Below are 115,343 nucleotides of genomic sequence, written 5' to 3'. Positions count from 1 at the left end.
CCATCTGGTCCAATGCGTCCGCTATTTTTAAGTGCGGTGCTTGTTGTTGGGTTAGGTGCTGGTATGGGGGCATCTTTCTTACTGAGTCAAATCTCACCCGTCGTTACTTCAGCTGAGCAAATCTATCGCGAAACGAATATTCCAGTGTTTGGTGCTGTGTCCATCACTCAAAACTCGGGTCTGCGCAAAAAAATGAAGCGAAAAACCATGCTATTTGTGCTGATTCTATTGTTAATATTTTGTACGTTTATCGGGTTTGTGCTTCTTAATATCGTGCCCGAATGGCATGCAACGGTACTCTCAGGGATATCACAGTTATGAGTATTATTGAAAAGGCAATGGGTAAACGTGCCAAGTCAAAACCAGCGGTGCAGGCAAGCGAACCCAAAGTCAGCGCACCACAAGTTGAGTTGGTGGATAAGCCAGCGCAATATGTATCGGTACCTATTGACCTGAACGATCCCAAATTGCTGCGTATCGATGAACAAAGGCTCAAAGACTTGGGTATGGTGAATCACAGTAACGAAAGAGCCAACCTCGAAATCACAAATGAGTATCGTTCGATTAAGCAAAAGCTACTCTACAACGCATTTGGGTTAGGGGCCCAAGCTCAGCCTAATGGGAATCTTGTGATGGTATCAAGCACCGTTCCAAGTGAAGGGAAAACCTTTACTTCAGTGAATTTGGCATTGAGCTTGGCCAGTGAAAAAGACAAAACAGTGTTGCTCGTTGACGCAGATATCTTGAAACCTGATGTCAGCAATTTACTCGAAATTGAACCAAGACCGGGACTTATCGATTACCTAACTGGAGAGGTTGACGATATTGGTGAGGTTATCTATCCCACGAACATCCCTAATTTGCGTATCTTACCCGCTGGCGCATGGCACCATGAGAGTAATGAGTTGTTGGCCAGTGAGAAAATGGAACAGCTGATTGCTGAGTTGTCTAGTCGGTACGCTAACCGAATGGTTGTGTTTGACTGTCCTCCTGTATTAGGGGTAGTGGAAACCGTAACTATTTCCAAGCACTTAGGTCAGGCAATGTTGGTGATCGAGCCTGGTAGGACCAAAATGAGCAATGTTGAAGCCGCTGCTTCGCAACTAAGTTCTGATATGACAGTTGGTTTTATCATGAATAAAGTGGTTAGAAGTTCGCACGTATCGTATGGCTATGGTTATGGCTACGGATACGGTTATGGGCATGAACGTTAAATAAGCGGGCGCTAAAGTATATGGATATCAAATGGTTAGAACTGCGGTGGATGACGATTGGAGCAACTGTGGCGTTAAGCGCAACGGTGGCTCATTCTGCAGAGATCGTTCAGCCCTACGTTGTAGGCGGGCTCACCTTCAGTGACAACATAAATCAGAGCCAACAGGCACAAAGTGCATTTGTGCTCGATGTCGGTGCGGGTTTTGATTTTGATTATCAAACGGCCAAGAACAGCTTAACAGGCAAGTACGAAATCCGGCAGTTCATCTACAGCGATGACTCTGACAAAAATTCAGCCTATCAAGATATGGACCTAAATTGGCTTTATGCGACCAAGCTTGAAGGTGTCGGTCTCTATGCGAATGCTCAGATCGATAATGTCGCCCGTTTTAATGACCAAAATGCGATTACCGATATTTTTGCTGGTAACACAGTGCAGGAGTCGCAATTAGAGGCTGGTGCCACCTACTCGAATCCTATTCAAGGTACTGCCTACGTCGACTCACGAGCCTACTACCGTATCAATGATAACAGCGACAACCTGGGCAATAACTCGGGCTATGGCGTAACGCTTTTTTCAACCGATGGCTATGACGCCGATGTACTGTTTTGGCAAAGCGACTGGTCGTATGACGTCAGAACAGGTAGAGAGAGTGGTCTGGATTCAGAGTACGTTGTTTTGAGACAATCTCTTGGGATACAAACACCTTGGGACGTCGCTCCGCTTGTTCGAGTTAACTACGAAAATATCACAGGAGAGAGTGGTGAAAATGTCGAGTCTCTCTATTACGGCGCTGGTCTTCGATATTCGTACAATCGTTTAAACTATCTCGAGCTCTCTTACAATATTGCCGACGATCCTGAAAATGAGGACTACTGGGGCGGGGTAATCAATATTCAGTCCACCAGTAATACTCGTTTTGCAGCCAGCTACGACCGACGCTTCTTTGGTGACGCCTATGATGTTGAGCTGTCTCATCGCTCGAGAAAGGTTACCAACACCTTAAGTTACAACGAAAATCCGACCAACTATGACAGGGATTCTTTTGTATCCGGTGGTGGAGCAGATGGAGAAATATTCCTCTCCAGAGAAGCGCGTTGGAACGTTGAGGTTAACGCTGGCAGAACCTTGTGGAATTTTTACGTTAGCTATAAAGACACTGAAGATATAGAGGCTGTACTGCTTGAGCTTGATGAAAGCGACCTTTCTTTAGGGTATGGAGGCAAGGTTACTCATCAGTTATCTCGCCGTACGTCTTCGGCATTGAGCATTGATTTTGATGATTACGACTTTTTTCAAACTCAGACTGAGAACAATGCACAAGACGACTTTTATCAGCGCTATAAAGCGACACTGGATCACCAGCTATCAAGAAGTATTTCCAGTGATTTCGAGCTGAGCTATCTTCGCCGAGACTCTAGTGTTGGAAGTTTCAACTACGACGAAATTAGAGCGTCAGCAAACATAAGATTGGACTTTTAGTATGTATGAACAGCATTTCGGCTTCGACGATCGCCCCTTTAAACTTAGCCCTGAGCCAAAGTTTTTTTTCTCAAGCCCGCATCATAAGAAGGCACTTAGCTACTTAGAATATGGGATGTCTTTGGGAGAAGGGTTTATTGTTATTACAGGGCCTATAGGCAGCGGTAAAACAACCATCGCAAAAAACCTTGTAGCCCAAGTAGATAACTCGATACACGTTGTTCAACTAGTAACGACCAACCTCAATCCGGACGAGCTACTTAGCCTAGTTTGCAGCAAATTCTCGATAGAATCGGAGACGCTTTCAAAAGGCGAGAAGATTAAGAAAATTGAGAAAGCGTTACTTCAGCTTAATGCCGCTGGAAAAAGAGCGCTATTGATCGTAGACGAAGCGCAAAACCTGCCAGCAGAGACAGTTGAAGAGCTGAGAATGCTGTCAAATTTAAATGTGAACGATCAGCCTCTTATTCAAAGCTTCTTACTCGGCCAAGAGGAATTAAAATCGATCATTGAGCTGCCTCAAATGGAGCAGTTTCGTCAGCGCATTATTGCCTCATGCCACCTTAAGGCGCTCGATAAAGGGCAGACAGAGCAGTATATTTTGCATCGATTGAACCAAGTGGGTTGGAAGAATCATCCCCAAATTGACGCAGACATTTTTGCGCCAATTAATAAGGTCAGCAGCGGAATACCCAGGAAGATTAATATATTGATGGATCGTTTACTGTTGGCGGCGTATTTAGAAGAAGTCGATACAGTAGACGAAGCTCTCGTTGCAACAGTGGTAGAAGAAATGAACGAGGAAGTCTCGGGGTCAATCAGTCCTCGTGCTTCAGAGCCACTTATGAAGTCGGTCGTTTCTACCGCGTTGGAAAGTCGGGACTATCAGGATCTACAACGGGCGTTTAGTGAGCTAATTGCCACCAAATTAGAAACCGTAAGGCAGTTGGAAAAATTAATTGAAAATCATCAAAACACATTGGCCCAAAATGGACACCATGGAGCTTCCGTGAGCAGTCAGGAAGCAGATGTACCCCCAACTAAGACACAAAGCCCATTGACCCAAAAGCACTGGATCGCATCATTAATCAATACCAGTAAGTAAACACTGTACTCTATGTAGGATGTAAAGAGATGTCAGTACAACAAGGAATGCTTAGCGGCGCTAAATGGGCATTAGTCGCTAAGTGGTACAACCGATTAATTGGTATATGCAGCACGTTAATTCTGTTACGTCTACTCGACGTATCAGATTTTGGTGTCGTTGCTTTGGCCACCTTTTTTGTTTCCCTTTTTGCCGCTCTCTCTCAAGCGGGCGCTGTAAGGTATATCTTAGTTAAAGATAACTTAACGCCGGATCAAATTAGCAGTGTCTGGTCTTTAAACATTGCAATTCGAGCGCTGTTTACCGCGATATTGATCGTAAGTGCACCTTTGCTTGCTGCCTATACTAACGCACCAGAAATGCGTATGGTGCTCACGGTTATTTCATTTAACCTACTGATTAGCTCGTTTCGAAATGTCGGGCTCGACCTTCAAGAAAAGAAGTTTAATTTTCGGCAACTCACCTTAACCCTGATCGTGTCCAAAACAGTGTCTGTTATTGTTTCTATTAGTTTGGCACTGGCGTGGCAAAACTATTGGGCTCTGATCGTGGGCACAGTAGTTCTGCAATCTGTGGAAGTCATCACCGGGTATTGGCTGTGTGCTTACAGACCTTATTGGTGTAGCAAACATTGGAAAGAACAGTGGAGTTTTTCCAAGTGGACCGTTGCGACATCGATATTTGGGTACCTGCGCTCGCGGATTGATATTCTTTTGTTAGGTAACTTGGTTTCCACGAAGTCGGTCGGTCTATATTCCACGGCACAGGAGTTTAGTTGGCTTCCTATGACCGAAATTACTTTCCCACTTCAACGTGGATTACTCGCTGGCTATTCGTCAGTAAAAAGTAGCATTGCGAAAATGCGCGATATTGCATGCAATCAGCTCGCATTAAACTTTGCACTTCTTGTACCCAGCGCGTTTGGCACTTTTGCGGTTGCAGAGTTATTTGTCAAAGTGGTGCTAGGCCCCAACTGGCTAGAAGCGATCCCCGTTGTTAAGCACGTGACCTGGTTGATGATGTCTGCCATGTTGTACCTGCCTTTGATGCCAAGTCTTATTGCTCGCGAGAAGTTTAAACTGGTGTTAGTGCTCGATAGCGTGATCATTGCACTAGTTTGTGCGGGCTTCTATCTGTTCCGAGATCAAGGTATTGAAGGATTATCCTACATTCGCGCGATCGTTGCGCTCATCTTCAGTGTATTTTTATTGTTTGTGTACAAATACACCCTTGGTGTAGGGCTACGCTTTTTCTCAAAGCTTAGTTTTGTTGTGCTTACGCCAACTTTGTTGATGTACTGGGTAGTGAGTTTGTGCACTCAATTGCCATATAGTGATGGTATTACTCTCGCAATCTGTGTTGGGACCGGGGTATCTGTGTATGTGCCTAGTCTATTGCTGTTGTCCTTTTTATATCGTCATCAACTACCCCAAGTATGGAAATTGTGTATTGGCATTGTACACGTAGTCAATAACCAAATTGCGAAGCTAGATTGGAGACCACAATGATTGAGGCTATTCGCTTAGGTTATTTTATTGCGTCGCTGGTTTATCTAGTCTTGATTGTAGTGATATTAATCAATCGCAAGCGCGTTGGAATGCCGCACCCGTTACACGTGCTGCTGATCTTGTTAGGAGGCGCGTTCAGTTATTATGCGTATCTGCTATTTTCGGAAAAGGGGCTTCTCACTCACTTGCTGAGCTTGCACCTGCTGTATACCTCAGCACTTATTGCACTGCTCATTCGCAAAAGTGATCCTGATGTCGAATTTAAGGGTTTGCTGCTAAGACCTCTTAATGGTTTGTTGTTCCTCTGTAGCGTTGTGGTAGTACTTGTTGAACTAAATTGGGTACGTTGGTCAATTATTAGTAGTTCTCAGCTGTATTTGGTCCACTTATCCCAGATGGTCATTGGATTGTTGGCTGTTGAGCGTTATTGGCGCCGCAACCAGCTAAATCGCTGGGTAGCCAAACCGTTGACATTGTACGGGGTGGTCTTTTTTGCCAGTGGCGGCTTGGTTTTTAGCGCCGCTATCCTTAGTGGCAGTTTTTACTCTTTCTTTATTGAGATATTTGGTTGGATATTGGTCGTCATTGCGCCGCTGATCGCACTGGATATTCGTCGTCAACATGGAGCGAATGAGCGCTCACTGTATTTGTCTCGTGATGTTGTTTATAGCGGTTCTGTGTTGGTATTCCTTGGTGGTTTCTTATTGGTCGTATCGCTTGTCTATGCGTATGTAGAAAGCCATGTAGAAACACAATACTACTACTTTGAGTTTGGGTTGTTAGCCGCACTGGGCCTCGCAATTGCGATGTTTATCTTTATGGGAAGGCTACGCAAAGAAATGAAAGTGTTTATCGGTAAGCACTTTTACACCAATAAATATGATTATCGCTCTGAGTGGCTGCGTTTTACGCAAAACCTAACTCAGGGACGAGAACAGATTTTTGAAAGCTCTTTAACCTCCATCATGGCGCCTTTTGATGCAAAAGTCGGTGCGTTGTACCTAATTGAAGGTCAGAACATGTTGCTAAAGGCGAGCGTTGGAGAGCGTGTAAGCCGCAGTAACGAGACTTTACCTACTCAAGTTATGCAGTCGCTTATTCAGCAAAAATGGATTTTGGATTTTGAGCATTTGTCCGATGAGGAACTTAAAAGGTTCAATGTGACGATTGACGATGTAGAAGCCTTACAACCATTTACCCTGTTTGTCCCGTTCACTTGTAACGAAACCCACGGCGTATTTATGTTATCAAACTTGCAATCGGGCTTTGACTTAGACTACGAAGACCGTGATTTTTTGAACGTGCTGGCGTCACATATTGCCGTAAACCTTCATCTGGATAATACACACGCTATGCTCAATCAGTCACAGCAGTTTGAGAGTTTTCACCGGACTTCAGCGTTTGTATTGCATGATCTTAAAAATGTGTCTGCGCAACTCAATCTAATTACCCAAAATGCCAGTGCCCATAGAGACAACCCTGAATTTATTAGTGACACGTTCGATACGGTTGCCGCTGCGAGTCAGCGATTAGATAAAACCGTAAAACAGCTGACCCAAAAGCAACAGTATTCGGAAGACAATAAAGAGTGGTTTTCTATTATTCCTCAGATAGAGGAAGCGCTAAACTGCAGTAATTCAGAGTTTAGTGAGTTGGAATTAGTGTTTTCAAATAGTGCAGATGGTCATTTGTTTGCAGATAGGGAAACCTTTACCAATATTTTGACTCACCTGATCACAAACGCCTTACAAGCCAAACGAAATGAAGAGTATCAACATCGAGTAGAAGTTCAGTTTATTAATGCTGAGACGGCCTATGTAATCAAAATAGCCGATAATGGAACTGGAATGGAACAAACATTCATAGACAATAAATTATTCAAACCATTCTATACAACAAAGGGCAATTCAGGCATGGGTATTGGTGCATTTGAAGCGAAGTCATTTGTTGAATCTATGTCGGGAACGTTGTTGGTGAAATCGCAGGTAGGAGTGGGTTCAGAGTTTCAAATTACCCTACCGAAAACAGAAAAAGGGTGCTAGGCATGTCCAAGGTATTAGTCGTAGAAGATGACTTAGGAATTCAAAAACAGCTTAAATGGGGTTTGTCTGACTATAAGCTAGTATTCGCATCTACTCGAAGTGAAGCCATCGCGGCAGCGCGTCGTTTTGAACCTGCGGTCATCACGTTAGACTTAGGACTTCCACCCGATCCCGATAACGCAACGGAAGGGCTGAAGACTCTGCAAGAGCTTCTCTCACTTCTACCACACTCGAAGGTCATTGTGATCACTGGCAATGATGACAAAGCCATTGCACTTCAGTGTATAGAACATGGCGCGCACGATTTCTATGAAAAGCCGATAGATATCGACATCTTAAAAGTGATGATTTCAAGAGCGATGAAAGTGGCTCAACTAGAAGTCGAAAATGAGCGCTTAAAAGAAAACAGCTTGGATGAACACGGCTTTATTGGTGTAAGCCCTAAAGTGGCCGAAATTCGCCGCATGGTCGAAAAAATTGCTAACACTGAGATCCGAACACTTATTTTGGGTGAGAGTGGCACCGGTAAAGAGGTTATAGCAAGGGCAATCCATCAACGTGGCGAACGCGTTGATAAGCCATTTGTCGCGATAAACTGTGCATCAATACCAGAAAATCTGTTGGAAAGTGAATTGTTTGGCTTTGAAAAAGGCGCATTTACCGGAGCGCATAAAACCACCATTGGTAAAATTGAACAAGCTAATGGTGGTACGCTATTCCTCGATGAAATTGGTGACATGCCGTTTGGCTTACAAGCTAAGCTACTGAGATTTCTTCAAGAAAGTGTCATTGAGCGAATAGGTGGCAGACGAGAAATCACCGTTGATGTAAAAGTAATATGTGCAACGCACCAAGATCTCACTCAAATGATGCAAGAGAAGCGATTCAGAGACGACTTATATTATCGTGTCAGTGAAATCGTGATCCACTCTCCAGCACTTAGAGAGCGGGAAGAAGACGTTATATTATTGGCGAAGTTCTTTTTAGACCAATATATTGGCGACAAAAAAACCAAAATCCAAGGTTTTACCGAAGACGCGTTGCAAAGTTTACTTGCTTATCCGTGGCCAGGAAATATTCGAGAGCTACAGAATAAAATTAAGTCCGCATTAATTATGTGTGACGGTAAGCAATTGACTGAAAGCGATCTTATGATGCCGAGCGCAGAGCAAGAAGTATCAATTAATCTTAGAAAGATTCGCGAAGAAGCTGAAAAATCTGCGATAAGTAAGGCCTTAGTCCTAAGCGAAGGTAATGTGACCCATACGGCTCAGTTGCTCGGTGTTGCAAGGCCTACACTTTATTCGCTGATGGAAAAGTATGAGCTATCAGCCCAGCTCGAAAGTTAATTAATTGATGGTTCGAAACTGAATTGGACCGCGAGTAGATGGTTCCGGTTCGGTGGTACGCTCAATATAAGCTTCGGTGCCATACTTGGCAAAGTAGACCCCTCTGGGTGCAGGTGTAATGCGCCGTATCAATGATTTATCTCTATTTACAACTTGATACTCGTGCTGCGCATCACCTCGATAAAAAGTGATTGTACTACCGGTATAGTCAAATTGGGTCGAGACGACACGGCTGTTTTGTGTCACCCCAATGGCTGAGAGTTCGAATATTTCCGTATTGTAGGGCGGGGCTTTCATTTCTACCCACTCACCAAATACAGCATCACCTCGCGAAACCTCAGTTTGATATAGCATCGATAACGAGGCGACTGCCCCGGCCAGTGATAGCCAGACCGTTAACCAACCTGAGTAATAAATGAGATTATGGCGTTTTTGAGAGCGTGGCAATGTGGTGTCTCTTGAATGACTTTTACAACAGTGAAAGTCTACACCTTAGTGTCTCTGCTTGTGATGTCAATTCAATTTGATTTGCGTGCGGTAAATGCGTGATCGCCTTGTCATTCCGGTTGCCGTGCTGTAAATAACGGCTCGACGATCAAATGGTTTACGCGCGCAGTACTGCAGTCCTTGAAGGGAGCGTTTGAGGGAGAGCCAAATAAAACCCTTGGAAGTAATTAAATCCTAACTCTTGCATTGCTAGCATGTCTGAAGCCGATTCAATACCTTCAATAACGGTTTTTGCTTGAATCGATTTTGCTACCTTTAGGCCATCAAGCAGTTTGCTTTTGTCTCCTTGCATGAACGCTCTCAGTAAGCTTCGATCAAACTTTATGATTTGTGGCTCAATCGAGTCAACGCGTCGTTTGTTTGAGTGTTGGATACCATAGTCATCAACCGCAATTTTACTGCCGTTTGAAGCGATTTTTTTTGCCGCATGATTAAACTCGCCCTCGTCGCTAGCTGCAAACTCTACGAATTCAAACACGATGTTCTCAATATTACCCTCGTTAAATTCGCGAGGGGAACGCTCTAATTGTTCTGATAACTTATGCGTAGCATCGGGGAGAACATTAAGGAATAGATGATGTGACGAAAAATCTGAATGGCGAAAATTAAGCAGATGAAGCTGGCGACTGATTTGTTCTACTTGGTGTTTATCATGGGAAGAAATTTTCTGTGAAGAAAAAAACAGGTCAGGTCGAATATGCTCGCCCCGCTGATTAATAATCCGCAACAGAGCTTCATAGCCAAATACGTTGCCTTGACGATCAAAAATTGGCTGGAACACAGACGTCAACATAGCACTACGATACTCAGCGTAAAACTGACCTCGATCGTTTTCTAAGATAATGTCCAATTGATTACGTTCCAACACGGTTGAATCACTGCTTCCATACAAGATTGATACACCAATATGTTGACACCTGTCATTATATTGTCAATCCTTCGGTTATGTGCAGCGTAATCAGGCTATCAGTTTGTGTAGTGCGTCACTCTACGAGCGTGAAATTGGTCATTTCACCAACAATTCAAATGCGAGAAAGACACAAATTCACAACATGTTTTCGGGTTAAATTTGTGATTAAGGTCACTTTTTAGTGAGAATTAGCTGTAAGCTTGCTCTAATAGCATGCAGGCCGAATGCATAATAAATCATTCAAAAGATGTAGGTGCCTGGGGTCAAGGTAAGTAGGGTCAGAGTCAGCCTAACTATTGCCACTCGAATATCGCGTAAAGTTGAACGTATTTGAATACTTTTGTTCGCGCCTGATTACTTAACAGCGGGTGTCCATGAGTAATAAAACACGGAGCAATGCCAAATTGGCTATCGAGTGCTTGGACAAAGCTAGTTTCGCTCGATAGTAAATTAATACCCGCCTGAGAGTAGAGTTTTGAATCAATAGGTAAGTCACCATGCCACCAACTGAGCAACTCTCGACTTGACACACTTTTAGTGAACCAGTGGTCGCACAGCACCACGAGAAAGTCATTAGGCTGGATCGCGAAACTGTATTCTTGATGCCAATTAGTGATCTCGGCAAATAAGCGGCGGCGATGATTTTGATTCGCGCTCAAAAGGTGCTGTGATAGAAGCCAAATGGTTCCTTCAGCTGTTGAAATTCGAAACTGAGCTGGATGCTCGAAAGCCTCCGATGTTTCTAAGGGGTGAACTCTATTTTCAATTTTAAAGTGGGTGAAATTAGTTTCAATGCGACGAATAAAGGTGCGTGCTAAATGGTGCTCACTCATCCCTTTATTATGAACTGTTGGATAGTGATTCTTACACAGCTCTAAGCAGTCTTTTTGAAATTCGTTAATCGTCTTGATAACTATATCTTTCAGCACGCTAAATTTGACCTGCATAAACAGTTAATTGAGTGGCAAATAATAAAGGAAAGACAGGTTGTAAGTCTATTTGTGACTAGGAAATGTGAACTTTGGCTGCTCAATCCAGTGATATGCCTAAAGATACGGCGTTCCTCACTTGTTCAAAAATATTGAACAGGACTTTCAAGCCTACAGGGTATCGTCTCGTCAATGAGCGTATAGACTTACCTCAATCTTAAAAACTTTGCATAGAAGGATGTCCAGTGATGGACTCATCAGCACCAGATTCATACAACCTGTTAGCTCGAATTTTCCATTGGCTATCCGCCGTGACGGTATTTGGTCTTTTTGGATTGGGTTTATGGATGGTTGATCTAAATTACTACAGCAGTTGGTATCAGACAGCGCCAACATGGCATAAATCCGTTGGCATCTTGTTAGCGCTGGTTACGGTTTCTCGCGTGTTGTGGAAAACGTTTAGTAAAGCGCCGGAGATGGTTGGCAAGCCGTGGGAGAAGCGAGTCGCGACGATGGCTCATTTGGTCATGTACGCATTGCTGTTTGTTCTGTTTACCTCGGGATACTTAATCTCTACAGAAGATGGACGAGCCATTTCAGTGTTCGGATGGTTTGACGTGCCTTCCATGGGAAAACTTTTTGATAATCAAGCAGACTTAGCGGGCCAAGTACATTATTGGGTTGCGGTCAGTCTAATCGCTTTAGTTGCCGTACATGCTGCAGCTGCTTTAAAGCATCATTTCATCGATAAAGACAATACATTACGAAAAATGTTAGGAGATAAAAAATGAGAAAAGGAATTTTAGCGTTTGCTACTGCGGCACTATTAAGCACACCTTTTGTTGGTCATGCGGCAGACTACATGATTGACTCTCAGGGCGCGCATGCGTCAGTAAACTTCAAAGTTAGCCATCTAGGGTACAGTTTCATTAAAGGGCGTTTCAATACATTCGATGGCAGCTTTAGCTATGACGGCGATAATGTCGAAGCGTCAAAAGTGATGGTCAATGTCGATACAACCAGTCTAGACTCGAACCACGCGGAACGTGATAAGCACCTTCGTAGCGGAGACTTCATCGATGCTGGTAAATTTCCTGAAGCTAAGTTTGTTAGCACATCGGTAAAATCAACCGGCGAAGGCACTATGGCCATTATGGGCGATCTCACCCTACACGGAGTGACTAAGCCAATTACGATAGATGCATCGTTTATCGGTGAAGGTAACGACCCTTGGGGCAACTATCGCGCTGGGTTCATGGGGACAACCCGAATTGAACTTGCAGACTTTAACATTGCGGTGATGGGTACGTCGAGCTACGCGGACATGGAATTGCACATTGAAGGCGTAAAAAAATAATCGTTGGTTCACTCGACAAATGAACAAAAAGCCAGGTTAAACCTGGCTTTTTTACGTCTTAAAGGACAAGTCCAACAGCGACTTTTCATTGATAGGGTGTTTTCGTTTATGTTCTTTCTTCAAAGTGCGTACATCAAGGTGCATACATCAAGGAGCGTACGTCAAGGAGCGTACGTCAAGGTGATTGCTTCAAGGTGCTTACATCACTGAGATTAGGTATTACCATTAGCCATGGAGATCACACGCTTTAATGTCCATCGCAGCAATATAGGGATGGCATCAGGCCCTTGCTCCTCACAATGTCTTACGATTGCTAAAGCTAAATCGGGCTTAGCAAACTTTTTAAGTACCCGCAGGATGACTTTTTTAGCGGGAATAGGGTGATCATAAGGCACTTTTATTAAGTCCCTAAAAAAGTGCTCAAAGCCATTACTGTACATGTAGTGCTCGATGTCTTTATCGGGAAGCTCTGTAAGGCGATGTCGTGATTGTTCGCCACCAAGTTGGTGGACTACCGTCGCCGCGTATTTTTTACCGGCTGCGTCGCCGTCTGTCACCACATGCCAATCAATTTCGAACGACTTAGCGACTTTTATTAGCGATTTCAGCCCTGATTGAGCAAATTCTATGATCTGCACCCCTTCCGCAGCTAAATCGTAGCCACACAGTTTGGCCAACTCGTTAAACAACCAGACCTCAGTCTCTCCCTCAACCAGTAACCAACAACGTGCAAACAGCGCGCTTGAACGATGGAACCGAATGTGAAAGCCTACTCGACGAAGTTCATCATCACTGAGGCGCTTTTTGGGTAACGTGGTCGCAACAGTTCGGTCTGACTTTCGAACTAAACGATTTATTGAAGAAAGAGGAACCGCTGCGAGTAAAACTGCACTGTTAGTGGTCAGCAATTTTTGCATTGGCAACAACTGCAACAGGCCCCAAGCTCTAGAGAGGTGAGTTGGATGCAGTCGACTTTCTGGGTCTTCAATGATCAGTATCGGCCTGGCGCACCGTCTAAGCTCATTGGGACCTTTAGCTTGTAAAAAGGTATTCAAAACTGCCATCAGTTGCAGGCGCGTTTGCTTATTGTTGTTATTGGCCACTTGTTTAAGACTGCTAGGGCCAATCGGATTTTCAGAATAGTACATACCATCACGTTTAAGCGGCCCGCTTTTACGATGGGTTTGTGTAAACGCAAAATAGTGATCAATCAAATCGCGCATGGAATTGAATGAACTTTTGAGCTCACCTTTGCTGACATGCCCAGGTTGGCTTGCTAATCGTCTGCAAGTGTTTTCGATGCGTTTTTCGATTCTAGAAGCATGACCATTGGTACTGAGTTCTCGCTTAAAGCGGCGTGCGTCTCTTAACCGGATAACTGGATGAAGCCCCATCAGTTCCATGGCTAACTTTTCACTGTGATGTAACTGCAGTACTGCGCCTTCGACATCGAGGAATTCAAAGTGCGAGGTGATTTTATTGCCGTCTCTATCGGCACACACTCGATATAAAATGCAGCGCTTGTCATTGTCTGATGGTTGCCAAAGTGGCTTAATTTTTCGGTAGCGTCCTGTGCGATGTTCTCCAGGGAAGCTTTCTTCAAGGCGTAAGATTATGTCGAGATGCTGAGTTTGTGGCCTAGAGGTGGCACGATCTAAGTGAAAGTCCTCAATCGTAAAGGTATGTAGAGACTGCTCGATGGGCAATGCGATGGAGAGTGCATCGAGAAGCGAGGATTTCCCCCAGGTATTTTCACCGATGAAGGTTGTTAACAGACCAGTCGATAATGATAATCGACCGATACCACGGAAACCGGAAATGTCTATACGACTTAGTAACATACTCTCTCCACAACCGCTTTTTTTATAGTATAGCGGTTTGCGACAGAGCTGTTTATACAGCGCTTCACGAATTCACACGATTGGTCAATTATAAGTTGCTGATTTATTGATACGGGTTCGCATCACTGGTCATAGGAATGTCATACGTTGTGCGTTAGTATCGTACAAATGATAAAAGAGACCATTTCGACATCAGGTGATGTCACGCGCATTCGTATTGCGCACCTCAACGACACGCACTCTCACTTCGAGCCTAGCCCATTGCCGCTGCAGATTCATACCGAAGCTGGCAACAAAGAGGCGTTTGCCAGTGTTGGCGGATTTGCTCGTATTCACACTAGAGTTCAATACTGGCGAGAGCAATCAGACCAAGACCAACGAAACTATCTGTTCTTGCATGCCGGCGATTGTTTTCAGGGGTCGTTGTATTTTTCGCTGTATAAAGGCCAAGCCAATGTAGAGTTATTAAATGCCTTAGCACCTGACGCCATGGCTTTAGGTAATCATGAGTTAGATATGGGCAATGAGGCATTTGCACCGTTTTGCCAGCAGATGAGATTTCCGCTGCTAGCGGGAAACTGGAACCTTACCCAAGAATGCAATGACAAGTCATTTTTATTCTCCAAGCAGCCACATGTACACAGTTACTCACCTAGTGAAGATAGGGCATCTTGGATAGTAAAACCGACCCATGCAGCTCCTGTAGCCCTATTTGGCCTCAGTATAGATAAGATGGCAGACATCTCGGCTCCCGATGACGACACGCCCTTCGAGGACGCTGTGAGAGTAGCTCGCAATACGGTGGCGGCTATACATAAAGCTGGGATCCGAAACATCATCGTTTTGAGCCACCTTGGGTATGATGGCGATAAACGCTTGGCTACCGAAGTGGCGGGCATTGGCTTGATTGTTGGTGGACACTCTCATGTGCTGCAGGGGGATTTTGAAGATATTGGCCGAGCTTATGTCGATCCCTACGGCATTAAAGTTAACGGGACACATATTGTGCAATCTGGGTGTCATGCGATGGCGTTGGGGCATTGCGAATTAGATTTTAATGCGCAGGGTGAAGTGGTGCACTTTGCTGGCTATAACGAGCTGCTTATCGGTCGTACGCTGTATAGAGATGCCAAGCAGACCGTAGAGTTGGATGAAGTGCGCAGTACGCCCTTTGTCAACTTGATCAACTCTAAGCCAGAGTTTGTACAATGCGCGCAGCACTCTGCAATAATCCAACTGCTTGACGACAAGTTTAAACCTGCGGTGGATGCATTAGCCGAGCAATCCCTTGTTACTTTGTCAAAGCCTCTTCGGCATCAGCGGATCCCTCACGAACTTGATGATCCTACAACAGGCTCACAAGTCGCTCCTTTAGTTGCCAAAGCATTTTATATAGCAATGCGGGATCAACAGATTCGTCTAAATGGTTGTCGCCCGACCTTCGCGATCCACAATGCTGGTGGGGTGCGTGCCTCTCTTTACGACGGTATCGTGACCAAGGCTGATATAGCAGGGAAAATATTGCCGTTTACCGTCTCTGTTGGCTGCTACACGCTAAAAGGTAAAGATGTGAGAGCGGTGCTTCAAGGCGCAGTAGATAACGCACTTTCTGAAACAGGGACCGGAAGTGGAAGCTTTCCTTATTGCTATGGTTTGCGATTTAACTTAGTTGATTGTGAGAATGACGCTGAGCGGCAACGTGTGGTGGATTTGTCGATTCTTATCGATGGGCAATGGGAACAGGTTAAAGACCATGAGGTTTACTGTGGCTGCTCGTCAGCGTACACAATGACAGGACGAGAGGGGTACGATGCCATTTTACGTACTCAGTCAGAAAATTATGTCAGTGATAAGAGCATGGCGGATTGCTTTATTTACTACTTGCAAAATCTCGAGAGTAAAAAGTCTATTTCAGCACAACTTAGTCAAATCTCAGGTTAATTGAATTAACGATTCCGGTCAGTTTAGTGTTTGTATCTCGTTAGTAACAGTTAGGGTCAGAATAATTTACCCTTATTTTTATTGTTAAAGGATTGTTAAATCTCATTATTAGTCAAAATTCGTCCATTTGGTTTCGTTATATATCATTTATATTCAATCTCTTAGGTTAATAGCTGGCGCATGGTGTGCATAATTATTCACCACTTATTTGGCATTAGATAAACTAATCCGAATTGGAAAATTTAGTCACTATTCAACTCTCTAATCTCGCACTATATTTAGCCGTAACAGAACACCAAATTCGAAATTAAGAGAGGATACTATGGCACAGACATTTAACTTTGATGCGCTCGTGGTTTCATCAGCTAAAGAGAAAAAAGCTTATTCACTTAGTTTCAAAGGATTGATGATGCACTTGATGGATATCTTGTTTGTTGATAACAGCAACAAGAACAGTGCCTTTGCTGACGATCTTTCGTCTCACATGCAAAAAGATGTTGGCTTAATGCGTTAAGCCATTACCTAAATTTATAGGTAAATCACGTATAAAAACGGCCAGGAGCAATCCTGGCCGTTTTTTTTGGCTCAGATGGGGCCAAGCCCCAAACCTTAATTATGCCGGCGTACAGTCTCGTGGGGCCTTCTTACGTAGCGTGAGGCCAAACAAAATGACTCCCCACCCTAGTGCTTGCCAAATTAATAGCTCAATCTCTGGATAAATCCCTGACAAGGGAGCGCCTTGCTGGTTAAGTTTCATAAACGCTTGGATACCCGGACTACTAGGCATAAGGTTACTTAGCCAAACCACAGGCGCAGGGAGTGACTCAACAGGCCAGATAAAACCTGCACTAAAGATCAATGGCATCGAAATGATCAACACTGAAGCCGTGACAAGTTCTCGGTGAGGGATCATTTCGCCAATCACCATGCCTAATAAGCTGGTACTGCTGATAAACAGCGCTGCGACCATCAGCATTTGCCACCATTCTGCTTGCCGGTGTATGCCAAGCTGCTCGAAGCTAAACCCGAAATAGTACATAAACAAGAATAGATAAATGCCCATGAAGTTGAGGTAGCGGACCAGTAATTTGGGAAAACTGGTGACTCTACTGCCGCCGGCACCCAATATTCCAATACCAATCAACAGAGTCTGGTGCAAAATGAACAAAAATATCGATGGTACGACATAATTGAGATAGCCCATCTCGCCGTTAAACGTTGGTTTAACATTAAGCGACAGACTACTGTAGTGCGAGGCAGCACTGACTCTGGATTCTCCTTCGATGATCAATCGGGCAATTTTCACTTTTGCGGCCATTGTGCCGGCGGCTAGAGAGACGCCTTCCGCTATTGTGCCATATACCAAGAAGTAAGCACCGTCACCCGCTAAGGATAACGTGGGTGATTTACCTAAAAGTAGATCACGATAGAAGTGTTCAGGTATTACAAGAATACCCGATACTTGCTTATCTAAAAATTGCTGCTTCGACTCTTCAATAGAGCCCGCTCTCTCAGTGATTTTGACTTGCGGCGTTGCATCTATCCATCGCTCTAGTTCATAACTGGCAGCGGACTTATCCATATTAACGACGGTGATCGTTTGCTCTAGTGGCACTTCATTGTGATAGGGCAGTGGATACAAAAATGAGTAAAACAGCGTCCCACCAAATATAGTCAATAGTGCGACGGAATGGTGGCGAAGGCTTTGCCATTCACGAATCCAAAGATTGGCCCAACTCATGACAACTCCTCTTGAGCTTTAGAGGGAAGAAACGCAACAAAGACCAGCAGCAGCGCAGGGTAAATGGCCATGGGGGCTATCAGTGACAAACTGTGCAACAAACTTGCGCCATAGGCAGACTGGCTGATTTGCGCTTCTACATAATGACTGGCTGGAATGATCCACCGCCAAAACTGAGCCAGTGCTGGCATGTCGGTGACTGGGAAGGTCACGCCCATAAAGGCAAAGCTTGGGGCAGTAAACGCTGCCGCCATACTCATTGAGCGGACTTCACTCATGGTCAACAAAAACAGCAATATGCCGACGCACATGGCGCTTACCACAAACACCAGTTGGGTTAATGCTAAGGTCCACAAACTGCCTGCAAATGGCCAGTCCAAACCGTGATAGAACCAAAGGCTAAAGCCAATCCCTTGAATCCAGTACAACGGGATATACAGGCTCAATCTGGCCAATAGTTCCCCAATTGTTGAAAACGACAGCCATGGCGCAATGGATTGTTGTCGGCGAAACATTGCTAAGGTAAGGATTGTCCCAACGACAATGACTATTTGCCACACCGCAGGTACGACAGCAGAGAGCAAAAACTGTGAATAGTTGTTATTGCTGTTAAATAGCGAGCGCAATTGCGTTTGTACGGACACCGTTTGACCCAATGCGCTCAGGGTACTGGTGTCCCCTTTAGCTAAGGTTCGGCCCACTCCCACAGTTGCATCAAATGTCCCTACTGCTTTTCTGACAGCGGTATTTATACTTTTACCCACCAACATGGTTTGCGAATTGTAAAAAACACTAACTTGGGGTGAGTGATTGAGCCGGATCTGCTTTTCAAACCCATTTGGAATATAGAGGTAGGCGTAGATGTCTCCTCGTTGCAACGCAGCTTTAGCTTGGGACACATCAACATACTGATTCTGAACCGATAGCGTATCGGTCGCATCGACATTGTTGATCATCTGAATCGATAACGAACTTTGATCGTTGTCGACAATTCCAAAGGGTAAGTCACGCGCTATACCTTGAGAAAGAGCCGCCCACACTAAAAAAATGACGAGTACGGGAACCCAAGTGAGCAGAGACAGAAGCCACTTATCACTGGTTAACCAACGCCATTGTTCCCGTATGAGAGTCGTCATTAGTGAATGTCATCCAGTTCAAAGCCAACGCTCATTCCCATACGCAGCTCGATGGTAGGGTCGGTTGGTCGGGCTTCTACTTCAAAGGTGCGCAAATCAAAGCCTTGTGAGCTGTCAGTTGCGCGCCAAGTGGCAAAGTCACCCATAACAGCGATGTGGCTAACGCGAAACTCAACGTCTTTGTTGAGTGCAGGCACGAAGGCTGTAAATTGACGGTCTTTCTCAAAGTGATGTAAAAGATCTTCGCGAACGTTAAACACTGCCCAAGAGTCTTGTGTATCGACTACGGTAACCACAGGAAAGCCTTGGGGAGCGAGTTCACCGCTGTGCAGCAGTACTTGTGAAACTTCGCCATCAAACCAGCTCTCGATGCTGGTGTCTTGAGCGTATGCTTGTACTTCTGCAACTGCGCCGGCCGCAGCTTTCGCTTTCTCGTTGGCCGCACGTTTGGTTTCTGTACGTGCGCCTTCCAGTGCTAGGGCATACATCTGATAGGCAGCGCTTTCACTGTATTTTGCTGCTTGCCATTGAGTGAATGCTTCATCTCGCTTTTGCTCGGCAACCACACCATCTTTAAATAGGTTATCGACTCGCTTAAAGGTTTTTTCAGCCAGTTCCGCCGCGGCTTGCGCCTTTTTCCATTGGTCTTTAGACGCCGAGATTTGCTGACTGCGCGCGCCTTTTTCTGCTTCTTCGGCTAGTGCTCCAGCGGCTTCTTGACCAGCGATTGCTTGAACGAGCTTGGCTTCAATTTCGGGGCTGTAAATGGTGAAAATCAGATCACCTTTACTCACTCGATCCCCTTTACTGACTTCAATAGACTCAATACGACCTGCAACCTTAGAAGAAATGCTGTACTGCTGGGTCATAATTTGGCCTTGCAGTCTCGTAGCCGGCTGGCTGTTCGCATCAATATATTTAAGAGTGATCGCACAAATTGCGATAAATAAAGCGAGTGTAATTATTGCGCTGCGTTTCATGAGATATCCTAAGAGTGTGTCGCGAGAGTCAATGGGCGTTGTTCGTAGAAACGAAACTCCTGCATTGAGTTGCTCAGTGCAAGAAGTCGGTTTAATGCGATAAGGTAGCTGTACTGAGCAACATGTTGCTGAGTTTGAATTTGAGCAAGGTACAGCTCAGCGTCAACCACATCTAATGAGCTTGAAAGTCCTTGGGTAAAGGCTTTTTTACGAAGGTTCAAGTTCTCTGTAGCAAGAGAAATACTGGCTTCGAGACCTTTGACCTCTTCGATCGCTTGTTCTGCTTCTAGGTGCGTTTTTTGCACCAACACCCCTAAATCTTGCATGGCTTGAGCGCGCATGTAGTCAATTTGCTTAACGGTGCTGTGAGCGGCTTGAACTTGGTTAGAACGTCCACTGGTTTCCAGTAGAGGTAACGACATCCCGACACCGACAAACCAGTCGGGGGTAAGTTGTGAGGTGAGGGTGTCGTCATGATACAGGCTGTAATTGCCGTACACGAAAACATCAGGGTAGTACTTACTTTTTTCAACCTTGATCAGACCTTGAGCCTGCTTTTGTTTGGCTTCTAAAATGCTCAGCCCAGGGTAGTCTTGCAATGTTTTGCTAACGTACTCGTTCAGTTCACCTGGATCAGAATTGATAAACAGCTCACTGACAGGGTTCACCGCAACAGGTTGATTCAAGATTTGCGTTAATGCGGCAACCGCGATGTCCAAATCTCGCTCTGCTTTTTTGCGATCGACCGTCGCTTTAGCCAACGATGCTTCTGCTTGAAGACGTTCGACCTTGGCAACTTGTCCTTGATTTTCCATCTTTACGGCAAAATCACGATGCTGCTGTAAACCTTGTTCTACTTGCTGGTAGGTATTAAGTACTTGCTTCGACAGAACAACGCCAAAGTAGTATTTGGCTAAGTCCTCGTAACGCGCTTGTGTTTCCATGGCAAGTTGCGCTCTTGCCTCTTCGGTTTGGCCTGCGGCAATTGCTTGTGCCGAGTTTATTTTTCCTCCGGTAAATACGGGCCATATAGCGCGTATTGAAGAGGTAAATACGTCTTTTTCTGCTAAGGTCGAATATGACGAGCCGAGGGCGCCAATGACTGTAGGTGGGAGTAGTCCACCAATATCACCAACGGGACTGGTGATGCTTTCCGCTAACTGCTCTCCACTTAAAGTGACATCGTCGTCGAGACGTGTGTAGTTCGCTTCCAGAGAAATTGAAGGAAGATTGAGACTTTTCTTAGCACTTTGCAGTTGCTGATAGCGCTCTACGTTGGCACGACTGGCCGCAAGAGAATTGTTCTGTTGCTGCAGTAACTCCCATGCCTTAGTAAAGGTGACATCCTGCGCGTTTGAGGATGTCGATAACGCTATACCGCAAATGGCGAGAGCCACTGTTGCGATGCGCGACATATGCATAAAAACTCCTTCTTAAGCTGCAAATTCGCTGTGACGGGCTCAAATTAGCAGTGTTGAATACTTGACGTATAGCATTAGAGTAAAAACTCTATGTAATTGCAACTCTCTTTTGGTTAAAAATTGTAAATTCGACCAAAACGGCTAACTCGGTATGGAGCCACACTATTTTTCTGTTATTAAATCTGGTCGTTTAGGCGCTTGTTGTTACTAGTGTAGCGTTAAAGTAATGGTCGCAAGCAATTAAAGCTTGCTCACTCTTTATAGGCAAAGATACACTCAGCAGATCACTAGGAGATCCGCATGTCGCATTCGAAATGGAAAACACCGCAAAACTTTTTAATTATTGTCTCTATTATTGTGCCTGTAGCATTTTCAAGTTGGATGGCGCTACTGAATAACTTCGTAATCGAAAAAGCGGCGTTTGACGGCTCCGATATCGGTCTTTTACAGAGTGTTCGTGAGATCCCAGGCTTTCTCGCGTTTACCGCGATCTTCATCATCGCTTTTATCCGAGAACAGCGCTTTATGATCATCTCGCTGGCTTTGTTGACGTTAGGCGTGATGGCGACCGGATTTTTCCCAAGCCTCATTGGATTGCTGCTTACAACGTTTGTCATGTCAGTGGGATTCCATTATTTCGAAACCTTAAAACAGTCTTTGTCTCTGCAGTGGCTGAGTAAAGAAGAAGCGCCGGAAATGCTTGGCAAGCTGATTTCTGTAGGCGCAGCAGCATCTTTGATTACTTACGGCGCCTTGTGGGTAATGTTAGAAATTATTCAACTCGAATATCGTTACGTGTATTTAATTACTGGCGGTACAGGGTTTGTGTTGCTGATGTGGGCGGCATTTACTTTTCCAGCGTTTGAGTCTCATACTCAGCAAACCACAAAAATAGTGCTGAGAAAGCGTTACTGGCTTTACTACGCACTGACCTTTATGAGCGGTGCTCGTCGACAAATCTTTACTGTATTCGCAGGCTTTTTGATGGTAGAAAAGTTTGGCTATTCAGCGGCAGATATCACACTGCTGTTTTTGGTGAACTATCTGTTTAACTTTCTATTTGCCAAGAAGATCGGCCGGTTTATTGGTGTCGTTGGTGAACGAAAAGCCTTAGTGTTTGAGTACGTTGGTTTAATCGGTGTGTTCGTTGGCTATGCGTTAGTGACCAACGCACAATGGGCGGCAGCGCTTTATGTGATTGACCACCTGTTTTTTGCATTGGCATTAGCGATAAAAACGTACTTCCAAAAAATCGCCGACCCTGCCGATATGGCATCAACCGCTGGTGTTGCTTTCACCATAAACCACATAGCGGCGGTTGTGATACCGGTAGTGTTTGGCTTTATTTGGTTGGTTTCACCAGCCAGTGTTTTTTACATTGGGGCGGGCATGGCCGCGGTCTCGCTGCTGCTGTCGCTTAATATTCCTAAACAGCCACAAGATGGCAATGAAGTGCGCATGCTGAGTTGGCGATAAGCCTTTTTCAAATTTGAAACAAAAAAAGCCAGCACAAGTGCTGGCTTTGTTGATTCTGGCGATTATTTCTTACGACAAAACTCGCATCGTAGCCACATTTGTTGGCCTTCCACTTTACCGGAAAACAACTCTGGATCATCTTGAGCGAGTCCGATGTTACGGACCATAGTGCCTTGCTTAACAACCATAGACGAACCTTTTACAGGAAGGTCTTTGATTATGGTGACAGTGTCACCTTTGGCAAGTGGCGCACCGTGGCAATCCGCGTGCTTGCGGTTGTCGGCGTCCATACCCAGCTCAGCCCATTTCGCTGTTTCTTCTTCGATATACATCATGTCTAAGGCATCTTGGGCCCAAGATTCTGATGATAAGTGAGTCAACTGACGCCAAGCTAATACTTGCACGGCAGGAACTTGACTCCACATGCTGTCGTTAAGACAGCGCCAGTGGTTTACATCCATGTTGCTGGTGTCTTCAACCTGCTCTTTACAGGTTTCGCAGAGTACGACAGCGTGATCGACCGTGATCTGAGTGTGAGGCGATACCACAAACGGGGCAATATTTTCGGTGGAAGAGCACAGCTCACATTGAGAGCCAGCGCGTTCTAAAAGGGTCGCTTCAGTAGACATAGACGTACCTAATCAATTCAAAGTGGCGGCATTATCTAACGAAATGCCGCACTTTTAAAGGGGGAATACGTTTACAGCAAACGTTCGCAATCTGGCGCTTGGTTGGTCGACGGTGGGAGCTGCTTAATTTTCGCCTGCAGATCGCTAATGCGCGTGCTGTGAGAAGGGTGGGTAGACAGCAATTCTGGGGGTTGGTTACCACCTGATGCTTTTGCCATATTTTGCCATAGGGTGACACTGGCATTCGGGTCAAACCCAGCCTTCGCCAAGATTTCCAAACCTACAATATCGGCTTCCGATTCTTGTGTTCGTCCGTAGGGCAGAAGCACTCCAACTTGTACGCCCAATCCTAAAGCGCCCATGGCGAGGTCACGGTAGTCGTTATCGTGCAAAGCCACACTAGTCACTTGCATGCCAATATTGGCTAATTGCGCTTGTGACATGCGCTCATTACCGTGTTGAGCCGTGACGTGAACAATTTCGTGGCCAATGACTGCAGCGAGTTGATCGGCTGTTTCAGCCACTTCCATTATCCCTGTGTAGACGCCAATTTTCCCGCCTGGAAGGGCAAAGGCATTGACTTGCTCGCTATCGAACACCACCACTTCCCACTCGCTAAAGCCACCTTGGATGGGGACATGAGGCAAAAGAGCATCGGTGATGCACTGAACATAGTTTATTTTGTTTTGATTTTTGGTCTTGGGGATCTCCGCTTTCATTTCTTCGAATGACTGCGCCCCTAATTGACTCATTTGTACATCAGAAAACAAAATGATTTGAGAGCGTCCCGTGGGGGATGACGCACAAGCTGTTAAGGCTGCAACGCTAAGTGTAATGGAAATTTTTTTCAAACTAGGCATAAACAACTCCCTTGTTTATAGTTTGAGGTATAATAGCAAATCATTGTAAAAACGGAAAAAAATAGAATGAGCATCTGGCAACGCGACACCAATTTACAATTACTTAATGCAACCTCAGAAGGCACTTTGGTGTCTCATTTAGGCATTGTTTATACGGAAATTGGTGAAAATAGCCTTGTCGGAACGATGCCTGTAGGGCCTCAAGTCCATCAACCTATTGGGATGTTACATGGAGGAGCATCAGTGGTGCTGGCGGAGACGCTAGGCTCAGTGGCGGCGAACCTATGTGTTGATAGAGCACATTACTGCGTGGGGCTAGACATAAACGCCAATCATGTAAGAGCGGTGCGTAAAGGGGTTGTGACTGGCACAGCGACACCAGTTCATTTAGGCAGGCTCACCCAAGTGTGGCAGATTGATATTGTTGACGATAAAAACAAACTGGTCTGCGCCTCTAGGCTAACGGTTGCGGTTATGCAAAACAAAAAAGTGATGCAGGGGGCGTAATGAGTAGCCCAAGATTAAGACAGCAATTTGATCTTCTATACCGCCATTTCTCGGGCCAAGACAGCGACGTTCAAATTGAAGAAATCACAGAGATTCTGAGCTGCACCCGTCGCAATGCCCGTATTGTATTGAGTAAGCTGCACGAGCTGGGTTGGATTCAGTGGTCGCCGTCATCGGGGCGCGGCAAACTGTCGTCATTGATTTTTAACCAGAGCCAAGACGATGTGAACATCGAAATGGCAAAACGATTGTTAGAAGAAGGCAAAATCGGTCGCGCGTTGGCGGTTCTTGATCAAGATGTGCATAAGCTGACGCAAGTGGTTCAAGATTACATTGGACTGCAAAATCGCAAAGGTGAGTCGATTGTAAGGTTGCCTTATTATCGTCCTTTGCAGCTTGTATCTCCACTTTATCGGTTACGACGGTCTGAAAAAAACATCATCCAACAAGTGGCAAGTGGACTCACAACTTTAGATGAGAACGAACGTATAACCGCAGACATTGCGCATCATTGGCAAATGCTCACACCTGTTCATTGGCGTTTTTTTATCCGTCCTAATATTCGTTGCCACAATGGAAATTTATTAACCCTTGAACAAATAATCCATCATTTGGAGGATCTCGCGGACGCACCGCTATTTTCTCATATTACACAAGTGACCCAATACGCTGACCTTTGCATTGATGTTCATCTAACTCGCCCAGATGTACGATTTGACCTACTACTGAGTGATGTTAGTGCCAAAGTGATCACTCAGTGGGTGACGCAAGAAGATGGCCAGCATTACCCGCAAGCTACTGGTCCATTTAGGGTGGTGCACAATGACGACAGTAAACTGAAGTTGGTTGCGTTTGATGACTACTTTGGCTTTAGGCCGCTTATCGATCAGGTCGAAGTGGTGGTGATAGACGATATATACTCTAATTTGGTTTACCCTTCGCTGTCACAGTCTGTACTGCCAAGTAGCTCTGAGCCTAAGCAAGAGCAGGTCGATTTAGACCCCGGATGCACCTTTTTACTGTTGGATAAACAGCATGGATTGGCGCACTGCGCTGACTGGGCGGATTATTTTTCTAGCCGCCTTAATAGCCTCGCGCTTTTTTCTCATCTGCCACAGCAGAAGATCGTTGATCTAGGCCTAATTCATGCATTCGGCCTGAAACCTGGTTGGCAACATACCAGTGGCTATTCAACGAAATTGGTGTCCGCGCCAACACAGAAAAAGATCGTTGTGGCATATCAACACGAGCATACCGTTTTTGCAGACATTGCCCATGCGATCAAGCAATTACTGGAACAAGATTTGCTTGAAGTAGAATTGGTGACGTTCGATTCTGTTAAAGATTTTGCCAAAAAGCCCGATATATGGGTAATGGCAATGGGAATCGCCACCCATCGTGAGGATGCATTAGCGGCATGGTACCTTTGTGAGCCACGTTTCAATGACACCATAGAAGCGAATGTTAACCAAAAAGTCGTATCGTTGATTGAGCAGTGGCAAAGCGGCAGTGACTTGCCTTTCCCAGGGCTTCAAATTAGTCAGCAATTGGTTGGTAGCAAACAAATATTGCCAATGTTTCATTGCTGGCTCGGGGTGAATCAAGACCACAGTGGTACGTTACAGAACGCTAAAACAAACGCCTTAGGATGGTTTGACTTTAGCCGCGTTTGGTTAAAACCTAGTCTATAGTTGGAGTTAACCCCCTAAAGTTACAGTTGTATATCAGTTATTTGAAACTTTTATATCACACTTAACCCTATGAAATGGAAGGCTATATAGGTACTCAGTTAACGGATGTAAGCTGAAAAAAATTTGCGTCAAGATGTGATATAGCTCAAAATTAGCGCGTTTTTAGTCGTTGTCAGACCAGATAACAGAGAGAGTTCTTATGAAAGTAGTCGATATTTTAAAGCACAAACGCGAGTCGTTGACCCGCCACAACTTTGAGATTTTGGACAAGATGTCTCCTGCACTCAAAGAGTACTGGCACGATTTTATATCTAAAGCGCAAGCTCATCAGCTGTTTCCTTGGATCAAAGAATTTGATTCAAAACCTGCGGTTAACGAAGAGTTACCTGTTGAAGAAGTCGCTCAAATAGAGATGTCTGCGCAAGCGCAAAGTGTCTATGACGAACTGCAATCGAATCTTGGTGAAGTTTATCATGTCGGCGAATGGCTGGATGTTGACCAAGTGATGATTGACCAGTTTGGTGTGGTAACGCACGACAACCAATGGATCCACACTAACCCTGAAAGAGCCGAGCAAGAGTCTCCATTTAAAACGACTATCGCTCACGGCTTTCTAACATTAGCGCTTTTGCCTAAATTGACAGACAGTGTTAATCCTGACAACCCTCAATTCCCAACCGCTAAAGTCGTTGTCAATATGGGGTTAAATAAGGTTCGTTTCCCTTACCCAGTTAAATCGGGCAGTCGCGTTCGCGCTGAAAGCTCAGTTGTTTCGGTTGAACCGGTGAAGAAAGGGTTAGAAATTGTCCGCCAAATCACCGTAAAAATAGACGGCGTTCGTCGCCCTGCTTGTATTGCAGAATCGGTAATTAGAGTTCAATTCTAGTCCATAAATTATTCTAAAAAAAACGCTCCTTTAGGAGCGTTTTTTTTGATCTGATTAAGGGTTAATTGGCACAACTAATATATCGACCGGTGACTTATGAATAAGGTGTTTCGAATAGGAAATGATTCGACTCCAAAAGTCGTGGTGGTGACCACAAATAAGCAAATCGATGCCATTATCGCCGATAGTGGCTTCTAGTTTATCCGCCAGATCGCCCGTACCTACAAAGAAGTGCTTAAGTGGAAGTTCAAACGACTTCTCAAACTCATGAAGCTGATCCATGGTTTCTTTGTGCAGCGGGGTTTGCTCTGGATCTTGGTGAATATCGACTAAATCCGGATAAATTTCGCCATGCGAGCCGTCAATATGAACAAATGAGACATGCGCGTCATGTTGCTTGGCCATGTAGCTTGCTCGTTCTAGCAGTACTTGGCTTTCTTCTGATAACTCTAACGCGACAAGGATATGTTGGTATTTCATGGTGTCGTCCTTCTAGAAATCATTCATTAATAAGCATAGTTTTTATATGGATAAATTGCTGTCGAATAGATCGCGAAATCGAGCGATAGTGTGTGACGGGGTATTTAGTCAAAACTGAACTATGTGTCTAATTTCCATGAAAAACGGTCAAATTGTGAAAGCGCTTTCATTCTTTGGACAGTTTGGCTGTGTGTTCAGTGTGATTACCCCCACAACTATGAAACTGTATGGAACGAGGTGTTCACTCGGTTATAAGTTAACCTTCTGATATATATAGGATAAATCGGAACCCTGTAGGTGGTTAAATTTTTATAATTTTCAGTATGGCATGCTGTGAACGCAGTCGACGTTTTCATTTGTTTCATATTTACACTATGTGGAGGAAAAGCTTGCGCATTGGCAAGCCATGATGGAGAAAGTAAATGGGAACAAAAAGCATTGTCACTCGGGTATACCTAGGGTTTTTATTTTTAACCATAGTGATGGTCGGAACGGCATGGTTTAGTATCGTGGGCAATCAGCAATTGACCCAGAAAATTCAAGTGATCACCCAACAAGCGACCCCACTAATGACCAAGTCGGCGGAGCTTAATGGTGCCATTTTGAGTATTAACCGCAGCTTAACTCCCTACTTTTCTGCCATGTATGTGGATGAACTTGATCCATACGCAGAAGTAATTGAAGCCAACACAGCCGACTATTTAAGCCGATTTGATTGGTTTATCGAGCGCGCCCAAAGTGACGAGTCTGTCGCAACGTTTGTCCAGCAGATGCAGCAAGGCAGTGAGGTGATCATTAAGGCCATGGATGAAAGTATGGCCCATTATGTTGATTATTTGGACAGTAAAGATTTGGCCCTCTACGAGCAATCGAAATTTCAGTCTGTCACCAGTCAGCTTAATAGTAATCTAGTGAAGTCTTTAAATCAGGTTGACGACAGCGGTGCCAACGCAATCAATACTCTAATGTCTATCGTTGGTGTACTAAATACTGATGCAAATGATGCGTTTGCAACGCAAGATATGTCGGAGTTACGTGGTGCGTTGCGTCAGGCTAATGGTAAAAAAGAGCGTTTTGATGACGCCGTGGCCGATTTTAAGAAGTTTGCCCCTACTCAATACCGAAGCACAGAAACGGCGTTGCAACTGTTATCGATGCATCTGTTTTCTCCAAACGGAGCGGTCAACCTTCACACACAAGCGGTACAAAGTTATCAAGATCTCAACCAATTAAGAGTCGATATAGAATTGATGCTGGATGAAGTGCTACTTAGCATGGGGGCGTTATCGGATTATGCGGAGCAGTCAGCGCACAGTATTGCCGTTGAGTCGGAGCAGTTTGCCAATACCACTCAAATGACATTGACCTTTGTTGCACTGGCATCGTTGCTCTTTGTGGTATTTACCGGCCACCGCATAGCCAATATGGTTAAGAAACCGAGTCGATTACTTACAGCGTCACTGGATAAAGTCGCCGATAAAGATTTGACGCAAAAAGTTGTCTATAACGAAGCTAATGAATTTGGTGAACTGGCCACCAAAGTTAATTTAGTGATCGATCATTTGTCTCATCTACTTGAGCAGATGAACTCTTCCGCAACCGAGCTTAATCAGGCGTCGCTAAATAACCAGAGTACCAGCCAATCACTCAAGCAAGCCATGAGTGAGCAAACAGAGCAAACCATTATGGTTGCAACTGCCATGCAACAGATTGAAAGTTCAGTCTCTGAAATTTCGCGCTCTGCCAGTAATACTTTGCATGTAGTCACGTCAGCGGTAGGCAGTTCAACGGCGGGCCAGCAGATGATGGAGCAAAATATTACGTTGCTTACCGAATTGTCTGACCGACTCAATCAGTCAACCGAAACCATTCACAGTGTCGAGCGAGAAAGTGCTAGCATCGAGTCCATTTTGGATGTGATTTCTGGAATATCGGAGCAGACTAACCTGCTGGCACTTAACGCAGCTATTGAAGCGGCAAGGGCAGGGGAACACGGGCGCGGCTTCTCTGTGGTTGCGGATGAAGTTCGAGTGCTTGCAGCTAGAACGACGGCGTCAACGCAAGAGATTCAGCAAAAAATAGAAGAGTTACAGAGTAGTTCGAAGTTGGCCGTTTCTCAAATAACCGAGTGTGCGAATGGCATGACCAATTGTGTAGAACAAACCAATATGGTGAATGGTTCGCTAGAGAGCGTGCATAGTTTACTTAGTGAAGTAGAACAAAGCAGTCATCAGATTGCAGCAGCGACCACAGAGCACCAATCTGTAGCCCAAGAAGTCACCCGTAATATCGATCATATTCATCAGTTGACTACGCAAAATCAGACCCGTTCAGAGGCTCTGGCTAGCTTAAGTGATCAGTTAGAAGCTATGGCAGAAGTACAACAAGAACTGACGAAAAGCTTTTTACTCGACAGCTCATGTGATTCCGAAGAGTTAGAGGAAGTGCGCTTGCACCAAGCATAATTAACCGGGATCTTAGGGCAAGAAAAAAGGGGCTGACAGTGTCAGCCCCTTTTTGATTAATTTAGGGGTAGCGCGCCTTCGAACAGCACTATTGGTAGCTCTGCTCAACAACAACTTTGACTTTAGGCATCTTGGTGGTGTCGCTGTGTTCTTCAATACCATTAATGATTTTGAAAAGTGCGAGATCAATATGGCTTGAATACTGTTTGTTTAGCGCTTCAAGAGAGTCTGATGGTTCTACATCGACAACCTTTAGAGATTTGAGGGTCAGTTTGTCGTAGTCTTGCTGCGAAATTGCCCGAAAGCTATTCATAGAGTCTAAGACGGACTCTTGCAGAGATTCGGTGGCAAGGCTTGCGACCCGATAAGTCCCTTCGTTGTGATCCAGCCACATCTGATTGAAATAGTTGGTTGTATCTTCATCGTCTGATTTTAGTGTGGTTAAGTAGCCTACCTTACCGTCCGATAGCGTTGTTGGGGTCACCTTCACTTCCATGTTGTAACGGTCTTCAATCGCAAATTTAAACCTGTCGGCATTTTGCTTAGCATCGTACTTGTTGCCTACACCAGATAAAACCACCAACCCTTGCTGCTTGTCTTCAAATGCGCCCACAGAAAGGGGTTGATTGACCGTTGTCCACTCATCTGGAAAATCGATCACAAATTTGAGTGTTGGATGGATAAACTGCTGTTCTATGAAAACCCCTTTGTCTGGGTTTTCACCGACTGTCATGCCATCCAGTGGTTGTGGGAATGCGGCATCGATAGGCAAAGAAGGTGTAATGGTTAACTTGCCTTTCATTTGATTAAGATTTTCTACGCGTTCTGGCGTGTAAGGGTGACTGTCAAAGTAGCTTTTTTCTATACTTTCCTCAGTGATGTATTCGATAGAGGTGTTCATGCGCGTGAGTACGTCACCCATTGCCGCAGGTTTATACCCTGCTTTCGCTGCAAGAGTCGCGCCTAAGGTGTCGGCTTCGGTTTCATGGCTACGACTGTACCCAGCAAGAAACAACTGATTGCTGGTGCTTATTGGGGCGTTGATTAAGTCGCCTAAATCACTGCTGACGACGCCAACGATGTTACCCGGTACTTCAAGTAGGCCCGGTACAACGCTACTTTGCATCTGTTTTACACTGTGTCGTTGCGTAACGTGAGAGATTTCATGCCCTAATACGCCCGCAAGTTCGTCTTCGGTGTTCATTAGCATCAGCAACCCGCGCGTAATATAGATGTAGCCACCAGGTAGGGCAAATGCGTTGGGCATTGGGTCATCAACAACGTGGAACTCAAACTCGAATGGTTGTTCACCCAAGTGGCTAACGAGTCGCTGACCGACGGCACTTACGTAAGTTTGCAGAGTGTCTAAGTCATACAAGCCCATTTGAATTTCTACGACCTTAGAGTTTTTGGCACCAATTTCTTTATCGTATTCTGGGCTAACAGAACAGCCTGCTAAAGCGACGATCACCGCCGATAAGGCCAGTGAACGTGAGTAAAGTGAAGAAGATCTATTCATAGAGGAGCGGTCTCTTAATTGTGGGCGTTAACTGCAGTGGTAGCGCTGATGCATTGTTTGAATGGCCGTGTCACAAAGATTTTTAAGCACTTCGATATCAATATCTGCCAACTTATTGATATATAAACAAGACCGAGCCGTTTTAGCTTTACCGAGTTTTGAAAGTTGGTCCGACAAATCATCAAAGCCAGGCATAATGTACACCGTCATGCTCTGCTTGCGAGGAGAAAAGCCGATTACAGGCCAGTGATAAGTGCCTTTAGAATTGCTGTACTCGTATTGGCCAAAACCGACAATACTGTCACCCCAAATAACAGGTTTTTTGTGGGTGAGTTGCTCCAATAATAGGCATAGAGTTTTCGCATCTTGTTGCCGTGTCGGGTGCTCAATGTGTGAAATAAATTTTTCGACACTTTTGCGTGTTGGTCGCGTTTTAAGATCAGCCATGGCCATCCTTTAGCTATTCGAGCTTAAGAAATCATTGTAATCAAAATCACCAAAAACACTAGTTTTTGTCTTTTCACACAAAGACTAAGCAAGGCTAGGCGACTAATTTGTTTCTGAAAGTGTCAAAATGTTGAGCGAATGTAAATTACTGTGAACTGCATCCACCTGAGTTGCACAAAGAGTGGACAGCGTGGTGGCTATATCATAATACTTTTGTTTAGGAGATCCCCCTACACACAATAACAAAGGAATGAACAATGAAACTCTACCAAAAAGCCCCAACCCCAAGCAGTCGCCGTGTCACAATCTTTAGCAAGCTCATTGGTGTCGAATTAGACACTGTGGAAGTGGAAATCCGCGAGGGTGAAAATCTACGTCCTCCATTTAGTGACATGAGTGTAAACGGTACGGTGCCATTATTGGTGTTAGATTCTGGAGAGTGTATTGCTGAAAGTATCGCCATTTGCCGCTATCTAGACTTGGCGTTTCCTAATCAACAGAATCTGTTTGGCACCAGTGCTGTCGAGCAGGCAACCATTGAAATGTGGCAACGTGTAGTAGAGCTTAAAGGGCTATACGTGGCGTTTCAGGCGTTTAGAAATATAAGCAAAGTCTATGAAGATAGAGAAAATTGTATTGAAGAGTGGGGGCATGAGTCCAAACAGCGAGTAACAGACTTTTTACCTGAGTTAGATGCGCGCTTGGCACAGTCACCTTACCTTGCAGGGGACGCACTTTCAGTGGCCGATATTACCGCGTTCTTGATGCTCAACGTGGTTCAAGGTGGACTTAAGATTGAGTTGGGCAGTGATTTACCGAACCTGAAAGCTTATTTCGATAAACTGGCGACAATTCCCGAGTTTTCGTAACAGTTACCTGTAAGACGAGTTTAGCTGACTTACTTAAACGGCAAACGCAACGGATACTCATAATTGAATAGTCGTATCCTGTGTTGAGGTGTAAACTGTCGCCTCTAAAATGATAGAGTGATATGTAATGAGTGATTTTGACGATCAAGAAATCGAAGTTGAAGCAGAAGAAGTCTTGATTACACAAGAGCCCGTTGAGTTATACAAAATTTTGAAGTTGGCTAACCTTGTCGATGGTGGTGGACAGGCAAAACACCTTATCGGTGAAGGTTATGTCGCCGTCAATGGCGAGCTAGAGTTTCGTAAACGCCGCAAAACTTACGATGGTGATGTGGTACAAGTGGGCGATCAGTTCTTCGTGGTGATGTTAGCCGACGAGGAGGTGATTGCAGCAGCGAGTTATGATGCTTCTCTACAGGCAGTCCAAGAGAGCGAAATCACTGATGATGTGTTCGAGAGCGAACCGATAGAAGACGTCGTGCCGACTCCTGCAGCAAATGAAGCGGTTGAACAGCAGACTAAAGATGCTGAGGACGCGGTTAAACCGGGTAAAAAGGGTCGAAAATCCATCGATTTCTTTTAATTAAACTGGACCGACTAGCATTAAAAAAACAGCCTGCATTGTGCAGGCTGTTTTAGTTTAAGCATGTAAAGCTTTAACGTGCTCGACAGAAAATTAGGCTACGGCTTTTTCTAGAATCGCGCGTGTCACGTCAAGGTCGATGGATTGGTTTTCACCAAGCTTGGTGAAGCCGTGTCCTTGCAATTGACCGACAACAGCATCAATGGCGTTCTCTTTAGTGGTTCCATAGTCCTGCAATTGTGTTGCCACGCCTAAGCTTTGGTAAAACGCTTCTATCGCATCAATTGTGCGTGTCGCTACGTCGTCACCATCTATGCCAAAGACATTACGCCCCATTTGCTCAAGCTTTGCCTTTTTATAGTCAATTTGGTTTCGTAGTAATGAAGGCTGTACAATAGCCAACGAACGAGCGTGATCGACGCCATACAAAGCGGTGATCTCGTGACCAATCATATGAGTAGCCCAGTCTTGTGGAACACCCGTACCAATCAGCCCATTAAGCGCTTGGTTGGCACTCCACATTAAGTTAGCACGCCACGCGTCGTCGTCATTATTGTCGTAGTCCGCGCCAAGTATAAGTAGGTTTTTAAGCAGGGCTTCAGCATAACCATCTTGAACCATCGCACCGGTTGGCAAAGTAAGGTACTGCTCGCAAATATGAACCCAAGCGTCGACCAAACCATTTTTAAGTTGGCGTTCTGGCAAAGTTTTCATGCTGTCTGGGTCTAAAACCGCAAACTGAGGGTAAACATGCGGAGAAAGGAAAGCGAGTTTATCTTGAGTCGCTAGTCGAGTGACAACCGCGCCTGAGTTCGACTCCGATCCCGTTGCAGGTAAAGTTAAGATGGCGCCTAGTTTTACAGCGCTCTGGACCTGATGCGAGCCCGTCATGATATCCCAGCCGTCACCGTCGTAGTGGGCAGCTGCCGCAATGTATTTGGTTCCATCAATAACCGAACCACCACCGACTGCAAGTAAGAAGTCGATACCGCGCTCTTTCACGATCGCTACCGCTTTGTCGAGAGTTTCTTTAGTTGGGTTGGGCTCTACACCCGAAAACTCTTCCCATTGGTGATTGGCTAGTGAAGTAACGACTTGATCATAAACGCCATTTTTCTTAATAGAACCACCGCCATAGACGACCAACACTTTAGCGTCGGTTGGAATAGCGGTTGCGATGGCAGATATTTGGCCTTGGCCAAAATGGATAGCGGTAGGGTTGGCAAAGCTGAATTTCATATCGGATCCCTTTAGATTGCATCAAAACAGTACACGTTTTGATTATTATAATTATGCTCCTAACATAATTGGGGTCGAGATAGTCAAATTAAAAGGGGCGAGGTCTGCATTTGTGAAATTGCGCCACAGCTTAAACCTTCTACGTTCTCGCTGCGGCGCTACTATTTAGAATTGATATCCTTCAGATATGACCACAATACCTTGATCGGAAACGGTAAAGCGCTTGGCATCAGCGACTTTATCTACACCAATTTGAGTGTTGGCTGGAATAACCACATGTTTATCAATGATGCAGTCTTTTAAAATACAGTGCTCACCCACTTGCACGTTATCAAATAAAATACTGTCTTGAACGGTGGCCCCGTTATCGACTCTGACCCCAGGGGACAAAATAGAGTGTTGTACCGAACCACCAGAGATGATCACCCCATTGGAGATGATCGAATTAATAAAGATGCCTTCGTTGCCTGTGACTGAAGGCACTGTCCTTGCGGGAGGCAACTGCTTCTCATAGGTTCTGATTGGCCAATCTTCTTGATACAGATTCATTGGCGGAACGGGCTGCAACAGATCCATATTGGCTTGATAGAAAGAATCGATGGTACCGACGTCTCGCCAATACGCATCAGCCGTGACTCGGCCCGAGTTATCGCCAAATGAGTAAGCGTACACGCCTCGCTTGTCGATTAACTTAGGAATAATGTCGTGGCCAAAGTCATGCTGAGATTCGCTGTTCTCAGCGTCCGTATCTAATGCATTTCGTAATGCCTCCATGGAGAAAATGTAGATACCCATTGAGGCTAGGGCGCTGCTCGGATCATCTAGGCTTGGAGTCGGGGTTTCGGGCTTTTCTGCAAATTCGACGATGCGCTTTTCATCATCAGTGGACATAATGCCAAAGGAAGACGCTTCGTCTAATGGGACATTCATGCAAGCGACTGTCAGATCGGCATTGGTTCGCTTGTGTTGCTTTAACATCGCATCGTAATCCATTCGATAGATATGGTCTCCCGAAAGAACCACGACATGTTTAGCATCACTGCGCGCAAGCAGCCACATATTCTGGTAGATAGCATCAGCAGTACCTGCGTACCAACTGTCTCCTTTACGCATTTGCGGAGGAACGGCGGTAATGTATTCACCTAACTCAGGATTAAACACCGACCAACCGTCGCGCAAATGCTTTTGCAATGAGTGCGATTTGTACTGAGTAAGCACCAATATTCTGCGTAGACCAGAGTGCAAGCAATTGGTTAATGTAAAATCAATGATCCGGTATTTTCCGCCAAAGGGTACTGCAGGCTTGGCACGATGATCAGTCAGGGGGGAGAGGCGAGAACCAACGCCTCCAGCGAGTATGACAGTTAGAGCGTCTTGCATGGTGGGGGACTCCTTGTATTGTAATGATAATTACCATACAAAGGTTAGGCCAATTATTTATATCTAGTAAATCATAGGGTTACAAAATTGCATAAAAAATGCGCACCACATTGGTGCGCATTGAAAAATTACATAGCACCAGATCGGTGCATTTAGCAAAACCTAAAGCAGGACAACGCTTTCAGACTAACTGACGGTCCACGCAATCGATTCACCGGCTTTGATTGGTACGACCATTTCACCACCAAAGGGCATTGCTGCGGGAACAGTCCATGGTTTTTTGGCAAGGGTGATGGTGTCAGAGTTAGTATCTAGTCCATAAAAAGCGGGACCGTTTAAGCTGACAAACGCTTCCAAATTGTCGAGCTTTCCTTCTTTTTCGAAGGCTTCGGCATAAAGCTCTACCGCTGCATGAGCGGTGTATGAGCCAGCACAACCACAAGCGTTCTCTTTCTTGTCTTTAGCGTGTGGGGCGGAGTCGGTTCCAATGAAAAACTTAGCGCTGCCGCTGGTTGCCGCCTCTACAAGAGCTTGCTGATGTGTGTTGCGCTTTAAGATCGGCAAGCAGTAAAAGTGTGGACGAATACCACCAACCAGCATGTGGTTGCGATTGTAAAGCAAGTGATGCGCAGTGATCGTTGCCGCGACATTGTCGTTGGCGTTCTTAACAAAGTCTGCAGCGTCTTTGGTCGTAATGTGCTCCAAAACGATTTTAAGTTCTGGAAAATCGTTCACAATTGGTGCAAGAACCGTGTCTAAAAACTCTTTTTCGCGATCAAAGATGTCGATGTGGTTATGCGTTACCTCTCCGTGCACCAATAAGAGCATTCCAACCTCTTGCATTGCCTCAAAAACAGGATAAATGTTTTTAGCGTTGGTCACACCTGAGTCGGAGTTAGTGGTTGCGCCCGCTGGATAGAGTTTAGCAGCAACAACTGCACCGCTGGCTTTCGCGCGACGAATTTCGTCAGGCGTGGTGTTATCGGTAAGATACAGTGCCATTAATGGTTCGAATTGACTGCTCTTGTTGTGCGCTTGAATGCGTTCCCAGTAAGCCAGTGCCATATCAGTATCGGTGATAGGCGGAACGGTGTTAGGCATAATGAGTGCGCGACCATTGTAACGAGAGATATCACGAACCGTATCAGCCAATACCTCCCCATCGCGTAAGTGCACGTGCCAATCGTCAGGGCGGGTAATTGTGAGTTGAGTCATGAGGCTTCCTTTATCGTGGTTAGCAATCGATTACATTTGGCGCGCATGATACCCAATGATGAGACGAAATTCATCAATATTTGGTTGAATTTTCTTAGCATTACTGCACGATGAGTGACAATGCTTGTGGGCTCTGCTCTAATACTGTTCACAACCTGATTGAACGAACCACATTACAAGGAGTGCCCATGCTGGCCGAAATTCATGTTTACCCTATTAAATCAACAAAGGGTGTGCCACTGGCGCACGCCAAAGTAGAAACTCAGGGGATTCAGGATGACCGTCGGTACCTTATTGCGGATTTACAAGGAAGAATGGTAACAGGACGTAAATTTCCACATTTAGTGAATGTAACCGCACAGGTGAGTCACCAAGGTCTGAGCGTGACCTCCCCAGGTAAAGAGGCACTGCATCTTAATAAACAAGACTTTGTCCGCTCGCCTGTTGAAGCCAAAGTGTGGAGTGACCGATTTACCGCGTACAGCACCACGGATGCTGCCAATGCATGGTTCTCAGAGATTATTGGTAAACCCGTTCAGCTTTTATATTGCGGTGAGCAATCAGAGCGATTCAGAGAGTCATTGGCAACCAACGTGAGCTTTGCCGATGGATATCCACTGTTACTGATCAGCCGCGCGTCGCTAAAGGAGCTCAACCGACGTTGTAGCGAAAAAATCGATATGCAGCAGTTTCGAACTAACTTGGTGGTAGAGTGCAACGAACCTTTTGAAGAAGACAGCTGGAAAAAGATTCGTATTGGCGACGTGGTTTTTGAAGTGAGTAAGCCTTGCGAGCGCTGCGTATTTACCACGGTATCGCCAACAGAGGGCGTTTTTGCACCTTCTAAAGAGCCAATCAAAACGTTAAAAACGTTTCGAGCTGATGATAGAGGGCGAGTGTTTTTTGGCCAGAATGTGGTGGCCCTCAATGAGGGTATGATCACTATGGGCGACGAAGTTGAGGTGTTGGAATACCACCCGCCAGCGCATTACCCAGACAAAGACAAATAAAATAGGCCAGCTTAGCTGGCCTATTTTTTACAATCTTATTGCGCCACTTAAGGCGGCGATCGTTTTCTTAAAGCTGATTAATCGTAAATCGTTGGAATGGCTTCACGTTTGTGTTCAGTACGCTTATAGATCGCAATCAACTTGCTGGTGACTTCTGGATTGGTATTTTTGCCTTCTAAGAAGTCATCGATCTGATCGTAGCTAAGATCCAATGCGTCTTCATCGGCCTTTTGGGGATCGAGCTCTTCCAAATCAGCCGTTGGCGTCTTAGTGACCAGCAACTCCGGTGCCCCTAACGCCTTAGCAAGGGTACGGACTTGTCTTTTGCTCAAACCAAACAGCGGCGCTAAATCACAGGCACCATCACCAAACTTCGTGTAAAACCCAGTAATGTTTTCCGCTGAGTGATCGGTCCCAAGAACAAGGCCACCTACGTAACCAGCCACTTGGTATTGAGCCACCATACGTGCGCGCGCTTTTACGTTACCTTTTACAAAATCCTGTTTTGCAGCATCTTTTGGTAGCAGGTCTAGAGATTGCAAAGCACCTTTACCAGCCGCATCCAAGCCATCGACACCATCCTTAATGTTGATCGCGATAGAGTGGGTTGGCTTGATGAAAGACAAGGCCAGTTGCGCTTCGTCTTCATCTTTTTGAATGCCATAAGGCAGACGTACAGCGATGAATTGATAATCACTGCTGTCTGTTTCGGTATTGAGTCCTTCAACCGCGAGTTGTGCTAGGCGTCCGCAGGTGCTTGAATCTACACCTCCGCTGATGCCCAATACCAACGATTTACAGCCAGACGCTGTAAGGCGACGCTGTATAAACGCCACGCGACGTTCGATCTCAAATTGAGGGTCAATCTCGGGCAGTACCCGCATTTCTTGGCGAATTTGTTGTTCCATCAGGTAATTTTCCTGTAAGCATGCGTAAAATCTAAGTAATATCATACTGAAATCACAGTTTGATAAAAGTAGTCTGTAAAGGAAACCTCGTTTTATGACGGTCAAATCTCCTAAAATAGCCGTTTTTGGCAGTGCGTTTAACCCACCGAGTCTGGGGCATTTAAGCGTCATATCCCGTTTGCAGCATTTTGATAAAGTGCTGTTGGTGCCAAGTATTGCCCATGCTTGGGGCAAACAAATGCTCGAATTTGAGCATCGCTGTGAGCTTGTTAGACGCTTTGTAGACGACATTTCCCTGAAAAATGTACAAATTTCGACCATTGAAGCGCAAATCTATGACGGAAGTCACCCTGTCACAACCTATCAACTGCTAAGTTCTATTCAAGAAAGCAATCTTGATGCCGATATAACCTTTGTAGTGGGACCGGATAACTTTTTCAATTTTTCTAAGTTTTCTAGAGCTGACGAAGTGGTCTCAAAGTGGTCCGTTTTAGCGTGTCCTGAAACGGTGGGCATCAGAAGTACACAAATCAGACAAAATTTGGTTGATGGTCAACCGATTGATCACTTAACCACGGTTTCTGTAAGAAATTATTTGATCGAAAAGAAATTTTATTACAGAATAGAGTCTGGTTAAAAGGAATTAGTAAACATGTTTTTAAGAACGACTTGTATTGCAGTGGCTATGCTTAGTGCCTCAAACGCTCATGCGTGTTGGGAAGGGCGTGCGCAATCGGTGATGCTGGTCGAAAGTGCGTTTACTCTGTGCGAAGACATCTCTACCTCTATCGATCACCTTGTTCATCAGCTACTTGAAAGCAAGTCTACCGATAGCGGAGTTGCTAACCCACTAATCTCTGACTATTGGGACGAGTGGGCCATTAACAGCACACCAGAATCCCCTCTGCTTACTCAAAGCATCCAAGGCAACGCTATTGGTCTTGGCCTGTGGCTTCCTCAAGAAATTGCCGATAAAGACGACTTAGATTATCTAGAGATGATCGAAAATCAAGGCGTTATGTTAAGTATTGGATTAGGCGATAAAAAGTCTAATGAGCCTCGCATGCGCATCGATTATCAATGGCATGACAAGTTCGAAGATTCTGTCCACGTACAAGTAGAGTTCCCAATTCGATAGCCGAGCGCTAACGATCCCGCGCTAGCCCCTCTAACGTTTTAAACCTCTTATACATTAAACTTCAATCGGTTGGCCCACAATGGATTCCCAGGTTTTTACTGGATCGTCACCAAGGTTCAATCGAATTGCGTCCCACTCTTTTTGAACTGATTTTCCAGAGAGAATGTTCTTTTGAGCATCCCGTATTGCGGTAAATTGTTGTAATTTTTCTACTTTTGTAGAGTCGACAGATTTCAGCGTTGCGATTGACTGCGCTGCCTCACCGAACCCATTCACTGTTGGGGATAGCTGCAACGCCTCCAATTGCATCACATTTAAATAAGCGTCATTAAGTTCAGTGGATTTTACTCGCTTGTCGATAATGCCTTGGGCAATAACACTGTTGTTGACTAGGCCTGCATTTTTTGGAAAATCGGCACTTATTCGTTGCGAAAAAGACCATTGAACCAGTTTAGTGTTAGGTAGATAGGTTAAAGCGACCAAACAGTTTGCAGGGATCCATAACGACGTATTGGCACCAAAATAATAATCTGTTTTACCTAGCCTGAGCAGAACTCCGCCTTTAACTACAGAAATCCAATGGTGCTGCAGACTCTTCTTACGACGGCTTGAACATAGGTATTGGAAGTTTTGCAGCTCTGAGCTGGTGGCTAAGAATTGATGTTGAGGTGAGGTTTGGTGCAACATATTGAAGGCTCAATGGTCGATAAGGTGCATAGGGTACCCAGAAAAGTAGAGCAATCCAACATTTGTACCAAAATTTACCAAAAAAGACTGTTTGTGGTCTGACCTTGTAGCCTAAACTTAAGTACTTGCTGATTAACACTCGTATTATGAGTAGAATTGGCGCGCATTGACTTAATAGATAGCCGTAGAATGAGCGAACAACAAGACATTTACCAAGAGATCAGACCCTACCACGATTCAGAAATCAGTGGAGCGATTCAGCGATTGATCAACGACGCCGAATTTACCAGTGCGATTGTTCGCTTCAAATTTCCCAAATTACCCAAACTGGTCCAAGCAGGCTTAACCCCCGTGGTTAAGATCGCGTTAAAATCCAAGCTTTCAAAGCTAAAGACCGTCCATGACGTTCAATTGGAAGTCGAAAAGTATCTGACTAAAGCTTTGGATCAGAGCAGTGAGGGCGTCTCTTATGAGGGACTGGACAAGTTAGATCCAAACACACCTTACTTGTTTATTTCGAACCATCGCGATATTGCTATGGATCCGGCGCTGGTCAATTATGGGCTTCATCACAGTAAACATCAGACAGTACGCATAGCAATTGGCGATAACCTTCTTAAAAAGCCTAGCGCCACCGAGCTAATGAAGATTAACAAAAGCTTCATTGTAAAACGCTCTGCGAAAGCGCCAAGAGAAATGCTCAAGGCTTTGGGACTGCTTTCTTCTTACATTAAGCATTCGCTTGAAACCAATAACTCGATTTGGATTGCGCAAAAAGAAGGGCGTGCCAAAGACGGCAATGACTTTACCGATCCAGCGATCATCAAAATGATCCAGCTAGAAGGGAGAAAACGAAAGCTCTCTTTTGCCGATTACATCCACTCATTAAGAATTGTCCCTGTGGCCATTTCTTACGAAAACGACCCATGTGATATTGCGAAAGCGAAAGAGTTGCACGAAAAGGCAACAGAAGGTGCGTATCAAAAGAGTGAATTTGAAGACATCGATAGCATTGTGAAAGGCATCATTGGGTACAAAGGCCGCATCAGCGTTCGATTTGGTCAGGTCATTGATCAAGACCATGACATAGAGTCGCCAGAACAATTAGCGGCTGAGCTTGATGCACAGATTCATGATTTGTACCAGCTTTACCCTATCAACTACTTAGCGGCAGGAGTAGAGCACGAGTCAATTACTGAGAAAACTAAGCAGCAATTGCAATCAAAGTTGGATCAGTTACCAAAAGAAGCTCAATCGCTTCTAATCGCCTCTTACGCGAACCCTTATAACAACCGCCAGCAAGACCTCAAATAAGCTCGGATATTGCACTGGAGGCAACTTGCGGGGTTACTGAACCACGTAGCCTCCAAGGTTGAGCTCTTCTGGCCACTCTCCTATCTGGTTTCCCCCTAAAAAAATGTTTCCGGTAACAGACAGTGTTTGTGGGAACGCATTTACGCTCGAGCCACCGAGGTAAAGATTTCCATCCACGCGAAGGTTATTAGGCAGCTCAGTAATTGGCGCTCTAATGATGGATAAATCCCCCTTAACGTGCAGTTGCGGGGGGAGGCTTTTGAGTTGGGTATCGGTGAAATTAAGATAGCCACCCACCATGATGCCCGCTGGCCAATAGGTTAGAGGAGAGCCAAGAAAGTCCGCGAAACCTTTAATGCTCACACCAGGGGCGACAGAAACAATAGCACTGTTATGCGCCTTTAAACTGCCATTGATCACCACACCTTTGTCGATTTTAGTGACTAGGCTTTTGGATAAATCGAGATTTCCTTTTACTTCAAAAGGACTTGGAATGGCGGTGTAATGAGTAAGCCGAAGATCCAAGTTGCCATAACTGTCGATGTGGTCGTGAATGCGGTAACGATCAAGAGGGTTGGTTTGCGCGAATACAGCAAGGCTCGGTAGTACAGCACCTAATATTAAAAACGGTGTTAGAAACTGGACAACTCTTATGCGCATACGGTGATTTACTCAGCATTCTTGATGCAATCTAAATAAGCTTATATTGGTTATCGGAAAATTTGGGTAAAGCTTTAGAACTATCAGCAAGTGCTTTGACTGGGACCATTTAAACTTTGGTCCGGTGTTGTTAAGGGCATAAAAAAACGCCCTGTTAGATACTAGCAGGGCGTTTTAATGTGTTTAGGACGTTGGCGATTAGCGAGATAAAGTGCGAGACTTTAGGTCAAAAATCAATTTTTCTGCGGTGACTTCAAATTTGAATTTGACGTGCATTTCAGTGGTGTCGGCATCGATATTGGACGCTTCAAACTGCACATTTTCGTTAATGCTTTTTGCTAGTGCCAGATATTTATCGAATTCTGCTTTAAGTGTTTCAGCTGAGCCAGAGAAAAGCGAAACTTGAGAAACTTCGTCGCCTTCTTTGATCATAAAGCCGACTTCAGCGCTGCATCCACAGGCTTCACACAGTTCTGCGTCTTGATATTGTTCAGTCATATTGAGCTCACATTCTAAATAGAAAAGTAACAAATTTGATTCTATGGAGTGTATCGCTAGTGAGTGTGACTCGCCACACAATTTTTAGGGTTTAATGAAACTATCTCACTAAATGCAAAGCAGTTGTTGTGCGTTGTAACGTTTCCATGAATGTAATGTTGCAAGGAGTGCCTCAAAAGTGAGTCATTCTGTCATCTGTGTGTCAGAATGCAATTCTGTTTATTGATTCCGTACGCCATCTGTATAATATAGACGCACCAATAATAGTTAGGTGGAAAACCTCCTCCACTACAGTTAAGTATGGGATGACTTCATACACCTGTTTATGTGTTTTATGCCTAATGTTGGAAAACAACAACTAGAAATTAAAGGTTTGTAGTATGCCAAAGCGCAGTAAAGAAGATACAGAAATCACTATCAACAAGATCATGGATGCTGTTGTTGATCAGCTGATCACCTTAGGTTACGACAAAATGTCGTACACCACGTTGAGTCAGCAAACAGGTGTTTCTCGTACAGGCATTAGCCATCATTTTCCTAAGAAAACCGATTTTACCGCCGCCCTAGACGGTCGAATCTTTAAAATGTTTATGGATCATTTGGACGTGAACAACGGACTAGACGGATTTTCTAAAAGCTGGGAAGTCTCTCTAGAAAACAGCGAATTCCTAGCGATTTTACGCTTGCTATTCCACCATGTTGTGACCTCTGATAACTCACAAGATTTTGCCCGTAACGGCATTGATCGTTTGTTTATATTGCTAAACGACCTATACGGCGAATCAAGTCAGCGTGAACTGGAATGGTTACTCGGTAAGACATTGGTTACGCTAAGCAAATAATCATTGATTGCTTGCAAAAATAAGGGCTTGTAGTGATTCTACAAGCCCTTATTTGCATTCTAATATTGAGATTTTGGTTATGTTCGCCAAAGTACTTTAACCACATGCCATCCAAATTTGGTTTTAACCAGCTGCGGGGTTAACACCTCACCACTAAAACAAGCTTTATCAAATTGCGGCACCATCTGCCCGCGACGAAACTCACCAAGATCGCCCCCTTTTTTACCAGAAGGGCAGGTCGAGTATTTCTTGGCTAATGTTTGAAATTTAGCCCCTTTTTTAAGCTGCTTGATGATGTCTTCAGCTTGGTTTCGGTGTTTGACCAAAATGTGTAAAGCGTGTGCGGTATTTGCCATGAAATTGGATAGTCCGATAGTGTCGTTTAGCCGAAGTTTACCATTATGAACTGGAGTGATCTAATACCAATCGTTGCTTCCCAATGCGTATGAGGTGTTGGAGTAACGCCACACACAGTGCACCAGTGAGTACACCTACTACATTGACCACCATGTCTAGCCACGCAAAATTTCGCGTCGGTATAAAATGCTGGAGGGACTCATCGAGTGTCACTAAAAAGAGTATTGGAAGTATGGATGTTGTTAAACCCAACGGAAGACTTCGCCAAGCTTTAAGCGAGGTGAGTTGCGCTACTAATCCTAAAGAAACGGCAATAATAGCGTGCAAAAATATTGAATCACCTAGGACTTGTTCAGCATGCTTGATTAAAGCTACATTCGCACCAATCGATCTTAAAACCGACGCGCTTCCCGCCGCGAATACACACCCTAGCAAGATCAGCAACAACGCCGTACGTCTAAATGTGAAAGTGGAAATATACAACCATGAAGTCCTACAGCTCGATTTATTTCAAACTAATCGTTTTTACTTTTTAAATCAAGTGCAGCTCAATTGAACAATGGGCCACTAGTTTAATGTGATTAGCCATTTGTCCAACTAATACGAGGTGATGATATTAGGTGAGCTTCTGCTCGCAATATTCAATAAAGCGGCTAACTTTAATTGGGATATAAGTAGAGGCATGGTACTGGGCGTAAACCGAGCCAAAATAGCGGCTTTCCAGAGACCACTCAGGTAACACTTGATTTACCGCTCCAGCATCCAAATGAGCGCTTACTACGAAGTCATGAAATATCCCAATCCCTAAACCGCCAAGCACGGCATTTAAGCGCAATTGCGACTGGTTAGCCGCAAAGCGTCCATGCACCACCACTTTTTCAGTTTGATTGTTCTTTCTAAATGTCCAACTCGCAGTATCTTCTCGCTCTGCGATGAACAAACAATCGTGATGTGCTAGTTCGCTTGGCGTCTTGGGGATCCCTTTTGACGCTAAATAGTCGGAGCTGGCCACAAGCACCAGCTTTGTGTCACCAAAGTTTTTACCGACAAGTTCAGGGCTTGGCGTATCGGTAAGCTTAAACGCGATATCGACCCCTTTTTGGTTGAGATCATAGTCGCCATCGATAGCAAGAATCTTAATATTTACACCTGGATGCTCAGCTAAAAACTCTACCACTATGGGCTGCAAAACCGAATGCAAATAAGCCTCGGGTGCCGAGATCGTCAAAGTGCCTTCTACACGATTTTGATACTGTTCCGCCACCACAAAAGCTTGTTGGGCTGCGATTAACATTTGTTGAGCCTGTAGCACCACCTCCTCGCCAATTGGCGTAATGGCCAGCTTTCGGGTGCTGCGCACAAACAGTTGAGCTTGAAGCGCTCGTTCAAGCCGTTTCACCAGCTTACTTAACGCAGATGGCGTCACTTGTAACTGTTTTGCTGCCTCGGTAAAACTCTTCTCTTTTGCGACTACAATAAAAGCAGCTAAATCGGGAAGATGAGTCATAAGCTGTTCGGTTTTCATTATTTGTGCCTCAGATTCACTAATGTTATTCCCATGCAGGGAATACTAATCGTAATGGGGATAAATTAGAATAGAAACATCAGAAAGGCGGACGGTTTATCGCTTCTCACCCTCAACATTAATGAAAGAAGGACGCACTATGTCTTCGACGTTTTACACTCAAATCCAGCAGCAACTCGACGAAGTTAAAGCTGAAGGTCTCTACAAATCTGAGCGCGTGATCACCTCTCAACAACAAGCGCAAGTGGCCATTTCAACGGGCGAAGAAGTGCTAAATTTCTGTGCCAATAACTACCTAGGCTTAGCGAATCACCCTGACTTAGTCGCTGCGGGTAAGCAGGGCATGGATGAGCACGGTTTTGGCATGGCGTCAGTTCGCTTTATTTGCGGTACGCAAGATATCCACAAAACGCTAGAAGCTAACCTATCGGCGTTTTTGGGCAAAGAAGACACCATCTTATACACCTCGTGCTTTGACGCTAATACTGGTTTGTTTGAAACTATCTTAGGCAAAGAAGATGCAATCATCTCCGATGCACTTAACCACGCCTCAATCATCGACGGTGTGCGTCTGTGTAAAGCTATGCGCTACCGCTATGCTAACAATGATATGGCGGAACTAGAGAAGCAGTTGATTGCCGCAAATGAAGCGGGTGCTCGCCACAAGCTGATCGTGACCGACGGTGTGTTCTCGATGGACGGCGTAGTAGCAAACCTTCCTGCCATTTGTGATTTAGCCGATAAATACGATGCGCTCGTGATGGTCGATGACTCTCACGCCGTTGGCTTTATGGGATCAACAGGCGCAGGTACACCTGAGTACCACAATGTGGTTGATCGCATAGACATTATTACCGGAACACTAGGCAAAGCGTTAGGCGGTGCATCAGGCGGTTACACCTCGGGCAAAAAAGAAGTGATTGACTGGTTGCGTCAGCGCTCTCGCCCATACTTGTTCTCGAACTCAGTCGCACCTGCGATTGTGAACGCGTCGATTCGCGTATTAGAGCTACTAAAGCAAAGCGGCGAGCTGCGCGACCATTTATGGGATAACGCGGCGCACTTCCGCGCTCGTATGTCGCAAGCTGGTTTTACCTTAGCCGGTGCTGACCATGCCATTATTCCAATCATGCTTGGTGACGCCAAAGTAGCAGCCGAATTTGCCGAACGTTCACTGGCAAAAGGTATCTACGTTACTGGTTTCTCATTCCCAGTTGTACCAAAAGGACAGGCTCGTATCCGCACCCAGATGTCAGCGGCGCATTCGCGTGAGCAATTGGACAAAGCGATTGATGCATTCATTGAAGTCGGCCGTGATATGGAGCTTATCAAATGAAGATCAAAGCACTGTCAAAACTAAAAGCAGAGCCTGGTATTTGGATGACAGAGGTAGATAAACCTCAACTTGGCCATAACGACCTGCTAATCAAAATTAAAAAGACCGCCATTTGCGGCACAGACGTGCACATCTACAACTGGGACGAATGGTCTCAAAATACCATTCCAGTTCCTATGGTAGTAGGGCACGAATACGTTGGTGAAGTGGTTGGGATAGGCCAAGAAGTACGCGGCTTTTCGTTGGGCGACCGAGTGTCTGGTGAAGGACACATCACCTGTGGACATTGCCGAAACTGTCGCGGCGGACGCACTCACTTGTGCCGCAATACCGTTGGCGTAGGCGTCAATCGCGAAGGCGCGTTTGCAGAGTACTTAGTGATCCCTGCGTTTAACGCATTTAAGATCCCAGATGGCATTTCTGACGATTTGGCGTCCATTTTTGACCCATTTGGTAATGCTGTGCACACAGCGTTGTCGTTTGATTTGGTGGGTGAAGACGTCCTAATTACAGGCGCAGGCCCAATTGGTATTATGGCCGCCGCAGTCGCAAAACACGTAGGCGCGCGCCACGTTGTGATCACCGACGTAAATGAATACCGCCTCGACCTTGCTCGCAAGATGGGCGTAACAAGAGCTGTCAACGTAGCCACCGAAAGCTTAGATGACGTGATGAAAGAACTCGGCATGACCGAAGGCTTTGACGTTGGCTTGGAAATGTCAGGCGTTCAAGCTGCATTTAGCTCAATGCTAGCAACCATGAACCACGGTGGCCGTATCGCGCTATTGGGTATTCCACCGTCAGATATGGGCATTGACTGGAACCAAGTGATTTTCAAAGGACTGATCATCAAAGGAATTTACGGTCGAGAAATGTTCGAGACTTGGTATAAAATGGCGAGCCTGATCCAATCTGGCCTAGATTTGACGCCAATTATCACTCATCACTACAAGATTGATGACTTCCAAAAAGGCTTTGACGTCATGCGTAGCGGGGCTTCCGGGAAAGTTATCCTTGATTGGGAGTAATGAGACTTACTTTTTAGTCTATGTAACTTAGCAAACTAACGCCGATTTAATTTCGATGCACATAAGGAAAGCTATGTGCTAATCACTTCTTGTAATCAATGGATCATGATTATTCAGAAGCAACTCATCGAATAGCTAACCGGTTCTCCGAACCCTCCAAGAATGTCGTTTGATGGTACATCAAACGACATAATCTCAGTGAAACTAAAAATTAGCACTATATTGAAATACAACCAAAACAATGACTTCACAGCCACAACCACTCCCACATTTTGTTCTTTGAACTAGGACCGACATTCTCCCATTATTTCAACTGTAGTCGTCAGGGCAAGTCTTGGAACGTCAATGTCATTAAGAGATACAATTCCATTTCCAAAGCACTAGCTTGCTGATTGTGAATGTGTGTTTGCAAAGCACCTTAGGCTTACAAAGGGCTTCGACATGATGTCGAAAAGGCGATAGGTTTTTTACTTAAAAGTCATTGACACCCCATTAAATGCTAATTATTATCACTTGCGTTTACACGATATCGAGATAGTTATGTACGTATGTATTTGCAAAGGCATTACAGATAAGCAAATTAAACAAATGGTGATAGAGCAAGGCGCTGGTTCGATACGCGAATTGAAGCAAAAACTCGACATCGCCTCGCAATGTGGTACCTGTGTAAAGCTAACTCAACAAATAATTGATCAAACTATTGTGGACGAAAGCTTGTTCAAAGATGTTGGTTAAAATCAATTACTAAGTGCTCGATTACCCTCTTAATTAATTCTCATTATCACTTGCTAATACTATGAAGCCATTGGCTTTTTTGCATAATCCATAACCCGCTCTATACTCATTTTATTGTCTTTTACTAGGTAATATTATGAAAATTCAGACTGAGATAGTCGTAACTTTAAACAAAGTTTTGACCTCAGAGTTAACCTCGATTAACCAATTTTTTCTTCACGCGCGTATCTATAAAAACTGGGGATTCTCTCAGTTAAATGATAAGTGCTACAAAAAATCCATCCTCGATATGAAGCAGGCCGATAAGCTCATAGAGCGGATCTTGTTTTTGGAAGGACTGCCTAACCTGCAGCAACTTGGGCAACTATCCATTGGTGAAGAAACCCCTGAGATGCTTGATTGCGACCATCAATTCGAATTGAATCAGCGCAAAGTGCTTCAGCAAGCCATTGCAACTTGTGAACAATTACAAGACTTCGTAAGCCGTGACCTATTAACTCAGATTCTAGACGATGAAGAAGAATACATTGACTGGATCGAAACTCAACACTACCAAATTGAACAAATGGGTCTAGAGAAGTACCTACAAGCTCAGTTATAGGAGTAACAAGGATGAAAGGTAATAAAGAGATCATCAATGGGCTCAACCAATTGCTTGCGTTTGAATTGGCGGCAATGGATCAGTACTTCATTCACGCCAAAATGTATCAAGATTGGGGATTGAATAAACTATTTGAACGTATTGACCATGAGTTTGATGACGAAAAAGGGCATGCCTCTTTGTTGATCGAACGTATGCTGCTTTTGGAAGGCACGCCTGATATGAAAACAAGGGAAGAGGTTGTTATTGGAAAGACCGTCCCCGAAATGCTCCAAAGCGATCTAAATGTTGAGCTTGCCGTGGATGCTAAACTCAAAAGTGTCATGGCGCTGTGTGAGAAAGAACAAGATTATGTCTCCAGAGATATATTGCAAACACTGATTAATGATACCGAATCCGATCATGCTTATTGGCTTGGACAACAATTGGGTTTGATTGATAAAATTGGTTTGAGTAATTATTTACAATCTCAAATGTAGTTGAGTTTTCTATTTTTTCATCGATACACATTAGTGACTTACAGAAGACCTCTCTAGTTGATAGAGAGGTCTTTTAACATCATTTGCAGCGAGACTCTTAACTATCTACGCGCCAACTATCGGCGCATCGAGTCGTTAGATTAATGGTATTTTGTTATCAGTGACGACACCTTTGAATGAGTCATTTAAGTATTTGACGTTGGTGTAACCATTTTTTGTGAGTAGGGTATAACCCAGTGAGGCTCTTGCGCCAGCGGCGCAATGCAGTATCACTAGTTGGTCTTTTGGCACTTTGCTTAGCTGCTTGTCTAGGTCGGCTAGCGGAATGTTGATGGAGTTTTCTAGATGGCCAGTTGCGACTTCGTCTGGGTTGCGAACGTCAATGATTGTGGCGTCCCCCGTTTTTGCAGCCGTTACAAATACCTGCTCTTCTACTGCGCCTGGCAGTAGTTTTTTCTCGTAGACCAATGTGGTGGCCAGTCCGTCTGTCGATGTTGGACGTTTGGTGATAGACCATTTTTCAAATCCGCCATTTAGGATAGAGACATTACTGTATTTCCAAAATGATAAGATTTCGTAGGCTTCAATGGCCTCGTCTGCGTCGTTAGTATCAGCGATGATGGTGATCGGCGCTTTTTTGTCGCGAAGGCCTAACAGCAAGCGTTTTGACACTTCAAACTTTTCGCTGTTCCAGATCTCGTGCTGATCAGCCAGTTGTTTCACCGGCATGTGGACTGCACCTTGAACGCTTGCAGTGGGATTTTCACGCACATCTAAGATAACGTGGTGAATGTCTAGGTTGCTTTCAAGCCAAGCTTGATTGACATGGGTTGGGTAGACGTCGCTTTTCCATGCAGGGTAGCCTTCAACGTACGCTTTAACATTGGTATAGCCTTCAGCGGTAGCTATTTTGAGTGCTTTGGGGCCTAGAGGGCAGGTCACTCCACCACAATAGAACACAACTAATGTATCTTTGTCTTTTGGTAGCCACTGTAAGTTGGCAGCCAATTTGTCGGCAGGCGTTGCAATAGATGTGGGGATATGGCCTACGTCATATACCGAGGTTGGTCGAGCATCACCAATAAACACTGTTTCGCCGTCATCGAGTAAATCGGCCAAGGTGTCAGTATCTATGATTTGCTCATCTGGCAGTTTTACTAGCACACGTTTGATTTGGGTGGCGACGTTGTCTTGGTTGAGGATGGCCTTAAACTTAGTATTGACCGTTAGATCTTTAAACGAACTGGCTTCGAGTAAGGTCGTTTCATCACTGTACTTGAGTACTTGAACCTCTTTAGTTGCGGGGTTCAGGTACTGAATCACTTTGGATGAATAAACGATAGATTGGATCTTACCGGTGATTTCTTCCGCGGCATTACTGACCATAGAAACGGTCAGTAGTGACGCTGACAGCAACACACCGATGGTGCGATTGAGAGTTAACATAGTGATCTTCCTTGTGTTACTAAATGTGGCGCTATTACTTAGTCACAGGCGGCCAACTCACCACTGTCTGCGGCGTATTTCATGGCAAAGTCTGCTACATCTGGCGCTATTTCCTGGAATTGTTCGCTGTTCAAAAATTCTTGGGCTTCAGGGTGTTTGTCACCAAATTTTTTGATAAAACGCTCAGCGTCCTTTTTAAAGAAACGCTTCCACTCAACTTTCAAATACAGGCTCGCAAACTCTTGACCGTTGTACCCAAATAGAGGCCTTAAGTACTCAAGATAGGCCTCTTGGCCTTTTGCGGCATCCGCTTGAGCACCAAACGTGCATAGCGTGAGCGCTATTCCAGCTAGTAGCTTTTTCATAAACCTTTCCTCTTATTTCTTTGTGACTAAACTCATTATTCTTTTCCGGTGATCATCGCTTTCATATGGCTTGTGAGTTTTTTCCCTAGCGTGATCAAATAGAGATGGACAATCAAAAATGCAATTACGCTGTACGCACAAAAGGTATGCAAAATCGCAATAAACTCGACGCTGCTTAGTATGCCGTTCGCTCTAAGCTCGGGATAAAAGAACAGCGCGAGTCCGGATAAAATTTGTAATGGTACTAATCCAAACAGCACCAATATGTAGGCGAGACGCTGCAAAGGGTTGAATTTGTCATCTGGTGTCATTTCGTGCGGGTGAGGGTCGCCTTTAAAAATGCCAAACAGATAGAACTGAATAATGGAATCGACACCTTGGCGCTTAGGAATAAATTGTCGCCATGCATCTGTAGTAAAGATCCAAGTAAAAATCATTACCACCAGTGCGCCCCATATAAATCCTGCCCAGTGATGGAGCGAAGAAGACTCGCCCCAACCAAACAGAGTTATGGAGCCGTGCAGTTCAAGACCTGTTACGATAAGCAGCAACACCAACAGTGCTTGCAGCCAATGCCATAAGCGTTCAAAGCGTTTAAAAAGTACGGCTGATTTACTCATGAAGTTCCCCTTATAGCCCTATATCGTTGCGCGCTTTTTTACGGCGTGAAATGGTCACCAAGCGAAGCAAAATATGGATAGCAATACCAAAAAGGCCGCCGCCAATAGCGAGCACACCAAACCACTCCACAAATCCACTTCTATCGCGTCCAACGAGGTAGAAATCATTTAGTCCTTCAAGACGACTTTGCTGGCTATGGCATTGTGAACAGTCAACCGAGTCTTCAGCCGGTGCAACCATGTGTTTGATGGGCCAATACCCTAGGGTTTCGACAAAGTCATAGTGACCACTAAAGTCCACTTGGTTTAACTCAGCACCCGCTTGCAATGCTTTTGGCCAATCAAACTCAGTCCAAAATGCACCGCTTCCTTGTCGGCCATACAGTTTGATTGGGAGCATGGTGTTGTTCTCGGTATCGAACGGCTGTTTACCCTGATGGATCTTGAATGGCCATATACGCGCATCAGGATCGTTGTAATCTCCGCTCGGAGGATTGATTGAGATAGGGGCTTTTGTTGGGTCAAAGGTATCTTGGAAGGTCATTTGCTTGAGTTCACCTTTGTACCAGCGATACTCTGGTACAACATTTTTACCCCAAGTAAATGTGCCTTTTTTGCTGACATATGCATGATGCTCTACGCCATCAAACACCTCATCAATGACATAAGGCTTACCATCTTTTAAATCGCCCGCAGTTGACCAGTCCCAAGACAGCTTGGTTAAGTATGGGCCGCGGGCCATTTCAGGTACGTGACAGGATGTACAAGCGACTTTTGCGGTGTGATTGTCGATAGCTCGAGTATTATGTGGCGTGGGGCTATGACAGCTTTCGCATGAAACGTTGTTACCGATACGTTCTTCATGGCCCATATCCAGTTCGTGATCGATAAATGCTGCACGATCGTTATAACGTCCTGAAATTCGATGGTCATTGGTGGTATGGCAGTCCTGACACGCAAAGTCGAGCTTGTCTGGACTCATGTGTACATCGAGTTCAAAACTAGGATCAATCAAAGATAAATCGGTATCACCATGTTTTACGCCATTACCACCTCCACCAAGAGCGTGACAGGCTAAGCAGTTGTCTCTATCTGGGCTGCCAACATTTTGTGCGACAAAAGCTAGATCGACCGCTTTCTGAACTGTGCCGCCAATGACGGTATCTTCGTAGTACGGGTGACCAGACGATGCTGCCGATTTTTTGTACGTGCCTGTGGTGTCGTGGCAAACCAAGCAGTCGACGTTTTCTTCTGCGTCAAACTCAAAGTCGTCGTTTCGCCAGCCATAACCAGTATGACATTGAGTACAACTTTGATTCCCTTTGGCTGAAACACAGTAGTTGTTAAAGGCATTTTCACCTTTACCTACCATCTTATCGTCGACTTCTTTGGCCCAGTTCCAATGGAAAGTCTCATGCATTTGTTTTGAGGCTTCGGTATGGCATTCGAGACAAGCTTCGGTGACATCAGGGGCGTAATCGAACTCTTGATTCAGAGAGTCAAACATCGCGTGATTGGCGGTGCTCGCGATGGTTTGCACATGTTCGCTGACTGGTTTTTCACTCGTCGAACTGTCGCTTGCAACTACATTGAAAGTGCACAACGAACTTAGGCCAAGTATCAAAAACACTAATCTATCCATAAAGCGTACCTACTAAAGATTTTTCCATTATCAATTTGAGGCAGTGTTGCCGCGACATGTGCGTTTTACTTATTCATTGCTCAGGCAAACAATGCATGCTTTCTCTATAACTTCGTATTTAAGCATTTGCTAATGTAACTATAGGCTCATTAAATATTGATGATAAGAGCGGATTTTAGCTGACGTTTGATTCATTGATTCACATCAAGAATACCTCTAAAGAGTTAGTGACTGCGATTGCAAAATCGGTGATTTTTTGTCCATAAAAAACAGTGGAAGCCGCGATTCAAATCTGATTTCTGATAGAGCATTGACCTATTTTGCTCTTTTATTGAGCAGGCGTTATCGTACAGAGATACGCTGTCGTTCTCTGAGTAATCTATGCATTGTCTTTGGGAAAACCTAAATGGGTAGATAAGCAAACCAATCATAGATAGCGTGGGTTGGGTTTGACTGACGTTGCGCGCGAGAATATAAACTCACTGGATAAGGGCATGAGATTTATCCTGTACTGGATTAGCCTTCCATTTATTCGGCTTAACTGAGCAACAGAGTGAAATCCATTAGGAAAAACCATCAAATTGGTTCACAATTGGCTTTTTCTACGTCATCTTGCGCAATGTTTAATCTCTGGCAACATCTTCAGCACATAAAACACTACTACTATGTCTCTACACCGGGGCCAGACTCTGTTATGGGTTGGAAAGGTTCGGGAGAAGGGGACGTAACAACAAGTTCTCCTAGTGCACTAGATAATAGTGCGGGTGAAAAGCTTTATTTTCATGAGTCGGGGACCTTTGTGTTGGCCGCAAATCAATATCGCCTCGACACCAACAATGAGTTCATTTGGCAGCGTATCGATGATGGGCGGATCCGTCTATTTCACAGTCGTTTCGGCAGGGATAATCAAGTCGAGCTGTTTGATCTTATTCCGCAACCTTCAACAAATCAGTGGGTGAGTGAAGTCTCTCATCTATGCGGTGATGACTTATATAGCGGCTCAGTATCGCTCGTTGAGGGCCAGCTTGAATTTATCTGGCAAATCACCGGTCCGCGTAAGGACGAACATCTACATTATATTTACAAGGAGTAAATGGATTTTGGGTTATTTAATTTTTACCACCTTACTTTGGTCGCTTTCTTTTAGTTTGATTGGAGTCTATTTGGCGGGTCAGGTGGACTCTTATGTGTCGGTATTGGTGCGTGTCGCTCTTGCCGCGTTGGTGTTTTTACCCTTTTTACGGCCTTCACGCTTAAGCCGCAGTGAGATTACGCAGTTGCTGGTGATTGGGGGTGTACAGTTAGGTTTGATGTACATTTTTTATTATCAGTCGTTTTTACTGCTTACGGTTCCCGAAGTGCTGGTGTTTACGGTGTTTACACCAATTTACGTGACGTTAATTAACGATGCGTTGAATCGACAGTTTAACCCTTGGTATTTACTCAGTGCACTGATCGCCGTGTTTGGGGCGTTAGTGATCCGCTATGACAGCCTTAGCCAAGACTTCTTATTAGGCTTTTTAGTCGTTCAGTGTTCTAACCTTTGCTTTGCCTTTGGACAGGTTGCTTACAAGCACTTTAAAGAATCGAGACCCAACGTAAATCAGCGTGATATCTTTGGCTGGTTTTATATTGGCGCCATGATCGTTGCGACTATCGCGTGGATGATTTGGGGCAAAGCTGAACTGCCTACAGGCTCGGTGCAAATTGGAGTATTGTTGTGGTTGGGTATTGTGGCTTCTGGGCTTGGGTATTTCTTATGGAATCGAGGTGCAAGCCAAGTAGATGCTGGGTATTTAGCTATTATGAATAACGCTCTGATCCCTGCTGGCTTGATTGTGAATGTCGCTATTTGGAATCGCGAAGAAGATCTGCTTCGACTGAGTATTGGTGGTGTGATTATATTGCTGGCTCTTGTGGTACACGCAAAAGTTAAGCAAAGGTCCTCTCAACAAGCTATAGCTTAATGGCGGCTTACGTTCAGCGGTTACGCTAGTGGCCGCCACTATGCCTGTAATGGACTCTATCTATAACGCATTATGCCTGTAACTCAACAGTGAGATACAGGCTTATTTGATGCTCTCGATAGAGGTATATCTTAGTTACACATCATTAGCAGTGATTGCCTCAACTGCCTCTTCGTCTTTTCGATAAGAATATGTGTCCTCAAATCGAGAGAGTATCCAGTCGCCCGCGGTAATGAGTGGATACCCACCGAGCCCTTGGGTTTCTTCTAAACATGAGTTTAAGGTAGTGACGGGTGTGTCAAAGTCCGGCTCAACAAAAAACGGCATTGAGAATCGGCTAGCTCCTGATGTAGGACTGGTTACCCTGTGCTTTGTTGAGCGATAGAGATCGTTGGTCCACCGCTGCATTAAATCGCCGATGTTCACCACAAAACTTCCAGCAACGGGCGGCGCGTCCATCCATTCATCTTGTTTATTGAGTACTTGTAAGCCCCCACTGTTGTCTTGGTACAATAAGGTAATGCAGCCGTAGTCGCTATGAGCGCCAGCACCATTGGTCGTGACGGTTTGACTGGGGTAGTGGAGCATACGCAACACCGATACTGGTAGATTAAAATGACGCGTAAAGCGATCTTCAGGCTCATTCAGCGCCAAAGCCATTGCCTTTAGCAATCTAAGTCCAACATCTAATGTCAGTGAGTAATGCTGGTTCACCGCTTGTGTAAAACCCGAAATATCGGGGTATTGATTAGGGCCGTATAACTGTGGGCAGCGAGTAACCTGCGAGTGAAAAGGGGAAAGGTCCAATGCCATGTCGAACGATTCTTTGCAGTCAAGCTCACCAGCTGGATCAAGTTTTTCTGCGCTAAGGCGCCCCCAACCACGGTGATTATTACTTAATTCTATGGAGATAGCCTGCTTGTCTTTCATTGGCAAGTTAAACAGTGAACTGGCCATTGACTCAATATGGTCAAATTGCTGCTGCGGAATTCCGTGCCCTGTGACATAGAAAAACCCGAGCTCACGACAAGCATTGTCAATCTGCTCTATAACAGGCTGCCACTGTGTACGATCATTAGACGATAATGGGGTGATATCAATAATTGGTAGAGACATTGCAGTTCCTTCGTATCTTTACCAACAGTAAAGACGCTCTTCTGTAGCGCGTGTACTGTTGGTTTTAGTTGGTGATTGTGTATTGATGGTGCTCAAGATGAAGCATTCTATTGTCTAGGTGCCGGTGTTCTAACAATGCTAAAAATTGGCCGATAGTCGATATCGTAAATATTCTGCCGCTGTCATAGAGTCATACTTATCGAGAGCACTTTCTATGAGCTGATCTTTATTTGCCTGACAGAAAAAGGCCATGCTGTAGCGTGCGGGATGTGCGCCTATATGCTGAGGCATAATGACTCTGTGTAGCGTGGACTTTAGCTTGTCATCGCTCCAGCGCATTAGCATGTCTCCGATGTTGCAGGTGATTACGTCATTGTACGCAGGCACCTCTGTCCAGCTTTGTTTGTGGTGAGCGTCTTTACCTGGGCAGACCTGGAGACCATCTTGACCAGTGCGCTGAAACACCATAGTCAGACAATCAAAGTCCGAGTGAGCACCTGCGCGCCAAATGCCCGCTTGTGGTATGTAGCTTTTGTCTAAGGGTAAGTAGTGCAAAAGGCGCAAGGTCGATTGATATTGGCCGGATGCTCTATCATGCGCATCGGTGAAAAAGTCACTAGGTTTGCCTAACTTCTCCGCAAAGCAAGAGAGAATGGCCATACCTAATTGCCAAGCCCGATGCTCCATTTCTAACAGTTGCTCTTTAAAATCAGGGAGCTGCTGTTGGCTTGGCCATAAGCCTTCCATTTTAGGAAGCGTTATTTGGTAAGATTCTTTTTGATCAGCCGTGCCAGTGGATGGACGAACTTGGTTTTTATACTCCCACCCCGCGTTTTGCCCATCGAGAAGCGAAAATTTTGCTTTCTCTTCTTTCGTTAAAGAAAAAAGCCGCTCCGAGTGTGCAAAAGACTCATCAATTAACGCCATTGGAATTGGGTGGTTGCGAATTTGAAAAAAGCCCACCTGTGTGGCCGCATCCCACAGCGCCTCTTTTATTTCTTCGCGTCTATCTTCAAAGTCTGAAAAGTCGATGACTGGAATTGCGCGGCTGTTGTCCAGTACGCCAGTTTGACCTAGCGTACTTTCTAAGTTGAGTTCGTCGAGTTGGTATGTCATAGGGTCTCCAATTACGGTTGGGTAATGGAGCAATGCCAATCGTTTCGATTTGCCGCTTCTACTCCTGTTAAGTGATTTAGGTTATCGGTTCAAACTCCAACTAAAGAAGGTCTTTTGAATGAGTTTGATGCTGTGAAATAACGACAGGCTGATCACCGACAAGACAAACAGTGACGCAAATGCCTGCGGGATCTTGAAGTATGAGGTCGAAAACTGAATAAAGTAGCCCAACCCCTCTTCGGCAGCGACAAACTCGGCGATCACCGCGCCAATTATAGCCAGTGTGATGGCGACTTTAAGGCCGCTGAAAATGTAGGGAATGGCATAGGGCAGTCTTATTTGCCAGATCTCGCGACTGGGTTTCGCCCTGAGTGACTGTGATAATTCGATCAATTCCTTGGGTGTGGCTTGCATTCCGGTCGTTGCCGCAACAACCAGCGGGAAAAAAGTAATTAAAAAGGTGATGGCTAAACGCGGTGCATCGCCAGTACCAAGGATCACAATGAGAAGCGGCGCAATTGCGACCACGGGCGTTGACTGGATCACCACTAATGCCGGGTAGATCGTTTTATTTAGGTATTCAGAACGGATCATCGCGATGGCAATAGGAATGCTGACTACCACCGATACAATGAATCCAACAATAGCGATGTAAAGCGTAGCCCATAGATGCTTGAGCCATCGGCTTGCATCGACGGTGAAAAACGCCTCAATGATGTCTGATGGAGCAGGTAGTATATACGGTGGGATATTTGCCACTACACATACTAATTCCCAAAGCGGGATGATCATAACTAAGGTGAGTATGGGTAAGAATCGTTTGAACGATAGAATCATAGTTGTTCCTAGGCCACTGTTTTAAGTGCCGCTTTGGTGTCGGTTGCTGCTTTAACAGCCTGCGGCTGATAGATCTGTTTTCTAATGCGAGTGGTGTAGTTTGCAAATGTCGGGTGATGAATGGTCTCGATGGTGCGCGGACGAGGCAGTTCAATTGGGATCTCTTCGATAATAGTGCCTGGCCGCTGACTCATGATCAGCACTTTGTCTGCGAGCAGAACCGCTTCAGAGATGGAGTGCGTAATAAATAGCACGGTTTTGGGTTTCTTTTGCCAAATGCTTTGTAGCTCGAACCCCATTTCCTCACGTGTCAGCGCGTCCAACGCCGAGAAAGGCTCGTCCATGATCAATATGTCGGGATCGAGCAGCAGTGCTCTGGCAATACCGATTCGCTGCTGCATGCCTCCCGATAGTTCGTCCGGCCTTTGAGCCAGAAAGTCCGAAAGTCCGACCATGTCGATGAGCGATTCGGCGAGAGCCTTGTCTTTTGCCGACACATAATTGTATTTGTGCTTAAGTGGAAATAGTACGTTATCGATAATACTCAACCACGGCAGCAAAGTAGGTTTTTGAAAAACGATCCCAATGTCGTCACGCGGCTCAGCAACCGCGTGACCGAAAACCGATACGTTTCCATCTGTAGGCTGTAGTAATCCTGATAACAACCGAAGCAGTGTCGATTTACCACAGCCGGATGGGCCGACGACAGCAATAAACTGATTCTTTTGAATGGTAAAATTGACGTCTTTAAGGGCTTGGACTTCAGCCCCTTTATCAGTGACGTATGTGTGTGACACGTCGCGTAACTCTACAAAGGTGCTCATTATTTTGCCTCCGGCAAAAAGTCTCTGTTGAGTGCCAATTCTGGATCGAAACTTGTTGCCTCAATGCCCTGTGCCGCGGAGGTCCATTTCCAGGTGAGTGCTAAGTGATTTTTATCAAACTGACCAACACTGCTCGCCTCGCTTACTGGGTTGTACACCAAGTTGTAAATTGAATTGATGGTGTCGGTAGCCTCTTTCACGTCCACTTCTGGCACGATGCTATTAATTGCTTGTGCGCTCTGCGTTGGGTTAGCCCAGGTATACTCAATGGCTTCTGCAAAGGCTTGAATAAAGCGTTTCGCAACCTCTGGTCGCTCAGCCAAGAATTTATCGCTAGCGATCAGTGACGTGGCGTACTGTTCGAGCCCAGCTTCGTGCCATGGCATGACTTTTAAGGTTTTCCCTGCTTGTTTTGCTTGTCCTTTTAGACGCTCGGTACTGGTTACCCATGAAATCAACACATCGGTATTCTCGGTGGCTAGCATAGGGCCGAGTGCACCAGGATCCGCTTTGGTCAGTGTGATGTCGTCTTGTGAAAAGCCATTTTGTTCGAGAACAAGTGGAAGGTATAGGTTGGAAGAAGTGAACGGTGATGTTGCTACCCGCTTACCTTTGATTTCACTTATGGAGTTGATTTCGCCATTGTCGACCACAAAAAACGCGTGTGGCGCTTGGCTGAAAATCGAGTATACAGCAGATACCGGTACATCATCTGATGCCTTAGCAACCATCAGCGCAGAAATGTCAGCAATACCCACGTCAGAGATGCCGGTTGCCAATTTAGTGATTGCTTCAGTTGAGCCTCTTCCCTGATTAATGGTGACTTCTAGGTCGTATTTTTCAAAAATGCCTGTGGTAATTCCTACATAGACTGGGGCTTTATCCCCTCCAGGCAGCCAATCGAGTTGAAAGTTTACTTTGTCAGCGGCAATTGACGAGAAGCTGCAAGTGATTAGAAGCAGAGTTGAGTGAAGTCTTTTAAGCATAATGGAGTTCCTTTCCTATCCGATTACGGTTTGGAAAAGCGTCTTTAAGTGAGCAAAAATGAGCCATACGCTACTGAGACACCTTTCCGGATGTAACGAGCAATGTCTCTATCTCTATCTGACTTACGCTGTGTTCAGATAGGACAAACGCTTCTACTCTTTTAACTGATTGTTGTTAGTGTATTGGTGCGCGATTTACCTTTATGACCTCACGATGAGGATGGTTTACTGTGTAGTTTTGCAAGTCACATGCCAGATATTTTACATTTCGTTTTCATTTCAATAACCATAAGTATTGCCCGGGTTAACTGGCATTAACGCCACGGTTTCACGCTAGTCACATTTGTGTCTCGATAGTGCATTTCAATAGAATCTGTGCACTCTGCTGGTGCGAAAAGCCTCTCCAAAAGCGAATCCGATGGTACATTTAACGGTGATGAGTAGACCGCCCGTGAACGCAAACCATTTGGCTTGATCCTTGCTCTAATCCAAAGAACACAGACATTTAGGAGTAGAAGCGGTCAGGGATTCCCCGGGACATTGCTCTTTAGCCAAAGGAGCACTTAATGAGTTATCTCATCAAAAATTCATACGCCACCGTGGGTCCACATAACACCAGACAAGGCGACATCCGCATATCAAACGGCGTAATTAGCGAAATAGGCACAAACCTCGAGGCGAAAGGCGAGCAAATCGTAGACGCTAAGGGATGTGTGATTTATCCCGGATTTGTAAACACGCATCACCATTTGGCGCAATCAATATTGAAAGGCGTTCCCGCGGGACTTAACAAAGGGCTAGGTGAGTGGTTAGCTGCGGTCCCATATCGGTTTTGGCCAAAAATCCCACCAAAACTGATGTACCTTGCAGCCAAGCTTGGGATCTACGAACTGCAACGCTCTGGCGCTACCACCTGCGCGGATCATCATTATCTGTATCATCAGTCGACCAGTTACGAAATGGAGCAAGCGGTTTGGCAAGCGGCAGAAGAGATGGGTATGCGCTTTGTTTTGTGTCGTGGCAGTGCAACGCGTATAGGCAGTCATAAAGGCATGAAAAGCATGCAACTTGAGCCTGAAACTCCCGAATTAGTCATGCGTCGTATGGAGCAAAGCCTTCAGTTTCACGATAACAATCCACTGTCGATGAGCCGCTTGTGCATGGCGCCAACCAGTCTCATTCATTCCTGTGAACCGGCGCATCTCAAAGAGTTTGCGCAATTTGCACGGCAGCATCAGCTCAAAATGCATTCGCATTTGCTCGAAGTTCAATACGACGAGCAACAAGCGCAGAGCCAATACGCAATGAGTGCCGTTGAATACGCGCAAAGCTGTGATTGGCTTGGCGCCGATGTGTGGTTCGCCCATTTGGTGAAAACCGATCAACAATCGCGAGAGTTGCTTGCTGGCACCGGTACTGGAATAGCGCATTGTCCAACATCAAATTGCCGTTTGGGCAGCGGTATAGCCGCAGCCGTCGAGATGCAAGCTCTGGGAATGCCAGTGACCATAGGGGTTGATGGCTCGGCGTCATCAGAGTCAGGTTCGATGCTCCAAGAGCTAAATCTAGCTTGGTTACTGCAACGTGCACAAAATGGTGCCGATTCATTGCAGCCACAACAAGTACTGCAATGGGCGAGCCAAAATGGCGCAGAGTTGCTCAGGTTCAAAAGCGGGCAGATTGAAGTAGGCTTTGCGGCTGATCTTGTGGCTTATCGCATCGACTCTCCTCGAATGGCAACGGTACACTCTCTCGAGCTTGCTCCATTGCTGTGTGGTGAGCCAGCAGACATTGAATACAGTTTCATTAATGGGCGAATGGTGATCGACAATCAGCGAAGTACAGTGGTCGATGTTGATGAGCTGATGTCACAAATACACCACGAGATGACGGCGTTTATGCGTACCGTTTTGTGATTGTGAACACCGCAATACGACCATAAGAATTACACTTAAACTTAACAAGTTCTGGCATGATCGGTTAATCACTACGTCGAATTCATTTTCAAATGCTGATTTCTACTTAGTGATAAGCGCTACATGTCGGAAAAAAGCACCCTTAAACTCCACACTTTCTCCACAATTTCTGCAAATTGATTTCCGATACTGTATGCAACAGTAGTAGGACTAGATCTGTCCTTGGTCGCAAGGTTTGAGGTGAGTAGTGGGATTAAAATTAAAGCATGTTGCAATGATGAGTGGACTGGCCGTCGCAATCGCAAGTGGGGTTACGTTCTATTCTCCTGCCAGCGAGTCTAGCGAAACCAACTACACAACCGATCGAGTGCAGCGTGGTGACATTGAAAATGTAGTGCTAGCGGACGGTGTGGTTTATCCGTCAAAGATCGTTAACGTGGGTGCTCAGATTTCAGGTCAAATAGAAACCATCGAAGTTTCTTTGGGAGACGAAGTCAAACAAGGCGACCCAGTGGCAACCATTGATAATCTCGCTCAGCAAAATTTCCTAAAAGAAGCTTATGCAGAGCTCAGCGTACTTAATGCTCAATACGAAGCGAAACAAGCGCAGATCGTCGAGGCACAATCTAGCTTCGATCGTTATAAAACCATGTTAAATGACGGCGCAACCTCTAAGTCTCTATATGACTCATCTTTAGCTACGTTACTGGTAAATAAAGCCGAGCTGGACCAATTAAGTGCTCAAAAAGAGAAAGCCCTAATTACCGTCGACAACGCCAAATTGAACCTCTCTTACACAGTTATTGATGCACCGATTGACGGCACAACTATTTATGTGTCGGTGGAAGAGGGGCAAACAGTTAACAACAATCAGGGAACGCCAAGTATTGTTGAGTTAGCCAACCTTGATGTGATGACCATTAAAGCGCAAGTATCTGAGGCCGACATTATCGATGTTATGCCTGGCCAAGAAGTGTATTTCTCCATTCTAGGCTCTAACGAGCATAGTTTCACCGGGACGCTGCGCGCCATCGAGCCTGGACCAACAATATTAACCGGCGACGACATCGATCTTAAAATCGGCAACAGCGACGCCATTTACTATAACGCTTTGTTTGATGTCGAAAACCCAGATCGCATTTTACGTATAGGCATGACCGCCCAAGTATCCATTGTTCTCGATAAGGCAGAGGATGCGTTGTTGGTTCCCTCTCAAGTACTGGTTCAAGACCCACGACGCGCCGATCGCTTTGGGGTTCCAGTATTGCGAGATGGTGAAGTGGTTATGGCTAAGGTTGAAGTCGGCATTAACAATAATGTTTATGCTCAAATATTGTCTGGTCTTGATGAAGGCGATGAAATTGTCCTTGGCAGCTCATCGGTGACCAGCCGATCAAGTGGTGGCATGCAAGGCCAAGGAGCAGGTGGCCCTCCAGGTGGTGGACCTGGCGGCGGTGGTGCTGGTGGCATGAGGTTGTGAGCATGAGCGAACCGTTACTAAAAGTCTCTGGGGTTAATCGAAGCTTTGCTGCTGGCGACCAGCAACTGACTGTACTCGACAATATTGATCTCGAGATCCATCGAGGTGAGATGATCGCCATAATCGGAGCGTCTGGTTCTGGTAAGTCGACGCTCATGAATATTTTGGGATGTTTGGATAAGCCTAGCCAAGGTCATTATTTCGTTAATGGTGCTGACACGTCTAAAATGAAAGACGATGAGTTGGCCGCGCTTCGACGTGAATATTTTGGATTTATCTTTCAACGTTATCATCTGCTGGGGGATCTCTCTGCGGTCGAAAACGCAGAAGTGCCTGCGCTTTACGCTCGTGAAAGCAAGGCCGAACGACAGCAAAAAGCTGAGAAGCTGCTCACGAGGCTCGGGCTTGATGACCGGTTAGATCATAAGCCAAGTCAATTAAGCGGTGGACAGCAGCAGCGAGTCAGTGTGGCTCGAGCACTGATAAACGGTGGTGACATCATCTTGGCTGATGAGCCAACAGGGGCACTAGACAGCCGAAGTGGCGAAGAGATGATGGAGCTGTTGCAAGAACTTCATCGCGACGGCCACACCATCATTTTGGTGACCCACGATCCCAAAGTTGCCGAGTTTGCCGACCGAATCATCGAAATTAAAGATGGTGAAATCCTCGCCGACACCATCACCAATAGTGACCGTAACAAAGACAATATCGATCCGATTACGGGTATCGAACACACCAAAACCAAGCCTAGCCTATTGGATCTATCGCCGCTCAAAGAAGCGTTTAAGATGGCGTTAATTGCGATGTCGAACCATAAGCTACGTACTTTCTTAACCATGCTGGGCATCATCATTGGCATTGCATCGGTGGTGTCTGTCGTGGCTCTAGGTAACGGCTCACAACAAAGCGTGCTAGATAACATATCTTCAATGGGCACCAACACGATTGAGATTAAGCCAGGCACTGGGCGAGGAGATAGACGTGCTGGGCGGGTTCATTCGTTAACCGCAAGTGATGCAGAAGCGATCGGCAATTTACCGTTTGTCGATAGTGTCACACCTACCGTATCGACTAACTTAAATATTCGCTATTCCAATGAAACTGTTAGCGGACAAATTGAAGGCGTTGGCACTGAATACTTTCGCGTTCGAGGCTACTCGCTCGCCAGTGGACAGTATTTTGATCAAGGCAGTGTCGACCGATTAGAGCAAGTGGCGGTGATTGACGACAACACTGCCGAGGAGCTGTTTCCTGATGCCAACCCGTTGGGAGAGGTGATCTTTTTGGGGCGCTTACCGGTTAGGATCATTGGTGTAACGGAAGCGATGGAGTCTTCGTTTGGCAATAGTGATTCACTCAATGTGTGGATCCCTTATACAACGGTTTCAGGACGGATTTTTAGACAAAACTTTGTCAATGACATAACGGTGCGTATCGACGAGCAAGTCTCTAGCAGTGCCGCAGAGCAAGGGATCATAGACCTTCTCACCATGCGACATGGCAAAGTCGACTTTTTTACCATCAATACCGATACCATTCGTCAAAATATCGAAAAAACCTCAGCGACAATGACGCTGCTGATCTCCGCTATCGCGTTTATTTCGCTGGTGGTGGGCGGAATAGGCGTGATGAATATAATGCTGGTGTCAGTGACCGAGCGAACTCGCGAGATTGGGATCCGCATGGCTGTGGGTGCGCGTCAAAGCGATATCATGCGTCAGTTCCTCATTGAAGCAATATTGGTCTGCATATTAGGCGGTACATTAGGCATTGGTTTAGCGCTGTTAATTGGGGAGGTGTTTGACCGTTTCTCGAGCGACTTTACCATGCTGTATTCCACAGATTCGATCATCACAGCACTTGTGTGCTCAAGTATGATCGGCGTGCTATTTGGGTTTATACCCGCTAGAAATGCCGCCCAACTCGAACCTGTCGACGCGCTTTCCCGCGACTAAAAAGCGGGGTCAGAGTCAATTGACTCTGACCCCAATTACTTTTGTTCAATAAACGCTCAAGTTTTACACCATTTATCCGATAACAAGATAATGATCTGTCGATCCAACCTTCTTTTTAGATTGGGGTTGGTTCGACTACTAGTACTTGTTAGGTAGGAAAAAATGGATTTTAGCCGCACGCTCACTTTTAAAGAAAAAACTTATGTCATCGCCGGGCCTTTGGCTGTTTTGACTTTCGTCTACTTCATGCGTTATGGGTATGCTACAGCTGATTTGCTGGTTGGATTAGGCCTTATGGCTGCTGTATTTGTGTTTAATGCGCGTTCATTTCGTTCGGTTTTACCTTATGTGATGTATGGATTTGTAGCCTTACACATTCATCAAGCCTATGGCGATGTCATGATCCACTTTGAAGTGTTTATTCTGCTTGGGTTGATGACGCTTTATAATGATTGGGTGATGGTGCTGCATGCTTTAATTGCTGCAGCGTTGCATCACGTTGGGTTCTATTTCCTACAGCAGTACGGATTGCCTATTTATGCCTACCCACCGGGCAGCAGTTTTACAATGGTTATCGAACACTGCTTGTACGCGATATTTCAAGCCAGCGTCTCTATTTATGGCTCGCTTACCTTAGCCAAAAATATTCGCCATATGGAATACGTGACAAAATCAGTCGACAAACTGGTGCAGGACGACAAATTAGACCTAAACATAGAGCTTAAAACCGGTGATGAGTTTTACATCAGATTCAATAGCCTTATTACCCAATTGCAAAGCATGGTAACCGTGCAAAAACAAGCGATTGTCGGCCTTGAAAACGTCTCTCAAAACCTTGCATCGAATGTGATAACGGTAGATAAAGAAGTTTCCCAAAATGCACTTAATGCTGAAATGGTTGCAACAGCAATAGAAGAGTTAGGGAGCTCATTTGGCAGCATGGCTTCTACCGCTCAAAGCTGTAATGAAAGCACCCAGTTTGCCAGTGATTTGAGTAGCGATGCGCTTAAGAAATCGTCTAACTGCCAGGCGACGTTGGAGTCGCTAAAATCGACGGTTGGCAAAACCCAAGAGAATGTTGAAAACGTTACTAAAGATACAGAGAGTATTCATCAGATCTTGGAGACCATTACCGGTATTTCTGAACAGACGAACTTGTTAGCGTTAAATGCGTCAATTGAAGCTGCACGTGCCGGGGAAGCAGGGCGAGGCTTTGCGGTTGTGGCTGATGAAGTTCGTCAGTTAGCGACTAGAACTAATGCCAGTGTTGAAGAGATCAATCAATCGCTGTCTGTACTGGATCAAAACATCAAGCTGTCGACCAAAAACATCAGTAGCGTGATTGATTACTCTGAAAATGTGTATGGTGCGGTGAGTGACATCATGTCAGTCACCCAGCGGATCTCGAGCAATATCTCTGAGGTAAACAATCAGATGTACCAAGTAGCGACGTCCGTGGATGAGCAGTCTAGTGCACTTAACCAGATCTCAGACACCATGTCGGGCGTGAATAATTCCTCGGCTGTCATTGCACAACAATCTGAGGATCAAAAGGCATCGATCACCGAACTTACTGAGTCGATTGATGAACTCAACTTGGTGAGCCGCCGCTTCGTCGTTTAAGCATGCTGCGTAAAATCTTCGTCATTTCGATTCTATTTGGAGTCGGGTATTTTGTACCCGACTTTTTAGACATGGATGAAAAAATGGTGATCACTGCGTCTATTGAACATCCAACTCTTAGTCGTTGCGAAATTAAAAATAACCGCTGCACCGTAGGGCCATATTCTCTTGAGCTGGTCACTGGAAACTTTGGCGTTCTAGAACGTACCACATTTACTTTGTTGCGACATGGGCGCCCGATAAAAGGTCACATTTTGGTCACATCCGACGACAATCAATTTGGAACCATCCAGAGCCAAAAGGATAGCGCATTATCGGAGCAGTCTCAGGTTCTTATCCCTTATTGTGGTAACCCTATCATGAACATCGTTTTGATTGACGAGGAAGCCGCTGAAGGGCTGATCTTGCAATCCGAGGTATAGAAAGCGTATAAGAAGAATACGGTTGGGCTAAAGCAGCTTGTGGGAAAGATAGGTAAAAGCGTTTTATTGAGCTGCATTCACGCAGTGTGCGCAAACACAAGGTGTTAATTGTGCTCACGCAAAACTGTATACACAGCTAGATTGACTGGTTAATTCTATGATGATTTAGCAAATATCAACGACATAATTTGTCGAGCAATTAGTGACGCTTAGAAATAAGAGTAAACTTATAATCACTGTTGGTGAAGTAGTTACGGCTGTACTCAAACACCTTATCCCCTTGTAAATATCCGCGCGTACGTTTCTCGATAATAGGCGCGGCAGGGCTTATACCGAGTCGCTGAGCAATGTCTTCCGGTGGGAGTATGGGGACTAACTCTTGTTCACTTCTATCGATGACCAAGCCTTTTTGTTTTTCTATATATTCATACTTCGAGCCCCGCATCACTTGGTAGGTGAGGTCTGGAAACATTTCGACTGGCATCCAAGTCTCTTCTACTGTGATTGGGTGGTCGTCTAGGTAGCGCACACGCTTCACGTAAAAAATACGTTCGCCTTCGCGGACGTCGAGTTGTTCAGCGATGATGAGTGAGGCCGATTGAATTTCAAAAGCAATTACGTCGCTATAGGTGACCCCCCCTAAATGACTCCACTTTTCTGCGAAGCTACTTTGTTGGTAGATGTCGTAATTGACCTTGTTTTCTTTTACATAGGTCCCACTACCTTGAATACTTTCTAGTTCTTCATTTTCGACCAGTAGTTTTAGCGCTTGTCGAACGGTGACTCGACTGGCAGAAAAATCTTTGCAAAGCTGAGCCTCAGTAGGGAGTGCTTCACCCACCTTGTAAACTTTGCTGCTAATTTTTTCTCTAATGGCATCAGCTATTTTGCGATAAAGGGGCAGTCTTGCCATGAAAACCTCGAACGTAAACCATGAACCTTTAATGATACAAGTTTGTCGTCAACGATAGAAGTTTCGCGATACGAATTCGAGTGTTGAATACAAAAAGTGCAACAACTAGGCATTATCTGCCGATGCAGGCACATCCTGTTAATCTCTGATTAAATTGATATTTAAAAACACGCTTAGCAAGACAAGCGTTAGGGTGTATTGCTTTCCTATACTCAGAGCCTTAGTAACTTTCTGTAACAAAGATTGGCCAGAGGTATTGCCAATAATTGTTACACTTAAGCGCGAGTAATACTCCCTAAAACCTCTAGGTACCCTAACTTTGGTCAAACGCTGCATTCAACTTCTATTACCTTTAGTTATTTCACTGTTTTCATACGGTGTTATGGCTAATGAGGCAATGAAAGGTGACGTTTCGCTTGGAGATCAAATAGTTCAAGTCTCGCTCAATGTTACTGATGAAGCTAAGTTTGACAAAGCTCGGTTTGAGGAAGCTGGGCTTGACGAAAGAAAGCCTGAACAAGCCGGGTGGTTAATTAACGATCCGATAGCGGTACAGAAAGGTACCTTGGCAAGGCGTGCATTAGTCGATATCGCGCAGCCTGAACAGTATAATAATCCACGATATTATTTGCTGGTGGAGTTTACGCCGCCTCAATTGCTCGCTAATGCCACTCAAATTGAACCGCTGTGTTCACAACAGCAGCATTGGACCAGTCATATTTCGCAACAATGTTCAAGATTGTCGGGCTGGAAAGAGGCCAACTCGCTATACCGACATTTGGCTATAACTCGCTCCTAAAACACTATCTAGACAGTGAATGTCCAACTATTAAGTACTTAGCCCTCTTTGACAGACATGTCTGGATTTGAGATGTCGCGCTGAGTGCTCTCCCATGTGTTTTATACCAATCAAAGCAATTACCTGATCATTCTTGCTCGTTAAAATCAGTGATAACGGCGTTAAAGATTTTGTAGGTAGAGCAACTACCTACGGCAGTCTTCGCCTTGTTCTCAGCGATTTTTCCGCCGCAGTTTTCTGACCAGTTAATTACTTCGATTGGTTTTAGGGAAACAATTTTGAAAAAGAATAACACTCAGCAACTTAACCGCTTATCTAAGTGGAAAACTGTTGTCGTACTAGTCAGCCTACTGATTATGACACTTAGCGCATTGCCCTCGCTATACGGTGAGCTACCCGCAGTACATGTAAACGCTCAACATCAAACCGACGATGCCACGTCTATCGCAAATATACTCGAACAGTCGGGGGTTACGCCTAGACAAATTGAGCATCGCCATGATCAAATCATAATCACCTTGGATGATACTGACCAACAAGGGCATGTGCAGTCATTGTTACAGTATATGCTTGATGATTCGGTTACCGTCGCTTTGGCGATGGAACCCGCGGCTCCCCGTTGGCTTATAAACGCGGGGTTTTCTCCCATATCGCTCGGGCTGGACCTTAGAGGTGGTGTTCAATTTTTATTAGATGTCGATATGAAGCCTGTATATCAGGCACATCAGCAATCTTTAGTAGAACAATTTAGTAGTGAGTTTCGAGGTAGCCGAGTTCGAGAATCGGCAAGTAGTATGGATGTTCAGCTGCCCAATCGAATAAGTAACAGTGAAGCCCGACGCTTCGTGCAGCAAGAGTTTCCGCAATGGACAGTGCGAGGCAGTGGGCAGACACTAACGCTTAGCCTTTCTGACTCGGAAAAGACTGAAATAAGACGCTTAATCGTGCAGCAGAACCTGCAAATTATGCGTCAGCGTTTGAATGAGTTAGGCATTACAGAAGCTTCAGTACAGCGTCAAGGTGATAGCCGCATCAGAATAGAGTTACCTGGCGTGCAAGATCCCGCGGCGGCCAAAGAGATCATTGGTGCGACAGCGTCGTTAGCTTTTCATTTAGTGCCTGAGTCATCCCATAGGCAGACAATTTCGGTTGCAGACGAACAGGGTAATCCGATCAATCTCGAACGTCGTCCAGTCCTTAGCGGCGAGCACATCATTGATGCTCGTGCCAGTATTGGCGAATACGGAAAGCCAGAGGTGAATATCACTCTTGATTCTTTCGGTGGGCGAGCAATGTCGCAGTTTACCCGTTCCCATATCGGCCAGCCAATGGCAACGGTGTATAGCGAATATAGCCAAGACGCCAATGGCAATAGCCAACAAATGAGTGAAGTGATCAGTATTGCCACAATACAGTCACAGCTTGCAAATCGCTTTCGAATCACTGGCACTGGTAGCTTGAGTGAAGCACAAGACCTTGCCTTGTTGCTACGTGCTGGCTCTTTAACTGCACCCGTAACCGTGATTGAAGAGCGCACTATTGGCCCAACATTAGGCGCAGAAAATGTGAAAAGTGGCTTCGCCTCCTTAGCGCTAGGTTTAGGACTCACCTTAGTATTTCTGGCGTTTTGGTACCGCAAACTTGGGTGGGTGGCAAATACGGCTCTGGTCGCCAATATGATTTGTCTCCTCGGCCTGGTTGCGTTACTACCAGGGGCTGTTCTAACCCTGCCTGGTATTGCGGGCATGGTGCTAACAGTTGGGATGGCGGTGGACACAAACGTGCTAATTTTTGAACGAATAAAAGACAAAATGCGTGAAGGTCGCACGTTCGCACAAAGCATCGATAAAGGGTTTAACAGTGCATTTGCCTCTATTTTCGATGCCAACCTTACCACACTGATTGTCGCTATAGCGCTATACACCATCGGAAATGGTCCCATTCAGGGGTTTGCCATTACTTTGGGGCTTGGGCTTCTAACCAGTATGTTCACGGGGATATTTTTATCACGAGTTGTTATCAATTTCATTTGGGGTCGCGATAACCGCCGCGATATTAAGGTGTAGCCATGACGAACTTAAAAATAAGCGCAATTTCAGACAACAGGTTAACCGCAGCTCGTTTAACCATGACCGCGATATCGACAACACTTTTTTTAGTTTCACTTGTGTTGATTGGGCTGAAGGGGTTTAACTGGGGCCTAGATTTTACCGGTGGTGTGGTAGCCGAAATACAAGTGCATAGCAATTTGATACTTGAGGACATTAAACCGCTGCTCGATCAAATATTAATTCAAGATGTTCAAGTGATTTCTTCCAGCGAAACCGGTCAATGGATTGTTCGTTTTAGTCAATCCGATAAGCATGTGGTCGAATTGAATGAGATTTTTTCACACTTGCCGTTCACCGTAGAGATCATCAATAGCAGCGTAGTTGGTGCGCAAGTTGGGCAAGAGATGGTCGAGCAGGGCGGCCTAGCGATTATGGCCTGTCTTTTGTTAACCATGATCTATCTAAGTTGTCGGTTTGAATGGCGTTTGGCTCTAGGGGCTCTTGTGGCGCTATTGCAAGACGTGGTGATTGTACTGGGACTGTTTGCGCTGATGCAGTGGGAATTCAATCTCACTATTTTAGCGGCTGTACTGGCGGTACTAGGATACTCACTTAACGATTCTATCGTTATAGCGGATCGCGTGCGTGAGTTATTTCGTGCAAATCCCAATGGTCAGGCAGATTTACTGATTAATGACGCCATTAGAGCGACGTTCTCGAGAACCTTAGTCACCTCAGGAACGACATTAGTCACTGTAAGTAGTTTATGGCTATTGGGTGGTGCGACGTTGGAGGGCTTTGCTGTCGCGTTATGCCTAGGTATTGTATGCGGGACTTGGTCTTCGGTATCGGTCGGTGTTAGTTTGCCAAAGCTACTGGGTGTGGCACCGATTCATTTTCAACCCCAAATCGTAGATCTAGAGGAAAACGCGTTATGAGAGACAGTTGGTGAAAATGTGTTTAGGTAATTCTGAATTAGATCATAAGCTGACACCGCAGTAATCTTTAGTGAATGCCCGTTAACTGGCATTTATCAACAAAGTCAGGAAGACGACTTCCTGACTTTGTTGTATTGAGCCGCCGCACTTTCAGCGCACCAGCGATGCGTTCCATCTATCTCTTTGAATTGAAAATGAGAATCAATCAAAATAACCACTTGATAGCTTGTACTACACACAGCTTTAGTCATACTTGGTCGACTAAAATTATAGTAAAATCAAAGGAATGAGGATGTCACTTAAAACGACGACGGTTGCAATTACGGGGTTACTCTCACTGACGGCTTGTCAATCAGATTCAAGCGATGGCAACGACACTGCGTCAACGGCTGGAGGCGAGACGCGACAAGTGTGCCACCTTGATGATGATGAGCTTAGTCCTAGTCACGCTATCGATGTTTCAACAACACCAGTGTTAATTCATAGCGCCACGGTTGCAGCGGGGGATATCGATACTGATGCTTTGCCACAGGAAGAGCAGCTTCCAGCGATTTTTGCAGTAGCAGCCTTTTCTTCGCCGTCATTCATCGATGTATTTTCAGGGTTAATCTTAGCCTACGCTTGTACAGACGCTATGTATGAGCTGAATCAATGTAATTGGCAAGAGGGTTATAACAGTGATGGTGAATTATTAGTGAACACAACTATTGGTGCAGGGAACTCCTACACCTCGGTCATAAAAATCAGTGAATCCGCGAGTGCGCAGCTACAGACTTCCTATGAAATCCAAGGAACAATTGGTGATTTGGGCAATTTAACATTCAAACAATATGAGGACGGGCAGTTATCGGCAACGCGCGTTTCTACCTTGTCGGCTAGCGGCGCCGAATCAGTCAGATGGACATCTGAACTGACAAACTGGTTTGCCGAAGAAACCGCTAATTGTTCGGGATCGTTAACCTACGAAGATATTCGGGAAACCCAAACTGTTTCTGCAGACGCCGAATGGTCGTTTGGAGGCAGCAGCACCGCAGGTGAGCTGACCGTTGTGTTTGACGATGACACTCCTGAAACGGTCACACTTAACTGGTAGCTAGTCTAAATCTAGTACTCTTCTCTAATAAAACACCCGCAGTGAAGTGGGGGCCAATGAGTGGCTATGCTGCTCACTATTGGTAACAGGGGTTAAATCCACGCATAAAAAAAACTCCAAGCGGGGGATACTTGGAGTTTTTGGAGCGTTGTTAGTTTAAGTACGGTTTATGCTTTAGCGGTAGCTAGCTTCTTTTCTTTGTTTTGCGCCACCATTTTTAATCCGATAGTCAGTGCCATCGAGACTGCAATACCAATGACGAAGTACGCAAGCCATGCCATAGGGTTACCAATAACTGGAAGCATGAATACTGCGCCACCTGCAACGGTACCAATAGTGATCTTTGAAGACAGAATCAAAGCAGCTGCAATACCACCGCCAATCATGTGAGCTGGGATGATGCGCATAGGATCTTTTACAGCGTAAGGGATTGCGCCTTCAGTAATACCACAGAAACCTAAGATGGCTGTAGAGGGCCCTGCCAAGCGGTCTTCTTCGTCAAAGAAGCGCTTGAAGACAACCGACATAATACCAAGAGACATACCAGGGATACATTTAGCTGCAGTAAATGCTGCATAGAAGATAGATGCATCGCCTGCGAAATCACCACTTGTACCAACACCAATACAGAATAGGTAAGCGGCTTTGTTGACTGGGCCACCCATATCGAAACACGCCATCGCACCAAGAATGAAACCAAGAACCAGTAGGTTGCCAGTACCCATTGAGGTTAGCCAATCCACTAGGCCAGTGTTCAGCATTGCGAAGAATTTACCAGGACCTGCGTACATGAAGAGTAGGGTTGCAATACCTGCTAATAGTGGCGTGATGATGATCATCTTCACCGATTCAAGTACTTGCGGGACTTTGATTTGTCGTACCAGCATGACAAACAGAGCTGCTGCTGCACCTGCGACCAAGCCACCTAGGAAACCGCCAGTCACGATGGAAATTTTACCAAAGCTACCACCAACTGCAACGAAACCACCGACAAAACCAGGGGCCAGTCCGGGCTTACCCACCATACCGTAGGCAGTAAACGCAGCCAACACACAGATTAGCAATGGATTGAATGCTTTTAACGTACTGTAGTAGAGGAAGTGAGCAATGCCTTGGAACGAAGACTCAAATTGTGCCTTGGCTTCAGGTTCCGCTATTGCGGCATATACTTCGTCCTTAATTGCACTTATTTCGCTGTTTGCTAAGCCTTCTGCCGCATTAATAATGCCAAGATCTGCATAGGTTTTGCCTGTGTACTCGACCAGTATCGCTTCATCATAAAGGTGGGTGTAATCGTAGCCAAAGAATAGGTTAAGTAGACCTACACAAAGACCGCCAATTATAACAAGAGGGATGATGTGCGATACGCCTGATAGAGCGCCTTTGTACCAAAGTTTTAAAAAGCTAACGATCATGTTGTCGTTGCTTTCTTCTTTTTCTGCAAATTTGCTTGCATTAGCACTTACTTTTGCTTTAGAGCCACCAGCTTTAATTTTCTCTTCTAGGGCATCCAGCATGTCATCAGCAGCTTTAATGCCGTCTTTGACTTTACCTTGTACCGACGTTAATCCTTCAAAACGCTCTGCTTCGACGACGCCAACATCTACTGCATAGATGATACCATCCGCTTCAGCAACGTCTTGTGCTGTGATTTTGCCATCAAGGCCATTTGCACCTTGTTTTTCGACCTTAATTTCCCAACCGCGAGCGATTGCCTTTTTCTCTAAATTTTTGGCTGCCATATAGGTGTGGGCTACACCGGCAGTACATGCTGTAATCGCTAAGATTTTCATCTGATGCTCCTTTGCGTCGTCTCTAGTCATTTGAGCACCATATGGTCCGCTCAATGATTATATTCTCGCCCAATTTGTTTTGCTTGGCTGTGACAAAAATCACAAGTTGTATTATTTGTATTTAATTGGTGTTATTTTTTTATAATAACAAATCAATACAAAATTAGACGAGAAGACTAGCTAGTTGAAAATAGATGACTAATTTTGATGACCAATGTATTAAGTTTAGTCGTTAATTTTTCGTTAGATAACTGCTAGTCCCGCTTTGTCGTTTAGACGTGAGCGTAAATCTGTAGTTGTTGGTGGTGAAAAAGTTTCGACTGTATTCAAAAACGGTATCGTCGTGGAGATAACCGCGCGTGCGTTTTTCAATGACTGGCATTTCTGCATCGATGCCAAGTAGCGCAGCCACGTCTTCTGCTGCTAATACCGGAACAATTTCTTGTTCGCTTCTATCTATCAACAATCCTTTTTGTTGCTCAATATAGGTGTACTTTGAACCTTGCATGACTTGGTAACTAAGATCAGGAAACAGCTTGGCCGGCATCCACGTCTCTTCAACCACAATAGCAATATCATCAAGAAAGCGAACACGCTTTACATAAAAAACCTGCTCTCCCTCTTTAATGTCCAACTGTTCTGCCATCGTTAACGAAGCTGATTGAATCTTAAACGTCAGTACATCACTGTGGGTAACGCCTTCTAGGTGCGCCCACTTCTCGGCAAAGCTACTTTGTTGGTAAATGTTATAGTTGATTTTGCTTTCTTTAACGTAAGTACCACTCCCTTGAATGCTCTCAAGCTCTTCATTTTCAGTTAACAACTTTATAGCTTGGCGCACGGTAACACGGCTGACCGAAAATTCTGCTCGAAGTTGAGCCTCAGTGGGTAGGGCTTCACCGACCTTATAAATTCCGTTGCTGATCTTTGCTCTGATCGCATCGGCAATTTTTCGATACATGGGTAATCTTGTCATCATATCCTCACCAGGTTACATGGCTCTACTAAGCTAAAAGGGTCGTTATTGCCGAGCATTTGCTCATTAACATTACAATCGATGATACGAATTTTTACGCAGATAACAATTCAATGAAGATACAAATAGGGTGTTTTAACCTCTTTGTAATACATATTGTGAGATTTATGAGACATTGATCATGGTTTATTTGTATTTGATTGGTATTATTAATGGCAGCTAAACAGACAATACAGATCAATGTGAACACGGGGCGAACATTATGAATCTTACAACTCTTACAAACGCATCACTCATTAACCTTCAAACAACCTTTGAAAGCCGAGACGCGGCCATCGAAACTCTGGCTGAGCAATTACATCAACAGGGTAAGCTGCACGACAAGGCCGAGTATCTGCAAGCCGTATTTGCCCGAGAAGAGCATGGCGCTACCGCCCTCGGCGAAGGCCTTGCTGTCCCTCACGGTAAAACCGATGCAGTAAAAGAAGCTGCATTTGCAGTTGCAACGCTTACCCAAGACCTTAAATGGCAAGGTATTGATGAGGAAGAGGATGTAAACCTTATCTTCTTGATCGCGATACCAAACGCAGAGGCGGGTTCAACTCACATGCAGCTGCTGACCGAACTAACCAGCACCTTAGTTGATGATGACGTACGTGAAGCGGTTCTAAAGGCAACCACGGTTGACGAAATCTTTGCATTACTTAGTGATGAGCAAGCGCCAGAAGCAGAACTAGAGCCTGTCGTACAACAGCCAGTTGTTAAAGAAACGGCCCCAGAGAAAAAAGGGTTCTTGAGCTCGCTTAAGTCCAAGGTATTTGGCTAGCAATCAGCCGCGTTACTACGAAGCACTCAATCAATTTAGCTCGCACAGCCAACCGTCTTTAAAGGTAAAAAATAATGACTACATCACGCGTTCATATCACGCCACATATGCATTGGGATCGTGAATGGTATTTCACTACGGAAGAGTCTCGCATTCTACTTGTGAACAATATGGAAGAGATCATGCAACGTCTGGAGAGCGATCCAGACTACAAATACTACGTTCTTGATGGTCAGACAGCCGTTCTTGAAGATTACTTCGCCATCAAGCCAGAGAATAAAAAGCGCGTAAAAGCATTGGCTGAAGCAGGTAAATTGATTGTGGGCCCTTGGTATTCTCAAACCGACACCATGCAAGTGTCCGGAGAGTCTATCGTTCGTAATATGATGTATGGCCTTCGAGACTGTCTTGAGTTAGGTGAACCGATGAAAATTGGCTATTTGCCAGACTCGTTCTCCATGAGCTCGCAACTGCCGATGATTTACAATGGTTTCGGCATCGATACCACGATGTTTTGGCGTGGCTGCTCTGAGCGTCATGGAACAGATAAAACCGAATTTGTGTGGCAATCCAATGATGGTTCCGAAGTAATGGCGCAAGTCCTGCCTTTAGGTTATGCCATTGGTAAATACCTCCCTCAAGATGAAGCAGGACTGCGAGCGCGACTCGACAAATATTTCCCCGTATTAGAAAAACCGTCTGTCACCAAAGACATTTTGTTACCCAACGGCCACGATCAGATGCCAATTCAAAAGGACATCTTCGAGGTAATGGATAAGCTACGAGACATTTACCCAGAGCGTGAATTTACTATGAGCCGCTTTGAGGAAGTGTTTGATCGTGTTCGCGAAGAGCGTGACAACCTTGATACGATCAAGGGAGAATTCAATGACGGGAAATACATGCGTGTTCACCGCACCATATCTTCTACACGTATGGACATTAAATTGATCCATGCTGAAGTAGAAAACAAGATAGTGAATATCCTTGAACCGCTCGCATCGATTGCATGGTCATTAGGTTTTGAGTATCACCACGGGCTCATTGAAAAGATGTGGAAAGAGAGCATGAAGAACCATGCTCACGATTCTATCGGCTGCTGCTGTAGCGATAAGGTTCATGCAGAAATACTCAACCGCTATATCCTAGCGGACGATATGGCAACCAACTTAATTAACTTCTACAAACGTAAAATCGTTGACCACATGCCCGCTCGAGAAGGCTGTGACAAACTTGTTTTCTTTAACCTCACTCCGTATGAGCGTGAAGAGGTTATTAACACCACCATTACGATCCGTGCTGAGCAATTTAACCTGTTTGATGACAACGGCAATGCTGTTGAGTACTTCATCCAAGATCAGCGCATCATCGATCCAGGTAAGATAGACCGTCAAATTGTCCATTATGGCAATTATGACCCGTTCATTGAGTACGACATTCAAATTAAGCGTTCTGTACCGGCAATGGGCTTCACGACTTTGCACGTTCAAGGTAACGAAAAAGGCGCTGTTAAAGTGGCCTATCAAAAAGAGTATCTGTTAGAGAACGAATTCTACCGCATTAATGTGAATGATAACGGCACCCTGACTGTGTTTGATAAAGACACCGAGATGACGTTTGACCAAGTATTGCGAGTTGAAGATGGTTCGGATGATGGTGATGAGTATGACTACTCTCCGTCTCGTCAAGAGTGGCTGCTTTACTCCGATGAGTTTAAAGCGCAGACAGAAATTAAACATGAAGGATTTCAGTCGGTTGCTCATATTTCACTGCGTATGAACGTACCTGCTAACCTACAAGAGCGCGAAGACCGCTCGGGCCAAAATGGCTTTGTCGATGTAGATTGTCAAGTCGTGCTTAAGCACGGATCGCGCCGCATTGAAGTTCGTATGGAACTCGATAACCAAGCCGACGACCACCGTTTACGTGTTCTGGTACCAACTCCATTCGTGTCTGAAAATGTTGTCGCGGATAACCAGTTTGGTCTAATTACTCGTCCAACTAACGATCCAGCGATGGCCGTTTGGGAAGAGGAAAAATGGAAAGAAGCACCAGTACCTGTGTATCAGCTAATGAACTTTGCTGCGGTTGAAAATCAAACCGGTGGTATGGCAATAATGACAAACGGTTTGCGCGAGTTTGAAGTGATTTCATCAAAACAAAATGAAGAGCGAGACACATTTGCTCTTACGCTACTACGCGGTGTCGGTGTGTTGGGTAAAGAGAATCTGCTTCTTCGTCCTGGTCGTCCGTCGGGTATTAAAATCCCAACGCCAGATTCTCAGACTCGTGGCAAGATTGTGTGTGAATTTGCGTTATTTGGTTTTGCAGGCAATCACATTGACGCCAATATTATGGCTGAGGCACGTGACAATGTAACGCCTATCCAATGCTACAACAAGATCCCGTACAATGCGATGAAGCTCAATGTTGGGGAGCAAGATAAGCCACTGACTTACTCGCTACTCAAGAAACAGCAAAAAGGCGCTGTACTCAGCGTACTTAAGAAAGCCGAAGATGACGATGCGCTAATAGTACGCGTCTATAATCCGGCAGAGCAGGGCGATATTGAAGATGGCATTGAATTTGCTGAAACAATCACGGCGTGGGAAAAAGTAACGATGGATGAGCGCACATTAGAAACAGTCGAAAGTTCACAATCCTTTGGTACACTAAAACCTTGCCAAGCAAAATCGTTCCAAATTAAGTTTTAATTAACGTATCCGCCCGCATTGTCGGGCGGTTCAGGTAACTGACGATGAAGATTGTAATAGCGCCCGATTCATTTAAAGAGTCACTGTCTGCTAAACAAGTGTGTGAATGTATTGAGGCCGGTTTTTCAGATGTTTTTCCTCATGCTGATTATGTCCATTTACCCCTTGCTGATGGCGGTGAAGGTACCGTTGACGTCTTGCTACAAGGGCTGGATGGCGAGGTTCGACATTCTCAAGTTACAGGTCCTTTAGGCGAGCCAGTTAACGCTCAGTGGGCGCTGTTGGACGAGGGTCGAACCGCGCTCATCGAATTTGCCGCGGCGTCCGGATTAGACCTCATTTCTCCCGAGCAACGTAACCCAGCCATAACCACAAGCTATGGAACGGGCGAGTTAATCAAAGAAGCATTGGACCAAGGCGTCAAAAAGGTTCTGCTTGGGCTAGGCGGTAGTGCAACCAATGACGCTGGGGCAGGTATTGCACAAGCTATGGGCGCAAAACTGCTCGACCAGCAAGGTAATGAGCTTCCCTTTGGTGGTGCAGCTCTGTCTAATATCGCGCAGATCGATTTGTCGAGTATTCACCCTAGAAGCAAAGAGGTGGAGTTTATCGTTGCGTGCGATGTGGCAAATCCACTTATTGGTGAAAATGGTGCCAGCCATGTTTTTGGACCGCAAAAAGGCGCGTCGCCAGATTTAGTCAAAACACTGGATAGAGCAATCGCGCACTTTGCCGCAGTAAGTGCTAAGCAAACCACTATCAATCAAACAATGTCACCAGGGTTTGGCGCCGCCGGTGGTACGCCTATGGGGCTGTCACTGATATTTGATATTCACATCAAGCAAGGCATAGAGATGGTGCTAGACGCCCTTAACGCGGACACTGTGTTGGATGGCGCGGACCTTGTTATAACGGGTGAAGGTCAAATGGACAATCAAACCTTACAAGGTAAAACCCCATTTGGAATAGCCAAAAGAGCGCAATCTAAAGGCATTCCAACCATTGGTATTGCAGGATCGCTAGGTCAAGAAATCGATGAACTCTATGGCACTATCGTCAGTACTTTTGGAACGGTTCGTTCGCCACAACCACTACAGCAAGTATTAGAAGAAGCGAATAATAATCTTACTCGCACTGCTCGCAACATCGCAGCCACGTTAAAGCTTGGCGCAAAAATTTTAGATTAAGGTGAGAAATAGCAATGTCTCTTTTTAAGCTCGATAATGTCATTCAAAACTACGCTTGGGGCAGCATAGACTCTATCCAAACACTGTTTGGCATTGCCAACCCTAACAATCAGCCACAAGCTGAGATATGGATGGGTGCACACCCCAACGGATGCTCCAAACTGAGCGAGTCGGGAGAGCTGCTTTCGCATCTAATAGACGACAACAAAACTGAAGTTCTGGGCGAGTATACCGCAGCACGGTTTGGTGAGTTACCCTTCTTGTTTAAAGTGTTGGCTGCCCAAACTCCATTGTCGATTCAAGTTCACCCAAATAAGCAAAATTCAGAGCTGGGCTTTGAACGTGAGAATGCCCAAGGAATTGCGCTAAATGCGTCTAACCGTAATTACAAAGATCCAAATCATAAGCCTGAGTTGGTCTATGCATTGACGTTCTACAAGGCGATGAATGGATTTCGCCCAATTGATGACATTATTGCGCTGTTTGAAGAAAATCAAATTCCTTCGTTGGCTAGTGCATTAAGCACGCTTAAAACTCATGCAGATAGCAACGCGCTTAAAGCGTTTTTCACCACTATTATGTCGTTGGAAGGCGAGGGTAAAAACAGGGCACTGGAAGAGTTATACGCAGCATTTGAGAAGCCAGCCAAAACCGCAATGGGACGAGAAGCCATGCAATACAGCATGGATTTCAAAAAGCACTACCCAGGCGACATCGGCCTTTTTGCACCGTTTATGCTAAATACCGTTGAACTTGCACCGGGTGAAGCGATGTTTTTGTTTGCGGAAACACCGCATGCGTATGTGCAAGGCACTGGCCTTGAGATCATGGCCAACTCAGACAATGTGCTTCGAGCCGGACTCACACCAAAGCACATTGATGTGAAAGAGCTGATCGACAACACAATCTTTGAACCGATTAACCCAGAGGATATTCGTCTTCAGCCTGTACTAAAAGAGGGCAAGAAGAGTTATCCAATTCCTGTTGATGATTTCGGTTTCGACATTTTATCGGCAACTCAAGAGAGTAAGGCACAATACATGCGCAGTGCAGAAATCTTATTTTGCGTAGACGGCGAAGTCACGATAACCGCTGGAGATAAAAGTATTATTTTGACTGCGGGTGAGTCTGTCTTTATTAGCAATCATTTAGGAAAATACCACTACAAAGGCAACGGCACTGTGGCTCGTGCATACAATTAGTCTGTGATGGTGCTGCGAAATCGAGACGCCCCAGATTGGGGCGACTGACCATCAACTTAAGATAATGATGAAGACTCCCAAATAGAAGTAATTAACTAAACCATCAAGACCAAGTAGCGTTTCGCCTCTTGTTCGCCTCGACGGACTCTTGGGACGCTTCGCATATCAACACGCCTACCTCTACTTGATTCAGATACCACCACTAAAACATCATTGATAAACGCAAATACCGCACCTGCTGATATCAATAGAACCAAGAACTACAGACTTCGTTATACTTGCTGACGACGTTGGCTTAAATATGTTATCCAGCTTTGCGCATGGGGCGTTGGCTTAATGGTATTAGCAAGCTTTGCCTCAACAATGGCGTTATCGAACTGTCCAAGCTTGTAGTAGGCGCGAGTCTTGGCGAGAGCGACTTGTTCGTCTCTACCTTCAACAAGGTTTAAGGTCGCTAATGCCTGATTGAAATGTCCTTGCTGAAGTAAAAGTTGCGATACTTCCCAGTGATACGCAGGATCTAACTGCGCAGCTTTTTGCCAAATATCGATGGCGAACTGCCACTCTTTTGCCATTTGCCAATACGTCGCTTGCTCTACCAACAGATGAATATCAGTCAGCGCATCGTTAAGCTCACTGATTTCTAATGCAGCGCGCTCGGGGATTCCACGTTTAACATAGAGCTGCGCCATCAGTCGCTTATCTGACTCGGTGAGTGCAATTTCATTGAGCTTGGCTAACGTAAGAGTATCAAGCGCTTCACCATGACGATTGGTTTGCATTTGTAAGCCAGCTAACTGACGCCACCATTCCACTTTGTGGGGCTCTTGAACAATTAATTGGTTGAGAGTGTTGATTGCTGCGTCCCAATCCTTAAGTTGCATCTGGGCGCCTAGCGTAAGTGACAATGATGGGATGCGCTCCAAAGGCGCGCTTGCTAAATGTTTCTTCGATGCAGGGATCACTTTCTCCCACTCAGCAATTTGGTAATGTGCTTGAGCAATTCTAAACCAAATATCACCCACAGTTTGTGATTCAGGAATGGCCTCTAAGAGCGAGTAATAGTGTTGGAGCGCCTCAGTGAACTGTTGTTTTGATAGGTAGATGTCGGCCAACATTCGCTGAGTAACCCAAGCATTTTCGTCTTGCAATAGCCCGCTAGACACAGCGGATTCGAGGTTTTCTGTCGCGAGCGCCACTTGCCCATTTTGCCAATATAAAACGCCCAGCATTCTAGCCACAAAAGCTTTGTCGTATGCGTTGTTGGTCGATATTGACGTGAGGTTTTGGATTGCTTCGGTGTGTTGCTCATTTTGCATAAGTGATTGCGCTTTTTGCACACGAACAGCGGTGTAGTGGGTGAGCTGCTGCGCAATCGCATTACTTGAGAGCAATAATAAGCTGAGAGTGAACCAAGTTTTGATCATTGTGCCATCTTAAATTCTAGTTTTACTGTTTGACCGTATTGGGGCACGGCTTTGCCAGCATCGGTTTTTGGTTGATACTTCCATTTTGCCAATGCACGCGCAGCCTCTCGGTCAAAGACATTTTTCGGGTTGGATTCTACCAATGTGATGTCAGTGGGCTTGCCTGTTGCATCGATGGTGAAGGTCATAACAACGTAACCTTCAATACCTCGATCTAATGCGCGAGAAGGATAGCGAGGCTCTACGCGATAAAGCGGCATAACTTGTTGATTAACCTTAAAGTCGCCAAACGAAGGCGTGCTAATGGCTAGCCCATCTATCCCTGTATTTAAATTGAGACTGGGCAACTCTATCGCCGAAAGTTGCGTTTGCGGCGTGTCCACTTGCGCGGTGGGCATTTGTTCAGGAAGTTGTGGTGCCTTTGGCTGCTCAGGTACGGTTCGTTTTCGGCGCTGAACATCTTGCTCGTTGTTTGCCATAACCATGTCAAAGCGAACCGCATCTCCGGCTTCAGGAGCTCGTCGATGACTGGTATCGACCATCCAAGCCATAAAGCTAAATAGAAGCAGCGCACACCCTAAAGCGAAAGGGGCGGCAACGAACAACCGAATCACCGTGTTTTCTCCGCAGCCAAAGCGATATGTTGAACGCCTGCACCTTTTGCAGCATCCATAACGTTTACCACAGTACCGTTGTACGAGTGCTCATCAGCTTGGATAACCAGTGACGCTTCTGGATTATCCAATAAAAGATGTTCCAACGTGGCTTGAACGCGTTCCACATCAACCATGCGCTTGTCGATGTAAATATCATTAGAAGAGGTGATGGCGATGAATATCCCCGCCTCTTTTTGACTTACAGCGTTAGAAGCCTGCGGGCGATTTACCTCTACCCCTGACTCACGCACAAAAGAGCTCGTGACAATGAAAAAAATCAACATAATGAACACGATGTCTAACATCGATGTTAAATCGACTTGCGCTTCTTCCGTTTTGTGATGACGCCGACCTAGTCTCATTGGTGACTCCTTAACAGTTTTTCGAGTTCAATTTCTTTACCATGACATGCCTTTACTAAACGCGCGTGGAAAAACATGCCGCTAAGTGCCGCGACCATTCCAGCCATAGTGGGAAGGGTAGCGAGCGAAATCCCTGATGCCATTAGCTGGGGATTGCTGCTGCCTTGATTAGCCATAATGTCAAACACCGAGATCATGCCTGTTACTGTGCCGAGCAATCCAAGCATTGGGCATATCGCCACCAGTACTTTAATTAAATTAACGTTTTGGGTGAGTTTGCGCCTTGCTTCACTGAGCCACCCATCTCGAATTGCTAGGGCGTACCATGAATAGTGATCAGTTCGAGCTAGCCAGATGTTTGTCCAGCGACTTCGCAACTTAGGAAATTGCACTAACAAGAAGATCACGCGCTCAATGATGAGTAGCCAAATGATCGCCACGACCGCCGCCAACCACCAGAGAACTTGGCCGCCTTGCTGCATAAAACTTTGTAAGGCAACCAGTCCTTCACTATTGAGTAGGCTACTGGGCAGCAGTGCTAGCAAATCGCTCATTAAGCTGCCTGCTCAGTAGGCAAAGCATTATTGTGTTGGTTGTGCGCGATCGTGTCTTTTTCTGCTTGCTGTGCAACCAATGCAATGCCTTGTTTCTCTAAAATAGTGCGAATGTGTTCGGCTTGTGAACTTAAAATATTGTGCGCAAGCAGCAATGGCATAGCGGCGATTAGGCCCAATACCGTGGTCACTAGAGCCATAGAGATACCGCCAGCCATCACTTTTGGATCGCCGTTGCCAAATTGGGTAATCACTTGGAATGTTTCAATCATGCCGGTCACTGTACCGAGCAAACCAAGCATTGGGGCCAAAGCCGCGAGCAGTTTAAGCATTGACAAGCCGCGCTCTAAGCTCGCTTGCTCGTCGACAACCGTTTCCAATAAACGAAGCTCTAACGCTTCAACACTGCGCGTTTTTGTTGGGTCATAAACTGCGAGAATACGACCTAGTGGATTATTACCAGGCTTTGAAGGCTGTTTTAACTGTGAGCGAATCTTGTGGCCTGTAACAAGCAAAGTGACACCGCGAACTAGGGCGATCAATAGGCCGATAGTCAACAAACTCAAAATGATTTTACCGACAACTCCACCAGCCTTCATACGATCGCTAAGACTTGGCGTTTGTGCCAGTTGTTCTAGCATCACGCCGCGAGATGGATCAACAACGGTTGGTAGAATTTGACCATTAAGTAGTGGGGTCAGAGTCGAGTAGGTAGGGCCTAGGTCCGGCTGTTTTAGGTATGCTCGGGCTTCTTGTTTCTGCGTATTCCAGCTCAGGTAACCGTGTTCAGAGACAAGTCCGAATGAACCGAGTCGAATTGCCTCAAGGTGTTGAGTTTCTCCAGCACCATTAATGAAGGATACCGTAGTAGGAGATATTTGACCTGAGGCTTTGATTTGCTCGTCTAATGCATGCCATAAAGTCGTTAGCTGAGCCATTGAAGGTAGAGCAGTAGCAGCTGTGATGTCTGCTATTGTCTGGTTATATGACTGCGCTCCCGCTGAGGTCACTGAGTTTTCTAGTTCGCCTTGAAGTTCTTTAGCATTTTGTCGAACTACGCCAAATACTTCACCTAAGCTGCCAGTTTCGAGGCGTAATTTTTCTTCTAAACGAGCGAGCGCATCTTCATTGCGACTAAAGGTGCTAGCCAAAGAATCGTTGTGTTGTTTCAGTTCGTCACGCTGCTGAGCCAGTGACGCTTTTAAAGCTTTTAGTTCGTCTTCTGTTTGAGTAAAGCCGGATTCACGAGCTAAGTTGTGGCTGTGTTGAGTTTGGTTTTCATGCAGCGCTTTTTCAGTGAGTGCTGTTTGGGCAGCAATTGAGTGTGAAAAGGTTAACATCAACGCTAATAGGGCATGCGGGTATGGGAAATAGTTCATGTTATTGGCCCTGCTCTGTATTTGATACTATCTTGGAGTTCGACACCAGGGACAATGGAAGAGTAATCATGCTCGGCGCTATTTGCTGCGACGCAATGCTGTATGCCTTGTCGATCTCAGTTTTCATCGAGAGATCGAGAGGTTGCCACTCTTTGTTATTGGTATCCCATGACCAGTAGTTTTGCCCATTTAGACTTCGTGCGACTAAAGAAAGGCGTCCAAGGTGTAAAACATCGACTTCAAGGTGCTGATCGCCCGCGAGGATTTGTCCCTGATAGAGGCCTAATTTTACGCCATACTCAAGCTCGATTTGGTACGCTTCTAATATACGGCGATACTTTTCTGCGTCACTGATGTCGGCGCGTGGCATCATGTCGTCCAGTCTGGCAATACGCTGTTGACGCGCAGTGGGGTTAAGTGGAATATCTTGCTCAACGTGCAGCTTGAGAGCTTCAATCATTTTATACATTAAAGGAACAACGCCTTGTCGAGTGGCATTAATTTGGTCTAATTGTCCTTCAAGGCTTGCCATCTCGAGAGTCTGACTTTCCACCAACGCGTTTAAGTGACCTTGATAAACCTGCAAGTTATCGACTTCTTGTTGAAGCTGCTCAATCTCAGCGCTGAGTTGAATCGATTGCTGAGCGCTAGTATCAATACGTTGCTGGCTGGTCGCCGCTGCGGTATTGGTTTTGCTCAGTACGTTTTTAGCTTCATCGAGATCCGAAGCGCTGCTGGCTGTAGGAAATGTAATTAATAAGCTCAACGCAATCCGTAAGTTCACTGATAAAGGCGTCTTAAACATAAGTCTCTGTCTTGTTTTGGGGTTGTTATTACCCCAGAGTTAAACGATAAAAGCCCACACAATGGTCATTGAGTGGGCGATAAGAATTCTTGCGTTTAGAAGTCCGCAGTCATACCAACATAGTAAGTACGAGGCGCTTCAACGTAGCCAAGGTATTCAAGCTCTGATGAAACGGATTCGTCGGTGACGTTGGTGATCCCAGCGCGAATACGTACATCGTCACTGACGTAATACACGGTGCCGATGTCTAACGTGGTGTATGGGTCTTGCGTGATATCACTATCGATCTTACGCTCGCCACGGTATCGGGCACTGACAAAGGTGTTCAAGTCGTAGGTTGGATTCCAATTTAGCTTCATGAGGCCAGAATGCTTATAGCGCTCAAGCAACTCTTCGCCAGTGGATTTGTCTTCAGTATCTAGGTAGGTATAGTTACCTGACAGGTCCCATTGCTGAGAAATTTGGAATTTACCCGCAAGCTCTACACCTTGAATAATCGCTTCCGAAACGTTTATGTAGGTTTTCTCACCATGGCCACCGGTGGGATTACCACTAGAGTCTTCACACTGGCGAGCGCTTTCGTTCCAGTCACCACCCATAGGGCAGTAACCATCGCTGCGTTCAATCAGATCTTGAACTTCGTTACGGAACAGAGCGCCTTCGATATTCCAACGAGGTTGAGAATAGAGCGCGGCTAATTCATAGTTCCAACTTGTTTCAGGTTTCAGGTCAGGGTTGCCTACGAGGTCACAACCACCTTTACAACTTGCCACAACGTAGTCTGGTTGGTTTTGGGTAAGTGTTGGCGCTTTAAACGCTTTACCAACACCGCCTTTGATCGCCAGATCATTAGTGGTTTGGTGGACTAAATATACCCTTGGGCTGAACTCCTCACCATACTGTTCGTGCTTATCCAATCGGCCGCCAAGTGTTGCAGTAAGCTTATCGGTCATTACCCACTGGTCTTGAACAAAAATGGCTCCTTGATAAGCAGACGAGGTGCCGCTCACCAAGTTTTCATAGTTCTCTAACTCACTGTGTTGATAGTCGATGCCAAAGGTTAATGTATGATTGTCGCCTAGATATGTGGTGGCAGAAGCTTCAAAAATTTGGGTTAACTCTTCGATGTCACGAGAAGAGCTACCAAGATCTGCGGCGTTTTTATCGACGACGTTTTCACGTGAATAGCGCACTTGCGTATCACCCCATGCCCAGAACCCACTGTGAGTAACAGCTTGACTGTTTCGCTTAACTCTAGAGTTTGAGTAGTTTACGCCTGTGGCAAACTCTGCTGCACTGTCACGTTGGTCATCACTGTAACCAAGGTCAAGATCCAGAGTTTGGTTTTCAGCGGCTTGCCAACTTAGAGTACCAAAAAGGCTGATCGAGTCACGACCTTCAAGGGCAGTAACATCGTCTCGTTCATGACCATTTGGGTGCTCACCGGTGTAGGGCTGCCATGCATCGCGACTGGTTTGGTTAACAGAAAAGCGCGCAAACAGTTCATCTTCAATCAGAGCTCCAGAGGTAGTAAGACCTACGGAGTGTTGTTGACCACCATTGCCGTCGTTAGGTGTGGCAATGTCTGTGCTTAGGGATGAACGCCACTCATTAGTTGGCGCTTTGGTTATGATATTTATCGTACCACCCATGCCATCCGAGCCATACAACGCCGACATTGGGCCGCGAATGATCTCAACGCGCTCTATAGAGTCTGCTGGGATAGTATTGAGGTCAAAATCATTGCCGCGAATGATGGCACTTGCCGAACTAAGACGGCGACCATTCACCATAACAAGGGTGTAATCCGAATCCATACCACGGATCGAGATCGTCTGGCGACCTGCGCGTGTACTGTCTAAATTAGATTCGACACTGGTGGCTTGAGCCACGATATCCGCTACGGTAATGCCTGGGCTGTTTTCGATCTCTTCCGCAGTGATAACAGACATTGAAGCTGGGGCTTCTTTGAGTGTTAGTTCAGTACGAGTCGCGGTGACAACCATTTGCTCATCAGTGTCCATGTGAGCGGAATCTGCTTGAACGTGAAAGATCGCAGATGAGCAAATTACGCCAACAGCGGTAACGAGCGGTTTACGAGTGAAGGTGGGAGTCCCTAGCATATCGGTATTCTTAATGTGAATGTTAATGAGAATGGTTTTCATTAAATAGCTAACGACTGGATAGTTCAAGCCGAGTTTCATTCTCATTTGGCATCATTACTATTCAAATAGTGAATAAGTTACCGAATGTGTATTTATGTAATGGAATGTGGGTGGTTGTTCCTGTGAGTTAACGAGCAGGTTGTTGTGGATATACCTCCTTAAAAACATCGCGTATCCAGCGACACATAGGATCATTGTGAAAGCGCTTATGCCAGTATAGGTGAACATCTCTCTCTGGGTGACGCAACGGCTCTGGAACGCGTTTGCATACCAGGTCTCTATGAAGACTGGCTTTTGTCGCAAAAGGTGTAGGGAGATGGAAGATTATGTCTGTGGTTTCTGCAATGTCTGGAGCCACGTTAAAATTTGATAACTGCAAGGGAACGCTTAGCTTACGCTCTTTACTAAGCAGCCCGAGCTCGACAAAGCGCGACTCAATTGACAGGCGTTTGTCTCCTTGTATTGAGATCTGCCCAAAGTGTGCGTTAAGCATATCGTCTACGGTAATTTCTTTGTTTGCCAGAGGGTGGTCTTTACGCATTAACAGTCGATAATCTCTGCTTGTTACCAGCATTCTATACAGGTTTTGCTCTGACGCAGTTGGCTCTTGCGTCGCGAGCACAAAATGAACGTCACCGTTTAACAAGGGCTCGAAGGGGCGTTTAGGAATAGAGTCAATGTCGACCACAATATTGGGCGCTTGTTGGCGAATATGTTTCATTACAGCAGGCATGAGGTGTGCTATTTGAGGCACTAAACCAAAAACGCGTACGGTGCTATCACTTTCGGCTGGGGTAAATGCATCACCATGAACCAACTTTTCAAGCCCGGTGAGTACGGAATTTAGATCTTGCTTGATAGACTCTGCTTTTGGTGTCAATTCATAGCCGTACGTTGACTTAACCAGCAGTTCATCATTAAACACGACACGAAGTTTTTGCAGTGAGCGACTCACTGTTGGTTGGCTCATACCGAGCGCAAGCGCGGTGTTGGATACATGCTTTTCTTCAAGCAGTTGTTTTAGAACAATCAGAAGATTGAGATCGATTTGACCTAAATTCATATTGTGAATATTCACTATGTCAAAAGTGCTGTTGACGCATATTGGCTGCATGATAGTGTAAATGCAATTAATAACTATTCTTATTTTGATCTAGATCAAGATAACTCATCATATGGATTCGATAATGCTACGCAAAAATAGTCTTAAACTGCTGCTTAGTGCAGCGCTAGTTGCAGTGAGTGCTTCACCCGTTTTAGCGAAAACCTACCAACACAGTATGGGTACAGTCGATATTGATGGGGTGCCACAGCGCGTTGTCGTACTTGGTTACGGAAGCCTAGACTTTGTTGACGCATTGGGTGTCGATCCTATTGCAATGCCTAAAGCGCTATTACCTGAAAACCTTAAAAAGTTTGATACAGAGGCTTATACCAATAGCGGTAGCATGCAAGAAGTGAATTATGAAACGTTATTTACGCTGAAACCCGATTTAATCATTGCTGAAGGCCGAATGGCAAAGATCTACGACGATCTAAAAGCGATTGCTCCTGTTTATATGTACCGTATTGATAGCACCAACTATTGGGAAACGACGCAAAAGCACTGGACCAATTTGAGTGAAATTTTCGACCAGCAAGCTAAGGGTGAAGCGCTGATTGCGGACATTCAACAGCAAATTGATGCGTTAAATGACACTAACACTCAAGTGTCTAAAAAAGCACTAACAGTGATGAGTAACGGTGGCAATATTACGTCATTCGCACCAGTTAGCCGTTTCTCATTCGTGTATCACGAAGCTGGCTTTGAAGTGTCGACCTCGGTCAATGTTGAAGCGGAATCGAATACACATGGAGATTTGATCTCGTTCGAGTACATTGCCGATGCAAAACCGGACGTCCTTTTGATCCTTGATCGTGACAAAGCGATTGGCAATGCAAGTGGCAACGCAAAAGAGCTGTTTGCGAATCAGTTGGTGGAGTCAACACCAGCCGCTAAAAATGACAACGTAGTGTATCTAGATGGTGCTGCGTGGTACTTGTCTGCCGGTGGATACCAATCGACACAAGTAATGATTAACGATCTAAATCGCGCCATCCGCTAACGGCATTATTATACAAATAGCCTGATGCGCTTACGTCCCAAACCAACGTTTTGGAGTAAGTACATCAGGTTTTCTACTTTATAACGACTATGAAACCTGCACATTTAATTGCTTTTTTTGTCCTGATACTTTTAGCCGCGACATCGCTTTCAGTTGGGGTTGCAAATTTTACCTTTGCCGATCTGCTATCGGGTGAAAGCCACGCGACAACCATATTGTTTACGAGCCGCTTACCAAGACTGCTCGCCATTGTATTGGCGGGAGCTGGGCTGAGTATTGCAGGACTGATCATGCAACAGATCGTGCAGAACCGTTTTGCAGCGCCTTCAACCACGGGCACCATCGACTGGGCGATGTTTGGCTATATGATGGCGCTTATTTTGTTTGCGGACATGAGTGGTTGGGTGCACCTATTCACCATTTTTGGTTTTTCGGTGTTTGGTACCGTGATTTTTGTTCGATTTCTACAAAGACTAAAGTTCAAGAATACGGTGATGGTGCCGTTGATTGGCATTATGTACGGCAATGTTGTTTCGGCTATGACTACCTTTATTGCCTATAAGTACGATCTTGTTCAGGCTCTTGGATCTTGGACAGTCGCGAATTTTGCGTCGGTGCTTCGCGGTAACTACGAGTTTCTATACATCGCTTTACCAGTGTCCATTCTCGCGTATGGCTACGCCAATAAATTTAGTGCGGCTAGTGTCGGTGAGACCTTTGCTAAAAACATTGGTCTTAATTACCAACGCATTGTCATGATAGGCATCATTCTGGTGGCGATATTGTCTTCGTCGGTGGTGATGATTGTAGGTATGATCCCTTTTCTCGGATTAATAGTACCTAATATTGTCTCGCTGTTTTTAGGTGATAATATGCGCCGCAACCTTCCATGGACTGCCTATACCGGAGTCATTCTGGTACTGCTGTGCGACATCCTTGGTCGTTTGATCATTTTCCCTTATGAAGTCCCCATTTCGATGATTATTAGCATCTTAGGCGGTGCGGTGTTTATTACTCTAATTTTGAGAGATAAGTCGAATGCTTAGTTTAACGTTCCCGCGACCGGTAAAAACGAAAAATTTCAGTAGAGATAGCCTGTTACTTTTAGCCTTTACTGCAATCGCGCTAATGATATGCGCGCTGTTTATTGGCAAAGGACTCACTGTCGATAACTACCAATTTTTTCTCTCGCGTCGGATACCTAAAGTATTGGCGATTGTGCTGGCAGCCATCGCTATTGCGTCATCGTCGTTAGTCTTTCAGACCATTACCGCTAATCGAATTCTTACCCCATCAATTCTCGGGTTTGATTCGCTCTACGTGATGATTCAAGTGATTTTGGTCGCGACGTTTGGTGGTTTTAGTGTGTTAGTCATTGACAGTAAAATCAATTTTGTATTGTCGACAGCAGTCATGATTGCGTGCGCCATGACCTTGTTCCATTTTTACTTTCGAGGACGGCAGCGCAACATATTTACGCTGCTTCTCATTGGTGTGGTTTTAAGCAGTTTGTTTAGCAGCGTGACTGGATTTTTCACTATGGTCATTGATCCTGACGAATTCACATATATTCAGGGATCAATGTTCGCCAGCTTCAACAACATTAATTCTGAGCTGGTGTATTGGTGCACGGTGCCCATGCTGATGTGCTTTGCCGCACTTTTTAGGCTGGCCAATAAGCTCGACGTAATGTGGTTAGGGCAAGAAAACGCAAAAAGCTTAGGTGTCGACACACACAAGCTCACTATGCAGGTGATGTTCATTATTACTTTGATGGTCTCAATGTCGACCGCTTTGATTGGTCCGGTTCTGTTTTTTGGACTTATTGTGGTCGCGTTAACACGTCAGATATTTGCACGCTTCCAGCACCGATTTTTGCTATTAGCTTGTGCGGCGATGTCAGTGGTGCTGCTAGCTGGAGGGCAGTGGGCTGTTGAGAACTTATTTGACTTCTCGACCACTATTAGCGTGATCATCAACTTCCTTGGCGGTGGTTATTTCCTATATCTACTGATGAAACATAAATTCGATTAAAGGTCTGCCCAAGTGATTAAAATTCGTGGCTTAAGCAAAAAATACAATGATAAGTTTGTGGTAAAGGATGCCGATGCGCTTTTTCCACAAGGAAAAATGACCAGCATTATCGGGCCAAATGGTGCTGGGAAAAGTACATTACTGTCAATGGCTAGTCGGTTAACTGATAGCGATGAAGGACAAGTGCTGATTGGCGACAAACCTTTAGAGCACTGGGACAGTGGCGAATTGGCAAAACGATTGTCGGTACTTCGCCAGTCAAACAATATCAACATGCGCTTTACGGTTCGCGAGTTAGTCGCATTTGGGCGCTTTCCCTATACTCAGGGTCGTCTAACCGATCACGATAACCAGGTTATTGACCGAGCACTGCATCATCTCGATATTGAACCCTTGCAAGACCGGTATATTGACCAACTGTCGGGTGGTCAGCGTCAAATGGCGTTTATTGCGATGGTCGTCGCACAAGATACTGACTACATTTTTCTTGATGAGCCGCTTAATAATCTTGACATTAAGCATTCGGTCGACATTATGGCAACCCTAAAAAAACTGGCCGAAAAACATAATAAGGCGGTGGTCATAGTGATACACGATATTAATTTTGCGTCATGTTACTCAGACAATATAGTGGCGATGAAACAGGGTGAGGTGATCAAAAGCGGCACGGTTGATGAAGTGATTCAGGAGTCAGTTCTAAGTGATATCTATGAAATCCCATTTACAGTTCAAGATAGCAACGGGCATCGTATCTCACTCTATTACCGTCGTTAGTCCTGTTAGCGGCGAGCACTATTTGCAATAAACACTGCAAGTACAATGAAATCAATACATATCAGATACTTACGTTTAAATATTATTGTTAGGTTAATCAACCTAGTGAGTTTTGCGTTTCAGTAGTGTGATTTGGCTCAAATTGTCATATGATAGCGCCCCCAATATTTGTTAGACCTTGAGCGTGTATAGTTTTCGTCATTTTCCATTGCGTAGATTGCTGATCCTAGCGATGCTGGTACTTCCGATAGTACTGGGCACTTTATCGCTTGAGCACGCAATGGAAATGGATCACGATGTTCATGAAGAACATCAGTGTGAAATGTACGATGCGATCCAAAATGCGCTGTCTAATCCTGTCGAAATTGACCCTGCACTCGACAATGCGAGCTGTTTTCATCGCTTCTATACGTTGCAGAAAAAACAAAATCACTCTTCTTCTCCCTATGCGCGTGCCCCGCCTATTTTTGTCTAACTCCTGTGCAATCTTCTATACGGCGTTTTGTCCGTAGAGGATTGTCTTCCCTAATACCCAATCATTTATATAGCGTTGAAACACAACGCTAGGGACAGTTATGACCGAAATAACCTATGCTTCTATCGTAAGAAAGAAGAAGCGCAGGCGTGGCTTTGTGTATGCCACCTTTGCCATTGTGGCTGCTTGCAGCGCCGCATTGTTGTTTACTGGCAATTCGCCAGACACAGTTACACCCAATAAATCCAATACATTGTCTATCAGTGGCCCGTGGGAAATCTCCAGTTTAGATCCGTCTAAGCAAGGGTATATTTTAACTCGCATGCAAGTCATTGAAACGCTGCTTAACGTTGATGACTACGGCACCATCACTCCGGGACTAGCAACTCAATGGGAAAGTCGTGACGAGGGCCTTAGTTGGCACATTGTGCTACGCAAAGGCGTTAAATTCCACGATGGTAGCGAGATGGATGCGAAAGCTGTTGTTCGCTCACTTGGCTATGCGCAGCGTAAACACGGAACGTTAAACAAGGCGCAAGTGAGCCGCATATCTGTGGTAAAAAACGATGAAGTGAAAATTGAGCTTGAAAAACCTTACGCCGCTTTTGCCTCGCTTCTTACTAATTACTCAAATGCGATCTTATCTCCAGCGTCGTTTGAGTTAGATGGCCAGGTAAAGACGTTGTATGGTTCGGGGCCTTACCAAATGGAGTCTTTTTCACCTCCGCACAAACTGACAGTGAAAAAGTTTGAGAGTTACTGGGACCAGCGCGCGAGTATTGAGTTTGCTACCTATTTAACGGGGCATCGCGCTGAAAGTCGGTTACTGCAAGCCAAATCTGGTGAAGCGGATATCGTGTTTACCTTAGAGCCTTCAATGCTCAGCCAACTTTCCGGGAGTGATGAAGTTACTGTTCATAGTAATCTGATCCCTCGAACGCTATTGATTAAGCTGAACGCTGGTCATGAGTTTCTGGAGCCGATCAACGCTCGTAAAGCACTGAATATGGCGATAGATCGCGCTGCGATTGCAACCAATGTTTTGGGCTCGCCAGGATCTGAAACAGCGCAGCTCATGCCGAGCTCAATGTCGCAGTGGTTTATTGAGGGGGTGGAAACTAACCCCTACGATTTATCAAAGGCGAAACAATTACTTGCAGAGTTAGGCTGGATGCCTAATGCCTCTGGCATGCTAGAGCGAGATGGACAGTCATTTACTCTTACTATGATGACCTACGCCGATCGACCTGAACTGACCACGGTGGCAACCGCCATTCAAGCACAGTGGGCATTATTGGGTGTTGAGCTAAACGTTGATGTCACTAACTCGAGCATGATCCCTGCAGGCCATCAGGACGGCTCTTTAGAAGCAGCACTGATAGCGCGTAATTTCGGATTTAGCGCCGATCCATTGCCGATCATTAGCAGTGACTTTGCCCTCGGTGGCGGGGACTGGGGAACTATGAACTGGAGCAACGCTAAAGTAGATGCTGCCATATCTGAGCTGATTGAGACCAGTGGAGCAAATCCTCAAACGAATGAGTTAAGCCAAATTGTGGTGAAAGAAATCTGGAATGATTCACCTGTACTGCCTGTGTCTAGTTATAGCCAACATACCTCAGTGAATAAACGAGTGATGAACTTCAAATTTGACCCGTTTGAGCGCGACTATTTTATCAACCAGATGTTTTTTACTAAGGCGGGTAACGACTGATGTTGTGGAATCTTCTAAAAAAACACCTTTATCAATTAGTTTTGGTTGCATGGGGTGTGGGCACTCTAACTTTTGTGCTTATGCGCAGTCTCCCTGGTGACATGGCCTATCGAATTGCGGCCAGTCGTTATGGACAGGACAATGTCGATTCAGCAGCAGCTGAATTGGTGCGCCAAGAGCTTAACTTAGACCAAGGGTGGTTTAGCAGTTACGTTTCCTGGTTAGTGGATCTGTTGCAGTTCAATTTGGGTCATTCGCTGGTCAGTGGTCTTACAGTGAGCGAAACCGTCGCTCATCAACTTGGCCACTCTCTGTTGCTTGCTGGATTCGGAATTGTCTTGTCTGTGGTTATCGCTTTACCGCTGGGCGCCGTCACTGCGAAACGTGTCAATGAAAATAGAGCCAGTGCAATAAACCGTATTGCTATTGGCTTTTCGACATTAGTACGTGCGATGCCAGTATTCGTCTTAGGTCTGCTGTTGATCTTGCTGTTTGCCATGGAATGGCAGTTACTCCCGGTTGCGGGTTTTGGAACTTGGCAGCATCTTGTGTTGCCTAGCCTTACTCTTGCGATCAGTTTAGCGGCAGTTTCCAATCGCGTCGTACACAACAGTGTTCGGCAAGTGCTGCGAGCGCCGTTTTATCAATTTTCTCGTGTAAAGGGGTTAACCGAAGGCCAGACCTTTTTCCGCCATGGTGTGAGAAATATGGCAGTACCGGTTGTCGCCTTTATAGGCATTCAATTAGTCAGCGTAATTGAAGGCATCGTTATGATTGAGTCGCTGTTTTCTTGGCCGGGAGTGGGACACGGTTTGGCACACGCCATCTTTGCTCGCGATATACCGGTTATACAAGGGTGCGCCTTATCTATGGGTGTGTTGTTTGTGCTCCTTAACAGCCTCATTGACGTGCTGTGTTATTGGATTGACCCAAGAGGTCAGCAAGAGAAATGATGAAGCAATTTAATCGAAATCAAAAATTTGGATTGGCCCTGTTACTTGGACTGTTTATGTTCTCGCTGATGGTGGGATGGTTCTCTCCATACAGCATTGATGAACAAAACCTGTCTATCCGCTTATTGGCGCCAAATGGCGATCATTGGTTTGGCACAGACCACTTTGGCCGCGACATGCTGACAAGGCTTGCGAGTGCAATTGGTCTGTCTTTTACCCTTAGCGTGTTGTGTGTAATGAGTGCATCAACGTTAGGTGTGACACTTGGTGTGTGCTCTGCATGGGCCGGTGGTCGAGTTGAACAAGGCTTGGATATAGTGGTCAACATTTTATTGGCATTGCCTGGTTTGGTGCTGGTGTTACTGCTGTCAGCCATTGCCCCTGGTTCATTTTTTGTCATGTATTTGGCCATTTCTTTGGTGCAGTGGGTAGAGTATTACCGAGTGACGAGAGCAATTACACGAACCTTGATAGACAGCCCAGAGCGACAAGTGTCAGTGATGATGGGTTTTGGTAAGTGGTACCAATTTAAGCGTCATATTTGGCCAGCCGTTGCACCGTCAGTATTTACCATGGCAGCGTTTGGCGGAGCCAATGCAATATTGATGATGGCGTCATTGGGTTTTGTCGCAGTTGGCATTCAGCCGCCACTGGCAGAGCTTGGTTTAATGAGCGTTGAACTGTTCCCTTATTATGTAGAAGCTCCATGGATTCTAGCCCAACCGTTATTAGTGGTGGCGCTTTTAGTTCTTGGTTTTCATTTGTTAGCAGGAGTGAGTCGTGAATCTCTTAATTCAACTGACTGATGTGTCGATTTCGACGCAAGCAAAGGCTGGTATGGGCGAAGAGTCTTTAGGTGCTGAGCTTTTGCAACCATTGTCTCTTAAGCTTTATCAAAACAAACCAGTGACCATTTTGGGGCAAACAGGTTCAGGAAAAAGTTTACTTGCGCAAGCAATCGTTGGGTTGTTACCAAACGAGTTGAACCAAGACGGAAAGATAGAAGTCTTTGGTGAGACACATGATCGCCGCTCTTTAATTAAACTGTGGGGCAGCGACATGATTATGTTGCCGCAAGAACCTTGGCGCGCCCTTGACCCGTTAATGCCCGCATACCAACAAGTGTCCGAAGTGTACGAATGTTTGCAAGGGATGGATGAAGAGTCGGCGTTTAATCAAGCCATAGATGACTTAGATACCGTTGGCTTAAAAAGTAGTGCCTTAAAGCGACCAGGCCAACTCTCGGGTGGTATGGCTCAAAGATTGGCCGTAACCGTAGCGACCGCGGGTGGCGCTAAATTGATCTTGGCAGATGAACCAACCAAAGGGTTGGATATTAGCCGCCGAGACGATATTGTTCGATCGCTTGTCAGTCGTTCTATGGGCGGAGGATTACTGACCATCACTCATGATATTGAAGTGGCGCGGCAAATAGGCGGACAGATTATTGTCATGAAAGAGGGGGTTGTGGTCGAGCAGGGCGAGGCTAGTGAGCTATTGGCTCAGCCTCAACACGCTTACACAAAATCGTTAATCGAAGCCGATCCAAAGCACTGGGACACCAGAGTAAAAAGCGCTGTTGATAATAAGCCACTTATGACAGTGGACAAACTGGCCATTGGGCGCAGCGGTAAAGTGTTGTCTAAAGACATATCGTTTACTGTTCATGCCGGTGAAGTTGTCGGTGTGGTAGGAGACAGCGGGTGCGGAAAAAGCACCTTAGGGGATACGCTGCTTGGCTTATTGAGCCCCATAAAAGGCCGCGTAACCAAGTTAAATGCTAATGCACAGCCGTATCAATGGCTCAAATTGTTTCAAGATCCCCCGGCTGCATTTACTTCTAGCGTCACATTAGGTGTGTTGTTGGATGACTTGGTGTCTCTTCATAAGCTTGACCGTTCGGTCATTCCTGAGATGATGAAAAGACTTAAACTCTCCACTGAGTTGTTAAGTCGTCACAGTACGGAAGTCTCAGGTGGTGAACTTCAACGTTTTGCGATACTAAGAGCGCTGCTGCTTAAACCGGTGTTTTTGTTTGCCGATGAGCCAACCTCTCGATTGGATCCTATTATCGCAAAAGAGGTGACGGACTTGCTGGTCGATCTTGCAAAAGAGCAGGGATGTGCGTTGTTGTTGGTGAGTCACGATCCTAATCTCATAGAGAAACGTTGCGATACCGTGATAAGGCTTTGATCGCTATTTATATTAATCTAAAAACAAAGACGATGTATCTTATTGATGGATCGTCTTTTTTTACGAACCTAGTCTTTGGCTAGTCATAGATGTTGCTCAACAGTTAGCACGATATCTGGTTGCGACCGTTCTCTTTAGATTGATACAGTAATTTATCTGCGGCCAAAATTTTGTTGTCCAATTGATCGCCAAGATTAGATACACCAATACTTATGGTGACCGATATAGATTGACCATTATGGTGTACTGTGAGTGTTTCTATTTTTTGTCGAGCTATCTCCAGCGCTGTATAAAAGCTGTCTGAGTCGCCTTGGTCGTATACGCAAAATTCTTCACCGCCAAAACGCACAACGGTTGAATCTGCCAAGCTCTCTTTTAATGCCTCTGCAACAGCAATTAGCACAGCATCACCACCGTCATGACCATAGGTATCGTTAACCTTCTTAAAAAAATCGATATCCATCATCGCGATACTGTCATCTGACGTGCAACGAGCGTTGTCAAAAAGGTAACGGCGATTCCAAAGACCGGTCAAAGGATCTTGATTAGCCAAGTTGTATAGCTCTTGTGCTGATTCTTTAAGATTGAGGGTTTGATGGACACGACAATAAAACTCCTCCTGATTAAACGGCTTATTTAGGAAGTCGTTAGCACCCGCCTTCAAAAATTGAGCAGTTAGTGTAGGGTCATCACTTCCCGATAGCCCAAGAATCGGTGTTGTATCGTTGGCAGTATTTGAACGAATGGTCTTGATCATTGAAATACCGTCTTTGATAGGCATATTGTGATCAGTAATGATGAAGCTGATGTCGGAATGAAGCGTCAGTTTATCCAAGCCATCTTGGCCATCGCTCGCTTGTGTGGTTTTAATATATTGGTGTTCAAGTAGCCCTGCAATATATTGACGGATAGCACTGGAGTCATCGACAATTAAAGCGTGGTGGTGTTGGTTCTTTAGTAATCGCTCGACTAACTTAACCGCGTATTTTATCGAGCTAACACTGTCTTTTAAGATGTAATCGAGGATCTGTTTTTCAATAAACGACGCCCTAATGTCTTTATCAAAATTACCCGTTATCACGATCACTCGTTGTTGTTTTGATATTGCTAAATCTATGGCTTCACCAAAGGGTGCGTCGGGTAGGCAGTAATCAGAGACGACGCAAAAAAAATCTTGTTGGAATTCGAAGATCTCGATGGTTTCTTCGAGTGAGGTCGCGGTAACCACGTCAAACCCTAAACGGCTGAACTCGCGCTCCAAGAATGAGCGAAAAGCCTTACTGTCTTCAATGACTAAAATACACTTATTCAAACAAATTCTTCTCACTGGTGTAACGAAAAATTAATAATACCGAATAATTGTAATTTTACGAGTATAACAGGGTGATGATTTATAACTTCTTTGTTAGTTCTGAGCACAACTTGCATAAATGGAACATCAAACGCTAAATGTTTCACCAAAAACGCCAGATTCCGCCAATGCAGGCCCAGTTCTTGAGAGGTTTTTACATGAATAATCAAGATAATAGGTATGAGTAAAGGCTGCGCAAAAAGACATCGATACTGCGTCAGATCTCACTATTTAGCAAAATCTAAAAATTAACAGAACGCCATATTGTTAGTTTTATGGTTTTCTGAGATACTGCTGTGGCTGCAGAGTTCCCCATCGGGGATACTCTATTATGTTGTACGGGTACCTACTTTTTCAGGTACCCGTTTTTTTTTATGCCGCTATAATAGATTTTTTCTTCGATTCGGACTGGTTTTATGCGAGTGTTTGTAGCGCTTATATTATGGCTACCATTAATGGCTTTTGGAAATACTGCGCCATGGTTGATCCCATTTACACAACCCGCAGATAAGGGCTGGCCCGCGAGTGAGTTAGACGTGCAAAGCGATCTGTTTGATTGCAGCTTAGAAGAAGAGTTGGAAGACTTTTGTGCCAGTCACGCAACGTATTACGAAACCCGAGTCGAAGCAGAGATAAAGGTGATCGAAGGTGAGGCCGCTAAAATGGTGCTTACTACTAAGTTCGATATTGCCAGCGCCAATAACTTGCAACTTGCTTTGCGACGCGATGGTTTTCAAATCGCACACATTTTTGTCGAAGAACACCATTTAGATGTGGCAAAATCACTGTCGCTTATGGATGTTGAGCAAGTGAATCGCGACGCTTATTTTTTACTTAATGATCAGCGATTTAGGCAGAAACCTAAAACCATCAAGTGGGTGAAGCAGGCATTGCAGAACGGCGTCGAATACCGATCGGATGTTACCTATACAGCCAATGCAAATGTTATAACGATAGAGTTTGTTCGCTCACAAGAACGACTGTTGTAGTTCAGATGATACCCATGGTTTAACTTAGTAAAATCACTTACTGAGTTAAACCGTTTAATTTCTTGCCCGTTACTGATCTCACAAGCTACTCTAACGTATAACTGATTTGGTTTGTCTAAGAAGGGATCGCATTGAATGGACTCAGTAAAAAAATGGCGCTGGATATGGGTAGCAATATTGGCATTAGTCTTGACGGGCTGTGCAACCAAACTGCTCTACCGTAATCTTGACTGGTTCATTCTCGAATACATCGATGATTATGTATCTTTAGACCGGGAACAAGAAAAAATCGTTAAGCTGCAATTAAAGGAGCTCATTGATTGGCATCAGAAAAATGAGTTGAGCCAATACACCTCTCAAATAGATGAGATTTCCATGCTGTCATTGCCATCGCTTACCGATGATGACCTCATTTATCATGCCGACCAAATGACTAACCACATCTATCGTTTAGCTCAGCGTGTGGCACCCGATATGTATGCGCTTAGCCAACTTGCCTCAGACGAGCAACTCGACGAATTTATCAAAAACTACGAACAAAAAGGCGAAGAGCGGCAAAATGACTATCTAGAAAAAGACGCCCAGCAGCGATTTGAAGATAGACTCGAGTCCATGACAGAATCTGTTGAACGTTGGTTCGGGTCTGTTAACGAGGAACAGCGCTTAATTCTTGAAGAATGGGCGATGAACCGAATTGACACGCGTCCTTTGTGGCATCGTCATAGAGTGTCTATGGGGGACCAAATGAAAACGATGTTTGCCCGCCGCTTTGATGTGATCAATTATCAAAATCAAATGATGGCGTTGTTGACCGAGCCAGACAGTTTTTACAGCGCCGAATTGGATGAAAAATTGGAGCAATCCCGAGTTATGAGCCGTGAATACCTGCTTAGACTCGCGCACGTCACCACCCCCAAACAACAACAGCATTTTAAAGACGAACTTGGTGAATGGAAAAGCATCCTAGTCAATTTGAGTGAAGAGTAACCAAATTATGTCAAATTAGAAATATCAAGGACTTAATATTAGTGTGATTATTATTTTGTTACACTTAGGACAATAAGTTGATAATACTCGGACATATCAACCGATTAAAGTCGTAGCCTGAGCTATCCTTTTTAGACAGACTAATAAGGCAACTCTATTCTGAATTGTAGTGAATGGAAACATGATGAAAAAACGTATTATTTTGCCGTTATTTGCGACGGCTGCTCTCCTTGGTTGTGGCGACAAAAATGCCTCAGCACCGCAAATGTTACCTGTAGTAAAAGCCGAGCAAGTTACCTCTACGGCTTTCTTTCCTAGCAAATCATATGTAGGACGAATTGAAGCCATCGAAGACGCAGCAATTACGTCACAAGTCACTGGATATTTAGAATCTAGAGACTTTCGCGAAGGACAAATCGTTGAGCAAGGTCATGTACTGTACCAAATTGACGACTCTACTTACGCAGCTCAAGTAGCAAGCGCAACCGCCGCTGTTGCCCAAGCTGAAGCTCAATTGAAAAAAGCGAACTCAGATTTTGAGCGAGCCGAAAACCTATTACCGAAAGGGAACATTTCTCAGTCCGAATACGACACCCGCTTTGCCAATAAACTGAGTGCAGAGGCACAGGTTAAATCGGCTGAAGCAAACTTAATTTCAGCCGAGGTCGATTTTTCGCGCACTAAGATTGTTGCTCCATTCAAAGGCAGAACAAACAGCACTAAAGTGAGTATGGGCGATTTGGTTTCTCCGTCTTCAGGCGTTCTCACCACCTTGGTCAGCCTCGATCCTATTCAAGCTTCGTTTCAAATTAGTGAAAGGGAGCGTCTTGCAATGGGCATGGACAAGGCTTCAGGTGATGGCTCGAATGAAGAAGTCGAGATTGAAGTCACCCTAATACTAGAAAACGGCAAAGAATACAGTCACGCTGGCAAGTTAGACTTTGTCGGTAATCGTATCGATCTCGATACTGGTACTATCGCTTTGCGAGCGCAAATTCCTAACCCTGATTATGCGCTTCTTCCAGGTCAGCATGTTGAAGTGATGCTTGCGACTACAGAAGAAGTGGATGTGGTCGCCATCCCACGTCGAGCCGTGCAAACCGACATCCAAGGTGATTTCGTGATGGTACTGAGCGAAGGCAATGTAGCTGAGCGTCGAGAAGTCGTACTTGGCGCGCAAATCGACGAAGGCATCGTCATTCAGACCGGTCTTAAAGAAACCGACAAAGTGATTGTTGAAGGTTTGCAGCGTGTTCGAAACGGCATGCCTGTGCAACTGATGAGTGAGCAGGGTGGCGCGTAATGCTAAGTCGTTTTTTCATACAGAGACCTAAATTCGCACTGGTCATCTCCATCATATTGACCCTTGCAGGTTCAATTTCGTTGATGGTGCTGCCAGTAGCTGAATATCCACAAATCAGCCCGCCATCGGTTAGTGTTACTGCATTCTACACTGGTGCAAGTGCCGAAACCGTAGAAGAAGCTATTGCCGATCCAATAGAAACCTCGGTAAACGGCGTTGAAGATATGATTTACATGTCCTCAAAAAGCGCGAATGATGGGTCGTACAATTTATCGGTAACCTTTGATGTTGGGACAGATCCTGACATGGCGCAGGTTAACGTTCAAAACCGTGTATCTCAAATTGAATCGAAACTTCCTCAAGAAGTTAGGTCTGTAGGGATAACGGTTAAGAAACGCTCTCCTGATCTCCTAATGGTATTGAACTTCTATTCACCAGAAGGGACGTACAATGATCAGTTCTTGATTAACTACATCAATCTGAACGTCAAGGACCAATTGGCCCGTGTTAAAGGGATCAGTGAAGTCTCGGTTCTAGGTGGTGGTGAGTTTGCAATGCGTATTTGGTTGGATCCAGATAAGCTGTCAAGCCTCAACATGACCACATCCGATGTATACGCTGCGCTGGCTGAACAGAATGTTCAGGTTGCCGCCGGTAAGGTGGGCGCTGCACCGTACAACGATGCGACTGACGTACAATTTAACATTGTAACCAAAGGCCGCCTTGAAACGTCGGAAGAATTCGAGAACATTCTTTTACGCGCCAATACTGATGGTTCATCCGTATACCTAAAAGACGTTGCACGCGTAGAGTTGGGTAAGAAATTCTACGATGGGTCGGGCACGTTTAAAGGGCAAGATGCTTCAATCGTGACGTTGTCACTTCAATCTGGTGCTAATGCATTGGAAAGTGGCAAAGAAGTGATGGCGATGCTAGAGCGTTTGAGCGCTAACTTCCCAGACGACATGACCTATGAAACGAGCTACGACACAACGATATTTGTGGCCGAATCGATCAAGGGTGTGGTCGTTACCTTGATACAAGCTGTTCTGCTGGTGATTGCCGTTACCTATTTATTCCTGGGTAGTGTGAGAGCAACGCTAATTCCAGTGGTGGCGATACCTGTTTCTTTAGTCGGTACGTTCGCAGTAATGCTAGCAACCGGGTTTACCATCAACACCGTAACCCTGTTTGGTCTTATACTGGCGATTGGTATCGTGGTGGATGACGCTATCTTGGTTATCGAAAACGTTGATACCATTATGAAGCGCGACCCAAGCATCAGTCCTCGTAAAGCAACATTGATGGCGATGCAAGAAGTTACCGGTCCTATTATTACCTCCACAATGGTATTGCTGGCGGTGTTTATTCCGGTTGCCATGCTTCCAGGTATTACTGGCATCATGTATCGTCAGTTCGCGTTAACGATCTGTATTTCTGTTGTAATCTCGTCCATTAATGCACTGACTTTGTCACCAGCTTTGTGTTCTTTGGTACTGAAACAAGGCCAAGAAAATACCTCAGGTTGGTTTAGTGCCTTTAACCGAGGCTTAGATAAAGTTACTCAGAAGTACGGTATTTTAGCCGGTTTCTTGGTGAAAAAGAGTGCAGTATTAGTCGGGTGCTTTGTTATTGCGGTGTCACTGCTTGGTTACTTCGCGACAAACACATCAACGGCGTTTGTACCTCAAGAAGATAAAGGCATCTTGATGGTCAACATACAGTTGCCAGACTCTGCGTCGCTATCTCGAACAGAATTAGCTGCTGAAAAAGTCGTTGCGCTGGTTGAATCCGAACCCGGTGTAGAAGGTGTTACGATGGCAACGGGTTACGCCTTCTTAACAGGCGCTGCTGCGAGTAATGGTGCTTCGCTCTTTATCAAGCTAAAACCATGGGAAGAGCGATTAGCGTTAGAGGGTGAACATTCATCATTTGCTATCGCACAGCGTGTTAATGGCAAGGCTGCGATGCAGGTTCCTGAAGCGGTAGTATTTGCGCTCGGACCACCGGCTGTACCAGGCATGGGTAGTGCGTCAGGCTTTGAGTTTGTTCTCGAAGATACGTTAGGAAGAAGCCGTACCGATCTCGCGATGCTAATGAATGAGGTGATCCAGGAAGCTAACCAGCAGCCTGAAATTTCACATACGTTCAGTACTTTCCGAGCCAACGTACCCCATTACTATTTAGATATCGATCGTAATAAGGCTAAGCAACTGGGTGTGACTTTGGGAGAAATATTCCAGACGTTGCAAGGGAACTTGGGCTCTATTTACGTCAATGACTTTACATTGTTTGGTAAAAGCTTCCGTGTAACGATGCAGGCGGACGCCGACTATCGTAACAGTATTGAGGATTTGACCAAGTTCCATGTCCGCTCGAGCAGCGGTGCGATGGTACCGTTGAGTACTCTAGTCAGCTACGAGCAGGTGTTTGAGCCTGATGTAGCATGGCGCTATAACATGTACCGCTCGGCGGTCATCCAAGGTCAAGCCGCGCCAGGTTACTCTAGTGGTGATGCGATTGAAGCCATGGAGCGTGTCGCCGAACAACTGTTACCACAAGGGTATCAATACGAATGGACGGGTATGGCGTACCAGGAAATTCAAGCGGGAAGTCAGGCGGTCTATGCATTTGCACTTGCACTGATCTTCATATACCTGTTTATGGTCGCTCAGTATGAAAGTTGGAGTATTCCGGTCGCCATTATCTTGGTTGTACCGGTTGCGACACTTGGAACATTCTTAGCGCTTAATATGGCAGGCATCGCGCTTAACCTCTATGCGCAAATAGGATTGGTACTACTAATAGCCTTGGCTGCTAAAAACGCAATCTTGATTGTCGAGTTCGCTAAAATTGAGCGAGAAGATAAAGAGAAGCCAATTGATGCCTCGGCGGTTAAAGGCGGGATCCTTCGCTTTAGAGCGGTAAACATGACGTCATGGTCGTTCATCTTGGGGATTTTGCCATTAGTATTCGCATCTGGTGCAGGACACATAAGTCAAAACTCTTTGGGTGTGGCTTTGGTCGGCGGACTACTATGTGTGCTACTGGTAGGTACTGTATTTATACCGGGCTTCTTTGCGGTTATTCAGACTCGCCGTGAGAAAGTCTATGGTGGCAGCACCAAACTTAAGCCGTTAGACGACGAGTAAGTTTACTCTCGAACGCATACAAAAAGCGCCTTCATATGAAGGCGCTTTTTTTACATCTCAACAGTTTGCTACGCGAACCAATTAAGATTCATCTAGGCTTATTTTGTGCCTTTAGACTGCTTGTCTACTTGGGTCAGGTCACGGATTTTACGTGAAATATCGCGGCGAGTTTTTGAAATCTCGGCGCCTTTGATGATGTGATCATCAACACGATCTTCGTAGTCTGATTTCATGTTCTTAACAATAGACATGATTTCGTCGTAAGTCATCTCTGGGTGCACGTAATCGAGCAAGTTATCCAGCAAGTCCACACGCTTGCGGTTATCACGAATTTTCTTTTCGTTGTCTAAAATTTCTCGTTTAAGTTTGTTCTTTTTACGTGCCAAACTTACGATTTCTAAAACGCTATTCATCTTTGACATTTTCCTTTAAAAGTAATGGTCTATTCATTACAGCATACCCGCAGCATCAACTATAGTACACACATCAATAATTTTGAGTCTGTATCCTTTTTTTGATTACTCTTTGTTCATTCATAATGCTTGGATAGAGTCGGTGATTATTCCTTAACCGAAAGGATCTGAAAAAGTAGCGCGTTCATTCAGATAGGGATACTCTAGAATGACAATTATAAGTCATTAAAGGGAATCGATATGAGCATTACATTGTCTGCACTCGAGGCACGTGTCATCGGATGTTTAATGGAAAAAGAGGTGACCACACCAGATTACTATCCTTTAACGGCAAACAGTCTTTTGGCCGCGTGCAATCAAAAAAGCAGCAGAGAGCCAGTGATGAACATTAGCTCACAGGAGCTAAATATCACTTTGGCCCAACTAGGTGATAGGCGTCTTGTCACGGATGAATCAAGTTTTAACTCCCGTGCGTCTAAATACACTCACAGGTTCTGCAATACTGAGTTTGGTGATTTAAAGTTTAGTGCGGCAGAAAAAGCGGTTGTGTGCGTGTTATTGCTCAGAGGGGCGCAAACGCCTGGAGAGTTGCGCAGCCGATGTCAACGAATGCATGAGTTTGACAATGTTACCGAAGTCGAGTCCGTGCTTAACAAACTGGCTACGCAAGAGCCTCCGTTAGTGTCACAATTGCCGAGAGAGCCTGGTAAGAGAGAATCTCGATTCCAACATCTGTTTATTAGCGACGATGAAAGAGAGCAGCTTGCAACGGTGGCAACATCAGCACCAGTAAATCCCGCCAACAACAATGAGTTGCAGCAGCTTTCTGAAGAAGTAGCGGATCTGAAGTTACAAGTTCAAGAGTTACAGCAACAGATGGCTCAGCTGTTGGGAACAACAGAATCTGAGGGATAAGCAGAACTATGGATTGGCACTGCTACCTAGTTAGACTCGACAACAATGCTTTATATTGTGGCGTCTCTAATAACGTGAAGAAGCGTTTTGAGGCGCATTGTCTAGGTAAAGGTGCCAAGGCACTAAAGGGCAAAGGGCCGCTCGAACTGGTGTGGCAAAGCCAAGCAATGGATAAGCGCTCAGCGATGCAGCTTGAGTGGAAAGTTAAACGCTTCCCCAAGGCAAAAAAAGAGAAGCTCGTGTCGCTGGGGGCTGATTATGTGGATTTACTGGACGAGTCTCACTAGCGTGCATAATGGCTAACTAACAAGCTCGACATTATCGATGTTCATTTTACGAGCAATTCGAAGGGGTTGTGGTTGGTCAGAATGATATCGCTCAGTCAGTTTTTCTATTGATAGCGGTTTATCAAACAGATAGCCTTGTCCAATTTGACAAGCATGCTGTGCAAGCCATCGGTGCTGCGGTGTTTCTTCAATACCTTCAGCAACAACACGCAACTCTAAAGAGCGACTCATCGCCAATATGGCGAGTACCAGTGATTCGCTCTGACTATCAATGGTTAGCTTTTCGACAAACGCCCGATCAATTTTAAGCTCATTAATAGGCAGTGTGTGCAGGTAACGCATTGATGAATAACCTGTACCAAAATCATCCAGCGCAATATGAAACCCTCGCTGTCGTAATCGGTCGAGAATAGGCTGAACTTGCTGGGTATCTTTGATCAGTATATTTTCAGTAATTTCCAGCGTGACTTTAGAGCAGGGCATTGATGATTGCTCAACAAGATTCGCCAACGAATCGACCACCAGCGGGTTAGAGATCCTTTGTGGTGAGATGTTGATCGAAAGCTGAATGTCTTTGCCTGTGTGCTTTACAAACTGTGCAACTTGCCGACATGCTGTTTCTACTATGTAGTCGCCTATAGAGTTGATGATGCCTAGCTCTTCTGCTTTTTGAATAAACACAGGGGGTGGGACTTGGCCTAAGACTGGATTTTTCCACCTTCCTAAGGCTTCGACGCCAAACAGTTGCCCCGTTGCTAGGTCAATTTGAGGCTGGTATTCAACATAAATTTCATCTCTGGCAATGGCTCGCCTTAGTTCCTGCTCTAAGCTATGTTGATAGTTTTGTTCTTCTAATATGTCTAGGCAGAATAGGTGGAAGGTATTCTTGCCTTTTTGTTTGGCTCGATACAGTGCCATGTCTGAGTTTGAAAGAAGCTTTTCTAAACTTCGACCATGCTCTGGAAATAAGGTTACGCCACCACTGATGGAAATGTGGTGATGCTTGCCATCTATCACAAATGAGGTATTAGCCGTTTTGTTAAAGACAGCAGCGGCTCGCTGTGAGGCTTCCTGTTCATTTTCTAAATTGGCAAAGCAAAATACAAACTCGTCTCCGCCAAAACGTGCAACTGTATCGCCTGGTAACATTATGGTCGCAAACAAATTTGACAGCTGCTTAAGCATAGAGTCTCCGGCTGCATGCCCGTAGATATCATTAATGTTTTTAAAGTCATCGAGATCAACAAACATGATGGCCAGTTTGCTCGAGTGCTTATAGGCGTGACGAATATTGAAGTGAACTTGTTCTTGAAAATGTTTGCGATTGGGTAATTGGGTCAAACTGTCATGGGATGCGTTGTACGCGAGTTGATCTTTTAGCTCGTTTAACGCATTGAAATCACGTCCAATCCTTAAGCGAAAGCGGTCGAAGTTAAGACGGATTTTACGCGCAAAATAGAGATACAATGCGCCTAAAAAGAGACTGAGAAACAATATAGTTGAGCTTAAACGTTCTTGCTTGCGACTATTTTGTTGCTCAAGAAGTCGTTGCTGCTCTTCAATGATGTCTTGCAAGTCTTCACCGTACAGTCCCGTCCCCACAATCCAGTCCCATTCAGGTATGTAGGTCACGTAACTGATTTTCTTTGCTTCTAGGATGTGCTCTGGCTTAAATGATGAGTAATATTCGACGAAATCATCACCTTTGATAGCGGTTTCTATGATGGATTTGATGTAGTAATGGCCGTTTTCATCCTGAAGATTGATCCGATTAGTACCAATGGTGTCGGTGTTTGGATGCAGCAACATCGTGCCATGACTGTTGAGCACAAACAGGTAGTTATTGTCATCGCTTCTTAGCTGGCTAAGTCGGTTGAGGGTTCGTCGGCGTATTTCTGCATCTATAGAGGAAATCGTGTTTCCAGTGCCAATGATCCATTGATAGGGTTCGAATACTTTTAAATAAGAGACCTTTGCACTGTCAATAAAAGAGCCGTTACTGAGGTTTACGTGATTGTAAGTTTTAAACCCTTCATTCTGCTGGGAAACTAGCTCAATGGCTTCTCGAACGATATATTGACCTTGCGTGTCTTGAAGGTCCAACAAGTTGGTTTGTTCAAGCTCTGGGCTCAGTGGGCTTAAGACGAGTTCGCCGTGCGTGTCAAAGATATAGTAGTAACCAGAGTCATTGTCGTAACGGAGTGCACGCAGTGCTTGCAAGATAAGCTTTTTCACTTCCCCAGGCGGTAAATGCTGATTGTTCTGATATAGACGTTCGACAATACTGAATGCTTCATAGACGCGAAACTGAATTTGGCGCTTCATGCGCTCAATACTTTGAGACTGATCGAAGCGAATATCAGCAACGACACGATTGATGTCGGTTTTAAGTGCATTTTTGTTCTGCTTTATAAGCTGAACTGAAAGAGCCTCAATACTGGATTGAGAGTTTTGCTGAGAAGATTTGATGATCACACCGTTCAAAATCACCGTAAATGCGATCAAACTGATGATCGGCAAAATGCGGAGTAAATTGAGTAAGTATTTTTCTTCGTTTTTGATCATCGGAGATAAGTTGGGCAAAATATCGTCATATTATACAGTATGTAAAACTGATACTTCCATATGATGTACGGCAATTAACAAGACCGACCCGACACTTTTGTGACTAATTATTTCCCAGTAGGGCCTTTAAGCGGCTGTACGATGAGATAAGTGTCTATACTTAGTTATTGTTTTTCTAGATAATATCCTCCGATGGACATCATTAATTCATTTCAGGGAGAGAAAATGAAATCGCCATTACAATCAATATCTCATCAAGCGGTGGATGCCGCGATTAAAATAGGTGCCATAGCGTTATTGGTGTATTGGTGTTTTGAAATATTAAGACCTTTCATCATGCTAGTGGTATGGGCCGCTGTAATTGCTACCGCCTTATACCCAGTTGCTATACTCCTTTCAAATAAACTTAAGCTATCTCCGTCTAAAGCAAGCTATTTATTGGTGCTAATTGGGGTGCTCTTAATGTTTATTCCGACATACCTTATGTCGGGCGCTGCGATTGAAGAGATGCAAGACCTCTACAATGCCATAGAGCAAGGTATTCTCAAGATTCCTCCGCCGTCACTATCTGTTAAAGAGTGGCCGGTAGTAGGTGAGAAATCTTTCGCATTCTTTACTAAGTTATCTCGTGACCTTGAAGCGTTTGTCTTGCTCTATCAGAAGCCAATCACAGACTTGGCAACTGCAGTGCTGGGCATTATTGGTGGTGTATTCGTGGGACTACTAAAAATGACGCTGTCGCTGATCATTGCAGGTGTGTTTATGAGTAATTCAGCTGCATGCGAAAAAGTGTTTTCAAGAATATCGATTCGACTAGCAGGAGAGTCCGGAAAAGCAATGACTACTCTAACGGTGAGCACCATTCGAAGTGTCGTTCAAGGGGTACTTGGTGTTGCGGTGATTCAATCAGTACTCGCGGGGATAGGTCTGTACTTTGCTGGGAGTCCAATGGTTGGGTTGTGGATGCTTGCGGTGTTATTTGTCGCTATTATCCAGTTACCACCTATCTTGGCACTCATCCCACCCATTATTATTGCTTATACGGGAGACTCAAGCTTTGTCGCTACAGCTCTATTAGTATGGTGTTTGTTAGTCAGTGCATCTGACGCCGTGCTGAAACCGATGTTAATTGGTCGTGGCTCTGATGTGCCTATGCTAGTGATATTATTAGGCGCAATTGGTGGTATGGCCATGTCGGGTATTATTGGGTTGTTTGTCGGTGCAGTTGTGTTGGCGGTAACTCATAACCTGTTTATGGCTTGGCTTGCTCAAAGTGAGGAATCCACAGCACAAGAGATGGAGACCAAAGACGTTGAAACAAGTAAGTAGCGAAGATAACTTCATATTTTTGTTAGTTGCATTGCTGACACTATTGTTCACGGTAGCGGTTGTCGAGCAGTTTTTTCAAGGAGGGCAACTGCTTGTAGTGTCTGCGATTATCCTCTGTTTGGCGTTTTCTATTTTGGGTGTGAAACGGCAAGCAATTTACACCAAAAGTTGGTTTGGGGTGCTATTGACCCTATTTCTGGTGACTTATGTTATTTCGATTTTGACCAACCTAAATTTGAGCTTGCTAACAATAGCCTTAGTCATCGTGTTTTTAATGCATTATATGATCTCTGCATTTAAGCAGGTTCTATTTACAGGGCAAGTTGGCAGCAATCAAATTATTGGTTCAATTTGTATCTATCTAATGATTGGGTTGGTGTGGTCGTTTGTTTATTTATTCTTGCTCGAAAGTTTCAATGGGGGATTTAGCGGGTTAGAGAACCAACACTGGTTAGATAATTTGTCATCGGTGATTTACTACAGCTTTATAACCTTGACTACGGTAGGGTATGGCGAAATCACCCCAACACTGCCTATTACACGGTTTTTTGCCTATATGCAGTCATTAACAGGCAGTTTTTATTTGGCAATATTGGTCGCGAGTTTGGTCAGTACTGGATTGGAACAGCGTAAACGAAAAGTGAATTAAAATACGGGCAAATTGTCAGCTAGTCAGAAACAAAAAAACCAGCAATTGAAGTGACCCCTTAAAGTTGGACATTTCTGTTAAGCGGCTTGTAAGGCCTGATTTCGATATTCCATCGGAGTCAGGCCTTTTAGTTTCACCTTGATGCGTTTTGTGTTGTAGTACTCGATG

Annotated in this window: 105 protein-coding genes and 2 pseudogenes (1 of these 107 running past the window's edge); 60 read left to right on the top strand and 47 right to left on the bottom strand. The window is 45.1% G+C overall.

The window, feature by feature from the left end; all coding sequences use genetic code 11:
- The 7 genes in view from JQC93_RS11405 to prsR are tightly spaced (at most 29 nt apart) and all read left to right on the top strand, a layout consistent with a single transcriptional unit that may run on beyond the window.
- Positions 1–321: the final stretch of an XrtA system polysaccharide chain length determinant gene (locus tag JQC93_RS11405; RefSeq protein WP_205158565.1), read on the top strand. The gene continues 1,230 nt to the left of window position 1, outside the view; 321 of the gene's 1,551 nt are visible here — the last part of the coding sequence; its start codon lies off the left edge, out of view; it ends in the stop codon at positions 319–321.
- Entirely contained in the window at positions 318–1,214 is an 897-nt protein-coding gene (locus JQC93_RS11400; protein WP_205158564.1) for an XrtA-associated tyrosine autokinase, read from the top strand. The genes JQC93_RS11405 and JQC93_RS11400 overlap by 4 nt, the downstream gene beginning before the upstream one ends.
- A 20-nt stretch (positions 1,215–1,234) precedes the next feature.
- Complete coding sequence (locus JQC93_RS11395) at positions 1,235–2,698, top strand: outer membrane beta-barrel protein (protein WP_205158563.1); 1,464 nt, start codon at positions 1,235–1,237, stop codon at positions 2,696–2,698.
- Between the two features lies 1 nt (position 2,699).
- Positions 2,700–3,803, top strand: a complete 1,104-nt coding sequence (locus tag JQC93_RS11390) for an XrtA/PEP-CTERM system-associated ATPase (RefSeq protein ID WP_205158562.1) — start codon at positions 2,700–2,702, stop codon at positions 3,801–3,803.
- 29 nt (positions 3,804–3,832) lie between these two features.
- The gene (locus tag JQC93_RS11385; protein WP_205158561.1) at positions 3,833–5,311 is read left to right on the top strand and encodes an oligosaccharide flippase family protein; all 1,479 of its coding nucleotides are present in this window, start codon (positions 3,833–3,835) and stop codon (positions 5,309–5,311) included.
- Positions 5,308–7,353 carry an XrtA/PEP-CTERM system histidine kinase PrsK gene (prsK, locus tag JQC93_RS11380; RefSeq protein ID WP_205158560.1) on the top strand — a complete coding sequence of 682 codons (2,046 nt, stop codon included), beginning with the start codon at positions 5,308–5,310 and terminating at the stop codon, positions 7,351–7,353. Before JQC93_RS11385 ends, prsK begins: the two co-directional genes overlap by 4 nt.
- Before the next feature lie 2 nt (positions 7,354–7,355).
- On the top strand, positions 7,356–8,702 hold the full coding sequence (gene prsR / locus JQC93_RS11375) for a PEP-CTERM-box response regulator transcription factor (RefSeq protein WP_205158559.1): 1,347 nt from the start codon (positions 7,356–7,358) through the stop codon (positions 8,700–8,702).
- On the opposite strand, the gene JQC93_RS11370 is transcribed toward prsR, so the two are convergent.
- The 3 genes from JQC93_RS11370 to JQC93_RS11360 all read right to left on the bottom strand — a co-directional run bounded on the left by JQC93_RS11370 (position 8,703) and on the right by JQC93_RS11360 (position 11,048).
- On the bottom strand, positions 8,703–9,149 hold the full coding sequence (locus JQC93_RS11370) for a DUF2850 domain-containing protein (protein WP_205158558.1): 447 nt from the start codon (positions 9,147–9,149) through the stop codon (positions 8,703–8,705).
- Between the two features lie 157 nt (positions 9,150–9,306).
- Positions 9,307–10,077: an EAL domain-containing protein gene (locus tag JQC93_RS11365; protein WP_205158557.1), complete on the bottom strand. Its 771-nt coding sequence runs from the start codon at positions 10,075–10,077 to the stop codon at positions 9,307–9,309.
- Between the two features lie 335 nt (positions 10,078–10,412).
- Entirely contained in the window at positions 10,413–11,048 is a 636-nt protein-coding gene (locus JQC93_RS11360; RefSeq protein WP_205158556.1) for a hypothetical protein, read from the bottom strand.
- Between the two features lie 248 nt (positions 11,049–11,296).
- Between JQC93_RS11360 and JQC93_RS11355 the strand changes: the two genes are divergently transcribed.
- Together JQC93_RS11355 and JQC93_RS11350 are read left to right on the top strand one after the other, a co-directional pair.
- Positions 11,297–11,839 (top strand): cytochrome b, encoded by a 543-nt coding sequence (locus JQC93_RS11355; RefSeq protein ID WP_205158555.1) that lies wholly within the window; start codon positions 11,297–11,299, stop codon positions 11,837–11,839.
- Positions 11,836–12,405, top strand: a complete 570-nt coding sequence (locus tag JQC93_RS11350; RefSeq protein WP_205158554.1) for a YceI family protein — start codon at positions 11,836–11,838, stop codon at positions 12,403–12,405. The genes JQC93_RS11355 and JQC93_RS11350 overlap by 4 nt, the downstream gene beginning before the upstream one ends.
- A gap of 212 nt (positions 12,406–12,617) precedes the next feature.
- Here the strand turns inward: JQC93_RS11350 and JQC93_RS11345 are convergent, their stop codons facing one another.
- On the bottom strand, positions 12,618–14,246 hold the full coding sequence (locus JQC93_RS11345) for a DUF2813 domain-containing protein (protein WP_205158553.1): 1,629 nt from the start codon (positions 14,244–14,246) through the stop codon (positions 12,618–12,620).
- Between the two features lie 168 nt (positions 14,247–14,414).
- Between JQC93_RS11345 and JQC93_RS11340 the strand changes: the two genes are divergently transcribed.
- Together JQC93_RS11340 and JQC93_RS11335 are read left to right on the top strand one after the other, a co-directional pair.
- Positions 14,415–16,187, top strand: coding sequence for a bifunctional metallophosphatase/5'-nucleotidase (locus tag JQC93_RS11340; RefSeq protein WP_205158552.1), 1,773 nt, complete (start codon positions 14,415–14,417; stop codon positions 16,185–16,187).
- A gap of 322 nt (positions 16,188–16,509) precedes the next feature.
- Complete coding sequence (locus JQC93_RS11335) at positions 16,510–16,701, top strand: hypothetical protein (RefSeq protein WP_205158551.1); 192 nt, start codon at positions 16,510–16,512, stop codon at positions 16,699–16,701.
- A 99-nt stretch (positions 16,702–16,800) separates the two neighbouring features.
- Here the strand turns inward: JQC93_RS11335 and JQC93_RS11330 are convergent, their stop codons facing one another.
- The 4 genes and pseudogenes from JQC93_RS11330 to JQC93_RS11315 all read right to left on the bottom strand — a co-directional run bounded on the left by JQC93_RS11330 (position 16,801) and on the right by JQC93_RS11315 (position 21,465).
- Positions 16,801–17,928: an ABC transporter permease gene (locus JQC93_RS11330; protein WP_205158550.1), complete on the bottom strand. Its 1,128-nt coding sequence runs from the start codon at positions 17,926–17,928 to the stop codon at positions 16,801–16,803.
- On the bottom strand, positions 17,925–19,064 hold the full coding sequence (locus tag JQC93_RS11325; RefSeq protein ID WP_205158549.1) for an ABC transporter permease: 1,140 nt from the start codon (positions 19,062–19,064) through the stop codon (positions 17,925–17,927). Before JQC93_RS11325 ends, JQC93_RS11330 begins: the two co-directional genes overlap by 4 nt.
- Positions 19,064–19,951: pseudogene (locus tag JQC93_RS11320) on the bottom strand (HlyD family secretion protein); the annotation flags it as partial. The pseudogene JQC93_RS11320 and the gene JQC93_RS11325, both read right to left, overlap by 1 nt.
- A 101-nt stretch (positions 19,952–20,052) precedes the next feature.
- Positions 20,053–21,465 (bottom strand): TolC family protein, encoded by a 1,413-nt coding sequence (locus JQC93_RS11315; protein ID WP_236009516.1) that lies wholly within the window; start codon positions 21,463–21,465, stop codon positions 20,053–20,055.
- Positions 21,466–21,765: 300 nt separating this feature from the next.
- Here JQC93_RS11315 and JQC93_RS11310 point away from each other — a divergent pair, with 300 nt between their 5' ends.
- The gene (locus JQC93_RS11310) at positions 21,766–22,941 is read left to right on the top strand and encodes an MFS transporter (RefSeq protein WP_205158547.1); all 1,176 of its coding nucleotides are present in this window, start codon (positions 21,766–21,768) and stop codon (positions 22,939–22,941) included.
- Between the two features lie 62 nt (positions 22,942–23,003).
- On the opposite strand, the gene JQC93_RS11305 is transcribed toward JQC93_RS11310, so the two are convergent.
- Positions 23,004–23,570: a PhnA domain-containing protein gene (locus JQC93_RS11305; protein WP_205158546.1), complete on the bottom strand. Its 567-nt coding sequence runs from the start codon at positions 23,568–23,570 to the stop codon at positions 23,004–23,006.
- Between the two features lie 71 nt (positions 23,571–23,641).
- The gene (locus JQC93_RS11300; RefSeq protein WP_205158545.1) at positions 23,642–24,430 is read right to left on the bottom strand and encodes a M48 family metallopeptidase; all 789 of its coding nucleotides are present in this window, start codon (positions 24,428–24,430) and stop codon (positions 23,642–23,644) included.
- Between the two features lie 66 nt (positions 24,431–24,496).
- On the opposite strand from JQC93_RS11300, the gene JQC93_RS11295 reads away from it, so the two are divergent.
- From JQC93_RS11295 to JQC93_RS11285, 3 genes are all read left to right on the top strand, one after another.
- Entirely contained in the window at positions 24,497–24,937 is a 441-nt protein-coding gene (locus JQC93_RS11295) for a hotdog fold thioesterase (protein ID WP_205158544.1), read from the top strand.
- On the top strand, positions 24,937–26,628 hold the full coding sequence (locus tag JQC93_RS11290; protein ID WP_205158543.1) for an SgrR family transcriptional regulator: 1,692 nt from the start codon (positions 24,937–24,939) through the stop codon (positions 26,626–26,628). The genes JQC93_RS11295 and JQC93_RS11290 overlap by 1 nt, the downstream gene beginning before the upstream one ends.
- 199 nt (positions 26,629–26,827) lie before the next feature.
- On the top strand, positions 26,828–27,514 hold the full coding sequence (locus JQC93_RS11285; RefSeq protein WP_205158542.1) for a MaoC family dehydratase: 687 nt from the start codon (positions 26,828–26,830) through the stop codon (positions 27,512–27,514).
- A 54-nt stretch (positions 27,515–27,568) separates the two neighbouring features.
- On the opposite strand, the gene JQC93_RS11280 is transcribed toward JQC93_RS11285, so the two are convergent.
- Positions 27,569–27,994 carry a universal stress protein gene (locus JQC93_RS11280; RefSeq protein WP_205158541.1) on the bottom strand — a complete coding sequence of 142 codons (426 nt, stop codon included), beginning with the start codon at positions 27,992–27,994 and terminating at the stop codon, positions 27,569–27,571.
- A gap of 422 nt (positions 27,995–28,416) precedes the next feature.
- Between JQC93_RS11280 and JQC93_RS11275 the strand changes: the two genes are divergently transcribed.
- On the top strand, positions 28,417–30,459 hold the full coding sequence (locus tag JQC93_RS11275) for a methyl-accepting chemotaxis protein (protein ID WP_205158540.1): 2,043 nt from the start codon (positions 28,417–28,419) through the stop codon (positions 30,457–30,459).
- Between the two features lie 88 nt (positions 30,460–30,547).
- Here the strand turns inward: JQC93_RS11275 and JQC93_RS11270 are convergent, their stop codons facing one another.
- Positions 30,548–31,978 (bottom strand): M48 family metallopeptidase, encoded by a 1,431-nt coding sequence (locus tag JQC93_RS11270; RefSeq protein ID WP_205158539.1) that lies wholly within the window; start codon positions 31,976–31,978, stop codon positions 30,548–30,550.
- 27 nt (positions 31,979–32,005) lie between these two features.
- Positions 32,006–32,425, bottom strand: a complete 420-nt coding sequence (locus JQC93_RS11265) for a DUF1801 domain-containing protein (RefSeq protein ID WP_205158538.1) — start codon at positions 32,423–32,425, stop codon at positions 32,006–32,008.
- Between the two features lie 257 nt (positions 32,426–32,682).
- Between JQC93_RS11265 and JQC93_RS11260 the strand changes: the two genes are divergently transcribed.
- Both JQC93_RS11260 and JQC93_RS11255 read left to right on the top strand, forming a co-directional pair.
- Positions 32,683–33,294 carry a glutathione S-transferase family protein gene (locus JQC93_RS11260; protein ID WP_205158537.1) on the top strand — a complete coding sequence of 204 codons (612 nt, stop codon included), beginning with the start codon at positions 32,683–32,685 and terminating at the stop codon, positions 33,292–33,294.
- Positions 33,295–33,421: 127 nt separating this feature from the next.
- Positions 33,422–33,877 (top strand): RNA-binding S4 domain-containing protein, encoded by a 456-nt coding sequence (locus tag JQC93_RS11255; RefSeq protein WP_205158536.1) that lies wholly within the window; start codon positions 33,422–33,424, stop codon positions 33,875–33,877.
- A 93-nt stretch (positions 33,878–33,970) separates the two neighbouring features.
- Here JQC93_RS11255 and JQC93_RS11250 read toward each other — a convergent pair whose 3' ends face one another.
- The 3 genes from JQC93_RS11250 to pyrC all read right to left on the bottom strand — a co-directional run bounded on the left by JQC93_RS11250 (position 33,971) and on the right by pyrC (position 37,711).
- Positions 33,971–35,116: an iron-containing alcohol dehydrogenase gene (locus tag JQC93_RS11250; RefSeq protein WP_205158535.1), complete on the bottom strand. Its 1,146-nt coding sequence runs from the start codon at positions 35,114–35,116 to the stop codon at positions 33,971–33,973.
- Positions 35,117–35,281: 165 nt separating this feature from the next.
- A complete protein-coding gene (glgC, locus tag JQC93_RS11245; RefSeq protein ID WP_205158534.1) occupies positions 35,282–36,496 on the bottom strand; it encodes a glucose-1-phosphate adenylyltransferase in 1,215 nt (404 codons plus the stop codon).
- A gap of 186 nt (positions 36,497–36,682) precedes the next feature.
- Positions 36,683–37,711 (bottom strand): dihydroorotase, encoded by a 1,029-nt coding sequence (gene pyrC, locus JQC93_RS11240; protein WP_205158533.1) that lies wholly within the window; start codon positions 37,709–37,711, stop codon positions 36,683–36,685.
- Positions 37,712–37,899: 188 nt separating this feature from the next.
- Between pyrC and JQC93_RS11235 the strand changes: the two genes are divergently transcribed.
- On the top strand, positions 37,900–38,721 hold the full coding sequence (locus tag JQC93_RS11235; RefSeq protein WP_205158532.1) for an MOSC domain-containing protein: 822 nt from the start codon (positions 37,900–37,902) through the stop codon (positions 38,719–38,721).
- A gap of 77 nt (positions 38,722–38,798) precedes the next feature.
- Here the strand turns inward: JQC93_RS11235 and nadE are convergent, their stop codons facing one another.
- Positions 38,799–39,629 carry an ammonia-dependent NAD(+) synthetase gene (gene nadE, locus JQC93_RS11230; protein ID WP_205158531.1) on the bottom strand — a complete coding sequence of 277 codons (831 nt, stop codon included), beginning with the start codon at positions 39,627–39,629 and terminating at the stop codon, positions 38,799–38,801.
- 94 nt (positions 39,630–39,723) lie between these two features.
- Here nadE and JQC93_RS11225 point away from each other — a divergent pair, with 94 nt between their 5' ends.
- Together JQC93_RS11225 and JQC93_RS11220 are read left to right on the top strand one after the other, a co-directional pair.
- Complete coding sequence (locus JQC93_RS11225) at positions 39,724–40,266, top strand: nicotinate-nicotinamide nucleotide adenylyltransferase (RefSeq protein WP_205158530.1); 543 nt, start codon at positions 39,724–39,726, stop codon at positions 40,264–40,266.
- Positions 40,267–40,281: 15 nt separating this feature from the next.
- Positions 40,282–40,767: a hypothetical protein gene (locus JQC93_RS11220; RefSeq protein WP_205158529.1), complete on the top strand. Its 486-nt coding sequence runs from the start codon at positions 40,282–40,284 to the stop codon at positions 40,765–40,767.
- A gap of 54 nt (positions 40,768–40,821) precedes the next feature.
- Here JQC93_RS11220 and JQC93_RS11215 read toward each other — a convergent pair whose 3' ends face one another.
- Positions 40,822–41,454, bottom strand: a complete 633-nt coding sequence (locus JQC93_RS11215) for a hypothetical protein (RefSeq protein ID WP_205158528.1) — start codon at positions 41,452–41,454, stop codon at positions 40,822–40,824.
- Positions 41,455–41,643: 189 nt separating this feature from the next.
- On the opposite strand from JQC93_RS11215, the gene JQC93_RS11210 reads away from it, so the two are divergent.
- Entirely contained in the window at positions 41,644–42,768 is a 1,125-nt protein-coding gene (locus JQC93_RS11210) for a 1-acyl-sn-glycerol-3-phosphate acyltransferase (RefSeq protein WP_205158527.1), read from the top strand.
- A gap of 33 nt (positions 42,769–42,801) precedes the next feature.
- Here JQC93_RS11210 and JQC93_RS11205 read toward each other — a convergent pair whose 3' ends face one another.
- Positions 42,802–43,428 carry a hypothetical protein gene (locus tag JQC93_RS11205; protein WP_236009515.1) on the bottom strand — a complete coding sequence of 209 codons (627 nt, stop codon included), beginning with the start codon at positions 43,426–43,428 and terminating at the stop codon, positions 42,802–42,804.
- A gap of 198 nt (positions 43,429–43,626) precedes the next feature.
- A complete protein-coding gene (locus JQC93_RS11200; protein WP_205158526.1) occupies positions 43,627–43,926 on the bottom strand; it encodes a DUF406 family protein in 300 nt (99 codons plus the stop codon).
- A 380-nt stretch (positions 43,927–44,306) separates the two neighbouring features.
- Here JQC93_RS11200 and JQC93_RS11195 point away from each other — a divergent pair, with 380 nt between their 5' ends.
- On the top strand, positions 44,307–44,768 hold the full coding sequence (locus JQC93_RS11195) for a TetR family transcriptional regulator (RefSeq protein WP_205158525.1): 462 nt from the start codon (positions 44,307–44,309) through the stop codon (positions 44,766–44,768).
- Positions 44,769–44,845: 77 nt separating this feature from the next.
- Here JQC93_RS11195 and JQC93_RS11190 read toward each other — a convergent pair whose 3' ends face one another.
- The 3 genes from JQC93_RS11190 to JQC93_RS11180 all read right to left on the bottom strand — a co-directional run bounded on the left by JQC93_RS11190 (position 44,846) and on the right by JQC93_RS11180 (position 46,650).
- Complete coding sequence (locus JQC93_RS11190; protein WP_205158524.1) at positions 44,846–45,124, bottom strand: peptidylprolyl isomerase; 279 nt, start codon at positions 45,122–45,124, stop codon at positions 44,846–44,848.
- 43 nt (positions 45,125–45,167) lie between these two features.
- The gene (locus tag JQC93_RS11185) at positions 45,168–45,608 is read right to left on the bottom strand and encodes a VanZ family protein (protein ID WP_205158523.1); all 441 of its coding nucleotides are present in this window, start codon (positions 45,606–45,608) and stop codon (positions 45,168–45,170) included.
- Between the two features lie 133 nt (positions 45,609–45,741).
- Positions 45,742–46,650, bottom strand: coding sequence for a LysR family transcriptional regulator (locus JQC93_RS11180; protein WP_205158522.1), 909 nt, complete (start codon positions 46,648–46,650; stop codon positions 45,742–45,744).
- Between the two features lie 139 nt (positions 46,651–46,789).
- Here JQC93_RS11180 and JQC93_RS11175 point away from each other — a divergent pair, with 139 nt between their 5' ends.
- The 5 genes from JQC93_RS11175 to bfr (JQC93_RS11155) all read left to right on the top strand — a co-directional run bounded on the left by JQC93_RS11175 (position 46,790) and on the right by bfr (JQC93_RS11155) (position 50,829).
- The gene (locus tag JQC93_RS11175) at positions 46,790–47,986 is read left to right on the top strand and encodes a glycine C-acetyltransferase (RefSeq protein ID WP_205158521.1); all 1,197 of its coding nucleotides are present in this window, start codon (positions 46,790–46,792) and stop codon (positions 47,984–47,986) included.
- Positions 47,983–49,014 carry an L-threonine 3-dehydrogenase gene (gene tdh, locus JQC93_RS11170; RefSeq protein WP_236009514.1) on the top strand — a complete coding sequence of 344 codons (1,032 nt, stop codon included), beginning with the start codon at positions 47,983–47,985 and terminating at the stop codon, positions 49,012–49,014. Before JQC93_RS11175 ends, tdh begins: the two co-directional genes overlap by 4 nt.
- A gap of 540 nt (positions 49,015–49,554) precedes the next feature.
- Entirely contained in the window at positions 49,555–49,749 is a 195-nt protein-coding gene (locus tag JQC93_RS11165; RefSeq protein WP_205158520.1) for a (2Fe-2S)-binding protein, read from the top strand.
- 136 nt (positions 49,750–49,885) lie between these two features.
- Positions 49,886–50,350, top strand: coding sequence for a bacterioferritin (gene bfr / locus JQC93_RS11160; protein WP_205158519.1), 465 nt, complete (start codon positions 49,886–49,888; stop codon positions 50,348–50,350).
- An 11-nt stretch (positions 50,351–50,361) separates the two neighbouring features.
- A complete protein-coding gene (gene bfr / locus JQC93_RS11155; protein ID WP_205158518.1) occupies positions 50,362–50,829 on the top strand; it encodes a bacterioferritin in 468 nt (155 codons plus the stop codon).
- Between the two features lie 135 nt (positions 50,830–50,964).
- On the opposite strand, the gene JQC93_RS11150 is transcribed toward bfr (JQC93_RS11155), so the two are convergent.
- The 4 genes from JQC93_RS11150 to JQC93_RS11135 are packed head-to-tail and all read right to left on the bottom strand — an operon-like array spanning position 50,965 to position 54,902.
- Complete coding sequence (locus tag JQC93_RS11150) at positions 50,965–52,275, bottom strand: rhodanese-like domain-containing protein (protein WP_205158517.1); 1,311 nt, start codon at positions 52,273–52,275, stop codon at positions 50,965–50,967.
- A gap of 38 nt (positions 52,276–52,313) precedes the next feature.
- Positions 52,314–52,640, bottom strand: a complete 327-nt coding sequence (locus tag JQC93_RS11145; protein WP_205158516.1) for a hypothetical protein — start codon at positions 52,638–52,640, stop codon at positions 52,314–52,316.
- A gap of 35 nt (positions 52,641–52,675) precedes the next feature.
- Positions 52,676–53,260 carry a cytochrome b/b6 domain-containing protein gene (locus JQC93_RS11140; protein ID WP_205158515.1) on the bottom strand — a complete coding sequence of 195 codons (585 nt, stop codon included), beginning with the start codon at positions 53,258–53,260 and terminating at the stop codon, positions 52,676–52,678.
- Between the two features lie 10 nt (positions 53,261–53,270).
- Positions 53,271–54,902 carry a tetrathionate reductase family octaheme c-type cytochrome gene (locus tag JQC93_RS11135; protein WP_205158514.1) on the bottom strand — a complete coding sequence of 544 codons (1,632 nt, stop codon included), beginning with the start codon at positions 54,900–54,902 and terminating at the stop codon, positions 53,271–53,273.
- A gap of 553 nt (positions 54,903–55,455) precedes the next feature.
- Here JQC93_RS11135 and JQC93_RS11130 point away from each other — a divergent pair.
- Together JQC93_RS11130 and JQC93_RS11125 are read left to right on the top strand one after the other, a co-directional pair.
- Positions 55,456–55,995, top strand: coding sequence for a DUF6314 family protein (locus JQC93_RS11130; RefSeq protein WP_328834515.1), 540 nt, complete (start codon positions 55,456–55,458; stop codon positions 55,993–55,995).
- A 7-nt stretch (positions 55,996–56,002) separates the two neighbouring features.
- Positions 56,003–56,869, top strand: a complete 867-nt coding sequence (locus tag JQC93_RS11125; protein WP_236009513.1) for a DMT family transporter — start codon at positions 56,003–56,005, stop codon at positions 56,867–56,869.
- A gap of 135 nt (positions 56,870–57,004) precedes the next feature.
- On the opposite strand, the gene JQC93_RS11120 is transcribed toward JQC93_RS11125, so the two are convergent.
- The 5 genes from JQC93_RS11120 to JQC93_RS11100 form a co-directional block, all read right to left on the bottom strand.
- Entirely contained in the window at positions 57,005–57,985 is a 981-nt protein-coding gene (locus JQC93_RS11120) for an isopenicillin N synthase family dioxygenase (protein ID WP_205158513.1), read from the bottom strand.
- Between the two features lie 138 nt (positions 57,986–58,123).
- On the bottom strand, positions 58,124–59,101 hold the full coding sequence (locus tag JQC93_RS11115) for an isopenicillin N synthase family dioxygenase (RefSeq protein ID WP_205158512.1): 978 nt from the start codon (positions 59,099–59,101) through the stop codon (positions 58,124–58,126).
- Between the two features lie 81 nt (positions 59,102–59,182).
- Entirely contained in the window at positions 59,183–59,938 is a 756-nt protein-coding gene (locus JQC93_RS11110; protein WP_205158511.1) for an ABC transporter permease, read from the bottom strand.
- Positions 59,939–59,946: 8 nt separating this feature from the next.
- Positions 59,947–60,762, bottom strand: a complete 816-nt coding sequence (locus JQC93_RS11105; RefSeq protein ID WP_205158510.1) for an ABC transporter ATP-binding protein — start codon at positions 60,760–60,762, stop codon at positions 59,947–59,949.
- Positions 60,762–61,748 carry an ABC transporter substrate-binding protein gene (locus JQC93_RS11100; protein ID WP_205158509.1) on the bottom strand — a complete coding sequence of 329 codons (987 nt, stop codon included), beginning with the start codon at positions 61,746–61,748 and terminating at the stop codon, positions 60,762–60,764. The genes JQC93_RS11105 and JQC93_RS11100 overlap by 1 nt, the downstream gene beginning before the upstream one ends.
- A 566-nt stretch (positions 61,749–62,314) precedes the next feature.
- Between JQC93_RS11100 and JQC93_RS11095 the strand changes: the two genes are divergently transcribed.
- From JQC93_RS11095 to JQC93_RS11075, 5 genes are all read left to right on the top strand, one after another.
- Positions 62,315–63,664: an amidohydrolase family protein gene (locus JQC93_RS11095; protein ID WP_205158508.1), complete on the top strand. Its 1,350-nt coding sequence runs from the start codon at positions 62,315–62,317 to the stop codon at positions 63,662–63,664.
- Positions 63,665–63,938: 274 nt separating this feature from the next.
- On the top strand, positions 63,939–65,144 hold the full coding sequence (locus JQC93_RS11090) for an efflux RND transporter periplasmic adaptor subunit (protein ID WP_456243398.1): 1,206 nt from the start codon (positions 63,939–63,941) through the stop codon (positions 65,142–65,144).
- Between the two features lie 2 nt (positions 65,145–65,146).
- Complete coding sequence (locus JQC93_RS11085; RefSeq protein ID WP_205158507.1) at positions 65,147–67,102, top strand: MacB family efflux pump subunit; 1,956 nt, start codon at positions 65,147–65,149, stop codon at positions 67,100–67,102.
- A gap of 162 nt (positions 67,103–67,264) precedes the next feature.
- Positions 67,265–68,725, top strand: coding sequence for a methyl-accepting chemotaxis protein (locus tag JQC93_RS11080; protein ID WP_205158506.1), 1,461 nt, complete (start codon positions 67,265–67,267; stop codon positions 68,723–68,725).
- A gap of 2 nt (positions 68,726–68,727) precedes the next feature.
- Positions 68,728–69,147, top strand: coding sequence for a hypothetical protein (locus JQC93_RS11075; protein ID WP_205158505.1), 420 nt, complete (start codon positions 68,728–68,730; stop codon positions 69,145–69,147).
- Between the two features lie 199 nt (positions 69,148–69,346).
- Here the strand turns inward: JQC93_RS11075 and JQC93_RS11070 are convergent, their stop codons facing one another.
- Positions 69,347–70,060, bottom strand: a complete 714-nt coding sequence (locus tag JQC93_RS11070; protein WP_205158504.1) for a GntR family transcriptional regulator — start codon at positions 70,058–70,060, stop codon at positions 69,347–69,349.
- 319 nt (positions 70,061–70,379) lie between these two features.
- Between JQC93_RS11070 and JQC93_RS11065 the strand changes: the two genes are divergently transcribed.
- The 4 genes from JQC93_RS11065 to JQC93_RS11050 all read left to right on the top strand — a co-directional run bounded on the left by JQC93_RS11065 (position 70,380) and on the right by JQC93_RS11050 (position 74,941).
- Positions 70,380–70,859: a hypothetical protein gene (locus JQC93_RS11065; RefSeq protein ID WP_205158503.1), complete on the top strand. Its 480-nt coding sequence runs from the start codon at positions 70,380–70,382 to the stop codon at positions 70,857–70,859.
- 275 nt (positions 70,860–71,134) lie between these two features.
- A complete protein-coding gene (gene secD / locus JQC93_RS11060) occupies positions 71,135–72,925 on the top strand; it encodes a protein translocase subunit SecD (RefSeq protein ID WP_408068605.1) in 1,791 nt (596 codons plus the stop codon).
- Positions 72,926–72,927: 2 nt separating this feature from the next.
- Positions 72,928–73,848: a protein translocase subunit SecF gene (gene secF, locus JQC93_RS11055; RefSeq protein ID WP_205158501.1), complete on the top strand. Its 921-nt coding sequence runs from the start codon at positions 72,928–72,930 to the stop codon at positions 73,846–73,848.
- 292 nt (positions 73,849–74,140) lie between these two features.
- Positions 74,141–74,941 (top strand): hypothetical protein, encoded by an 801-nt coding sequence (locus JQC93_RS11050; protein WP_205158500.1) that lies wholly within the window; start codon positions 74,141–74,143, stop codon positions 74,939–74,941.
- A gap of 167 nt (positions 74,942–75,108) precedes the next feature.
- On the opposite strand, the gene JQC93_RS11045 is transcribed toward JQC93_RS11050, so the two are convergent.
- Positions 75,109–76,734 (bottom strand): PTS fructose transporter subunit IIC, encoded by a 1,626-nt coding sequence (locus JQC93_RS11045; RefSeq protein ID WP_205158499.1) that lies wholly within the window; start codon positions 76,732–76,734, stop codon positions 75,109–75,111.
- Positions 76,735–76,966: 232 nt separating this feature from the next.
- Positions 76,967–77,710, bottom strand: a complete 744-nt coding sequence (locus JQC93_RS11040; protein WP_205158806.1) for a GntR family transcriptional regulator — start codon at positions 77,708–77,710, stop codon at positions 76,967–76,969.
- A 262-nt stretch (positions 77,711–77,972) separates the two neighbouring features.
- On the opposite strand from JQC93_RS11040, the pseudogene JQC93_RS11035 reads away from it, so the two are divergent.
- From JQC93_RS11035 to manA, 4 genes and pseudogenes are all read left to right on the top strand, one after another.
- Positions 77,973–78,437: pseudogene (locus JQC93_RS11035) on the top strand (fructose PTS transporter subunit IIA); the annotation flags it as partial.
- A gap of 173 nt (positions 78,438–78,610) precedes the next feature.
- Positions 78,611–81,250, top strand: coding sequence for a mannosylglycerate hydrolase (gene mngB / locus JQC93_RS11030; RefSeq protein ID WP_205158498.1), 2,640 nt, complete (start codon positions 78,611–78,613; stop codon positions 81,248–81,250).
- 44 nt (positions 81,251–81,294) lie between these two features.
- The gene (locus JQC93_RS11025; protein ID WP_205158497.1) at positions 81,295–82,437 is read left to right on the top strand and encodes a glycerate kinase; all 1,143 of its coding nucleotides are present in this window, start codon (positions 81,295–81,297) and stop codon (positions 82,435–82,437) included.
- 14 nt (positions 82,438–82,451) lie between these two features.
- Positions 82,452–83,639: a mannose-6-phosphate isomerase, class I gene (manA, locus tag JQC93_RS11020; RefSeq protein ID WP_205158496.1), complete on the top strand. Its 1,188-nt coding sequence runs from the start codon at positions 82,452–82,454 to the stop codon at positions 83,637–83,639.
- Positions 83,640–83,911: 272 nt separating this feature from the next.
- On the opposite strand, the gene JQC93_RS11010 is transcribed toward manA, so the two are convergent.
- From JQC93_RS11010 to JQC93_RS10975, 8 genes are all read right to left on the bottom strand, one after another.
- Positions 83,912–85,066, bottom strand: a complete 1,155-nt coding sequence (locus tag JQC93_RS11010; protein ID WP_205158494.1) for a tetratricopeptide repeat protein — start codon at positions 85,064–85,066, stop codon at positions 83,912–83,914.
- Positions 85,063–85,680, bottom strand: a complete 618-nt coding sequence (locus JQC93_RS11005; RefSeq protein ID WP_205158493.1) for an energy transducer TonB — start codon at positions 85,678–85,680, stop codon at positions 85,063–85,065. Before JQC93_RS11005 ends, JQC93_RS11010 begins: the two co-directional genes overlap by 4 nt.
- On the bottom strand, positions 85,677–86,084 hold the full coding sequence (locus JQC93_RS11000; protein ID WP_084883335.1) for an ExbD/TolR family protein: 408 nt from the start codon (positions 86,082–86,084) through the stop codon (positions 85,677–85,679). The genes JQC93_RS11005 and JQC93_RS11000 overlap by 4 nt, the downstream gene beginning before the upstream one ends.
- Positions 86,081–86,638, bottom strand: a complete 558-nt coding sequence (locus JQC93_RS10995) for a MotA/TolQ/ExbB proton channel family protein (RefSeq protein WP_205158492.1) — start codon at positions 86,636–86,638, stop codon at positions 86,081–86,083. The genes JQC93_RS11000 and JQC93_RS10995 overlap by 4 nt, the downstream gene beginning before the upstream one ends.
- Complete coding sequence (locus JQC93_RS10990) at positions 86,638–88,017, bottom strand: MotA/TolQ/ExbB proton channel family protein (RefSeq protein WP_205158491.1); 1,380 nt, start codon at positions 88,015–88,017, stop codon at positions 86,638–86,640. Before JQC93_RS10990 ends, JQC93_RS10995 begins: the two co-directional genes overlap by 1 nt.
- Position 88,018: 1 nt before the next feature.
- Positions 88,019–88,822, bottom strand: a complete 804-nt coding sequence (locus JQC93_RS10985) for a DUF3450 domain-containing protein (RefSeq protein WP_205158490.1) — start codon at positions 88,820–88,822, stop codon at positions 88,019–88,021.
- 95 nt (positions 88,823–88,917) lie between these two features.
- Positions 88,918–90,945, bottom strand: coding sequence for a TonB-dependent receptor domain-containing protein (locus JQC93_RS10980; RefSeq protein ID WP_205158805.1), 2,028 nt, complete (start codon positions 90,943–90,945; stop codon positions 88,918–88,920).
- A 169-nt stretch (positions 90,946–91,114) separates the two neighbouring features.
- On the bottom strand, positions 91,115–92,050 hold the full coding sequence (locus JQC93_RS10975; protein WP_205158489.1) for a LysR family transcriptional regulator: 936 nt from the start codon (positions 92,048–92,050) through the stop codon (positions 91,115–91,117).
- 124 nt (positions 92,051–92,174) lie between these two features.
- Between JQC93_RS10975 and JQC93_RS10970 the strand changes: the two genes are divergently transcribed.
- The 9 genes from JQC93_RS10970 (at position 92,175) to JQC93_RS10930 (ending at position 101,235) form a co-directional block, all read left to right on the top strand.
- A complete protein-coding gene (locus JQC93_RS10970; protein WP_205158488.1) occupies positions 92,175–93,092 on the top strand; it encodes a siderophore ABC transporter substrate-binding protein in 918 nt (305 codons plus the stop codon).
- Between the two features lie 89 nt (positions 93,093–93,181).
- Complete coding sequence (locus JQC93_RS10965) at positions 93,182–94,138, top strand: ABC transporter permease (RefSeq protein ID WP_205158487.1); 957 nt, start codon at positions 93,182–93,184, stop codon at positions 94,136–94,138.
- An 82-nt stretch (positions 94,139–94,220) separates the two neighbouring features.
- Positions 94,221–95,126, top strand: a complete 906-nt coding sequence (locus JQC93_RS10960; RefSeq protein ID WP_236009533.1) for an iron chelate uptake ABC transporter family permease subunit — start codon at positions 94,221–94,223, stop codon at positions 95,124–95,126.
- Between the two features lie 12 nt (positions 95,127–95,138).
- Complete coding sequence (locus JQC93_RS10955) at positions 95,139–95,900, top strand: iron ABC transporter ATP-binding protein (protein WP_205158485.1); 762 nt, start codon at positions 95,139–95,141, stop codon at positions 95,898–95,900.
- 184 nt (positions 95,901–96,084) lie between these two features.
- Positions 96,085–96,375, top strand: coding sequence for a DUF2607 family protein (locus JQC93_RS10950; RefSeq protein WP_205158484.1), 291 nt, complete (start codon positions 96,085–96,087; stop codon positions 96,373–96,375).
- 100 nt (positions 96,376–96,475) lie between these two features.
- Positions 96,476–98,089: an ABC transporter substrate-binding protein gene (locus tag JQC93_RS10945; RefSeq protein ID WP_205158483.1), complete on the top strand. Its 1,614-nt coding sequence runs from the start codon at positions 96,476–96,478 to the stop codon at positions 98,087–98,089.
- Positions 98,090–98,091: 2 nt separating this feature from the next.
- A complete protein-coding gene (locus JQC93_RS10940; RefSeq protein WP_408068604.1) occupies positions 98,092–99,042 on the top strand; it encodes an ABC transporter permease in 951 nt (316 codons plus the stop codon).
- Positions 99,039–99,848: an ABC transporter permease gene (locus tag JQC93_RS10935; protein ID WP_205158481.1), complete on the top strand. Its 810-nt coding sequence runs from the start codon at positions 99,039–99,041 to the stop codon at positions 99,846–99,848. Before JQC93_RS10940 ends, JQC93_RS10935 begins: the two co-directional genes overlap by 4 nt.
- Positions 99,823–101,235, top strand: a complete 1,413-nt coding sequence (locus JQC93_RS10930; RefSeq protein ID WP_408068598.1) for an ABC transporter ATP-binding protein — start codon at positions 99,823–99,825, stop codon at positions 101,233–101,235. Before JQC93_RS10935 ends, JQC93_RS10930 begins: the two co-directional genes overlap by 26 nt.
- A 103-nt stretch (positions 101,236–101,338) precedes the next feature.
- Here the strand turns inward: JQC93_RS10930 and JQC93_RS10925 are convergent, their stop codons facing one another.
- Positions 101,339–102,547, bottom strand: a complete 1,209-nt coding sequence (locus JQC93_RS10925) for a GGDEF domain-containing response regulator (protein WP_205158480.1) — start codon at positions 102,545–102,547, stop codon at positions 101,339–101,341.
- A 494-nt stretch (positions 102,548–103,041) separates the two neighbouring features.
- Between JQC93_RS10925 and JQC93_RS10920 the strand changes: the two genes are divergently transcribed.
- The 4 genes from JQC93_RS10920 (at position 103,042) to JQC93_RS10905 (ending at position 109,017) form a co-directional block, all read left to right on the top strand.
- The gene (locus JQC93_RS10920) at positions 103,042–103,575 is read left to right on the top strand and encodes a hypothetical protein (protein WP_205158479.1); all 534 of its coding nucleotides are present in this window, start codon (positions 103,042–103,044) and stop codon (positions 103,573–103,575) included.
- Positions 103,576–103,710: 135 nt separating this feature from the next.
- Complete coding sequence (locus tag JQC93_RS10915; RefSeq protein ID WP_205158478.1) at positions 103,711–104,562, top strand: DUF6279 family lipoprotein; 852 nt, start codon at positions 103,711–103,713, stop codon at positions 104,560–104,562.
- A gap of 181 nt (positions 104,563–104,743) precedes the next feature.
- Positions 104,744–105,865, top strand: a complete 1,122-nt coding sequence (locus JQC93_RS10910) for an efflux RND transporter periplasmic adaptor subunit (protein WP_205158477.1) — start codon at positions 104,744–104,746, stop codon at positions 105,863–105,865.
- A complete protein-coding gene (locus tag JQC93_RS10905) occupies positions 105,865–109,017 on the top strand; it encodes an efflux RND transporter permease subunit (RefSeq protein WP_205158476.1) in 3,153 nt (1,050 codons plus the stop codon). Before JQC93_RS10910 ends, JQC93_RS10905 begins: the two co-directional genes overlap by 1 nt.
- Positions 109,018–109,115: 98 nt before the next feature.
- Here the strand turns inward: JQC93_RS10905 and JQC93_RS10900 are convergent, their stop codons facing one another.
- Positions 109,116–109,430: a DUF496 family protein gene (locus tag JQC93_RS10900; protein ID WP_084883299.1), complete on the bottom strand. Its 315-nt coding sequence runs from the start codon at positions 109,428–109,430 to the stop codon at positions 109,116–109,118.
- A gap of 240 nt (positions 109,431–109,670) precedes the next feature.
- Here JQC93_RS10900 and JQC93_RS10895 point away from each other — a divergent pair, with 240 nt between their 5' ends.
- Both JQC93_RS10895 and JQC93_RS10890 read left to right on the top strand, forming a co-directional pair.
- A complete protein-coding gene (locus JQC93_RS10895; protein WP_205158475.1) occupies positions 109,671–110,345 on the top strand; it encodes a YceH family protein in 675 nt (224 codons plus the stop codon).
- A gap of 8 nt (positions 110,346–110,353) precedes the next feature.
- Positions 110,354–110,632, top strand: a complete 279-nt coding sequence (locus JQC93_RS10890; RefSeq protein ID WP_205158474.1) for a GIY-YIG nuclease family protein — start codon at positions 110,354–110,356, stop codon at positions 110,630–110,632.
- Positions 110,633–110,644: 12 nt separating this feature from the next.
- Here JQC93_RS10890 and JQC93_RS10885 read toward each other — a convergent pair whose 3' ends face one another.
- Positions 110,645–113,215 (bottom strand): bifunctional diguanylate cyclase/phosphodiesterase, encoded by a 2,571-nt coding sequence (locus JQC93_RS10885; protein ID WP_205158473.1) that lies wholly within the window; start codon positions 113,213–113,215, stop codon positions 110,645–110,647.
- 207 nt (positions 113,216–113,422) lie between these two features.
- Between JQC93_RS10885 and JQC93_RS10880 the strand changes: the two genes are divergently transcribed.
- Together JQC93_RS10880 and JQC93_RS10875 are read left to right on the top strand one after the other, a co-directional pair.
- Positions 113,423–114,526 carry an AI-2E family transporter gene (locus JQC93_RS10880; protein ID WP_205158472.1) on the top strand — a complete coding sequence of 368 codons (1,104 nt, stop codon included), beginning with the start codon at positions 113,423–113,425 and terminating at the stop codon, positions 114,524–114,526.
- Positions 114,510–115,175 carry a potassium channel family protein gene (locus JQC93_RS10875; RefSeq protein WP_205158471.1) on the top strand — a complete coding sequence of 222 codons (666 nt, stop codon included), beginning with the start codon at positions 114,510–114,512 and terminating at the stop codon, positions 115,173–115,175. The genes JQC93_RS10880 and JQC93_RS10875 overlap by 17 nt, the downstream gene beginning before the upstream one ends.
- A gap of 77 nt (positions 115,176–115,252) precedes the next feature.
- Here JQC93_RS10875 and JQC93_RS10870 read toward each other — a convergent pair.
- Positions 115,253–115,343, bottom strand: a 91-nt coding sequence (locus tag JQC93_RS10870; RefSeq protein WP_205158803.1) for an IS3 family transposase, incomplete at its 5' end; no start/stop codon positions are given.

This window comes from Vibrio ulleungensis, from assembly GCF_016900875.1.
Taxonomy (GTDB): domain Bacteria; phylum Pseudomonadota; class Gammaproteobacteria; order Enterobacterales; family Vibrionaceae; genus Vibrio; species Vibrio ulleungensis.
The sequence above is the reverse complement of the archived record's forward strand: the minus strand, read 5'-3'. Positions and strand labels throughout refer to the sequence as shown.

Excerpts from the sequence above, each read along its gene's own strand:
- JQC93_RS11400 (WP_205158564.1), top strand. The coding sequence starts at position 318 with ATGAGTATTATTGAAAAGGCAATGGGTAAACGTGCCAAGTCAAAACCA.
- JQC93_RS11395 (WP_205158563.1), top strand. The coding sequence starts at position 1,235 with ATGGATATCAAATGGTTAGAACTGCGGTGGATGACGATTGGAGCAACT.
- JQC93_RS11390 (WP_205158562.1), top strand. The coding sequence starts at position 2,700 with ATGTATGAACAGCATTTCGGCTTCGACGATCGCCCCTTTAAACTTAGC.
- JQC93_RS11385 (WP_205158561.1), top strand. The coding sequence starts at position 3,833 with ATGTCAGTACAACAAGGAATGCTTAGCGGCGCTAAATGGGCATTAGTC.
- prsK (WP_205158560.1), top strand. The coding sequence starts at position 5,308 with ATGATTGAGGCTATTCGCTTAGGTTATTTTATTGCGTCGCTGGTTTAT.
- prsR (WP_205158559.1), top strand. The coding sequence starts at position 7,356 with ATGTCCAAGGTATTAGTCGTAGAAGATGACTTAGGAATTCAAAAACAG.
- JQC93_RS11355 (WP_205158555.1), top strand. The coding sequence starts at position 11,297 with ATGGACTCATCAGCACCAGATTCATACAACCTGTTAGCTCGAATTTTC.
- JQC93_RS11350 (WP_205158554.1), top strand. The coding sequence starts at position 11,836 with ATGAGAAAAGGAATTTTAGCGTTTGCTACTGCGGCACTATTAAGCACA.
- JQC93_RS11345 (WP_205158553.1), bottom strand. The coding sequence starts at position 14,246 with ATGTTACTAAGTCGTATAGACATTTCCGGTTTCCGTGGTATCGGTCGA.
- JQC93_RS11340 (WP_205158552.1), top strand. The coding sequence starts at position 14,415 with ATGATAAAAGAGACCATTTCGACATCAGGTGATGTCACGCGCATTCGT.
- JQC93_RS11335 (WP_205158551.1), top strand. The coding sequence starts at position 16,510 with ATGGCACAGACATTTAACTTTGATGCGCTCGTGGTTTCATCAGCTAAA.
- JQC93_RS11330 (WP_205158550.1), bottom strand. The coding sequence starts at position 17,928 with ATGAGTTGGGCCAATCTTTGGATTCGTGAATGGCAAAGCCTTCGCCAC.
- JQC93_RS11325 (WP_205158549.1), bottom strand. The coding sequence starts at position 19,064 with ATGACGACTCTCATACGGGAACAATGGCGTTGGTTAACCAGTGATAAG.
- JQC93_RS11315 (WP_236009516.1), bottom strand. The coding sequence starts at position 21,465 with ATGCATATGTCGCGCATCGCAACAGTGGCTCTCGCCATTTGCGGTATA.
- JQC93_RS11310 (WP_205158547.1), top strand. The coding sequence starts at position 21,766 with ATGTCGCATTCGAAATGGAAAACACCGCAAAACTTTTTAATTATTGTC.
- JQC93_RS11305 (WP_205158546.1), bottom strand. The coding sequence starts at position 23,570 with ATGTCTACTGAAGCGACCCTTTTAGAACGCGCTGGCTCTCAATGTGAG.
- JQC93_RS11300 (WP_205158545.1), bottom strand. The coding sequence starts at position 24,430 with ATGCCTAGTTTGAAAAAAATTTCCATTACACTTAGCGTTGCAGCCTTA.
- JQC93_RS11295 (WP_205158544.1), top strand. The coding sequence starts at position 24,497 with ATGAGCATCTGGCAACGCGACACCAATTTACAATTACTTAATGCAACC.
- JQC93_RS11290 (WP_205158543.1), top strand. The coding sequence starts at position 24,937 with ATGAGTAGCCCAAGATTAAGACAGCAATTTGATCTTCTATACCGCCAT.
- JQC93_RS11285 (WP_205158542.1), top strand. The coding sequence starts at position 26,828 with ATGAAAGTAGTCGATATTTTAAAGCACAAACGCGAGTCGTTGACCCGC.
- JQC93_RS11280 (WP_205158541.1), bottom strand. The coding sequence starts at position 27,994 with ATGAAATACCAACATATCCTTGTCGCGTTAGAGTTATCAGAAGAAAGC.
- JQC93_RS11275 (WP_205158540.1), top strand. The coding sequence starts at position 28,417 with ATGGGAACAAAAAGCATTGTCACTCGGGTATACCTAGGGTTTTTATTT.
- JQC93_RS11270 (WP_205158539.1), bottom strand. The coding sequence starts at position 31,978 with ATGAATAGATCTTCTTCACTTTACTCACGTTCACTGGCCTTATCGGCG.
- JQC93_RS11265 (WP_205158538.1), bottom strand. The coding sequence starts at position 32,425 with ATGGCTGATCTTAAAACGCGACCAACACGCAAAAGTGTCGAAAAATTT.
- JQC93_RS11260 (WP_205158537.1), top strand. The coding sequence starts at position 32,683 with ATGAAACTCTACCAAAAAGCCCCAACCCCAAGCAGTCGCCGTGTCACA.
- JQC93_RS11255 (WP_205158536.1), top strand. The coding sequence starts at position 33,422 with ATGAGTGATTTTGACGATCAAGAAATCGAAGTTGAAGCAGAAGAAGTC.
- JQC93_RS11250 (WP_205158535.1), bottom strand. The coding sequence starts at position 35,116 with ATGAAATTCAGCTTTGCCAACCCTACCGCTATCCATTTTGGCCAAGGC.
- glgC (WP_205158534.1), bottom strand. The coding sequence starts at position 36,496 with ATGCAAGACGCTCTAACTGTCATACTCGCTGGAGGCGTTGGTTCTCGC.
- pyrC (WP_205158533.1), bottom strand. The coding sequence starts at position 37,711 with ATGACTCAACTCACAATTACCCGCCCTGACGATTGGCACGTGCACTTA.
- JQC93_RS11235 (WP_205158532.1), top strand. The coding sequence starts at position 37,900 with ATGCTGGCCGAAATTCATGTTTACCCTATTAAATCAACAAAGGGTGTG.
- nadE (WP_205158531.1), bottom strand. The coding sequence starts at position 39,629 with ATGGAACAACAAATTCGCCAAGAAATGCGGGTACTGCCCGAGATTGAC.
- JQC93_RS11225 (WP_205158530.1), top strand. The coding sequence starts at position 39,724 with ATGACGGTCAAATCTCCTAAAATAGCCGTTTTTGGCAGTGCGTTTAAC.
- JQC93_RS11220 (WP_205158529.1), top strand. The coding sequence starts at position 40,282 with ATGTTTTTAAGAACGACTTGTATTGCAGTGGCTATGCTTAGTGCCTCA.
- JQC93_RS11215 (WP_205158528.1), bottom strand. The coding sequence starts at position 41,454 with ATGTTGCACCAAACCTCACCTCAACATCAATTCTTAGCCACCAGCTCA.
- JQC93_RS11210 (WP_205158527.1), top strand. The coding sequence starts at position 41,644 with ATGAGCGAACAACAAGACATTTACCAAGAGATCAGACCCTACCACGAT.
- JQC93_RS11205 (WP_236009515.1), bottom strand. The coding sequence starts at position 43,428 with ATGCGCATAAGAGTTGTCCAGTTTCTAACACCGTTTTTAATATTAGGT.
- JQC93_RS11200 (WP_205158526.1), bottom strand. The coding sequence starts at position 43,926 with ATGACTGAACAATATCAAGACGCAGAACTGTGTGAAGCCTGTGGATGC.
- JQC93_RS11195 (WP_205158525.1), top strand. The coding sequence starts at position 44,307 with ATGCCAAAGCGCAGTAAAGAAGATACAGAAATCACTATCAACAAGATC.
- JQC93_RS11190 (WP_205158524.1), bottom strand. The coding sequence starts at position 45,124 with ATGGCAAATACCGCACACGCTTTACACATTTTGGTCAAACACCGAAAC.
- JQC93_RS11180 (WP_205158522.1), bottom strand. The coding sequence starts at position 46,650 with ATGAAAACCGAACAGCTTATGACTCATCTTCCCGATTTAGCTGCTTTT.
- JQC93_RS11175 (WP_205158521.1), top strand. The coding sequence starts at position 46,790 with ATGTCTTCGACGTTTTACACTCAAATCCAGCAGCAACTCGACGAAGTT.
- tdh (WP_236009514.1), top strand. The coding sequence starts at position 47,983 with ATGAAGATCAAAGCACTGTCAAAACTAAAAGCAGAGCCTGGTATTTGG.
- JQC93_RS11165 (WP_205158520.1), top strand. The coding sequence starts at position 49,555 with ATGTACGTATGTATTTGCAAAGGCATTACAGATAAGCAAATTAAACAA.
- bfr (WP_205158519.1), top strand. The coding sequence starts at position 49,886 with ATGAAAATTCAGACTGAGATAGTCGTAACTTTAAACAAAGTTTTGACC.
- bfr (WP_205158518.1), top strand. The coding sequence starts at position 50,362 with ATGAAAGGTAATAAAGAGATCATCAATGGGCTCAACCAATTGCTTGCG.
- JQC93_RS11150 (WP_205158517.1), bottom strand. The coding sequence starts at position 52,275 with ATGTTAACTCTCAATCGCACCATCGGTGTGTTGCTGTCAGCGTCACTA.
- JQC93_RS11145 (WP_205158516.1), bottom strand. The coding sequence starts at position 52,640 with ATGAAAAAGCTACTAGCTGGAATAGCGCTCACGCTATGCACGTTTGGT.
- JQC93_RS11140 (WP_205158515.1), bottom strand. The coding sequence starts at position 53,260 with ATGAGTAAATCAGCCGTACTTTTTAAACGCTTTGAACGCTTATGGCAT.
- JQC93_RS11135 (WP_205158514.1), bottom strand. The coding sequence starts at position 54,902 with ATGGATAGATTAGTGTTTTTGATACTTGGCCTAAGTTCGTTGTGCACT.
- JQC93_RS11120 (WP_205158513.1), bottom strand. The coding sequence starts at position 57,985 with ATGTCTCTACCAATTATTGATATCACCCCATTATCGTCTAATGATCGT.
- JQC93_RS11115 (WP_205158512.1), bottom strand. The coding sequence starts at position 59,101 with ATGACATACCAACTCGACGAACTCAACTTAGAAAGTACGCTAGGTCAA.
- JQC93_RS11110 (WP_205158511.1), bottom strand. The coding sequence starts at position 59,938 with ATGATTCTATCGTTCAAACGATTCTTACCCATACTCACCTTAGTTATG.
- JQC93_RS11105 (WP_205158510.1), bottom strand. The coding sequence starts at position 60,762 with ATGAGCACCTTTGTAGAGTTACGCGACGTGTCACACACATACGTCACT.
- JQC93_RS11100 (WP_205158509.1), bottom strand. The coding sequence starts at position 61,748 with ATGCTTAAAAGACTTCACTCAACTCTGCTTCTAATCACTTGCAGCTTC.
- JQC93_RS11095 (WP_205158508.1), top strand. The coding sequence starts at position 62,315 with ATGAGTTATCTCATCAAAAATTCATACGCCACCGTGGGTCCACATAAC.
- JQC93_RS11090 (WP_456243398.1), top strand. The coding sequence starts at position 63,939 with ATGATGAGTGGACTGGCCGTCGCAATCGCAAGTGGGGTTACGTTCTAT.
- JQC93_RS11085 (WP_205158507.1), top strand. The coding sequence starts at position 65,147 with ATGAGCGAACCGTTACTAAAAGTCTCTGGGGTTAATCGAAGCTTTGCT.
- JQC93_RS11080 (WP_205158506.1), top strand. The coding sequence starts at position 67,265 with ATGGATTTTAGCCGCACGCTCACTTTTAAAGAAAAAACTTATGTCATC.
- JQC93_RS11075 (WP_205158505.1), top strand. The coding sequence starts at position 68,728 with ATGCTGCGTAAAATCTTCGTCATTTCGATTCTATTTGGAGTCGGGTAT.
- JQC93_RS11070 (WP_205158504.1), bottom strand. The coding sequence starts at position 70,060 with ATGGCAAGACTGCCCCTTTATCGCAAAATAGCTGATGCCATTAGAGAA.
- secF (WP_205158501.1), top strand. The coding sequence starts at position 72,928 with ATGACGAACTTAAAAATAAGCGCAATTTCAGACAACAGGTTAACCGCA.
- JQC93_RS11050 (WP_205158500.1), top strand. The coding sequence starts at position 74,141 with ATGTCACTTAAAACGACGACGGTTGCAATTACGGGGTTACTCTCACTG.
- JQC93_RS11045 (WP_205158499.1), bottom strand. The coding sequence starts at position 76,734 with ATGAAAATCTTAGCGATTACAGCATGTACTGCCGGTGTAGCCCACACC.
- JQC93_RS11040 (WP_205158806.1), bottom strand. The coding sequence starts at position 77,710 with ATGACAAGATTACCCATGTATCGAAAAATTGCCGATGCGATCAGAGCA.
- mngB (WP_205158498.1), top strand. The coding sequence starts at position 78,611 with ATGACTACATCACGCGTTCATATCACGCCACATATGCATTGGGATCGT.
- JQC93_RS11025 (WP_205158497.1), top strand. The coding sequence starts at position 81,295 with ATGAAGATTGTAATAGCGCCCGATTCATTTAAAGAGTCACTGTCTGCT.
- manA (WP_205158496.1), top strand. The coding sequence starts at position 82,452 with ATGTCTCTTTTTAAGCTCGATAATGTCATTCAAAACTACGCTTGGGGC.
- JQC93_RS11010 (WP_205158494.1), bottom strand. The coding sequence starts at position 85,066 with ATGATCAAAACTTGGTTCACTCTCAGCTTATTATTGCTCTCAAGTAAT.
- JQC93_RS11000 (WP_084883335.1), bottom strand. The coding sequence starts at position 86,084 with ATGAGACTAGGTCGGCGTCATCACAAAACGGAAGAAGCGCAAGTCGAT.
- JQC93_RS10995 (WP_205158492.1), bottom strand. The coding sequence starts at position 86,638 with ATGAGCGATTTGCTAGCACTGCTGCCCAGTAGCCTACTCAATAGTGAA.
- JQC93_RS10990 (WP_205158491.1), bottom strand. The coding sequence starts at position 88,017 with ATGAACTATTTCCCATACCCGCATGCCCTATTAGCGTTGATGTTAACC.
- JQC93_RS10985 (WP_205158490.1), bottom strand. The coding sequence starts at position 88,822 with ATGTTTAAGACGCCTTTATCAGTGAACTTACGGATTGCGTTGAGCTTA.
- JQC93_RS10980 (WP_205158805.1), bottom strand. The coding sequence starts at position 90,945 with ATGCTAGGGACTCCCACCTTCACTCGTAAACCGCTCGTTACCGCTGTT.
- JQC93_RS10975 (WP_205158489.1), bottom strand. The coding sequence starts at position 92,050 with ATGAATTTAGGTCAAATCGATCTCAATCTTCTGATTGTTCTAAAACAA.
- JQC93_RS10970 (WP_205158488.1), top strand. The coding sequence starts at position 92,175 with ATGCTACGCAAAAATAGTCTTAAACTGCTGCTTAGTGCAGCGCTAGTT.
- JQC93_RS10965 (WP_205158487.1), top strand. The coding sequence starts at position 93,182 with ATGAAACCTGCACATTTAATTGCTTTTTTTGTCCTGATACTTTTAGCC.
- JQC93_RS10960 (WP_236009533.1), top strand. The coding sequence starts at position 94,221 with ATGATATGCGCGCTGTTTATTGGCAAAGGACTCACTGTCGATAACTAC.
- JQC93_RS10945 (WP_205158483.1), top strand. The coding sequence starts at position 96,476 with ATGACCGAAATAACCTATGCTTCTATCGTAAGAAAGAAGAAGCGCAGG.
- JQC93_RS10935 (WP_205158481.1), top strand. The coding sequence starts at position 99,039 with ATGATGAAGCAATTTAATCGAAATCAAAAATTTGGATTGGCCCTGTTA.
- JQC93_RS10920 (WP_205158479.1), top strand. The coding sequence starts at position 103,042 with ATGGCTTTTGGAAATACTGCGCCATGGTTGATCCCATTTACACAACCC.
- JQC93_RS10915 (WP_205158478.1), top strand. The coding sequence starts at position 103,711 with ATGGACTCAGTAAAAAAATGGCGCTGGATATGGGTAGCAATATTGGCA.
- JQC93_RS10910 (WP_205158477.1), top strand. The coding sequence starts at position 104,744 with ATGATGAAAAAACGTATTATTTTGCCGTTATTTGCGACGGCTGCTCTC.
- JQC93_RS10905 (WP_205158476.1), top strand. The coding sequence starts at position 105,865 with ATGCTAAGTCGTTTTTTCATACAGAGACCTAAATTCGCACTGGTCATC.
- JQC93_RS10900 (WP_084883299.1), bottom strand. The coding sequence starts at position 109,430 with ATGAATAGCGTTTTAGAAATCGTAAGTTTGGCACGTAAAAAGAACAAA.
- JQC93_RS10895 (WP_205158475.1), top strand. The coding sequence starts at position 109,671 with ATGAGCATTACATTGTCTGCACTCGAGGCACGTGTCATCGGATGTTTA.
- JQC93_RS10890 (WP_205158474.1), top strand. The coding sequence starts at position 110,354 with ATGGATTGGCACTGCTACCTAGTTAGACTCGACAACAATGCTTTATAT.
- JQC93_RS10880 (WP_205158472.1), top strand. The coding sequence starts at position 113,423 with ATGAAATCGCCATTACAATCAATATCTCATCAAGCGGTGGATGCCGCG.